General features: G+C 49.5%; 103 protein-coding genes, 10 pseudogenes and 1 riboswitch (1 of these 114 running past the window's edge). Of the genes and pseudogenes, 46 read left to right on the top strand and 67 right to left on the bottom strand.

The features are described from left to right. A protein-coding gene (locus AAGR08_RS23415; protein ID WP_345830888.1) for an ISNCY family transposase crosses the window boundary here: on the bottom strand, window positions 1-391 show its 5' end (the start). It extends 1016 nt beyond the left edge of the window; the window shows 391 of its 1407 coding nt (coding positions 1-391); its start codon is at window positions 389-391; the stop codon falls past the left edge of the window. 254 nt (window positions 392-645) lie between these two features. Further along, a complete protein-coding gene (locus tag AAGR08_RS23410) occupies window positions 646-2166 on the bottom strand; it encodes a recombinase family protein (protein WP_049852803.1) in 1521 nt (506 codons plus the stop codon). Window positions 2167-2915: 749 nt separating this feature from the next. On the opposite strand from AAGR08_RS23410, the gene AAGR08_RS23405 reads away from it, so the two are divergent. Further along, window positions 2916-3287: a helix-turn-helix transcriptional regulator gene (locus AAGR08_RS23405; protein ID WP_049852802.1), complete on the top strand. Its 372-nt coding sequence runs from the start codon at window positions 2916-2918 to the stop codon at window positions 3285-3287. Window positions 3288-3557: 270 nt separating this feature from the next. Here the strand turns inward: AAGR08_RS23405 and AAGR08_RS23400 are convergent, their stop codons facing one another. Then, on the bottom strand, window positions 3558-6080 hold the full coding sequence (locus AAGR08_RS23400) for a hypothetical protein (RefSeq protein WP_345830885.1): 2523 nt from the start codon (window positions 6078-6080) through the stop codon (window positions 3558-3560). A gap of 714 nt (window positions 6081-6794) precedes the next feature. Between AAGR08_RS23400 and AAGR08_RS23395 the strand changes: the two genes are divergently transcribed. Next, complete coding sequence (locus AAGR08_RS23395) at window positions 6795-7826, top strand: tyrosine-type recombinase/integrase (protein ID WP_345830883.1); 1032 nt, start codon at window positions 6795-6797, stop codon at window positions 7824-7826. A 29-nt stretch (window positions 7827-7855) separates the two neighbouring features. Here AAGR08_RS23395 and AAGR08_RS23390 read toward each other — a convergent pair whose 3' ends face one another. Further along, window positions 7856-8515: a DUF2913 family protein gene (locus tag AAGR08_RS23390; protein WP_345830881.1), complete on the bottom strand. Its 660-nt coding sequence runs from the start codon at window positions 8513-8515 to the stop codon at window positions 7856-7858. 174 nt (window positions 8516-8689) lie between these two features. Next, window positions 8690-9334 carry a hypothetical protein gene (locus AAGR08_RS23385; protein WP_345830880.1) on the bottom strand — a complete coding sequence of 215 codons (645 nt, stop codon included), beginning with the start codon at window positions 9332-9334 and terminating at the stop codon, window positions 8690-8692. Between the two features lie 429 nt (window positions 9335-9763). Between AAGR08_RS23385 and AAGR08_RS23380 the strand changes: the two genes are divergently transcribed. Together AAGR08_RS23380 and AAGR08_RS23375 are read left to right on the top strand one after the other, a co-directional pair. After that, window positions 9764-10333: a hypothetical protein gene (locus tag AAGR08_RS23380; protein ID WP_345830879.1), complete on the top strand. Its 570-nt coding sequence runs from the start codon at window positions 9764-9766 to the stop codon at window positions 10331-10333. Between the two features lie 442 nt (window positions 10334-10775). Next, the gene (locus tag AAGR08_RS23375) at window positions 10776-11183 is read left to right on the top strand and encodes a hypothetical protein (protein ID WP_152929147.1); all 408 of its coding nucleotides are present in this window, start codon (window positions 10776-10778) and stop codon (window positions 11181-11183) included. Between the two features lie 27 nt (window positions 11184-11210). Here AAGR08_RS23375 and AAGR08_RS23370 read toward each other — a convergent pair whose 3' ends face one another. The 6 genes from AAGR08_RS23370 to AAGR08_RS23345 form a co-directional block, all read right to left on the bottom strand. After that, the gene (locus AAGR08_RS23370) at window positions 11211-12719 is read right to left on the bottom strand and encodes a conjugal transfer protein TraG N-terminal domain-containing protein (protein WP_345830877.1); all 1509 of its coding nucleotides are present in this window, start codon (window positions 12717-12719) and stop codon (window positions 11211-11213) included. Next, window positions 12719-13099 carry a hypothetical protein gene (locus AAGR08_RS23365; protein WP_345830876.1) on the bottom strand — a complete coding sequence of 127 codons (381 nt, stop codon included), beginning with the start codon at window positions 13097-13099 and terminating at the stop codon, window positions 12719-12721. The genes AAGR08_RS23370 and AAGR08_RS23365 overlap by 1 nt, the downstream gene beginning before the upstream one ends. Then, on the bottom strand, window positions 13099-14553 hold the full coding sequence (locus AAGR08_RS23360; protein WP_345830874.1) for an integrating conjugative element protein: 1455 nt from the start codon (window positions 14551-14553) through the stop codon (window positions 13099-13101). Before AAGR08_RS23360 ends, AAGR08_RS23365 begins: the two co-directional genes overlap by 1 nt. Window positions 14554-14561: 8 nt before the next feature. Then, a complete protein-coding gene (locus AAGR08_RS23355; RefSeq protein ID WP_345830873.1) occupies window positions 14562-15539 on the bottom strand; it encodes a TIGR03756 family integrating conjugative element protein in 978 nt (325 codons plus the stop codon). Beyond that, window positions 15536-15931, bottom strand: a complete 396-nt coding sequence (locus tag AAGR08_RS23350; RefSeq protein ID WP_345830871.1) for a TIGR03757 family integrating conjugative element protein — start codon at window positions 15929-15931, stop codon at window positions 15536-15538. Before AAGR08_RS23350 ends, AAGR08_RS23355 begins: the two co-directional genes overlap by 4 nt. A gap of 280 nt (window positions 15932-16211) precedes the next feature. Continuing rightward, entirely contained in the window at window positions 16212-16664 is a 453-nt protein-coding gene (locus AAGR08_RS23345) for an Lrp/AsnC family transcriptional regulator (RefSeq protein ID WP_345830870.1), read from the bottom strand. A gap of 181 nt (window positions 16665-16845) precedes the next feature. On the opposite strand from AAGR08_RS23345, the gene AAGR08_RS23340 reads away from it, so the two are divergent. The 3 genes and pseudogenes from AAGR08_RS23340 to AAGR08_RS23330 all read left to right on the top strand — a co-directional run bounded on the left by AAGR08_RS23340 (window position 16846) and on the right by AAGR08_RS23330 (window position 19256). After that, entirely contained in the window at window positions 16846-17460 is a 615-nt protein-coding gene (locus tag AAGR08_RS23340; protein ID WP_345830869.1) for a LysE family translocator, read from the top strand. 190 nt (window positions 17461-17650) lie between these two features. Then, window positions 17651-18451: pseudogene (gene panB, locus AAGR08_RS23335) on the top strand (3-methyl-2-oxobutanoate hydroxymethyltransferase). A gap of 289 nt (window positions 18452-18740) precedes the next feature. Then, window positions 18741-19256, top strand: coding sequence for a GNAT family N-acetyltransferase (locus AAGR08_RS23330; protein ID WP_345830867.1), 516 nt, complete (start codon window positions 18741-18743; stop codon window positions 19254-19256). A gap of 105 nt (window positions 19257-19361) precedes the next feature. On the opposite strand, the gene AAGR08_RS23325 is transcribed toward AAGR08_RS23330, so the two are convergent. After that, a complete protein-coding gene (locus tag AAGR08_RS23325) occupies window positions 19362-19814 on the bottom strand; it encodes a GNAT family N-acetyltransferase (protein ID WP_345830865.1) in 453 nt (150 codons plus the stop codon). 272 nt (window positions 19815-20086) lie between these two features. On the opposite strand from AAGR08_RS23325, the pseudogene AAGR08_RS23320 reads away from it, so the two are divergent. Beyond that, window positions 20087-20188: pseudogene (locus AAGR08_RS23320) on the top strand (VapC toxin family PIN domain ribonuclease); the annotation flags it as partial. 161 nt (window positions 20189-20349) lie between these two features. On the opposite strand, the gene AAGR08_RS23315 reads toward AAGR08_RS23320, so the two are convergent. Continuing rightward, window positions 20350-21282 carry a LysR family transcriptional regulator gene (locus tag AAGR08_RS23315; RefSeq protein WP_313537631.1) on the bottom strand — a complete coding sequence of 311 codons (933 nt, stop codon included), beginning with the start codon at window positions 21280-21282 and terminating at the stop codon, window positions 20350-20352. A 139-nt stretch (window positions 21283-21421) separates the two neighbouring features. Here AAGR08_RS23315 and AAGR08_RS23310 point away from each other — a divergent pair, with 139 nt between their 5' ends. The 3 genes from AAGR08_RS23310 to AAGR08_RS23300 all read left to right on the top strand — a co-directional run bounded on the left by AAGR08_RS23310 (window position 21422) and on the right by AAGR08_RS23300 (window position 25009). Further along, on the top strand, window positions 21422-22174 hold the full coding sequence (locus AAGR08_RS23310; protein ID WP_345830863.1) for an SDR family NAD(P)-dependent oxidoreductase: 753 nt from the start codon (window positions 21422-21424) through the stop codon (window positions 22172-22174). A gap of 544 nt (window positions 22175-22718) precedes the next feature. Then, the gene (locus AAGR08_RS23305) at window positions 22719-24362 is read left to right on the top strand and encodes a methyl-accepting chemotaxis protein (RefSeq protein WP_345830861.1); all 1644 of its coding nucleotides are present in this window, start codon (window positions 22719-22721) and stop codon (window positions 24360-24362) included. A 443-nt stretch (window positions 24363-24805) separates the two neighbouring features. Then, window positions 24806-25009, top strand: coding sequence for a hypothetical protein (locus AAGR08_RS23300; protein WP_345830859.1), 204 nt, complete (start codon window positions 24806-24808; stop codon window positions 25007-25009). 1594 nt (window positions 25010-26603) lie between these two features. On the opposite strand, the gene AAGR08_RS23295 is transcribed toward AAGR08_RS23300, so the two are convergent. The 4 genes and pseudogenes from AAGR08_RS23295 to AAGR08_RS23280 form a co-directional block, all read right to left on the bottom strand. Further along, entirely contained in the window at window positions 26604-28379 is a 1776-nt protein-coding gene (locus AAGR08_RS23295) for an EAL domain-containing protein (RefSeq protein WP_345830857.1), read from the bottom strand. Window positions 28380-29146: 767 nt separating this feature from the next. After that, a pseudogene (locus AAGR08_RS23290) lies at window positions 29147-29699 on the bottom strand (DDE-type integrase/transposase/recombinase); the annotation flags it as partial. A 199-nt stretch (window positions 29700-29898) separates the two neighbouring features. Then, window positions 29899-31065, bottom strand: coding sequence for a serine hydrolase domain-containing protein (locus tag AAGR08_RS23285; RefSeq protein WP_313537617.1), 1167 nt, complete (start codon window positions 31063-31065; stop codon window positions 29899-29901). 76 nt (window positions 31066-31141) lie between these two features. After that, a complete protein-coding gene (locus tag AAGR08_RS23280; protein ID WP_345830853.1) occupies window positions 31142-31789 on the bottom strand; it encodes a TetR/AcrR family transcriptional regulator in 648 nt (215 codons plus the stop codon). Window positions 31790-32157: 368 nt separating this feature from the next. On the opposite strand from AAGR08_RS23280, the gene AAGR08_RS23275 reads away from it, so the two are divergent. Then, window positions 32158-32676, top strand: coding sequence for a GNAT family N-acetyltransferase (locus AAGR08_RS23275; protein ID WP_345830849.1), 519 nt, complete (start codon window positions 32158-32160; stop codon window positions 32674-32676). Between the two features lie 81 nt (window positions 32677-32757). Here the strand turns inward: AAGR08_RS23275 and AAGR08_RS23270 are convergent, their stop codons facing one another. The 5 genes and pseudogenes from AAGR08_RS23270 to AAGR08_RS23250 all read right to left on the bottom strand — a co-directional run. Then, complete coding sequence (locus AAGR08_RS23270; RefSeq protein ID WP_345830847.1) at window positions 32758-33363, bottom strand: hypothetical protein; 606 nt, start codon at window positions 33361-33363, stop codon at window positions 32758-32760. A gap of 482 nt (window positions 33364-33845) precedes the next feature. Beyond that, a complete protein-coding gene (locus tag AAGR08_RS23265) occupies window positions 33846-34280 on the bottom strand; it encodes a hypothetical protein (protein WP_345831044.1) in 435 nt (144 codons plus the stop codon). Then, window positions 34204-34563 (bottom strand): hypothetical protein, encoded by a 360-nt coding sequence (locus tag AAGR08_RS23260; RefSeq protein ID WP_345831043.1) that lies wholly within the window; start codon window positions 34561-34563, stop codon window positions 34204-34206. The genes AAGR08_RS23265 and AAGR08_RS23260 overlap by 77 nt, the downstream gene beginning before the upstream one ends. Before the next feature lie 50 nt (window positions 34564-34613). After that, window positions 34614-34940 (bottom strand): hypothetical protein, encoded by a 327-nt coding sequence (locus AAGR08_RS23255; protein WP_103183781.1) that lies wholly within the window; start codon window positions 34938-34940, stop codon window positions 34614-34616. Between the two features lie 120 nt (window positions 34941-35060). Next, window positions 35061-35291, bottom strand: a pseudogene (locus AAGR08_RS23250) (baseplate protein); the annotation flags it as partial. Between AAGR08_RS23250 and AAGR08_RS23245 the strand changes: the two are divergent. Further along, window positions 35291-35554: a hypothetical protein gene (locus tag AAGR08_RS23245; RefSeq protein WP_345831039.1), complete on the top strand. Its 264-nt coding sequence runs from the start codon at window positions 35291-35293 to the stop codon at window positions 35552-35554. The pseudogene AAGR08_RS23250 and the gene AAGR08_RS23245 sit on opposite strands and share 1 nt — an antisense overlap. Window positions 35555-35905: 351 nt before the next feature. Beyond that, window positions 35906-36232, top strand: coding sequence for a gamma-glutamylcyclotransferase family protein (locus tag AAGR08_RS23240; RefSeq protein ID WP_336777720.1), 327 nt, complete (start codon window positions 35906-35908; stop codon window positions 36230-36232). 196 nt (window positions 36233-36428) lie between these two features. On the opposite strand, the gene AAGR08_RS23235 is transcribed toward AAGR08_RS23240, so the two are convergent. Further along, window positions 36429-37166 (bottom strand): metallophosphoesterase, encoded by a 738-nt coding sequence (locus AAGR08_RS23235; protein WP_345831036.1) that lies wholly within the window; start codon window positions 37164-37166, stop codon window positions 36429-36431. Window positions 37167-37772: 606 nt separating this feature from the next. Continuing rightward, window positions 37773-38981: a pyridoxal phosphate-dependent aminotransferase gene (locus tag AAGR08_RS23230; protein WP_345831035.1), complete on the bottom strand. Its 1209-nt coding sequence runs from the start codon at window positions 38979-38981 to the stop codon at window positions 37773-37775. Window positions 38982-39049: 68 nt separating this feature from the next. On the opposite strand from AAGR08_RS23230, the gene AAGR08_RS23225 reads away from it, so the two are divergent. Continuing rightward, window positions 39050-40072, top strand: coding sequence for a CTP synthase (locus tag AAGR08_RS23225; protein WP_345831034.1), 1023 nt, complete (start codon window positions 39050-39052; stop codon window positions 40070-40072). On the opposite strand, the gene AAGR08_RS23220 is transcribed toward AAGR08_RS23225, so the two are convergent. Genes AAGR08_RS23220 through AAGR08_RS23190 form a run of 7 tightly spaced genes read right to left on the bottom strand, consistent with a single transcriptional unit; the run spans window position 40056 to window position 46685 of the window. After that, entirely contained in the window at window positions 40056-40979 is a 924-nt protein-coding gene (locus AAGR08_RS23220) for a dihydrodipicolinate synthase family protein (RefSeq protein ID WP_345831033.1), read from the bottom strand. The two genes, AAGR08_RS23225 and AAGR08_RS23220, sit on opposite strands and share 17 nt — an antisense overlap. 9 nt (window positions 40980-40988) lie before the next feature. Continuing rightward, a complete protein-coding gene (locus tag AAGR08_RS23215; RefSeq protein ID WP_345831032.1) occupies window positions 40989-42158 on the bottom strand; it encodes a Xaa-Pro peptidase family protein in 1170 nt (389 codons plus the stop codon). A 2-nt stretch (window positions 42159-42160) separates the two neighbouring features. After that, a complete protein-coding gene (locus tag AAGR08_RS23210; protein WP_345831030.1) occupies window positions 42161-43231 on the bottom strand; it encodes a mandelate racemase/muconate lactonizing enzyme family protein in 1071 nt (356 codons plus the stop codon). Continuing rightward, window positions 43228-44403 (bottom strand): M20 family metallopeptidase, encoded by a 1176-nt coding sequence (locus tag AAGR08_RS23205; RefSeq protein ID WP_345831028.1) that lies wholly within the window; start codon window positions 44401-44403, stop codon window positions 43228-43230. The genes AAGR08_RS23210 and AAGR08_RS23205 overlap by 4 nt, the downstream gene beginning before the upstream one ends. Before the next feature lie 13 nt (window positions 44404-44416). Continuing rightward, the gene (locus AAGR08_RS23200; protein WP_345831026.1) at window positions 44417-45163 is read right to left on the bottom strand and encodes an amino acid ABC transporter ATP-binding protein; all 747 of its coding nucleotides are present in this window, start codon (window positions 45161-45163) and stop codon (window positions 44417-44419) included. Then, window positions 45160-45894: an amino acid ABC transporter permease gene (locus AAGR08_RS23195; protein WP_345831024.1), complete on the bottom strand. Its 735-nt coding sequence runs from the start codon at window positions 45892-45894 to the stop codon at window positions 45160-45162. Before AAGR08_RS23195 ends, AAGR08_RS23200 begins: the two co-directional genes overlap by 4 nt. A 20-nt stretch (window positions 45895-45914) precedes the next feature. Next, a complete protein-coding gene (locus AAGR08_RS23190; RefSeq protein WP_345831050.1) occupies window positions 45915-46685 on the bottom strand; it encodes an ABC transporter substrate-binding protein in 771 nt (256 codons plus the stop codon). 232 nt (window positions 46686-46917) lie between these two features. On the opposite strand from AAGR08_RS23190, the gene AAGR08_RS23185 reads away from it, so the two are divergent. Then, window positions 46918-47814 (top strand): GntR family transcriptional regulator, encoded by an 897-nt coding sequence (locus AAGR08_RS23185; RefSeq protein ID WP_345831022.1) that lies wholly within the window; start codon window positions 46918-46920, stop codon window positions 47812-47814. A 53-nt stretch (window positions 47815-47867) separates the two neighbouring features. Then, entirely contained in the window at window positions 47868-48653 is a 786-nt protein-coding gene (locus tag AAGR08_RS23180) for an SDR family oxidoreductase (RefSeq protein ID WP_345831020.1), read from the top strand. 338 nt (window positions 48654-48991) lie between these two features. Here the strand turns inward: AAGR08_RS23180 and AAGR08_RS23175 are convergent, their stop codons facing one another. Next, on the bottom strand, window positions 48992-49849 hold the full coding sequence (locus tag AAGR08_RS23175; protein WP_345831018.1) for a shikimate dehydrogenase: 858 nt from the start codon (window positions 49847-49849) through the stop codon (window positions 48992-48994). A 310-nt stretch (window positions 49850-50159) separates the two neighbouring features. Here AAGR08_RS23175 and AAGR08_RS23170 point away from each other — a divergent pair, with 310 nt between their 5' ends. Together AAGR08_RS23170 and AAGR08_RS23165 are read left to right on the top strand one after the other, a co-directional pair. Further along, window positions 50160-50936 (top strand): isocitrate lyase/phosphoenolpyruvate mutase family protein, encoded by a 777-nt coding sequence (locus tag AAGR08_RS23170; protein WP_345831016.1) that lies wholly within the window; start codon window positions 50160-50162, stop codon window positions 50934-50936. After that, a complete protein-coding gene (locus AAGR08_RS23165) occupies window positions 50920-51966 on the top strand; it encodes a methylated-DNA--[protein]-cysteine S-methyltransferase (RefSeq protein WP_345831014.1) in 1047 nt (348 codons plus the stop codon). Before AAGR08_RS23170 ends, AAGR08_RS23165 begins: the two co-directional genes overlap by 17 nt. A 155-nt stretch (window positions 51967-52121) precedes the next feature. On the opposite strand, the gene AAGR08_RS23160 is transcribed toward AAGR08_RS23165, so the two are convergent. Beyond that, entirely contained in the window at window positions 52122-53672 is a 1551-nt protein-coding gene (locus AAGR08_RS23160) for an FAD-dependent oxidoreductase (protein ID WP_345831012.1), read from the bottom strand. Between the two features lie 173 nt (window positions 53673-53845). Here AAGR08_RS23160 and AAGR08_RS23155 point away from each other — a divergent pair, with 173 nt between their 5' ends. Beyond that, the gene (locus AAGR08_RS23155; RefSeq protein ID WP_164913110.1) at window positions 53846-54502 is read left to right on the top strand and encodes a TetR/AcrR family transcriptional regulator; all 657 of its coding nucleotides are present in this window, start codon (window positions 53846-53848) and stop codon (window positions 54500-54502) included. A 203-nt stretch (window positions 54503-54705) separates the two neighbouring features. Here the strand turns inward: AAGR08_RS23155 and AAGR08_RS23150 are convergent. Beyond that, window positions 54706-55864 (bottom strand): annotated as a pseudogene (locus AAGR08_RS23150) (IS30 family transposase). Window positions 55865-56426: 562 nt separating this feature from the next. Here AAGR08_RS23150 and AAGR08_RS23145 point away from each other — a divergent pair. Continuing rightward, complete coding sequence (locus tag AAGR08_RS23145) at window positions 56427-57650, top strand: cupin domain-containing protein (protein WP_110411990.1); 1224 nt, start codon at window positions 56427-56429, stop codon at window positions 57648-57650. Window positions 57651-57985: 335 nt separating this feature from the next. Here AAGR08_RS23145 and AAGR08_RS23140 read toward each other — a convergent pair whose 3' ends face one another. Then, window positions 57986-58129, bottom strand: coding sequence for an SDR family oxidoreductase (locus AAGR08_RS23140; RefSeq protein ID WP_278495664.1), 144 nt, complete (start codon window positions 58127-58129; stop codon window positions 57986-57988). 52 nt (window positions 58130-58181) lie between these two features. On the opposite strand from AAGR08_RS23140, the gene AAGR08_RS23135 reads away from it, so the two are divergent. Next, window positions 58182-59329 (top strand): IS3 family transposase gene (locus AAGR08_RS23135; protein WP_345831007.1). Its coding sequence is split into 2 segments (ribosomal slippage): window positions 58182-58419 and window positions 58419-59329, totalling 1149 coding nucleotides; the frame shifts between segments, so codons are not numbered across the junction. 20 nt (window positions 59330-59349) lie between these two features. After that, window positions 59350-59658: pseudogene (locus AAGR08_RS23130) on the top strand (GNAT family N-acetyltransferase); the annotation flags it as partial. A gap of 234 nt (window positions 59659-59892) precedes the next feature. Here the strand turns inward: AAGR08_RS23130 and AAGR08_RS23125 are convergent. Continuing rightward, window positions 59893-60795, bottom strand: a complete 903-nt coding sequence (locus AAGR08_RS23125) for a pyridoxal-phosphate dependent enzyme (protein WP_345831005.1) — start codon at window positions 60793-60795, stop codon at window positions 59893-59895. A 206-nt stretch (window positions 60796-61001) separates the two neighbouring features. Between AAGR08_RS23125 and AAGR08_RS23120 the strand changes: the two genes are divergently transcribed. The 3 genes from AAGR08_RS23120 (at window position 61002) to AAGR08_RS23110 (ending at window position 63649) form a co-directional block, all read left to right on the top strand. Next, complete coding sequence (locus AAGR08_RS23120; RefSeq protein ID WP_345831003.1) at window positions 61002-61919, top strand: bifunctional helix-turn-helix transcriptional regulator/GNAT family N-acetyltransferase; 918 nt, start codon at window positions 61002-61004, stop codon at window positions 61917-61919. A gap of 448 nt (window positions 61920-62367) precedes the next feature. Next, on the top strand, window positions 62368-63006 hold the full coding sequence (locus AAGR08_RS23115; RefSeq protein WP_345831001.1) for a glutathione S-transferase family protein: 639 nt from the start codon (window positions 62368-62370) through the stop codon (window positions 63004-63006). A gap of 76 nt (window positions 63007-63082) precedes the next feature. Continuing rightward, a complete protein-coding gene (locus AAGR08_RS23110; RefSeq protein WP_345831000.1) occupies window positions 63083-63649 on the top strand; it encodes an NADPH-dependent FMN reductase in 567 nt (188 codons plus the stop codon). A 418-nt stretch (window positions 63650-64067) separates the two neighbouring features. Here AAGR08_RS23110 and AAGR08_RS23105 read toward each other — a convergent pair whose 3' ends face one another. From AAGR08_RS23105 to AAGR08_RS23085, 5 genes are all read right to left on the bottom strand, one after another. Continuing rightward, window positions 64068-66002 carry a methyl-accepting chemotaxis protein gene (locus tag AAGR08_RS23105; RefSeq protein WP_345830998.1) on the bottom strand — a complete coding sequence of 645 codons (1935 nt, stop codon included), beginning with the start codon at window positions 66000-66002 and terminating at the stop codon, window positions 64068-64070. A 339-nt stretch (window positions 66003-66341) separates the two neighbouring features. Continuing rightward, window positions 66342-66956 carry a LysE family translocator gene (locus AAGR08_RS23100; protein WP_345830996.1) on the bottom strand — a complete coding sequence of 205 codons (615 nt, stop codon included), beginning with the start codon at window positions 66954-66956 and terminating at the stop codon, window positions 66342-66344. Window positions 66957-67050: 94 nt separating this feature from the next. Continuing rightward, window positions 67051-67860 carry an AraC family transcriptional regulator gene (locus AAGR08_RS23095; protein ID WP_345831048.1) on the bottom strand — a complete coding sequence of 270 codons (810 nt, stop codon included), beginning with the start codon at window positions 67858-67860 and terminating at the stop codon, window positions 67051-67053. A 4-nt stretch (window positions 67861-67864) separates the two neighbouring features. Next, entirely contained in the window at window positions 67865-68161 is a 297-nt protein-coding gene (locus AAGR08_RS23090; protein WP_345830994.1) for a chorismate mutase, read from the bottom strand. 283 nt (window positions 68162-68444) lie between these two features. Next, complete coding sequence (locus tag AAGR08_RS23085; RefSeq protein WP_345830992.1) at window positions 68445-69335, bottom strand: LysR family transcriptional regulator; 891 nt, start codon at window positions 69333-69335, stop codon at window positions 68445-68447. A 119-nt stretch (window positions 69336-69454) separates the two neighbouring features. Here AAGR08_RS23085 and AAGR08_RS23080 point away from each other — a divergent pair, with 119 nt between their 5' ends. Next, window positions 69455-71008: an MFS transporter gene (locus tag AAGR08_RS23080; RefSeq protein ID WP_345830990.1), complete on the top strand. Its 1554-nt coding sequence runs from the start codon at window positions 69455-69457 to the stop codon at window positions 71006-71008. A gap of 61 nt (window positions 71009-71069) precedes the next feature. Here the strand turns inward: AAGR08_RS23080 and AAGR08_RS23075 are convergent, their stop codons facing one another. Both AAGR08_RS23075 and AAGR08_RS23070 read right to left on the bottom strand, forming a co-directional pair. Continuing rightward, window positions 71070-71573 (bottom strand): DUF1543 domain-containing protein, encoded by a 504-nt coding sequence (locus AAGR08_RS23075; RefSeq protein WP_049852714.1) that lies wholly within the window; start codon window positions 71571-71573, stop codon window positions 71070-71072. Window positions 71574-71774: 201 nt separating this feature from the next. Further along, a complete protein-coding gene (locus tag AAGR08_RS23070) occupies window positions 71775-72671 on the bottom strand; it encodes a PhzF family phenazine biosynthesis protein (RefSeq protein ID WP_345830988.1) in 897 nt (298 codons plus the stop codon). 272 nt (window positions 72672-72943) lie between these two features. Between AAGR08_RS23070 and AAGR08_RS23065 the strand changes: the two genes are divergently transcribed. The 4 genes from AAGR08_RS23065 (at window position 72944) to AAGR08_RS23050 (ending at window position 77266) form a co-directional block, all read left to right on the top strand. Next, entirely contained in the window at window positions 72944-73399 is a 456-nt protein-coding gene (locus AAGR08_RS23065) for a GNAT family N-acetyltransferase (RefSeq protein ID WP_345830986.1), read from the top strand. Window positions 73400-73760: 361 nt separating this feature from the next. Further along, on the top strand, window positions 73761-74183 hold the full coding sequence (locus tag AAGR08_RS23060; protein WP_345830984.1) for a GNAT family N-acetyltransferase: 423 nt from the start codon (window positions 73761-73763) through the stop codon (window positions 74181-74183). Window positions 74184-74303: 120 nt separating this feature from the next. Then, entirely contained in the window at window positions 74304-74651 is a 348-nt protein-coding gene (locus tag AAGR08_RS23055) for an immunity 8 family protein (protein ID WP_345830982.1), read from the top strand. A 458-nt stretch (window positions 74652-75109) separates the two neighbouring features. Next, window positions 75110-77266, top strand: a complete 2157-nt coding sequence (locus tag AAGR08_RS23050) for a hypothetical protein (RefSeq protein ID WP_345830980.1) — start codon at window positions 75110-75112, stop codon at window positions 77264-77266. Between the two features lie 392 nt (window positions 77267-77658). Here AAGR08_RS23050 and AAGR08_RS23045 read toward each other — a convergent pair whose 3' ends face one another. Then, window positions 77659-78171, bottom strand: a complete 513-nt coding sequence (locus tag AAGR08_RS23045; RefSeq protein ID WP_345830978.1) for a M15 family metallopeptidase — start codon at window positions 78169-78171, stop codon at window positions 77659-77661. Between the two features lie 229 nt (window positions 78172-78400). Here AAGR08_RS23045 and AAGR08_RS23040 point away from each other — a divergent pair, with 229 nt between their 5' ends. Then, window positions 78401-78913, top strand: coding sequence for a GNAT family N-acetyltransferase (locus AAGR08_RS23040; RefSeq protein WP_345830976.1), 513 nt, complete (start codon window positions 78401-78403; stop codon window positions 78911-78913). A gap of 94 nt (window positions 78914-79007) precedes the next feature. Beyond that, window positions 79008-80018, top strand: coding sequence for an IS110 family transposase (locus AAGR08_RS23035; protein WP_345830974.1), 1011 nt, complete (start codon window positions 79008-79010; stop codon window positions 80016-80018). 262 nt (window positions 80019-80280) lie between these two features. Here the strand turns inward: AAGR08_RS23035 and AAGR08_RS23030 are convergent. The 10 genes and pseudogenes from AAGR08_RS23030 to AAGR08_RS22985 form a co-directional block, all read right to left on the bottom strand. After that, window positions 80281-81054: pseudogene (locus AAGR08_RS23030) on the bottom strand (TIGR03747 family integrating conjugative element membrane protein); the annotation flags it as partial. Further along, window positions 81047-83146, bottom strand: a complete 2100-nt coding sequence (gene traD, locus AAGR08_RS23025; protein ID WP_345830973.1) for a type IV conjugative transfer system coupling protein TraD — start codon at window positions 83144-83146, stop codon at window positions 81047-81049. The gene traD and the pseudogene AAGR08_RS23030, both read right to left, overlap by 8 nt. Then, a complete protein-coding gene (locus tag AAGR08_RS23020) occupies window positions 83143-83712 on the bottom strand; it encodes a restriction endonuclease (protein WP_337022222.1) in 570 nt (189 codons plus the stop codon). Before AAGR08_RS23020 ends, traD begins: the two co-directional genes overlap by 4 nt. Next, entirely contained in the window at window positions 83709-84215 is a 507-nt protein-coding gene (locus tag AAGR08_RS23015; RefSeq protein ID WP_345830970.1) for an integrating conjugative element protein, read from the bottom strand. The genes AAGR08_RS23020 and AAGR08_RS23015 overlap by 4 nt, the downstream gene beginning before the upstream one ends. Before the next feature lie 36 nt (window positions 84216-84251). After that, the gene (locus tag AAGR08_RS23010; RefSeq protein ID WP_345830969.1) at window positions 84252-84632 is read right to left on the bottom strand and encodes a hypothetical protein; all 381 of its coding nucleotides are present in this window, start codon (window positions 84630-84632) and stop codon (window positions 84252-84254) included. A gap of 112 nt (window positions 84633-84744) precedes the next feature. Further along, a complete protein-coding gene (locus AAGR08_RS23005) occupies window positions 84745-85110 on the bottom strand; it encodes a hypothetical protein (protein WP_345830968.1) in 366 nt (121 codons plus the stop codon). A gap of 69 nt (window positions 85111-85179) precedes the next feature. Next, window positions 85180-85788 carry a hypothetical protein gene (locus AAGR08_RS23000; protein WP_345830967.1) on the bottom strand — a complete coding sequence of 203 codons (609 nt, stop codon included), beginning with the start codon at window positions 85786-85788 and terminating at the stop codon, window positions 85180-85182. Between the two features lie 110 nt (window positions 85789-85898). Continuing rightward, a complete protein-coding gene (locus AAGR08_RS22995) occupies window positions 85899-86240 on the bottom strand; it encodes a hypothetical protein (RefSeq protein ID WP_345830965.1) in 342 nt (113 codons plus the stop codon). A gap of 99 nt (window positions 86241-86339) precedes the next feature. Continuing rightward, window positions 86340-86687 carry a hypothetical protein gene (locus AAGR08_RS22990; RefSeq protein WP_345830963.1) on the bottom strand — a complete coding sequence of 116 codons (348 nt, stop codon included), beginning with the start codon at window positions 86685-86687 and terminating at the stop codon, window positions 86340-86342. Between the two features lie 305 nt (window positions 86688-86992). Next, window positions 86993-87886, bottom strand: coding sequence for an integrase domain-containing protein (locus AAGR08_RS22985; protein WP_345830961.1), 894 nt, complete (start codon window positions 87884-87886; stop codon window positions 86993-86995). Between the two features lie 946 nt (window positions 87887-88832). Between AAGR08_RS22985 and AAGR08_RS22980 the strand changes: the two genes are divergently transcribed. After that, on the top strand, window positions 88833-89153 hold the full coding sequence (locus AAGR08_RS22980; RefSeq protein ID WP_345830960.1) for a hypothetical protein: 321 nt from the start codon (window positions 88833-88835) through the stop codon (window positions 89151-89153). A gap of 655 nt (window positions 89154-89808) precedes the next feature. Here AAGR08_RS22980 and AAGR08_RS22975 read toward each other — a convergent pair. Next, window positions 89809-90024: a YdgH/BhsA/McbA-like domain containing protein gene (locus AAGR08_RS22975; protein ID WP_345830959.1), complete on the bottom strand. Its 216-nt coding sequence runs from the start codon at window positions 90022-90024 to the stop codon at window positions 89809-89811. 138 nt (window positions 90025-90162) lie between these two features. On the opposite strand from AAGR08_RS22975, the gene AAGR08_RS22970 reads away from it, so the two are divergent. Together AAGR08_RS22970 and AAGR08_RS22965 are read left to right on the top strand one after the other, a co-directional pair. Further along, window positions 90163-90546 carry an ASCH domain-containing protein gene (locus AAGR08_RS22970; protein WP_238344508.1) on the top strand — a complete coding sequence of 128 codons (384 nt, stop codon included), beginning with the start codon at window positions 90163-90165 and terminating at the stop codon, window positions 90544-90546. A gap of 50 nt (window positions 90547-90596) precedes the next feature. Further along, on the top strand, window positions 90597-90953 hold the full coding sequence (locus tag AAGR08_RS22965) for a DUF4440 domain-containing protein (protein WP_345830957.1): 357 nt from the start codon (window positions 90597-90599) through the stop codon (window positions 90951-90953). A 44-nt stretch (window positions 90954-90997) separates the two neighbouring features. On the opposite strand, the gene AAGR08_RS22960 is transcribed toward AAGR08_RS22965, so the two are convergent. Both AAGR08_RS22960 and AAGR08_RS22955 read right to left on the bottom strand, forming a co-directional pair. Then, window positions 90998-91264, bottom strand: coding sequence for a hypothetical protein (locus AAGR08_RS22960; protein ID WP_345830956.1), 267 nt, complete (start codon window positions 91262-91264; stop codon window positions 90998-91000). A 114-nt stretch (window positions 91265-91378) separates the two neighbouring features. After that, window positions 91379-92239 (bottom strand): metallophosphoesterase, encoded by an 861-nt coding sequence (locus AAGR08_RS22955; protein ID WP_345830954.1) that lies wholly within the window; start codon window positions 92237-92239, stop codon window positions 91379-91381. 175 nt (window positions 92240-92414) lie between these two features. Here AAGR08_RS22955 and umuD point away from each other — a divergent pair, with 175 nt between their 5' ends. The 5 genes and pseudogenes from umuD (at window position 92415) to AAGR08_RS22930 (ending at window position 96788) form a co-directional block, all read left to right on the top strand. Continuing rightward, window positions 92415-92852, top strand: a complete 438-nt coding sequence (umuD, locus tag AAGR08_RS22950; RefSeq protein WP_345831046.1) for a translesion error-prone DNA polymerase V autoproteolytic subunit — start codon at window positions 92415-92417, stop codon at window positions 92850-92852. An 8-nt stretch (window positions 92853-92860) separates the two neighbouring features. Further along, a pseudogene (locus tag AAGR08_RS22945) lies at window positions 92861-93085 on the top strand (DNA polymerase V subunit UmuC); the annotation flags it as partial. Between the two features lie 73 nt (window positions 93086-93158). Further along, window positions 93159-94142 carry a tyrosine-type recombinase/integrase gene (locus AAGR08_RS22940; RefSeq protein ID WP_010260799.1) on the top strand — a complete coding sequence of 328 codons (984 nt, stop codon included), beginning with the start codon at window positions 93159-93161 and terminating at the stop codon, window positions 94140-94142. 1 nt (window position 94143) lies between these two features. After that, entirely contained in the window at window positions 94144-96261 is a 2118-nt protein-coding gene (locus tag AAGR08_RS22935; RefSeq protein WP_013199813.1) for a tyrosine-type recombinase/integrase, read from the top strand. Between the two features lie 125 nt (window positions 96262-96386). After that, the gene (locus tag AAGR08_RS22930; protein ID WP_010260801.1) at window positions 96387-96788 is read left to right on the top strand and encodes a VOC family protein; all 402 of its coding nucleotides are present in this window, start codon (window positions 96387-96389) and stop codon (window positions 96786-96788) included. A gap of 133 nt (window positions 96789-96921) precedes the next feature. On the opposite strand, the gene crcB is transcribed toward AAGR08_RS22930, so the two are convergent. The 8 genes from crcB to AAGR08_RS22890 form a co-directional block, all read right to left on the bottom strand. Continuing rightward, window positions 96922-97296 carry a fluoride efflux transporter CrcB gene (gene crcB / locus AAGR08_RS22925; protein WP_010260804.1) on the bottom strand — a complete coding sequence of 125 codons (375 nt, stop codon included), beginning with the start codon at window positions 97294-97296 and terminating at the stop codon, window positions 96922-96924. 11 nt (window positions 97297-97307) lie between these two features. Further along, a complete protein-coding gene (locus AAGR08_RS22920) occupies window positions 97308-98009 on the bottom strand; it encodes a 2,3-bisphosphoglycerate-dependent phosphoglycerate mutase (protein WP_013199814.1) in 702 nt (233 codons plus the stop codon). Window positions 98010-98052: 43 nt separating this feature from the next. After that, on the bottom strand, window positions 98053-99342 hold the full coding sequence (eno, locus tag AAGR08_RS22915; protein ID WP_345830948.1) for a phosphopyruvate hydratase: 1290 nt from the start codon (window positions 99340-99342) through the stop codon (window positions 98053-98055). Between the two features lie 15 nt (window positions 99343-99357). After that, complete coding sequence (locus tag AAGR08_RS22910; protein ID WP_010260813.1) at window positions 99358-99783, bottom strand: universal stress protein; 426 nt, start codon at window positions 99781-99783, stop codon at window positions 99358-99360. Beyond that, window positions 99780-100688, bottom strand: a complete 909-nt coding sequence (locus AAGR08_RS22905) for a DHHA2 domain-containing protein (RefSeq protein ID WP_010260815.1) — start codon at window positions 100686-100688, stop codon at window positions 99780-99782. The genes AAGR08_RS22910 and AAGR08_RS22905 overlap by 4 nt, the downstream gene beginning before the upstream one ends. Before the next feature lie 78 nt (window positions 100689-100766). Next, a riboswitch (Fluoride riboswitch) is annotated at window positions 100767-100836 on the bottom strand. A gap of 49 nt (window positions 100837-100885) precedes the next feature. Continuing rightward, on the bottom strand, window positions 100886-101485 hold the full coding sequence (locus AAGR08_RS22900; protein ID WP_010260817.1) for a uracil-DNA glycosylase: 600 nt from the start codon (window positions 101483-101485) through the stop codon (window positions 100886-100888). Next, the gene (locus AAGR08_RS22895) at window positions 101482-102642 is read right to left on the bottom strand and encodes a TDT family transporter (protein WP_010260819.1); all 1161 of its coding nucleotides are present in this window, start codon (window positions 102640-102642) and stop codon (window positions 101482-101484) included. Before AAGR08_RS22895 ends, AAGR08_RS22900 begins: the two co-directional genes overlap by 4 nt. A 150-nt stretch (window positions 102643-102792) precedes the next feature. Continuing rightward, a complete protein-coding gene (locus AAGR08_RS22890) occupies window positions 102793-103791 on the bottom strand; it encodes a beta-propeller fold lactonase family protein (RefSeq protein WP_013199815.1) in 999 nt (332 codons plus the stop codon). A 246-nt stretch (window positions 103792-104037) separates the two neighbouring features. Here AAGR08_RS22890 and umuC point away from each other — a divergent pair. Then, window positions 104038-105078 (top strand): annotated as a pseudogene (gene umuC / locus AAGR08_RS22885) (translesion error-prone DNA polymerase V subunit UmuC); the annotation flags it as partial. 521 nt (window positions 105079-105599) lie between these two features. Here the strand turns inward: umuC and AAGR08_RS22880 are convergent. After that, window positions 105600-106475, bottom strand: a complete 876-nt coding sequence (locus AAGR08_RS22880; protein WP_345830938.1) for a hypothetical protein — start codon at window positions 106473-106475, stop codon at window positions 105600-105602. 146 nt (window positions 106476-106621) lie between these two features. Between AAGR08_RS22880 and AAGR08_RS22875 the strand changes: the two genes are divergently transcribed. From AAGR08_RS22875 to AAGR08_RS22865, 3 genes are all read left to right on the top strand, one after another. Then, a complete protein-coding gene (locus AAGR08_RS22875) occupies window positions 106622-106990 on the top strand; it encodes a hypothetical protein (RefSeq protein WP_345830937.1) in 369 nt (122 codons plus the stop codon). Between the two features lie 61 nt (window positions 106991-107051). Next, window positions 107052-108260, top strand: coding sequence for an AAA family ATPase (locus AAGR08_RS22870; protein WP_049852738.1), 1209 nt, complete (start codon window positions 107052-107054; stop codon window positions 108258-108260). Window positions 108261-108268: 8 nt separating this feature from the next. After that, window positions 108269-109240 (top strand): ParB family protein, encoded by a 972-nt coding sequence (locus AAGR08_RS22865; protein WP_345831045.1) that lies wholly within the window; start codon window positions 108269-108271, stop codon window positions 109238-109240. 305 nt (window positions 109241-109545) lie between these two features. On the opposite strand, the pseudogene AAGR08_RS22860 reads toward AAGR08_RS22865, so the two are convergent. After that, a pseudogene (locus tag AAGR08_RS22860) lies at window positions 109546-110572 on the bottom strand (IS3 family transposase). Between the two features lie 2476 nt (window positions 110573-113048). Here AAGR08_RS22860 and AAGR08_RS22855 point away from each other — a divergent pair. Further along, a complete protein-coding gene (locus AAGR08_RS22855) occupies window positions 113049-114122 on the top strand; it encodes a RepB family plasmid replication initiator protein (RefSeq protein ID WP_345830935.1) in 1074 nt (357 codons plus the stop codon). Window positions 114123-115343: the final 1221 nt, after the last annotated feature.

Below are 115343 nucleotides of genomic sequence, written 5' to 3'. Positions count from 1 at the left end.
CGGCTCTTTGCTTGCGAGGGATCCAGAGACCGGCCCGCGTCATGATGCGGCGCACGGTCTCTTTGCCAAGCTGCAGGCCGTGAAGTTCATAGAGTTTTTCGCACGCCAGCGTGGGGCCGAAATCAGCGTATCGCGTCCTGATGAGTTCCAGAGCCAGTTCGGCAAGACCCGGCATCAGTTGCCGGTTGCCGCGCATGCCGCGCCGTCTGTGCCCCATACCGAGCGGACCTTCTTCACGGTAGCGCACCAGAAGCCGGCGACACTGCCTGTCGCTGATCTCAAGCAGTAATGCCGCGCGGTGCGTGGTGAGGCGGCGCTCGATAACATCCTGAATGACTTTGACGCGGTTGATCTCTTTCAACGTAAATACCCCTGAGCTATCTGCGATCACGGCAAGTCTCCCGGTAGTTTTTACTGACTAAAAACGACGCTGTGAGAGATACCTTAACGCGGTCATGTTAATTGAGCCACAGACGGACATTACTATTGGGGTGCTACAATCAAAGGGCGTACAATCATAATTATGTTAAATGAAGTATCTAAACGCGCACTCAAATCACTATCAGCTCACCACCTTCACCAATAATCTGTAACCCGCGATAATCCTAGCGACGGACTGTTGAACTAACATTATTTTACCGGATGTCACAGGATAATTTCTTTTTCGTCTGACCAGGCCATGGCATCCACAATACCAGACCACGCTACCGGCCTCGCCAGCGGATAATTAATTATGTTCATACCATTAATGAGGTATACATCACAGGTTTTTGCAGACGCGTCCACTTTAATAATGCGCACCGTTTTCCGGGCAAGCCGCTGCCATTCTCTGCGATCTCCGATATTTATCCAGTTTTCAGGGATTGCTGCTCTGATATTTTTCTCACCGTCTGACAATGTCATCTCTCTTTCGAGCTGCCTGATTTCAGCCGACAGCGCTTTTGCCCGCATGCTCAGCTCGGCCACATCCTGTGCGTGTTCAATGGCCGTAATGATGTTCTGTAGCCTGCCGGACAGCTCATCTCTTCGTGATGCCATAACCGACAGCCGGTCCGCCTCAGACTGTTGGGTAAACATACCGGATGCTCCTTTTAACAGGCCTGATATGAGAAAATGATCGGTTAGATCCCGGCGGAGATAGGCCGACTGACAACGGTTTTCCCGGCGCATGGCGCAGACATAGTGGCCGTAACCTTTCGCCGAGATGCCGGACAGAATAATGGAGTGGCCGCACTGTTTACAGCGCATCAGGCTTCTGAATATGTTTATAAGGTAAGGATTGAAATTACTGTCTTTCCTGCTTTCAGGCTCAAAATTTATCAGCTGGGCGCGCTCAAAATCTTCTTTCTCAATTATTACAGGGTAATAGCCGGGAATTTCGTTAACGCCGGAGACGATGAGGTGCCGGGAAGACTGCAAGACCCCGATCACGGATTTCTTCTTAATCAGGCGCTCGACAGAAGCAGAATGCCACTGGGAGGCTTTGCCTTTGAGGTTCTCAATGCCTCTTTCATTAAGCTCGCGACTGATTCTTCCGTAAGACAGCCCATCCAGGCGTAAGCGAAAAATCTGCCGTATAACCTCTGCCCGGTCTTCCAGTACGTCAAAACCGTCGCGCGCGTCATTAACCCTGAGCCAGTAAGGGCATTTGGTCGTCATCACGCGGCCGCTCTGCGCCGCTTCCCTGCGTTTCTCAGCCCACGCCGCGCGCATACGCTTTGACTTAATCTCGCTTTCTTCATTCGCACGTTGAGCGATCAGGATAGCCCTGATGATGGCGAAGGGATCGTCTAGCGAATCACGAGTATAATGCGTGCTGTCGCTGAGGGTCACGACATCGATCCCAGCCTTGAGAATTGCGTGTAGCCGACCGGTTGCATCGCCGATTTTTTCGCGCGACAACCTGTCCAGACTTTCGATAAGCAGCACGCTGCCGCTTTCTATGAGGTTACGCTGCACTGCCTCCATGAACGCGGAAAAGGCGCCCCGGGCAGCATGCTCACCGCGCCAGGCACTGAGGCCGAGGTCCTCAAACGTCACCGGATCGAGGTAGTAGTCAGTGTGTTGTTTCAGCCATTCATCAATTAGTCTTTTCTGCCTGCGGACGGAGTCGCCCTGAAGCTGTGTCAGTGAGGAAAAACGCAGATAGGCAATCGCCCTTTTCATAACGATCTCCACAGCGAGCATTAATATGTGAGGGCATCTGCATGCAAGATTGCCGTTCTGTTGTGTTGAGATACGCATAAGGTCATCAGAAGCAATATAGCAAAACTTTAGGCCGGAAATGCTTGGTGAGTTCAATTTCTGGATTTTTTCAGTCCTATAGCGGCCTTAGTTACCCATTAGACTTAGGTCATAGCTGAGCTACGAGTAGATTTCAAAACGTCAATCGGCTCCCGGCAGGTAAGAGCATACTTAACAGAAATATCCTGAATGTTGCTTAAGGAGAGTATCAGCCTCATGAAGTTGTTGCTGGTGCCTTATGTTCGGCGGACAGCATTATCAGCGATAAGGTGGCAAAGGAAAACGGAAAATAATTGTACTATTTTCTTATTTGAGACATTTTAATAGTTGATGAGGTATTGTTTCGTCTGTTTACCTGCGTCGAAATACTTAAGTAACTTTTTCCGCATGCCATACTGGCCATCCTAAAGACCGATAATTCACTGTTAGCGGCAGAGGTACATTAGCGGACTTATTGAGATGATGAGCCCGGCCAGCTAGGGCGAAGATGGATTGGAGTGGTTGATATCTTAGACTGCATAGTAATACCACCTTGGATGAGGTTTTTGAGGCATTATAGTCGATAAGGCTGAATAATTCCGTGAAACTGATAACTTATTGCTGAGCCAGCGCGTTTTGTGGATAAATATACATATCTTGAATTCGCCTGATGAATTAATTGGAATTTATACATGAAAATTGAATTTATTACTGATAGTTCCGGCAAACGTAAAGCGGCAATCGTACCCATTGAATTATTCGAAAAACTCATCAGCGACAACTGGCTTCCTGAACTATGGGATTCAGTCCCTCACCCGGCAGGTCTTAATGAGGAATCGAAGGTTCCTGGCATAGTAATGAACATCTCAATTGAAAAAGGCGTCACACTTCGAGCTGCGTGGCGTCTTTACCGCAATCTAACTCAGTTACAGGTTGCTGAGGCGATGGGTATTACACAGGCTACTGTTTCGGCGATCGAAAGAGGGTCAAAACCTCACTTTTCTACTATTGTAAAGCTGGCCGCGTTGTACGGTTGTGTGCCAGCGCAGTTAACAGATGAATGAGGTAATATGGTACCCGCGCCATCTGCAGGCGTTAAAAGCGAGCTGAAATAACGACTTTGCTACAATGGCTAAGTACACATAATATTAATTATGGAATAAGATCAATAGCTTATAAGGAGTGCTAAATTATAATTATGCAAAGCACTTACAACATCTTATTTTATTCTTAACTTTTACTGTTTTCTTTAGAGACCAAGAGGCTATTAATTATTATAATAGATTAAAATTACTTAAAGGTTAAGCCACACGATATTGTGGCTTAAATGAGGGCTATCTATATGGTTGACGCTTACTTGAGGACTTAAAGTTCTGTCTTTTTGCACTTCTAATCACACGTTGCTTTTCACTATCAAAATTATCAAGTGCCTTATGAGAAAACATTTCGTCTTGAGGCATGCCTAAAGAATAAATATCTCTTTCACGTAATTCCTCTAAGTGAATGTATTGGATGAACTTTTCAACCCTCTCTAAACGAACTTCAACTCTTTTAATTCTGTCCCTGCTAGTGAAATAATGATACTCTTTTCTAGCTGCTTCAGTTAAATAATTACTCGTTTCCTCATCGAATATTCCACAGTCTGTGCATATAAGATCAAGGTATGTAAAGTAATATGCTAGTTCCTTGAGCATATACATACCATAGTTTGTTATTTTTATCCTATCAACAGATTCAGAGAAAGTATCTAACCTATTATTTGACTCTACAAAACCATGACGTAGAAGGACATCCAAGTTTTTAATAAAGTCATCTTGCATACTGAAAGTTTCAGTGAAGTAAGCTACTAACTCAGCCACTGAAAAATAGGATGGAGAAGTAGGATCTTCTCCTTTTGCTAATTTTCTCAGGATGCGCAATCCCGTAAAATGTGAGCTATTTCTTGATGATCTTAATTGAAAAATGTTTGGAATATCGCTTAAAGATTCATCGTAAAAATAACGGTCCGGAGTCATTACAGGTTTTATAACTTGATGAATCATGAAATTCCATGATTTGTTAGCAATCATTTCATCAACATTTGTGTAGCCGGATAATGAAAAACTTCTAAATAAATCGAGTGAGAGTCTAATATCACCATGTGCACATGCAGTTAAAAAGTTATTGAGTGGGGAGCGATCATTTGAGAATTCCCTACTTAATATTTTGAGATACATGGCGCTGTCTTGAATAAATTGATTGTCATTATCACTAAAATACGCGTCATCTTCATCTAAGTCCTGAGTGACATGTATATTGCTTTCAAGTAAATGTACTGTATAATCTAACCTTCGTTTGAAAACCTCGGAGGGCTTAGGGGAGCTTATATGAAATCCTGAATTTTGATAAGCATCTAATACGCCATGAATTTTTGAATCATAGAATCTTTCTTCTCGCATGGAGATAAGAACTATGCATTTAAGTTTCTCGGAAATCTCTTGGGCACATGAAAAGCAAAAATCTTGTATCTCTGTTGAGTATTGATCAGTATTATCAATTACGATAATAGTGCCTCTTTCTAACTTTGAAAGATGCTCCACTAATCTTGAAGCGCAATATGTTGAATCATTTTTCCAATCCGAGATAAAAGAATTTAATTTTATATTGTAATTTTCAGACGTTTCGCTAAGCCCAGCAAGATTCTGTTTTTTAGCAGTGATAAATTTATCATGAAATAAACTATTTATTAATATTTCTCTGTCTGAGTTCAGTAAGTCATCTTTATCAAGTTTCTTAATTATTTCATTCCAAATATATGTCCTAATGAGAGACGTGTCTTCTGGTATTTTCAGTAAGTCAATAATGGCTATCGCAGCATGGTCTTTTAGCCATCGAGGAGCATTATGATGAAGCAGCCTTTTGATGAAGGTAGATTTCCCTGCACCCTTCCCTCCAAACAGAACCAGAACCTCACCTTTACGATCTTTTTTAATATTTTTTGTGAGGCGCCCTCCTAAACGACCACCTTTACCCGTATCATCAAGTTGCTGAACACCATAACTTTCAAAATAAGGAGACAGAGAATCTTGGATCAACACCCTCATGCCATCTGAAGTGCCTTGGTATTCACGTTGAGATACATAACATCTTTCCATAAAATCAGTGTCATCATCCTTAATTACACCGAAATATCTATTTATAATTGGTCGTAGTTTAATGGCCAACCTGTTAACATTTATTGTGTGAGAATATGATGATATTTTTTCTTTTGGAAAGAAGATACTTCTATCCTTGGGAAGGGCACTGCTTAAAAAGGATGGAAGTGAGGCGCGCTCAGTAATTGCTACGAATGATAAATTATTGATTGCTTTTGTATATTCCTTCGAAAAGAAATCAAGGTTTCTCACTACAAATGCTTTAAGGGTCTCCCATCTTTTTCCCTTTTCAAAAGTTTTGAAAAATATCCATTCTAATCCATTGGTAATACATGCATATTCACAGCCTGTATCAAAACAATATCTTCTTACCTGATTCATAGCAGAGCGAATGTTCTCATTGCTTAACAATTTCGCTATGCTGATATAACATGATGTCTCTTCATCAGAATGCGCTAGCGGCAATTCAAAAAAAACGCCAGTTTTCTTTGCTTCTATAAATAATAGATCTTCGTCATTTGTTTTCTTCAAAACATAATCAGCAAACCCCGGTGCAATATATTCTTCGACAGAAACTCTATTTCTTGGCCACGAAAGATAATCATGTAATATAAAATCAATGATTTTATGTCGTGTTTCAGCCTCATTTTCATCTCTCATTAGGCTATGTTTTTTTATATCTTTCAGCGATTCAAGGATGTCATCTAATTTAGTATTTTTCAATTCACTACACTCCCAGTTGAGAATTGTCTTTTTAACTCAATGCATTAGCAAGGTTTAAGAATAATCTTATGTTGGTGTATTATCAAGTTTTTAGTAGCATTGTTACACTTCGTTTTTTTTAATAAATTTATGAAATATAGATTCATTTCTCATGAAAATGATTAAAATTCAATTGCATAGTCTAGTAAGCCATTTAGTCACCTAAATTTCACCTTGATAATTTAAGAATTTATAAGGTGAAAAAAATCCCTAAGCCAATTCATTTAAGTTGTAACAACCAGCAGTTTATAGCCTTGTATAATTATGTTTATAACGCATCATCCTGTCATGGTTTAATGCTTCATCCAAAAATATTGATTGTTAATCACAAATTTTCCTAACTTCATATAATGGGAGTTATACGAACCCTCACGGCTCGATACCTGTCCTCCGAATCGAACACTCGCTCATACCTCTAACCTTGTATAATTATCTTTATATAAGGCCAGACAGGACTCCGGAATCCCTGTATCATGCGGATCCGGGCCGGATCGTGAGCTTTGCAGTCATTTATACAATACGGCTAGAACCGAACGCTGCGCTGTTGATTGGGGCCGGTCGTAAGCGGTTAAAACTCCGGCATCGCTACGTAAAATCTGGCGGGCATCTGCCCTGCTCTTTCTTCAGAATTCACGTAGCGCTGCCGTCAGCAAAACGGGTAAATACTGAGCAGACATGAACGACATCTCCGGTTTTACCGGCGTGGCCCTTAGCGGCAGCGCCGGTGACGATCTCACCGCGAAGCTGGCCGCCTTTGTCCGGCACAGGGAGGCCTTCTCGCCTAACACGTGGCGCCAGCTGCTCAGCGTGATGCGGATCTGCTGGCGCTGGTCGCAGGAAAACCGGCGAACGTTTCTGCCGATGTCGCCGGAGGACATGCAGGACTACCTGTTTCACCTGCAGGGCATCGGCCGCTCAACATCTACCATCTCGGTACACGCTGCGCTTATCTCGATGTTACACCGTAACGCCGGGCTGGTACCCCCGACGGTTTCACCTGACGTTATTCGTGCAAAAAAGAAAATCAATCGTACGGCCATCGTCTCCGGCGAGCGCACCGGGCAGGCGGTGCCCTTTTGCCGACCGGATCTGAATCGTCTCGATGCGGCCTGGAAGCATTCGCCCCGGCTTCAGCACCTGCGGGACCTCGCCTTCATGCACGTGGCATACGGTACGTTGCTGCGTATGAGTGAATTATCCCGCCTGCGGGTGCGGGACATTTCACGGGCGGCCGACGGTCGCATCATCCTCGATGTGGGCTGGACAAAGACCATCCTGCAGTCGGGTGGGATTGTTAAGGCGCTCAGCACGCGCTCTTCTGAACGGCTGATGGAATGGATTAACGCAGCCGGTCTGGCGGGCGAACCCGATGCCGTATTGTTCTGCCCCATACACCGGTCAAACAAAATTACCACCGTATCAATCGTGCCTATGAGCGCTCCGTGTCTGGAAGATATTTGGCGGCGGGCAAGACATCAGGCGGGTGCGAAGGCTTCACTTAAAACGAATAAGGGACGCTATTCCAGCTGGAGTGGCCACAGCGCGCGCGTCGGCGCAGCGCAGGATATGGCCAGAAAAGGCATTTCCATCGCTCAGATTATGCAGGAAGGCACCTGGACCCAGACCCAGACGGTTATGCGATATATCCGTATGGTAGAAGCTCACCGGGGCGCAATGGTCGGACTCATGGAAAGTGATGACGATTAGCTTAACTTCTGCGGTAGGCAGCCTAAGCGTTATCCTTGACACTCTGAATGAAGGCCTTCGACTGGGCAGTTTATAGCCTCCCCCGCAATTGGGTTTTCATTATTCTGATTTGACACCAGGTAATGTAGCAAAGGCGTTGTTTTGTCAGGTTCCCGCTTCCACCCTGCGCGCGTTAAAAGCGTATCTAATGCCATCAGATCAGAGGTAACACGTGCTGATAGCTTCTGTATCTGCCATCCGCTTTCATCGAAACCAGTGTCGAGATTGAGGCGTCTGAGATAGAGTCCAGGCACTCTGGGGCTTATCCGGACAGCGTGCCGCCCTTCCCATTCATTTTCGCTGAGCACGGCATAATTAATGCCGGTCATCTTAATGGCATGCATGACATGCTGCAGACGAAAGAGGTCATTCTGTTCCAGCAGGTCGCCCTTACTGGCTCGCCAGAGATACTCCATCTTTCCGGGAAGATCGGCCCGCATTCCTTTTTCACGCCCTTCTTTCTGTAACCAGCGTATGTCATCGGCCAGTTCACGTTTGAACAGGCGTTGCTTTTCAGCTGTAGCCAGCCATCGGCAAAGAAAGAGATTCTCCTGAGCGGGAGAATTAACCGTTCCCGCTTTTCGTGCCATATTGAGTGCTATGAGACCGCACCATGCAAGATGTTCAGCGTTAGGATTTGAAGTATCCATATGATATTTAGATTTTAGTTTAATCGTGTGCAACCTGTTTAGGGATGGTTGCCCGGGCTATAACCGCTTCGGTTATAAACTGACTGACTATATTTTGTTTCATTTCTGCACATTATTGCTCCCGTATTTAAACAGATACCCTTAGGCGACAATGCAATTTTAATACATGACAACTCAGGTTTTCTGGCTGTTTGCCCAGGCGGCGTTCATGCGATCGAGTCCAGCAAGCCATTGTGCCAGCTCGGGAGCAATCCAGCTTATGACCTTAACCCCTGCTGCATGATGTTCCGGTAATGGTGGCCTGAGCCAAAGCAGGGGCTCATGGTGAAAAATGCGGTTACGCAAATCGCGTATTTGATTGAGAGCAGCAGATATGTTGTGGCGCTGTCGCAATGCCTTCGGGCAACGGGTAAACACCAGGCGAAGATCCTTCCATAACACATCCTGAAACTGAGTGTTGAAAAGAGAACTCCAGAACCCGAATGTCAGTTCTGCTATGACTTTATCTGCCGTAGGAGCCTCATGGCGACGATCCAGTTTGTTTATTGCGTTAGCAATTTCTTTATTCTGCCAGCGGAATAGCGGGTCTTCTTTCCACTCTGCCCACCAGTCTGTGCGCTTATAGCGCGCGGTCAGGCGGGAATGAACACCATTTCTCAGTGCGATTTCCAGAGTATTAAGAAGAGGCATCATGGCTTCGGCCAGCCGGAGATTAAACGCATAGTCCTGCGCAGCCCTCGCCTCGTCTCCACCGCGCGCAGCCAGGTAACGTCCCAGGCGGGCAGCAGAAAAATGCTTCTCCAGTTCGTTCCACTCCATAGGCGCCCTTTTACATTTTTATTAGGTATTGTTATAATCACTACGCAGCCCTGGGCTCGCGTCCTCTCCCGGCCACCATACCGGTGATGACACCAGGTTCGTTCTGGTCCTGTTCAGCAGGACCACCCCTTTCAGACAAAACCGCCTCTGGCGGTTTTGTCGTTTTAAAGGCGTTGCAACCGGCGGTAAGCCATAGCAATCCGCCCATTTATCTGGCTGTAACCGGATTATTCTACCTTATAATTCATAGCAGTACAGGTTTCAGGATTAACACTTTTTATTACTGCCAGCAGAGTACAGGGCTGCTGCTGGACTCCTTCTGACTTCCTCATTCCGTTTTTAGTTGCCTTCCGATAAAGCTTATCTGTGTGCGTCCGATAAAGGTTATCGCACATGGCTTAAGCCGAATTGACTTTGAACGGAGACCAAATGAGAAGGATCGAGCGTGACTTCATCTGCTTATTTAACTGCCTGTGGTATCAGGACTTTCCTGTAACTGAAAGCGACCCCGCCATTAATCGGGCAAACTGGACAATACATATAGGCCTGGTGGTCAGGCAATGTGCAAAGCTGCTTGGGGGACGCGCCTTTTTTGAGCAAGGAAATCGCACCGATGCGGTTATCCGATACCCTGATGATCTGCAGCCGGTGTTAACAAATATTGAGTGGGAATGGACGCCTGCGCACAAGCCCCGGGTGAACGAGCTTGAAAAGGTTAAAGAGAAAAGCAGCGAGCCATTTTTTTCCACGTTCGTTTCCTACAGTCGCAAAGAACATCTTGTCGACGTGCTTCATAAAGCGAGCACTATCTGGAATGGGGCTGAAAAGCCGCTGATCTTCTTCATTATCATTTATCGGATGGAAGGCAGAAACCGGGTTTTTGAAGATCTGCAAACTCACTTTTTTGCCCGCAACAGTGCCAAAAAGATTCGCTCACAGCCGGCATTACCGTGGTTGGTAAAGCGTACGAAATATAACAATATGGTTGATGCCGAATGACGTCCATTCACATCGCTAACCTGTGGTGGTGGTGCTTTCAGTGCAAGCACCTTTCAGCAGTGAACAAAACAGCTTCCTGTCTGACAGCTGTTTATGCAGCGGCCTTTCAGGCGCACTGAAGTCAGACGGTCGCAGACGAAAAAAAGAACCCGCGGCAACACTCACAGCGAAGAAGAAACAGTAGTTACAGCATCCATCCATCAGCCTCCACTGATCCGGCCCTTCGGGCCGGGCGGCGGCGGCTGGTCAGCGGGGGCAACCGGGGTGCAGGTACGGCGCAGGTCCGGGTTGAGAGGGGCGCGGGGTTTCAGGTTCGGCTCGGTGTGGATGTTAATAGATCTATTTATGTGTGTTGTAACTACAGGCTACTGTTTTAACTCAATGTGCAATTCTGATTAACTTCCGGTATCGTCAGCTTAAGGCAAATTCAATTGAGGTAAGTATGAGTTCAGCCGCATATACTCGCGGAACAAAAGCTGCATCTGTCTGGAAGCGCCTATCTCGTGTCTACTATGATTCAGATAACCGCTTTGCTACCTGGGCAGACAGGAAAAATATACCGGCATCGATAGGAAAATCTGCCGTGCCCTTTTCCGTTCTTATACTCCTGACTTTGGCCATAGTTGCGGGATTTGCAATCGGTACCGTAATCATCATTGTTGCTGCTTTCGTTTATATGGTTCGCCACATTCAGTTAAGTGCATTAGATGCTTTGGATACTACGTCATCTAACAGTTCCTGTGCTGCAGGTGGGCAATTCAGAAGCGGGAATGACGGAGATGGTTTTTACAGCGGTCCTGACGATATTACGGTAACTGCTTCGAGGTTAGACAGAGAAGACGACGATTAGCCGATGCTAAACTAACCGTCGGTTTAATTAGATTTTCACTGCTCCTTTTGCCTTCTCTACCCCTTCTCCCCCACTCTTTTGAACCTGAGAGGTTCCACTTTTAAATGCACCGTCTAAAGTGCTGCCTATTCTGATACCCGCCCATGACAGAGCCCCCATCCACACTGCAGGTAGTACAAGAAACATCGTGGCCATAACAAAGTTCATGATCAAGTCATCCGAACTGTTCTGAAAACCTGCCATGTTAAAGCTGCTGTGTGTGTCAGAACTGTATAACGCTGTTAGCAGCCAGCTGTCGAGCCATCGAGCCAGCTCCCACCAGAACGTCAGGAAGTTAAGGGCAAAAAGCACAAACGTAAGCGTAATGACGGTCTTAATTTCATAGGCTGAGAACGCCAGAATAAGCGGCAGAATCACCACCACCGCCATAAGCAATACAGCCTGCACCATTGGCAGCGCCTGCCGCATGGCATCGAATGCCGGAAACGCTGCCAGACTGCCTAACGCGGTGCCGCCGATCGCAGCCACGCGGGCTACGGAGTTATCAATCGTGAAATCAGCGTTGCCTCCGTAGCCGGCATAGACGTGTCCGCCCTGTGATACGGTCAGACTCTCAGGGCTGACCAGGCGGCGGATAATAGCCTCCTTATAGTCTGCCGAGTTTCCCCCAATCATCGTCATGGCTGCCGACAGACGGGTCCACAATCCCGGGTCAGCCTGATCGACGACGCGGGACTTCAGTCCGGTATCCGCTTTATTCCACAATTCGCTGCAGGTTGGGTAGCCACCCCGGCCGGTATCCGGCCTTCCGCTATCGCGGCCTTCGTTCCAGGCAAATTCCGCCCGGGGCGTTTTCGATTGCAGGCTGCCGTAATAATTACTGAGGAAGGTTTTGCTGCCTATCCACTCAATATCACGCAGCGTGGCCTTGTCTTTTGTCTGCCCCTGATCCTGACGCTTCCACATATACAGCGCGAGCGAATAGCAGTCGTTGGTAAAGTCCTGCAGCTCTTCGGCAAGTGATTTGTTGTTAATCCGCGTGTGCTGAACCTCAAAGCGGAGCTGACGCATGTCCGGACGGCACGGGATTGTGGCAACAGACGCCTGCGTAATGCCCTTTGCCAGCTTGTGAATCAGATACCACCAGACCGGCGCGGCAGCCGTCTGATCGTTAATGCTCGATATGACCGGTGAATATCCCGTGTCATCAGGCGCTTTTGGCGTCCACGTCCCGCAGTTCTGCGCACGCGACGTGTCATATTTTATCGTGCTCATATCGACGTTCATCAGCGGCATACAACAGGCAATCATCACCAGAAAAGAGCTGTAAATCGCATGTTCCATGCGGGGTATGGACAGGGCACCTTTATTACCCTCATCTTCACCTTCTTCACGTACTTTCAGCCAGATGCCGATAAGCCGGAAAGCGACAGGCGCGGCAAACAGGCCGGTTGTGATGAGAATATTCCAGAGTCCGTTGTTAACCACCCAGCCGAGCAGGGTAAGGAAATATTCCAGGTAGCTGTTAGTCAGCATCAGGACGCTCCCGTGCCGCCAAGCAGCACCAGTTCACAGACAACGGCAAAAATGACGCTGATAGTCGCAATACGAATAAGCGGCTGGCGGTGTTGCGGGCCGAAGCCCGGTGCACGGAAAACTTTCAAAAATCCCCACGCCAGCGCACCATAAACCGCCAGGCGCCATACCAGCCAGCCATAGCGGGCATGCTCCATCCAGTCATGAAATGCAGCGGCCTGAGCAGGATCTTTGATAGCCTGGTCCGCGACAATGAGCCCGGCCAGCAGGAATGCCAGCAGAGCGCCGGCAGTAGACAGCACGCGAAACAGCGCGGGATGCCGGCGGAAGAATGAGGCGCGTTGCGCCCCGTTATCAGTTTTCACAGGATGCGCTCTCATCAGTTGTTTTCCGTTTCAGGCACGGCCAGACGGTTAATACGGTTATCTGTGCTGTCATCGCTCTGCGTCTGCGGATTACTGTTAACGCGCCCGTTTTCCCGATCGATAATGGTGAGCACGGAATTGCGGGACAGCTCGCGCTTGAGCTCCATTTCGTTGCGTAATGCGGTGATCTCGCGATCGATGGCCGCAACGCGACGATCGCCTTCCTCAATGGCCGCATTCTGCGCGCCAGCGTTAGGCTCAGACATGCCGGTAACGATCATACGGCGCATAATCAGCGCGGTTTCAACCGTGTCCGCCATCGCCAACTCGCCGGCGAGGCGGGCGGTCAGGGCGGCGTTGTCAGGATCTCTCTGCAGTGCTCTGATGACACCTGCAGTGATGGGCAAACTGCCGGTTTTGAGTTTTGCCAGGTTCGTCGCGTTGGGCTGCTCGGTGCCGTTAACGAGTTTAACCAGCTGTTCAGTATTCTCTTTTGTGGTCTCTTCCAGGATCGGCGCAAAGCCGGTGCCAGCCTGAGTAGCCCCCGGCTGCTGTTCGTCATCACCGCTGGTACACTGAGATGCGTCGCTGCAGGTGCGCAGGGAGCTGTCTCCCACAACCTGAACCACGGCTTTAGCCGCTTCTTCAGCACTCGCATATTTTCCGCAGGCACCTCCGTTACAGCTGTTGCTGCTGACCGTGTCAGAGCTCAGTACCGGCAGGCTGTTCATCATATTGAACCCTGCGGCCGTTAAGTCATGCGTTGGCCGGATTGCCTTCTGCCCCTGACCACCCCGTTTTTGTCCGCCGATCCAGTTCTGGCCTGAGTTACCCTGCAGCTTGTCCGCTGAGTTATTCACGCGGACAGCATCAGCGTCTCCACTGTTAACAAGCGATCGGTACTCATCCATTACCGCGCCCTGCGTCCATTTGTTGTTGCCGGCAAAATCCATCATGCGCTTCGACATGTTCTGGCAGTTGAGCTGGGCTTTATCAAAAGATACGTTTGCCTGCAGCACGCCGTTTGTGAGCATGTCGTACAGGCCGGGATTGGCACGCTGGATAATCATTGCCGGCAGGCTTGCGACGGCACCCGTGGCGTTCTGCACCACGTCGCCCATGAGGTTTTTGAAGCCGTTTGTTACGCCGTTGAGCTGATTACCAACGGTCGTTTTCAGGTCGAAGTTGCCGCACATCAGATCGCTGCTCCAGCCAGCGCTCATAACGATTTTACGCATGCTGCTGCGCGTCGCCGGCTGCGAAATAACAGAGCCGCCGCCGAGCGTATAGTAGAGCTTGTCAGAAACCGCACCGCTGACGTCCTTGCCGTACCCTATAGCGCTGTTGTTCACGGAGGGCAGTGAAATACCGAATGCGCCGGACTGGTTATCATCATCCGCCAGCGCGGATGCCGCTGCGGACGCAATGCACAGGGCAAGCGCAGCCGATTTGAATTTAACTGGTGACATTGTGCCTCTCAGAAGTCAGTTGAATAGAGGAAGGTCTGGCCGCGTCGCTTGCAGCAGCTGTAGGGCTGCCAGAGCGCATAGGCTTCGTTGCCGTCCTGAGCAATGGGATACGCGCCGTCCGGAAAGACGGCGCAGGAAGCGGAAAGCGTAGGCGACAGGCGCTGCCATTTATGATTCGCCGTGCCCGTGTTTTCTTTCACCTCTCCGGGCGGCCAGTAGCCGGCTTTGTGCGTGCCCTTCAGTACCTGATAAACGTGAGGCTGCCCGGAGCGGGTGATAATGTCGGCGACCCGCTGCGCGACCACGGCGGAGGCCTTGTCATCGTCTGTCTGGCTGACGAAGCCGGAGCGGGGATAAATGTTGCCCCACATTTTGGCGCTGACCTGGCTGCCCAGCTCGCGCTGGCCGGGAACCAGTGCCTCGGGATAGAGCGATTCAGGCAGTCCCGATCGCCAGACAAGTGAATCCAGCGTGCTCAGAAAGTAGGGATTGAATGGGGTGGCGGCGGTATCGCACGAATAACCGGCAATGCTGCCGCCAATGACGGAGGTGGCAGGGTGGCCTATCGCATCGGCGTATTTGAATTTGATGTTCGACTTGCGCTGCCCGGGAGTCTTGATATCGGCGGCGTTACCGCCGCCGGCTGGCGCACCGCTGGCCAGCGCGTTATCGATCGTACCGGACGCGCCGCTCATAAACGCCATCTCTGTCCAGGGATTACCCCCCGGGCCGGTGTAGGTGGACACCACCACTTCAGGAATGAAGTGCGTCACCTTAACGGAGGTTTTCACCGAACAGCCAAAGGGCGTACACATCAGCCAGTAACAGATTCCGCTGACGCGCCAGCTGATGCAGTCCTGGGTGATGGCGCTGGCAATGATGCCGGCAGTATTAATGGCAGAAACCGTGGCCGGAGCCGCGGCTGCTACCATTACGGTGGCAATACCGGCGGCGTTGAAGTGTGTTCGGGGGGATAAACGCGTCATTTACCCCCCTGACTGCGAAGCGTGGCAGCCCGGGCAACGTCGGACGTGCCATAAACCACATCCCGATCATCGAAAACGACGGCGGGGAACTTATGTAACCCTATCTCCCAGGCATGAACAACCTGTCGATATGCCTGAGCAATCTGCTCCTGCTGTCCGGACCACTGCGGCGACTGAATGATTTCGCGGGCCTGCTGAGCGGCCAGCTGAGGATCTGCAGGCAGTTTGCCGAAAATGGAGTCCTGCAGGCGGTCGGGGCCATCAAGCCAGACAATAGAGCTTTCTTCAGTCAGATTCTGAGGGGGATGTTCGCCATCGGTATACACAACGGTGCCGGCCAACAGCTGAAACGGTATAAACAGGAAAAGTGAGTGTAATAGCCTGAGTCGCATAGCGGATCTCCGTCACGGTAACAGGCCGTCAGAGTGGCAGCGCGTGGTCAGGCTTTCAGCAGTAAACTCTTTTCCCGATTTTGAAAATTACTGAGGCAGGGGTTAGTGCTGCTGTTAGCGGTGACTGAACCTGTCACCACCGCAGTCATGGCGTTATACAGCGAGGGCAGCTTTGTGCCATAAGCGGTAGTTCGACATTTTGTACAGATCCTCAACACAACATTTTCTCCATGCCAAAAATTTTTTGAAAATATCGAATGGCGGAAGCCTTGCACAAGCGTCAGACAGGCAGCGCGCGATCTTTCACAACCGTTTTCATAACCAGTGTTGAGGTAAGCCGCTGCACGCCTGACATACCAGAGAGTTTTTCATCGTACAGCTCCTGAAAAGCCGGCAGGTCACGGGTGATTACATGAAGCAGATAATCCGGATCGCCAAACAGTCGCTGCGCCTGTATAATTTGCGGTATCTCCTTTACTGCCTCCTCGAAAGCACTGACCGCCTTTCGGTCCCCTTCGCGCAGGGTAACGAAAACTATGGCTGAAAAGTTCAGCCCGAATCTTTCCGGATCCAGATGCGCCCGGTAGCCGGTGATTACCCCTTCCTGCTCAAGGGTTCTGACCCGGCGCTGGCATGATGACAGGCTGATCCCCACCCGTTCCGCTAAGTCAGTGAGCGAAAGCCGCCCGTTCTTCTGTAGCTCTGCAAGAATATTGCAGTCTATTCTGTCCATTACTGAAAACCTCCCGAAATACCTTCGTTTATAAGCTGTAAATGAAAGCACATTCCGCATAATAAGCGATATTCTTTCTTCAACTTTTAAAAGTATTTGTCAGGTAAAAGTTTCCCAACATGCAAGTTTCAAGCACTGATAAATGGCCGTTAAGAGATGAGGTCAATGAGGATAACGACACATGTCACTGAGTATGTTCGCCGCCTTCTGGGCTGTTTCCGTGCTTTTCGTAATCACGCCCGGCGCCGACTGGGCTTACGCCATTTCAGCCGGCATCCGGGGACGCCGCGTTGTGCCGGCGGTTACCGGCATGCTGAGCGGCCATCTAATTGCAACATTAATAGTGGCTGCGGGGGTCGGCTCAGTCATTGCAGGCACACCGGGCGTACTGACGCTCCTGAACGTAGCCGGGGCGGCCTATCTGCTCTGGCTCGGCCTCGGCATGCTGCGCCATCCTACAGCGCCAGCGGCGGGGCAGAATGATGATGCAGGTTCGCCACTGAAATGGGCGCTCAAGGGCTTTTGCATCAGTGGACTTAATCCGAAGGTTTTTCTTTTGTTTCTAGCCCTGCTGCCCCAGTTCACTGACGTCCACGCTGTATGGCCGCTTCCAATGCAGATGATCGCGTTGGGGCTGGTGCATGTAATCAGCTGCGGCGTGATCTACCTGCTTGTGGGGTATGGCTCCGGCACGGTGCTTAAAACGCGACCGCGCGCCGCACTAAACGTCAGCCGGATTTCGGGCATCCTGATGATCATTATTGCGGCCCTACTGCTGACAGAGCAGTTTCTTTGACGCCTGGCCATAAAGGCTTGTAACAACACATTATGCTGCAGGAACTTTATGAATAAATTCAACGCCATGGAAACGTCAACCCGAGATTTATCGCGTCTTGCAGACCGAGCAATACAGTTAGCATTGCGAAAGCGGGTATTATCGCCCCAGCAACATCCCTCATTAACGTAACGAATTAGCAGAGAACACCATGTCATCAGTCACACTGACACATCTGAAAAACCTCAAGCAGCGCGGCGAGACAATCACCATGCTCACCTGCTACGACGCCACGTTTGCACACGAGCTGAGCACGGCTGGCGTTGAGATGCTTCTCATCGGCGATACGCTGGGAATGATTCTCCAGGGTCATGACAGCACCCTGCCGGTCAGGCTGGAAGATATGGTTTATCACACGGCCTGCGTTAAGCGGGGAAATAACGGCGGCTTCATCATAGCCGACCTTTCATTTATGACCTGATCCTCGCCTGAGCAGGCACTGCATAGCTCTGCGCAGTTAATGCAGGCCGGTGCGCAGATGGTCAAGATTGAAGGTGGAAAGTGGCTGTGCGACACAGTGCGTCAGCTGACGCGTAACGGTATACCGGTTTGCGCCCATATTGGACTCACCCCTCAGTCGGTTAACGTTTTTGGCGGTTTTAAAGTGCAGGGACGTGACAGCCATCAGGCGGCCGAACTGGTCGACACCGCGAAAAAGCTTGAAGAAGCTGGCGCGGCAATGGTGCTGGTTGAAGCCGTCCCCGCTTCGCTGGGCAGAACGCTTAGCGGGGCGGTGTCCGTCCCCGTCATCGGCATCGGCGCTGGCCCGGATACAGATGGACAGGTTTTAGTGCTGCACGACATGCTCGGCCTTAGCATCACCGGCAGGTCCCCGAAATTCGTCAAAAACTTTATGAAAGGTCAGGATGACATTCAGGGCGCATTAAAAAGTTACATTGCTGCCGTCAAAGACGGCAGCTTCCCGTCTGCGGAGCACTGCTACTCAGAATAAGTTACAGATGTAACCTCTTAAATTAGCGGCTCATACCTGTAATCTAGCTAAAGAGACTAATCACCGACGTCCGCTGATCGCTCAGAGCGGACAGATCTAAATTGTTTAATTGAAATGCTAACATTTGAAAAGCGCAGGATTGGCCTGTTCGTTCGCTACAAAACATGATTGATACGACGCTTCTGGCGTGTCGGTGGGCTAACCCAGCAACCGGGCCGAATTGTTAGTGGCTGCAATGGTGCTAATTCCTACCTCAGTTGTGGCGTTTTGTTAGCTAAAAGGAGTAAACATGGAAGTAAGGGTAGAACTGTGTCCGCCAGATGAATGGGAATCCATGGTGAAAATTTTTACCGAGATGGAAGAGCACTATTATGGTAAGGGCATCATTCAGGAACCACTATTGAAGAATTACCTCCGCAATCGATTGTTCAGTCAGCTCTCCGGTACTCTGGTGCTCAGGGCTCGCTGCGACGCTCATATCGTTGGGCTGGCGTGTTGCAGTATCCTCTACCCTTCTCCCCGTTACTGTGGCCAGCTGCACATCAAAGAGCTTTATGTCTCCCAGAGTGAGAGAGGTAAAGGCACAGGGGAATCCATAATGCGCTTTATAGCGAAATTCGCTCTTGAACGTGAGTGTCGCAGCCTCAGCTGGAATGCCGAGAAATCAAACGCCGGAGCAAACCGTTTTTATCAGTCTTTAGGTGGCAGAACAAATGACAGTATTGTGAATTATTATCTTCATGGTGAGCTCCTGCGTAAACTGGCTTCGGACAGTTCGGCAGAGCCTGGCGGCTTTACTGGTTAAGCTGTTGCGCTGATTTGGCTCGCCTGGAAGGCAGAGGGAATCTGCAGAATCTTTATGCCGTGTCCACTTTGTGCCAGAAGCGGACATCAGTTCCAATTAATATAGTCAGCGCAATGCCTTTGAGAAACAGACAGCTTCTGCCCTGCCTATATATGGGCCGTAATTCTCGATAGGGACATAACCATTTTTTTTGTAGAAATTTACTGCACGATAGTTGATGTGTCGGGTTTCCAGCCTAATTTCGATATATCCCATCTCTTTTGCAGATTTTTCAAGAAAAGTGAGTAAAGCACCACCAATCCTTGACGCACTTCGGTCTGAAAACATCCTTTTAATCTCGGCTATATTTTTGGTTAATGGCCGTATAGCACCACATCCCACAGCTTTGCCTTGAGAATTCTTTGCTAATGCCCATAAAGCATTGTCATCACTCATTGCTTCGACGGTGAAATTGCTTTTGCCGTTATCACCAGTAATAGCGGCAAGTTCTGCTGATAGAGCTTCGACTAAGCGACGGGACTCTGAAGAAAATGGATCTGATTTTTCTACTATTATCATGGTTATATCCTGCAGGATAAATGTGACCAACTTAATGCATCCTGTTAAGGAAAGCATCAGCCTAAAACGGGTGATGGGACAACACTTATTCAAACCATCCTTTGGATGTCATGTCCGCTCCTCGCTCACAGCGGACCTTGGTTGTTGTGAATGGCGGCTTTGTGCCAGAAGCGGACATTACTAACATCGCTGTGTATTAATAAACGGGGATCAGGTCACTCAACTCACAATACGCTGCTAGTTGACGCATTCTACGCTTGCCTTGATACTATATGACCGGAACGCCGATTGGCCCGAATGACACGGCCATCGCCGTGCACGCCCTCGCTGCTGGGACAATTCAGGTGACAAATAATATGACAGAGCTAACGTAAGTGCCGGGACTGACACTGGGAGACTCAGTGAACTAGCAGCCTGCGGCGCGCCTGTAGGATGAACTTACCGCCAAAATCTGGCATTGTAAAAGTCATGCGATATTATTGAAGAGGTGAAGATAAGCTTGATAAGGCGTGCTTTGATACCACCCATAGTCTCTCTAACCTAATCCATTGAATCCCTTCAACTCAACTCCAGAACACTTGGATATCAGAAATTCGATAAAAAAGTTCACTCTGCGTGATTTAACCGTGCCGGGCAGAGTATATAAATAAAGAGGATAATACTCTTCATGCCATTCAGGGAACAGGGGAACGAGTTCGCCGTTTTCAATAGAATGTATGACTTCTATTTCAAGAAGTTGTCCAATTCCGCACCCAGCTATACAAGCAGCCTTCAGCGTTACACCATCATTGATGAATAGGCCGCTTTTCGGGACTGAAGTTACTATCTTGTTTTTACTGATAAACTTCCAAAGATACGGTGCCATTTTTAAGGGGTCTCTCATTGAAATACAATTATTCATATTAAGATCACTTGGCTCTGATGGCTTTATTTTGCCTGCTAAAAAATTCGGGGAGGCCACTGTTAAAATACGTGTATGACCAAGCAGATGAACGTTAAGGCCGCGAGCCTCAGTTTCGCCAAACCGGACTACAGCATCGAACCCTTCGCTAACCAAATCACCCATTGCTTCTTTTACCACAATTTCAACTGTTAAATCCGGATACAAAACCTGCCAGGATGGCAAGAGTGGGGCTAGGATCAAGTAAGCCGAAGGTAAGTCAGCACAGATGCGTAGTCGTCCTGAAAGGCTGACTTTCAAACCTCCGGCATCGACAGCGGCCGCTTCAGCTTCGTCTAACAGCGGAATAACCCGCAAATGAAAAGCTCTGCCTTCCGGCGTCAGGCTCACTGCCTTTGGGCTTCGATCAAAAAGCCTCACACCAAGTCGCTGTTCAAGCCGAGAAACTGCGCGGCTTACACCTGAACTTGTCAATCCGATTGCTGCACCTGCCTTTGTAAAATTACCCGTTTCAACAATTGTTGCGAAAATTCCAATTCCTGAAAAGAGTCGTACATCAAAAGCCATATTGATTTCCTGTCAGCATAAGTATGTCTTTTTCGCATTTTAGTCATTACCAGAAAAAATGCTAACCTTACTTTCACTAAGGCCTTGGAAAGATACGGGCTTAAAAAGCTGAAAACATATCATTTACAGGAACACGCTCATGAATACTTCTGGAAATACGATTTTAATTACCGGAGGAAATGCCGGGATTGGCCGCGCCCTTGCAGAAAAGTTCAGCGCTAAAGGAAACCAATTAATTATTACTGGTCGCAGCCAAGATAAGCTCGATGAAACACTGGCGGCTAATCCAGGCATGGAGGGGTATGTGCTGGACATGAGAGATGCTGATGCTATAAATGTTTTTTCAGATCAGATAGTTAAAAAACATCCTGATTTGAATATTCTCATTAATAATGCTGGCGTGGGCAGGACCGAGAAATTGACTGAAGGCAGCATCAATATAAGCACGGCTGAAACAGCAATGATAACTAATGTACTTGGTCCGATTAGGCTTACGCTTGCCGTCCTTCCTCATCTTTTGAGTAAAACAAGCGCGACAGTGATTAACATAGGCTCTGGTTTAGCTCATGTGCCACTTGCAGCAATGCCAGCATATTCTGCCAGTAAAGCAGCAATCCATTCATGGACTCAATCCCTGCGCTTTCAACTAAAAGATTCATCTATTAATGTCATTGAAATCATACCTCCAGCCGTTCATACAGGGTTTCTTGGGCTTGACGAAGCAGCACCGCATGAGATGCCACTTGGAAATTTTATTGCAGAAGTCATGGAGATATTTGCAGATATCCCTGATTCATTTGAGATTTGTGTCAAAAACGTTTTACCCCTTCGTAATGCGGAGGCTACAGGGAATTATGAGCAACTCTTTCGCGCTATGAATAGTATTCTGTAATAGATGCTATGACCATAGTTCCCTCATTCATTCATTCATTCATTCATTCATTCATTCATTCATTCATTCATTATATGATTTGTATTTTTAAATAAATTTGTTAGAGGGAAAATAAAGAATGACCTTTAATTATTTATAACAAGTATGTTCGGGATTATTTAGTGTTGTTGCGGTGCAGTAGGACCTAAAGAAAAGAAGTTAGCTGCTAGCTCTTAGCAGATGGGGTCCATTTTAATCTCCAGATACGTACATCAATGGCACCTGGTAAAAGAATTTATATCGATTGTGATATTTTCTATAAAGCCTGGGAGTAGGAACTGGCTAACCAGGCAATGGCCTGTTGCCGTGTCAGGCTTTTTTCGCTGCCTTCTGCTGACATTTGCTCACAAAATATTTTCTAACCGCCTGTGCAGACAGTATCTGTTGAGGCCGTTAATAAAGGTATCAGGGTGACTGCCAGAAAGAGCAGAACAACCCTGCAAAAAGGGCCTGCGACAGATTCGTAAAATGCCCATTCCCTTCCATTATTTTCTGCAGGTAATTTATGAACAACATCAGAACTTCAGTCAGGCTTGGTTCGGCGTTTGCACTTATGATGCTGATGACGCTTGCACTGGCTTTTTTCAGCATCAGACAGTTCAACGTGATGGATGACACGACGGATATCATCACAGATAAGCTTATTCCTCAGACTGAGCTGACTGATTCACTGCTCTTTTACGCTGCAGACATGAGCAGGCTGGCACGCAATATCATCCTTACCGACGATAAATCGGAGGAGGCACGGTTCAGGCAGGATTATGATGCCGAAAGGGGGCTGTCTGACAGGCTGACTGCAGAGCTCCCTCAGCTCATCACCTCAGAGAAAGGCAAACGTCTGGTTGATGAGCTTAAACGGCAAGGGATGCTTTTCTTCCCGTTTATGGATGAGGTCGTCTCCCTGGGAGTGCAGGACCGTAATGAAGAAGCCAAAAAGCTTCTGTTCGGCCCCCGTTACCAGACTCAGCTGGACTACATGAGCAGCCTCAAACGTCTTCAGGAAAGGCAGAAAGTAAGGGTGAGCGAAGTGACCGCACAGGCGCAGTACGAGCATGACTTTGCTGTCAGCGCAATGCTGACAGTATGTGTGCTCGTCATTCTGCTGGGCACTCTGCTGGCCTGGCTTATCACCCGCAGCATTACCCGTCCGCTAAACGTGACGCTTGCGGCGGCGCAGCGCATCGCACGCGGCGACCTGAGTCAGGCGGTGCCTGTCAGCGGACGGGATGAAACCGGCCGGCTGCTCACCGCAGTGGCTGAGATGCAGGATTCGCTGGCGCAGACCGTAAGCGCGGTACGCAGAAACGCAGAATGCGTAGCCACGGCCAGCCTGCAGATTGCGCAGGGAAACTCTGAACTGTCGCAGCGCACCGAAGAGCAGGCCAGCGCGCTGGAGCAGACGTCCGCCACCATGAGCGAACTCAGCGTGACGGTCAGAAACAATGCCGACAACGCCCGTCAGGCAGCACAACTGGCCGTTAATGTCCGGGAGGTCGCCCGCCAGGGTAATCAGGTCACTGCGAATATCTCCGGAACCATGAGGTCTATCGGCGAAAGCTCCAGCCGTATTTCCGACATTACGTCGGTGATTGACAGCATCGCCTTCCAGACCAACATACTTGCTCTCAATGCGGCGGTCGAAGCGGCCCGGGCAGGCGAGCAGGGACGGGGATTTGCCGTCGTCGCCGGCGAAGTGCGGACGCTTGCGAGCCGCAGCGCCACGGCGGCCGGTGAGATACGTCAGCTGATTGAGGCAAACTCGGCAAGCGTCAGTGCAGGCAGCGCCCTGGCGGAACGGTCCGTGACGACGATGGCGGATATCGTGTCGTCGGTGGGCCAGCTGAGCGATACCGTTGAGGAAATTACCGCTGCAAGTGCCGAACAGGCTCGGGGTATTGAGCAGGTGGGTATCGCGGTAACGGAGATGGACGGCGTGACGCAGCAGAACGCCTCGCTGGTTGAGGAGTCTGCGTCGGCGTCGCAGAGCCTGCGCGAGCAGGCCTCCCTGCTACTGGAGTCGGTGTCGGTGTTCACGCTTGCTGCGGCCGCTCATCCTGTAGCGATTATCCGGACCGCAGGCGTGACGCTTTCTGCGGGTTACAAAGCGCCAGTGCCTGACAAATCCGAAGGTAACTGGACTGCCTTCTGATCATTACCTGCGTCCCGGTGCGACGGGGCGCATTACTCCCGTACCGTAATGAGGTGCACCAAAATAACATTTGGATATGGTGGTGGAATAAGTTCACATAAAGCAGGAATATAGAAAATAATGGTGCCCCTCTTCTCCGCTGTTTATTCCCGCCACCTTTAAAATATGGAATGACATTACCACATAATCTGATCTCCGCGCCGCTGGCAAGTATGTAGGGGCCTGGCTGCGCAATGCCAGCCAGCCTTAACCGCCTTGTTTATTGAAACCATAAATGTCTGCTTTGTACCAAAATGAACATGTCCAGAATTATTACTCTGGCCATTCCAGGTCTGACTCATGACTTTCCAGAAGAGCACGGCCTTTTCATACGTAGTTCCTAAAATTTGTCGAAATAAATGAGGGTGTTTCACCATACTTACTACTTTAGTGGTGCTCATAAAATGATCAGCCAGTATTCCGGTGTTCCGGGTGGTAGCGAGAAAGCTCTGGCAGACATGAGGGCCTCTGGTGTCAGCCGCGAAATCCTTGAAGATGCTGCTTATAAAATGGCCCTGCACGACATTACTGAGTTTTCTCACCCTGGCAGCATGCTTCCGGCGCTGTACGCTGAATTTGGGAAAAAAGTTATGCCAGTCCGCTTTTAGCGGTAAGTATGGGCTATGTAACCGGTAATTCAGCCGTCCTGACTATCATTCCGGTAGCGTAATGGTCTTTTTTCGCCTCAGTCGAAGACAGGAAGTTCTGTAACGCTTTGCCTTCCTGTCCGTGTTTTTATTTGGCAATCACCGCCCCGGCAAAACGGGTAACATACTTCACATCTTCAGGGAGTTAATCAATAAAGGTCACTCCCGGCTCATGAAGCAGTTCACTGAATCGCTGGAAGCCGACCGCATAGTTCTCTTTAGTGACCACGGATAAGAGGGGAGCATGTTTATCTCCAGTTTAAAACTGACACTTTTACAACAGCTGTGACATAATACTCGATGAGGAAACCGAACTAAACAAGCGCTTAAAAAGCATGAGTCGATACGTTTTATGCATGAATTTTTTCAACAATTTCACCCACAAGGTGAAACAGGCGGTTAACATTCTTGCCATGTGAAACTTTCTTCAGTTGGGTTTAAAACCGTCATGGGTGTTTTGTGACAGGGATTGCATACGATAAATACTCGAGAGATGAGCACCCGGTAGGATGGAAATTAGTCAACCCATCCAATATGCGCTTAAAAAATTTTTAATTTTAATCATATTTAATTTGGTCAGAATAAATAAAAGCTCACTTAAAGCTATACGCATTGTTAAACCATCAATAATAACGTAAAAGGCCTGCCGTTCGGGAGTGCAACTCATTACACCTACAAAACGCTTTCGCGAACCGGATAACTGTACAATCTAAGTAACGGATAAGTTTCGCCATTCACTGAGTACTTTACTTGCAGAGCCTCGTTTCCCAACGCAGCATGCGTCCAAAATGTTCCGGCTTGGTCAGGAAAATCCCGGTTGCCAGTCAGACATTTTGCGAGTCACTACTTTGCCTACTTAAAACTAAAAGTCATTAAATTCAATGTCAGCCTCAATCCTGTGCATATCATCAGCGATGCAGTAATATACCAGTCTGAGCGTAGAAATTGATCCTAACCAAAAATGCTTCTCCATTTATAAAAAGAATTACGGAATGATGAATCATCCCTATAACGTAGGTAGTGCCGATGAAAAAGTTACGATTCACCGAAGAGCAATTATCTTAGCTCAGAATCAGGAAAGAATGTGGACTTCCGTACAGGACATATGCAACAGGCTGGGTATATCCGATACTATTTTTTGCACGTAGCGTAAGAAATGAGGCGGGATTTCCTCATCATAGCTCAATAGATGCGCCAGTTGAAGGAAGGAAATCTGCGCCTGGAGAGGAAGAATTCGACGACACAATCCTTCAACAGCTGGTTGCGGCAGCAATATCTGAAAGAAAAATCGCCATGAGTCTGGAAGGTGCACGATGCAAAATCGAAACCTGTCGCATACACTATAATCAGAGTCGTCCCATTTTGCACTGGGCAGGATGACCCCCTATAATTGACCGAAAAATATGCCAGTCGTAATAAATGCAGCCAGACTTAAGAACGGCTATTCATTATCATTAATAGATCATATAGAGGGTGTGGGGAAAATTTAAGTGTTTATTAACTAAGTATTATATCTAATTCAGGAAAAAACCACTGAAGCTCGCATTATGTTATTTCATAAAATGAATTTGGCGTACAAAATCTTTGTTATTTCACCTGCAGGTAAAGGGCGCGAGTAATAATATCCCTGTGCAATATCGCAGCCAGCCTCTGAAAGAATTTTTGCCGTATCCAAGTCCTCTACGCCTTCAGCAATCACTGTATATTCGAGGGATTTTAACATGTTAATAGTGTTGGTAACTATGATTTGGCTGCGCCTGTCTGTCACAATATCGCTAATCAGCTCTCGATCAAGCTTAATAATATCGAATGGCATTCTCCGCAAATAATTAACATTGTTATAACCTGAACCAAAATCATCCAGCGCTATTCTGACCCCTCTTTCCCTGAGCATAGTCAAAGCTGTAACAGCGTATTCATTTTCGATGATCTTTTCTGTTTCAAGACATTCTATTTCAAAAAGTTGCGGCGTCAGTCCTGAAAGAATTATCCCCTCATAAAATTTTTTGGCAAATCCATCCCGAGTAATATCACTTTCACTAAGATTAATTGAAACAGGGACCGCACAACCTGCGGCCTGCCATTTAACAAGTTGAACCGTTACATCATTAATAACCCAGTCGGCAAGCTCACTGTGTAGGTGAGTGCGAGTTATAGCAGGTAAAAATGTGCCAGGAGAAACATCACCCCGTACTGGATGACACCAACGTATTAATGCTTCCAGTCCAGTCAATGTTCCAGTCTTTAGACAGAATTTAGGCTGGTAAACCATATAAAGCCCTGGAGCACCGTGTAGCGCCGCAGCCAATTCATTCATTAGCTGGAATTCCGTATTACGTCTCGCATCGGTCTTTTCGTTGAATATTTGCAAGCTGGAACCAGAGGAAATTGCTTCATGCAGTGCACTTACACCACGACGTATCCCTTCGTACGCAGGGATTACTGAAGGGTTGAAACACGTTTCACCGGCGCAGGGAATAAGATCTGCATAGATATTATGCTCAATCTTCAATCTTATATCCTGTAGCCGGCTTAGAACGGAGGCTGCGTCCAGGTTTTTATCCTCTTCATTAGACAACACTGCATAACAACCCGGAGAAATTGTATATAACCGTTCTCCAAATGACAGACTAAGTCTAAGGCGAAATAGAGTACAGACTTCACGCAATAGAGCCTGAGCCTGGATCATTCCGACCGTGCGGGCAATTTCGAATATTTTGTGAATATTAATACACTCAATAATTACCAACCTCAATTCTGAGTCATTAGTTTTTACGCCTAAAATTTGAAGATCTGCGACAAGTGCTTGACTATTAGGGATTCCAGACGAGTTATCAATGAAGTCTCTGGCATTCCATGCCTGAAAAAACTCCATAACTAAGTATGAAATTTGTTCAATAACTTTAATTTCTCTTTGAGAAAACCTGCGAGGATGGATATCGCAAACACCAAGAGTGCCGAAAATAACACCATCAGAGGTCCGCAATGGTGTGCATGCAAAAAAACGAATTTCCGGTTCTCCAGGGGTTTTAAGATAATCTGAAAAACGAGCATCATGCGAGATATCGGTAATATAAAATGTGTCAGACTGTTCTGTAATGAATCGGGGCAAATACTCCTGAAGAGAATATGTATGAAAGGAAATATTGTGTACCGCAATTCTGTGCTGCAGATTTTCATTAAGCACAGAAATGAAGCTACCCGATACGTTCAGGCAATCAGTCGCAAGATGAATAAGGTTTTTAAGTAAAATATATCGGGCAGGATCCTGTGTTCTCAACTCAGCGATAAATTTTTCGCACAATACTATTTTACCACTATAAATATTCAAAACATGGCCTCCACTCGGTCTTTATAATGTAATAATTTTTTTGAAAAAAATTTAATTAAAAAAACTTATAATGTTTTTACTTTTATTAAAGATGCCATTAATTGCTGATGCTTTCAACTATTTAATCGCATGCTTACCCTAAGTTTAGCGTTCAAATTATTTGAGTTAAATTTAAAATTGCATGATTCGATGGTAGTGGCTCTAATCAAATTCAAAGTGATTAACATCACGGAAAATTTTAATTAGTAGACTATAATGTATTTTTTAAATACATTCAATTGCCAGTAAGTGAAAAATTGTTTCCGCGCAGCAAACACTACGGGCGTGGCTATTGGCAATATGATGCCATGCAGAGTATGTTGTTCTAACAGAATTATCTATTTTGCTCTGTCAAAAATTTTGCACGAAATGATGACTATTTTTTATCGATTATTATGAATGTCATGCCGACAGTATACTATTCGTCGATATTGCCCTATGCCTTGTTATAATTAATTATTATATTTATCAGCTAAGTACCTATAGCTGGTATGGTTAGGTTATATCCCTCAGAGGAATTTATGGAATAAGTCGGTTTTTGATAAAAACTCATATCTTCAGTCACTTCCGCAGGCAATTCTTACACTTTTTGGCATGCCCGCTCGCGTCATTTTTTAATACATGAATCATAGCCGTAGCACCCTCAACCTGTGCATCAGAATCCTGCAGGGAAAGAAGCGCTGTTGCAACGTTTGTAATGAGGTAATCTTTTGTATCACCGCAAGACCTTAAGTTCCAGCAACTCCGTTTATCAGACGCATCTCGCACAAGGGGATGACTGAAACAGCAGCTTTCCGTTTGTCCTTTATGCGATGTCCGCATGACTTAAATCTTCCTGAGGGTGGCATATGCCGTCTTCATGTTTATAAATCCCAGCATGGCTACGATTATCCGTTTAGTTTGTCGTTGTCACTTCCTATCACGTTATTACGATACTTAATCTGCCGGTATTTAACATCAGGAGGACATTGACCTTCACGTTTGGGCCGAGCAAATGCCCGGACATAGGTGGGGGCTTAATCGGTGATGAAGATGGGGATCTGCCATCCATGCATGTTTTTCAGAGCCTTTCCCAGAAACCGGTATGCCGCTTTGCTGTTACGACGAGGGAATAGATAAAAATCGACGGTGCGGCCTTTGCTGACAACATCATGGCACAGACAAGCCCAACGATATGAGTCACATCGAGAGCCAGGAGAAGAACCCTGAAGGTTTATACCGGTATCAGTGCGGCTGTTTTTTTCATTCAGGCGCATAACGCTGAACATAGCGGTAAATCGTGACTTTTTCATCGGCTCTACCTCCATTCAGGGGAGTGTTTATCATGCCGGAATTCTGTTTCTGAATGGAGCAGGATTTTCGGGTCAGGGTCACGCTGTGTGCCAGCAGGCATTATGACTTACCTGCATCGGCCTAAGGATGTTTCAGGAAGGATTATGCAGACTGCATAATCCTTTATAAACTTAGCTTTGATTTGGTTTCAATAATCAATAGCAGCCATAGCAAGGTCATTGATTCGTTTGAGTCGCTCCAGATGACGCAACCCTTCCCTGAAACCGGAAGAAAGGAAAATGACTGTCACATCTTTCTCATAATCAATCATAAAGCCGGTTGAACCGCCACCAACGGCCGTAAAGGCACCTGGTGAGGCGGTGTAACCAGCCGAGTTTGGAACGTGCCTCTTTCCGCGAATGTAGCCGCCGAGCAACGTGAAAGAGGCCGGGAGAGGAGGAATACCTCGTTCAGTAACTTCCGACGTCCAGGCTTCATTTATCATTCCCGGTGTATGATCCTGGTGAGCATAATCGAAAAGGGCTGGAGAAATTATGCGCTGTCCAAAAGCATTTCCCCGGTTTCTGTAAAGCTCACAGAAGCGGAAAACATCGTCTATTGTTGCATAGGCGTTTCCGGAGGGTAGCTCTGCATTTTCATCAAAATGTTGGTTAAACATAGCCAACATAGCAGGAGTACCCGGATGTGTATTTTTTTGTGTGAATGACACAGGTACCCGGTGTTGATTATCAAGGGAGCAACCGAACGATGAAGAATGCATCCCCAGTGGTTCAAATAAATCTTCGCGAACTATCTGACGAAAAGTTCGCCCCTTAAGATCTGTATTGACGAGAATCTGTCCCAGCGCATCATAACCGACACCGCCTGTATAAATGCAACGTGTTCCGGGCATATAGGATGCCGGAATATGAGATAACGCTGTGGCTTTTGCCGATAAATTTCCGGCTTTATCAAGGCCCAGAGGGGGAGGAACAAGGGCGAACGGTAGGCCAGAGGTATGGTTCAGCAGGTGGAATACAGTAGCCGTTTGCTTTCCGTTCGCGCCGAAGCCCGGAAGAAGATCATCAACGCGGGTATCAAGGGTAAATTTCCCTTCATCAATGGCTTTAAGCACCATTGAGGCAGTGAAGGCTTTAGACAGGCTCATCATCAGATATAAATCATCACCCGACGCTTTCCGACCTGGCGCTGCGTCACCATAGTTGCGTTGGTGTAGTACTTTGCCATTTCGGGCAACAAGAACAGAAGCACCATAGTTTTCACCTGCTTCAATGTCTGCCTGTATAGCTCTATCAAGATAAATAAATTTATCCTGCATTTCTGATGCCTTATTCGTAGAGTTTAAATTTTCCATCAGCTTTATCCTAACTCGGTAATGGTTGATTGAAGGTGTTTCACTTGTTTTGAACTGGTATGCTCCTGTTCTGGCTTTACCTGGGAAGCAGCCCATAAATCAATATCTTGAGATGTTGTTTAGCAAGAGCATCCATCATCAGCCCTTTGCCAGCATTCACGGTGAACGTTGCCCGATGAAGCAATGCCATCTGTATAGGACCCATAACTGAGAAAGCTATCAGATTGGGATCTCCATTAACTACTTCGCCTCTGCTTTGAGCTTTTGAAATAAGTTCTGCAATTTTATTCATAATCGGCTGCACAACTTCATCATTCCATATCCCTGCGACATCAGGAAAGTTATGTGCTTCTGAAATAACCATTCTTACTAGGTTAAAAATATTGTCCTTATCATTCACTTCAAGAAATCGGGTAATCAAATTTTCGAGCGCTAATGCCAGTGACTCGTCAAATACAGCGGCTTCTAACCGGATTTCAGCAGCTCTAGAGGCCATTGCTCTACGCGCAACCGCCCTGAAAAGTGACTCTTTGTTTTCAAAGTAAACGTACACGGTTGCCTTCGACACACCGGCTCGTCTGGCAACATCCTCCAGACGGGTGGCCGCATAACCTTTTTCTCCAAACACGCTGGATGCAGCTTCAATTAGCTCTGTAGGGCGAGCATCTTTCCTGCGCATCCGTTGTGGCTTTTTAGTTCCCTTGGCTTTGTTCAAGGTGTCCATAATTGTGCTTTCATAAAATTCACTCATAAACAGAAGTTAGTTTTTATTGACTCATTAGTCAATAATTTTAATTGCTTCAATATTCAAGTTTAACTATCGGATTTATGAGTCATCTGCCCGGCCAAAACAGATAGGTTTGACATAAATTGTTTAAGATAACAGTGCGCTAACGCCAGAGACTCGGAGGGAGGTTCTTAAGTGAGATGAATTTACCAAGGACAGCAGATGTCCGCTTCTCGCTCATAGCGGACATTGGACTGGTACCGTCCTCTTTGTGCCAAAAGCGGACGTTGTTGTAGTTGCTCGGGAGATATGAACCATGCATGGTGTATAGCAGCTGCATTGAATAGCTACGATTGGTGGAAGTGATGACTGCTCAGCAAGCGCCTCAACTTGAAACAGCACGACTGATTTTAAGGCAATTTGCGCCCGGCGATTTTCCAGAGCTTATGGCGAGCTGGGCTACTCCTGAGATGGCTAAAATTAATGGCGGTGATAATCCGACGGCAGAAATCGTTTGGTCTCGCTTACTACGCTATATCGGGCACTGGCATGCATTAAATTATGGCTACTGGGCAGTTATTGAAAAAACTACAAGTCGTTATATTGGTGCATTTGGTTTTCAAGATGCTCATCGTGATATCATTCCTGCGTTAAAATACCCTGAAGCTGGATGGACGTTAATTCCCGAAGCCAGGGGGAAGGGTTATGCGTCTGAAGCACTGACAGCAATTTTACTTTGGGCCGATGAGACATTTTCCTCTTCAGTGTGCTGTATCATTGACGAAGAAAATAAACGCTCAAATTATCTCGCTGAGCGTTTTGGTTTCGAGTTTCAAGGGTATGCTAACTACCATGGTAAGCAGGTACGGATTCTTATACGCTAGGCTATTTATGGATATTAATATCAGAATCCTTAAAAACAGACAGTAATTGACTTACACAAAAAGACGGAAAGTGGGCTGAGGCTAGCCATCCGCGCTCACCTCTCTCAGGTAATCATGGGTTGACAGCAAGCAGAGCATATATCCGAATAGCTCTGTCCCCTCTTCGGCCAGGTTTTTTGCCACCCTCGGGTAGTCCTCTCCGGCAATATGTCTCCACAGTTCGTTCATGCCAAAAAAACGGGAGAAGATCAGTACCGTCAGTATCCCGGCGCACATCATTCCCCATGACGGGCGGGACATGAAATCTGCCAGCGCGGCCAGCGTCTGCTGACCGTGCCGAACAGCTTGGTATACCGCATAAACCGAGACGGTAAGGGAAAACCAAAGCCAGCTGCCGTGTGACAAAATATCGAAGGCAAAATCCATTTCCCGGATGAGAAGTACGATAAAAAAACCGGCCATAAGGATCAATGCGGGACGGCGTGCTTTATCTTTTCCCGCACGGCATATGAACAGTGAGGCAACGACCAGTAATATCAGCTCCTGCATAATTTCAGTGACCGAACTTTCCTTCATCTCATCAGCCAAGACAAAGACGTCTGTGAAAAGTGCACCAATAACAAGAATGCAGCCGGCTGTTGCAATGACCAGCCCCTGGATTTTGGGATAAAAAATGTTCATTATCATAATATGCTCCGGCAGAAAAAGGGGAGCTATCATGCTTGTGTTATAACCAGAAAATTAATCATTTGATGCTTAGAGTGCTGTTTTCTTTATGCGGGGTCAAGGGTGTAAGTGCTATTAAGGAATTGTGTCATGCTGATGCCCGCTGCAGTCTCACTGTCGGAACGTAGCGACCGGGTGAGCAAGGAGGCGTCAGTCAGCCTCACCGACAGATAACACTTACTGTCGGTTTTAAATGCTCGGTACCTCGATTACGCCGAGCCCGCCTGGCAGCGATGTGATGTTCAACGTAATAAAAATACTTAGTCGTCATATGTGAAGTGTCTGCTTCTCGCTCAAAGTAGGCTGTCAGATTTGATTATGTGCTGCTAGTGAAAATCGTCAGATCAAGTCTGAGCTAATACATGTAACGGATTTAGTTAGCCGATCCCCTTACAAACGCCGCTACTACCCGAAATTGACGGGCCGTGTTACGGCCCGACTCGTTAATGGTTATGCCCCGCCGTCGCGGGGCTTTTCTCCGCTGGTGCTTCCTGTCCTTCAGGGGTAATTGAACTTACATCTCTCTTCTCGCTAACTACCCTTTCCCCAGGCACAGTTAAATCAATTGTTTTATAAAGTCCTTTTCGCAGACCTGTAACAGCGTCTCCATTAATGAACCCATATAAAGAAAATAGAAGGCCTATCGAAAATGCAGTGGCAAAAAGTTTAGGCACGCCAGAAAAAAGAAACTTAATCAGCGCCCAGCCCCATGCTTTAGATGTTTCAAAAAAACCTACCGGCTTTTTGATTTGCTTGCTGTACTGTTCAGCTCCGGACATAAGTTTTTTTAAGGCAGCTTTTTCAGCATCCTTTGCTTTCTTTTCGAGAGCCGCGATGTCTTTCTTTTTTTTCAGCTTCAAATTTAGCAAATTCTGCATCTGCACGCGCCTGTAGCCCGCTGTTTGCCGCAGCAACATAGCCGCCAACGATTTGTGACGCTTTTTCCCGGAATACATCCAGCTGCTTTGGCGAAGTGAGGCAATGATCGTGGTATTTGACTAACTCATCCTCAATTTCAGCTTCGCTTTTATTCTCCTTTCGAAGACTCTGCGCCTTTTCGTCTTTGAATCCTTTATAGATGGCATACGAAATTAGTTGCTCTATATTATTTGGATCTTTTACCAGCTCGGTAAATACCCATTTTTTGTTTTCTTGGGCCATGTTTCACCAAAAAAAAAGCCCCAGCAGGGGCATTTTCAAAATAGGAAACATTATGACTTGATCGTTTTACGGACCGAGTTAAACGAATCTTGCAGATACTCGCGGCTTTTGCTTTGAGATAAAGCACTGGAAGCAAGGACCTTACGGGCTTTGTCAACGAGGGAGTCTCCCCCTCTCACTACATAGCCTGATGAGTCCTTAGAATTGCGTACATGAGTCTGTTTGCTCATGACTTTCCCAGACATTGACGCCTTAACAAAAGTGCTGCCAGTAGAGGCATTGGTTACTATTTTTTGCGCAGCGACATTCGCCACGGCAGTTGCTGAAATTTTGCGGATTTCTTCCGGGCTAAGAGCTGGCATGCGACGACTGCTCATTTTTTTCGCTCCTCTTATTGCTTTCGGTAAGTTTATCACGCGCTAAAAATATTTGCCTATTTTTAGTGCAGGGTACAACGAGGAGCGTAATTCAGATCCGATTAACCACTTTTTCGGACATTAGCCCTTATACACGGTGACTTGCGCAGCCTTGATAGCCATATCGCCGACAGCCGAAATGAACGCACCACCCTGAGATATAGCATACAACTCGCCCGCCTCGTTAAACCCGATCGTCGTGCCGCTGCCCAAGTGCGTGACCGACCAGCCCCCGCCCGCGTTGCAGATCTCAATCAGCCCGTTGAGCGAGCAAACGTAATCTTTGGTGGCGCTGGTGGACGGCATAGCTGGTGGCGGCACTGTACGGTATCGGGGTCTGGAAAGCGAAAGACGCAGCAGGCTACCTGACATACCACAACGGGATTTATCACACCGGGCATATCGAGGGTGACCTGACGACAGAGGATATCAGGGCTGCGGCTCACGCCGCGGGCGAAGATGCGCTGAACGCCGTGGGCCATGCCCCTGTTCTGGAGAAAAACGATGCGCTCGCGCAGGCGCTGGGGCTCACGGGTACGCCAGGGCTGATTGTGATGCCGGTAGAGAGTACCTGACCTGAAACCATCACTGTCTTTGCCGGGCTGGCGTCACCGGAGCAGATTCTGGCTGCCCTCGATAAAGCACAGCACTGACGCGTCCGATCCAGCCAGGCTTGTCCAACCCTAGAATGCAAATAGCCATAACTTTTAGAATCCTTCCGTTTTTTGCGCCTTTGACCAGTTCCCTGTTGTTCTCCATATGGCAGCTTTAGTTCGAACTTCCGCTCTTCGCTCATAGCGGACATTGATCTATGCATCAGTCCGCTTTGTGCCAGAAGCGGACGTTGATGGATTTGCTACGCATCTACTCTGGAAGAAAAAGTTGATAGTAAGATATTCTGATTATTACTTTTAACAGGAGGATGCATGGAAAGTCTGTTTGTTTACGGAACGTTGGGGCCAGGCCGTCCTAACGCTCATATTCTCGAAAAGATAGGTGGTGCATGGCGCGAAGGGCATGTCGCAGGCTCTCTTATCAATGAGGGATGGGGAGCCGAAATGGGCTATCCCGGTATTATTTTGGATAACTCAGGCAATCGCGTGCAAGGATTTCTTTTTACGTCAGAGAATTTGCAGCGTCACTGGGATGTACTTGACGAATTTGAAGGTAGTCAATACGAGCGCGTGCCCGTCACAGTTACTACGGATGATGGGGATACCGTCAATTCCTGCATATACATGTTAAAAAAATAATGGCCTTAAGCCCGCTAATTAGCGGGCTTACTACTCCAAAATACATATGATTAAGGTCCGCTTTTCGCTCAAAGCGGACCTTGTTAAAGACGCACTTATGCTTTTTGCCAGAAGCGGACAGCGCTCCCGCAACATTATGAGTTAATCACTGGGGATGTGGTCGTTTTCTATGAGGTCTATGCGTTTTCTACGTCAGCTAGACGCAAACGTAATGACTGGCAAGAGAGTTACTGACGTAGCGGTGAATCATCAACGCTGGCGGGTCATTCGCAGGAGGAGCGTTAACTGTTCCAAACCAGACAGGATTTGCCGGGCAGACGGAGCCACAAATGTAGGCAGGTATGCCCGCAAACGTACCAGCTATTGGTCTGTGGACATGACCTGTAGAAATGGCGAGTAATCTGGCCGGGGCGCGTCTAATCAAATCTTCCATCTCAGATAGACCTCTGCACATCGTTTCGTCTAGCGTTGGTATGCCAGATGCAAATACGTGATGGTGCAGAAACAGCAATGACGGAGGGCTGTCTGCGTCGCTAAGTTGATTATCCAGCCATTTCAGATGCTCAGTCACACTGCCGTAATCCTTATAATCAATCGTCGAATCCAGACCAATAATACGAATGCCACCGATGTTATGGGTAAAGTGCAGGGCCTTTCCCTGGGCATCGTGTGCCCATCTGTTTTCATCCCAAACAGAACGCATCAGACTTCGGTCGTCTGAGTTACCTGGCAGGATTAACGAAGGGTAATTTTGCTGATTCAGGCGGTCAGCTATGTGTTTATAACCTTCCTGCCAATTCCCATCCGTTAGATCGCCAGTAAGTACCAGTAAGTCCGGTTGCAGATGTGTAAGCCAATTTAGTACCTGGTCGAACTGAAGCAGATGATCATTTTCGGTTGAGGCGTGAATGTCTGAAACCTGCGCTATCAGCATAAAGACCTCATACGATTACTGTGTGAGAACAAGACCGTTATTGATGACCATGAATCCGGTTTCAAATTTCATGTTTTTCACCACTATGACAACAATGGATAGATTAATTAAGATCAGTAATTCAATGATTACGGTGAATCACGTGGGCAGCAAAGACGGTTGGAGATTCACAATAAATCGTTATATTCAATTCCGACTGCTCAGAGCCAATGTTAGCAGGGATGCGTAAGGTCCGCTCCTCGCTCACAGCGGACCTTACAGCTTCGTGCCATTAGGAAACATTCATTTAGAAAACTCACAGGTACTGTTGAGGGGCAAATAAAGCCCCCCTTCATTATTTGCCTGTTCAGAAAACTCAGTTTCCTCTTGATGCACCGCCATCCATATATATTTAGCGTCTGACCTGTAATAAACGCCATATCCTCAGACATAAGAACCGCGATAGTTGCCGCACTTTCCTCCGGATTATCGGCGCGAAAAAGTTCTGTTTCTGTGGGTTCCGGTGCAACTGCATAATAGAATTTCGCGCGGCTAGGGGCTGGCCACAGGCGATATGATTAGTGATAGGCGGCAACGGGCGGCCCGAAGGCTGCCCCTACGAGAACGCTACGACAACTTCGATAATGAGGCCTTTAAGCGCTGGCACGCCTCTCTCAGCAGACCATCCTCCACCGCATAAGCAATACGCAGATAACCCGGTGTGCCAAACGCCGAACCGTGCAGCAGCGCCACCTGGGCATCCTGCAACAGCCAGCTGGCGACGGCTTTATCATTGGCCAACACTTCACCTTGAGGTGTGCTGCGGCCAATCAGCGCGGTGCAGTTGGCAAAGATATAAAATGCCCCTTGCGGTGCGCTAGCGCTCAAGCCATTGCTGGCGGCGATAGTCTCCAGTACCTGCTGGCGACGGCGATCGAGCACCGCAATCCACTCCGCCAAAAATGTTGCGGGCTGCTGCAACGCCACCACCGCTGCCGCCTGCGAAATGCTGCTCGGATTTGAGGTGCTCTGCGATTGTAAGATCTGCATGGCATTGATCAGCCATGCCGGACCCGCCGCGTAACCCAGCCGCCAGCCGGTCATGGCGTGACTTTTGGAGACGCCGTTGATAGTCAAGGTATGGTCGGCAAGCTGCGGTGCCACCTGCGCGAAGGTGCTGAACGGTGTGTTGTCATAACGCAGCGGTTCGTAGATATCATCCGCCATAATCAGCACCTGAGGATGTCCGGACAGCACATTGGCCAGCGCCTGTAACTCCTGCGCGCTGTAGACGGCCCCGGTGGGATTGCCGGGCGAGTTGAGGATCACCCAACGAGTGGCGGGCGTCAGTGCTGCAGCTAAGTCTTGAGGTTGCAACTTCCAACCCTGCTGCTCATGGCACGGCACAATCACCGGCTCCCCCTCAGCCAACGTCACCATATCGGGATAGGAAACCCAGTATGGCGCGGGGATGATCACTTCCTGTCCGGCATCCAGCGTGGCGAGCAGCGCGTTGAAAATCAACTGCTTGGCTCCGCTGCCCGCGATGATTTCCTGCGGGTTAAAACTGAGCTGATTATCACGCGCAAACTTATTGGCAATCGCCTGTTTCAGTTCGCTAGTACCTGAGACTGCGGTGTATTTGGTTTGCTGCTGCACGATGGCGGCAATCCCGGCGTAGCTGATATTGGCGGGCGTGGCGAAATCCAGTTCCCCTTCTCCCAGGTTAATCACTGCATTGCCTGCCGCTTCCAGGGCGCGCACCTGGTCGGAAATGGTGGCGGTGGGCGACGGGCGGACACGCTGCATACGTCGGGCCAGTTGCTGACTATTCATAAATCCTCTTTTGTATATATTGTTTCAACTAATACAATTAACCACCCAACAACAGCAGGAAATTTACTGTGTCACTTCTCTTCATTCTTGATGATGCCCACAACCCGGCGCAGTTCGGTGTCGCCGCCAGCCTGTTGGCAAATCAGCTGTCGCTGCCGTTATGGAGCCTACGCCCTAACTTCAGCAACGAGTATCCCGACAGCCATCAGCACGTGGCGGCGGCGGGCTACTGCGTCACCAGCGGCCTGTTCCTCAGCGATACGCTGCAACATGAAGTCACTGATGTCAGTCAGCTGCCTTTGCAAGATGCGGTGATCGTGCTGGCAGCCGCCGATGCATCACGTATCGCCAACCTCAAAGGAGATCGCCGCTTTAGTCGCGATCTGCCTTTGTTGCGGCAGACCGCAGCCACGGGTGAGCGCACGCTGCGCATCGGTCTGATGGGGCGCGAGCGCGATCATCGCGACAGCTACCCGGCGAACCTGATGTCACTGCAAGCGGCGGCGCGGCAGCTAGGTGTCGCGCTGGATATCTGCTTGCTGCCTCCTGCTGAACTCTGCGCTGATCTGCATGAGCTGGACGGTCTGCATGGCGTGGTGCTGCCAGGCGGTTCGTCGATGGCTGCGGTGCTCGGGCAAATCGCGGTGGCCAAAGCCACGCTGCAGCGTGACATCCCAACACTCGGATTGTGTCTTGGCATGCAGAGCATGTGTACGGCAGTGGTGCAACAAGCCACTGGCTATGAAAACGCCATGCTCGCCGAGGTGGCACCTGACGCGCCGCTGCACAGCTTTGTGCGCTTTGACGATCTGCGCCACCGCTGTGGCCTGTTTGCCTATCCGGCTGCCGCACCTTATGACCGCATGCCTTATAACCATCGCTACTGCTTTAATCCGCGCCTACTGCCGCAACTGCAAGCGGGCGGCATCGACGTAACGGTGCAAACCGATGCTATCGTCGAAGCGATTCGCAGCGCCTCGCATCCCTTCTGGCTGGGGGTGCAGGGTCATCCCGAACTGATGTCACGTCCTGATGCCCCACACCCGTTGTTCACCGCCTTCCTGCAAGCGGTGATTAGCGTGACAGCATAACGCCGGTGCGGCTGTCGCTGGCCAGCTTGTGCATCACGCTGGTCAGCGCCGCCAGTGCCGATTCTGAGATCGGTTTCAACGGGGCGCGCACCGTGCCGCCGTTAAAGCCTCGCAGCGCCATCGCCGCCTTCACCAGCTGGGGTTGACCGTGCTGACGCGCCAGGGTGCGGTAATCAAACCACAGCTGATGCAGGTCACGCGCTGTAGCCGCATCACCCTTTTCCAGCGCCCGGAAGCTGGCCAATACCAGCTCTGGCAGCGCTCCGCTGTTGGTGGTGCTGATGCCGTCGAATCCGGCCATCATCGGCCCGAGGAAAGCGAGGTCCGAAGCGCAGAACAGACGCAGCTTGCCGCGCAGGCGGTTAGCAATCTGGTCAATCGCCGTGGGGTTCAAATCACCCTGTTTGATACCAACCACGCCAGGAATATCGGCCAGACGCTCCAGCAACGCAGGCGACAGTGTGATACCGATGCCCGGCGCGTTGTAAACCAGAATCCCGGTACGCGACAGCGGTGCCATCTCCTGGAAATAGCTGAAAATTTGCTCGTCAGTAATTTCACTGACAAACGGTGCGGTGACCATCGGCAGACCGCCCAACTCTCCTGCCAGTTCAGTCAGTTCACGCGCTTCACGCGGGTCCGACGCCGCGCTGCACAGCATCACCGCCACGCGGTCCTGTACGCATTCCATCACGTTGGCAAAGAGTTCACGGCGTTCCGCCAGTGACATCACCGGGAATTCTCCGTAGGTGCCACCAATCAACAGGCCGTCATAACCCAGGCCGATGACGCGCTCGATGTTTTCACGCAGCGCAGGGAAATCGATCCCGCCCGCGAGGGTAAAGGGCGTGACGGTGATGTTGAAAATGCCACGCAGGCGTTCACGACATTCGATAATATCTTTCATAACAGTTCCTTACAGCAGAGTTAATGGACGCGCCAGCGAGCCGAGCTGACGGTAGCCGGATTCAGTCACCACCACGGTTTCGCTCACGCCCACGGTGAATTCACCGTAGATGCGCAGCGCCGGGGGAATATGGAAGGTCATCCCTGGCTGGAGTTCAGTGGTGACGCCGCTGTACAGGCTGAGAATGCCGCCTTCGCCCCAGTCCGGCGCAAACGAGACGCCGATCGAGTAGCCGGTACGCTTTTTGAAGTTGTCGGTAAAGCCCGCGCGGTCGATCACTTTCTGACAGGCGATGTGCGGATCGGCACAGGTCGCGCCCGGACGAATCGCATCCAGTGCCGCCTGCAGGGCTTCCTGACACACTTTCTCCATCTCCAGCGCGATAGCCGGTGGGCGGCCAATCCACGCTGAGCGCATCAGCGCCGCGTGGTAGCGATCGTGCGCTGCGGCCATTTCGAGGAACACCGGATCGTTATCTTTGATCACCCGACGACGCCAGGTGCCGTGCGGCACGCCGCTGCGCGGGCCACTGGAGACCAGCGGCTCCATACCGACATACTCAGAACCGGCGGCAATCGCCGCGCCCATCATCGCCGAAACCAGAGCGTTCTCATCCGCCCCCGCGCGTACCGCTGCCATTCCGGACTGCATACCCGCATCAACATAGCGTGCCGCCGTGGCAATTTTTTCCACCTCCGCCGCCGACTTGATGGCGCGCAGCGGTTCGATCACCCACGCGGTATCCGCGATGGTGCCCAGCTTGCTTTGCAGCGCCTCGTACACTGCAATCGGCAGGAACCAGCCGCGTTTATCCAGCCCGATTCGTTTATTGAGCCAGCCGCGCTGTTGCAATACGGCGAACAGGAAGTCCACCGGGTTATCGCCATCCTGATAAATGGCCGCGTCGGAGATAAAGGTGTTGGCGATAAAGTTGAAATATTCGAGCTGGCGGATCACAAATACCGGCTCCCCTTCTACCGACAGCAGCAGCGCCTGGAAGGTGTAATAGCCGGGGGTTTGCTGGCCGGTTAACCAGAAAATATTTTCTGGCCCGGTAACTATCATCACGTCCACACCGGCAGCGCTTAAGCGTTCGCGCGTGCGCTGGATGCGGCTGGCATACTCGTCTGCGGCAAAAGCAGATTCGCTGCCCTGAATCACATTGTTGAGCTGTTGCATCACTAAAACTCCTTGAGGAAAGTGGCGCGGGTAGCATCGAACTGCACGCCCAGGCCGTAAGAATCCGTTACTTGCACGCTGCCGTGCTGATAGAGCAAACCGCTAACCGGATCATCTGTCAGGCCATCGGCGCCATAGAGTTCGGCATACTGCGGTTGCAGCACGCGACACAATTGCAGTGCCGCCGCCGTCGCCGCGTGGCCTTCGTTCATTTGGCCGATCATGAAGGGCACGCCAGCGGCCTGCAGACGACGCGCGGCCGCCAGCGTCGGTGCAATACCACCCAGTTTGACCAGCTTGAGGTGGCCCCACAGCGCCCCGTCCGCCGCAATTAAGCGGTCAATCGCCGCCGCACTGTTGAGGCTCTCATCCAGCATGATTGGCACACCGAAGGTAGAGAGCTGGCCGAGTTGCGCGTCATCGCTCACCGCCAGCGGCTGCTCGACGTAGCTTAAATCGAGTTCACGCAGCGTCGGGAAAGCGCGCTGTGCCTGCGCCAGCGTCCACTGGCCGTTAACGTCTATCGCCAGGGAAATATCGGCTCCAAACTCGGCGCGCAGCCGTTGCAGCCGCGCCAGATCGGTGGCGATATCCGCCACGCCGGTGCGCAGTTTTAACTGGGTAAAGCCACGCTCTACGTAGCCTTGCGCCTGTTGCAGCATCTGGGCTTCACTGCCCCAGAACAGGGTTTGATTGGTGGCGAACGATGCAGCACAAGGTGCGGCTCCCAGCCACTGCGCCAAAGATTGCTTTGCCCTTTTCGCCAGCAGATCGTGTAGCGCCATATCCAGCAGCATGCGCGTCGGGGCCAGCAGACCGGCATCGGCTGCAGTTCGGTTTAATAAGGTTTGCGCGTCATCGTTGCTGCTCCACTGTGACAGCGCGCGAGTGACATCCTGTAACACCTGCTCCGCGCTGTAGCCGTGCAGGTAACTGATGTTCAGACGCACTTCGCCAATGGCGTCATCCAGCTGAAGCCACAGCGTATCCAATGCGTTAATGGCACCGGAGGCGGCAGTGTGCAGGGTGACCCCCGCATAGTGCAGTTCGCCGCGCCACAGGGTGATTTTCACAGCGCAGACTCCCGCGGCAGCATTGCCAGCGCCACGTCGAGGTAAATAGATGCCGCAGCAATAAACTCTTCTACCGGCACAAACTCATCAGGCTTGTGCGCCACCGCCAGACTGCCAGGGCCAATCACCACGCCTTTGGCACCCAGCGCACGGAAGTGCACCAAATCGCAGCCGCCCTGGAAGCCAAACGGCCCCGCTTCTGGCTGGCCATGACGGCGGCAGGCCGCCAGGCTGTGCTGCACAATCGCTTCGTTGCTGTCGGTTTCCGTTGCGCCGCCGGTGGTGGCTTGCCAGGCAACAATCTCCGCTTCTACCCCAGCCGATGCGTTGGCGTGATCGAGCAACTGTTGTAGTTCCGCTTTCACCGCTTCTTCGCTTTCACCGGGCACCATGCGGCGATCGAGCAGCAGTTCGCAGCTGTCTGGCACCACGTTGTCAGCGTGACCACCGTGGATACGCGTCACCGTCAGGCTGGCGTTGCCTACCAGCGCGTGGCAGCGGCAGCGTACCTGCTGATGATGCGCTTCTTCGATCAGCCCCAACAGTTTGGCCGACTGGTAGATGGCGTTAACGCCGAGTTCTGGAGTACCCGAGTGCGCAGTCACTCCTTTAACTTTGACGCGCGGGCGCAGGCTACCTTTGTGCGCTGAGAAGGTGGCGTTGGAGGTCGGTTCACCAATCACCGCGAAATCAATCGCCGGCGGGGCGTCTTTGACGTAGAACTTCGCGCCCTCACTCGCGACCTCTTCATCTGCGGTGAACACGCCCATTAGCGTGCCGGACCAGTGTTGACGGTTGGCGGCCAGCAGTCGCAGCGCTTCCACCATCGCCACCAGTGGCCCTTTAGCATCACACGCGCCGCGTCCGTAGAGCTTGCCGTCGCGCTCGGTCAGGGTGAAGGCATCGCTGCTCCAGCTGCTGCCAGCCGGGACAGTGTCGAGATGAGTGTTAAAGGCGAAGCAGGGACCGACACCGTTTTTCAGCACCGCAATCACGTTGGTGCGCCCCGGCGCGTATTCGCTGAATGACAAATCGAAACCCACAGCACGCAACCAGCCCGCCACGCATTCGGCGGCTTCACGCTCCTGGCCGGGCGGGTTTTCCGTATTGATTGCCACCAGCGCGGCTAAATCGCGCTTCATGCGCACGCTGTCTACCTGATAAAGGCTCATATTCACTCCGCAATTAATGAAGGATCTGGTCGAGGAAGCGCTTGGCGCGTTCGCTGACCTGTCCGGTAAAGAAATCATCGGCGCTGGCGCGCGCCAGAATCTCGCCCTCTTCCATAAACAAAATCTGGTTGGCGGCACGGCGCGCGAAGCCCATTTCGTGCGTCACCACCATGCTGGTCATGCCTTCGGCGCTGAGTTCTGCCATTACGTCCAGCACTTCGCGGATCATCTCGGGATCGAGCGCCGAAGTGGGTTCGTCATACAGCATCAGTTCCGGTTTCATCGCCAGCGCACGGGCAATCGCCACGCGCTGCTGCTGGCCGCCGGATAGTTCATCGGGGAAGTGATCGGCCCGTTCGTGGATGTGCACTTTTGCCAGCAGCGCTTCGGCCTGCTTGCGTGCCTCAATGCGGTTAATGCCCAACACTGTCATCGGTGCCAGCATGATGTTTTCCGCGGCGGTGAGATGTGAGAACAGCTCGTAGTTCTGGAACACCATGCCAATGCGCTGCCGTAGCTGATGCGGCGGCACTTCACCGCGCGTGATGTTCTGGCGGGTAAAGAACACATCGCCGCTGTCGGCAGGTGACAGCATGTTGACGCAGCGCAGCAGGGTCGATTTGCCCGATCCCGAGGGGCCAATCAGCACCACGGTTTCACCGCGCTGCACGCTGAGCGAACAGTTTTTGAGTACCTGTTGTTTGCCGAAGGTTTTGTCGATACCAATCATCTCCAGCAAGGGTTTAGTCTGATGGCTCATGACACACCTCCAACGGTTTTGCCGGTTTTCGCCGGCGTGGTTTTACTTGCCAGGGCTTTTTGCTGCTTGCTGCGGCGCTGTTTAGGATCAAGCACGCGCTCCAGCCATGACTGGAAAATCATGAACAGGCTGGTGAGGAGCAGGTAGTAAATCCCGGCGGCGCACAGCGCTTCGAAGTAGCGGAAGCTGGCGCTGGCGGTCTGGTTGGCCACCAGCAAGAGCTCCTGCACGGCAATTACCGACACCAGCGCGCTCGACTTCAGCATACTGATCATCTGGTTGCCCATCGGCGGCAGCACGATGCGCGACGCCTGCGGCAACACGATCTTGCGCATGATCTGCGCATTGGTCATGCCCAGTGCCATCCCCGCCGTCCGCTGGCCGCTTTTAACCGCCTGCAGCCCTGAACGCAGGATCTCCGCCATGTAGGCGCCCTCATTCAGTGAGAGCGCCAGCACAGCACAGGTAAACGCGGAGAAACGCAGGCCGAAACCTGGCATCACGTTGTAGACAAAGATGATCTGGAACAACACTGGCGTGCCACGAAACAGCCACAGATAGAAAAATGCCAGCGCCTTGCCCGCCCGGAACGGTGCTTCCTGCAACAACGCCAGCACCAGCCCCAGCACCACGCCACACAACAGTGAACACAGGGTAATTAACAGCGTCATCCACGCACCTTTGATGAACTCAGGTGAGAGGAAGTACTGCCACATTAAATCGATCGACATAGCTTTCTCCGGTCAACGGGTTAGAAAATGGCAACAGAGTCCGGGAAGTTCCATTTCTCAATCAGTTGCTTATAGGTGCCGTCTTTCACCAGTTTTTGCAGCCCTTTCTCCAGCTGCGCTTTGGTTTCGGCATCGCCTTTACGCACCGCGAAAGCGATGTGGGTGTCGGCTTCGAACTCTTCGCCTGCTGCTTCAAATACGCCTGGCTTTTCGCTAAACAGCGCGACAGTGCCTGGCGTAGACAGGAACTCCGCATCAGCACGGCCCTGCGCCACGGCCACCGCAGAATCGGTGGCGGCCGGGAATGTCATCACATTAATGGCGGGCTTCTTAGCATCGACACAGTGTTTGTTGTCCACGCGCGCCTGGCTCTCCTCAATACCGCCCAGTGTCACCGCGATGTTTTTGCCGCACAAAGTCAGGTCACGTCCGGTGATCCCCGCCGGGTTGCCCTTGCGTACCACCACTCGGCTGCCGATTTTCAGGTACGGCACAAAATCCACCTGCTCGGCACGGGTTGGGTTGACGTACATCGCGGAGTTGATGATGTCGAGGCGCTTGCCCTGCAGCGCCGGGATCAACCCTTTAAACTCCATCGGCAGCGGCGCGGGTTGCAGTTTCAGCGACTTGCTGAGCGCAGTAATCAGGTCGATATCGAAACCGGTGAGCTTGCCGTCTTTGACGAACTCGAACGGCATAAAGGTGGCGGCGGTGCCATAGGTGAGTTTGCCGGGGGCCACATCACCGATAGCCGCCAGGCTGGCGAAGGGCATCACCGCCAGTGTCGACATCCATCCCAACAGGCCTAGTGTTTTAATAGAAGTGCTGAACATAAATTTCTCCTGGCTAACGTTTAAATTGGTTTTTGTGAGTCACAAAGTACAATTACGAATACAACAAAACGTCTCTTCCTGGTGCATCATGCACAGTATCTGTGCAGTGTTTGCTTTATATCGCGGCAACCTGTCCGGCATGTTATTGTATGTTTTGTTCGCAATAATACACTTCAGGGAACCCATTTCTATGCAGCCTGACGCTTCTGCCAGCGGTCGCCGTATCGCACGACAACTGCTTGACCTAATATACGAAGCAAGATTCGATCCAGGTCATCATTTACGTGAGCAATATCTGGCCGACGCCCTGGGCGTTTCCCGCACGCCTGTGCGTGCCGGGCTGAAAGAGTTAACCCGTCTCGGCGCGGTGGAAGCCCGGCCCAATCAGGGTTTCTACCTGATCAAGAGCGTTGAGGAGCTGCAGCAGCTGGCGATTGAACCACCACAGAGCAGCGACCAGACGCTGTATGAATTACTGGTACGCGATCATATCGCTGGCCTGTTGCCGGAATCCTTTACCCAGACCGAGATCAGCCAGCGATATGAGGTGGATCGCGGCGTGCTAACGCGCGCGTTGGTGAAGCTGTCAGAGGATGGACTTATTGCCCGCAACGCAGGGCATGGCTGGCGATTTCAGCAGACGCTGAACAGCGATGTCGCGCTGCGCAACAGCTATGGTTTCCGCCTGATGATTGAACCCGCCGCTCTGCTCAGCCCGCAGCTGCGCGTGGATCGCGCCTTGCTGAAACGCCTGCGCGCGCAGCACCTGCGTTTAATCACCCATGCGGATATTACCCAGGTGCCCGCCCGCGAGATCTTTGAAACCGATGCCTCATTCCATGAGCTACTGGCCGAAGCCAGCGGTAACCTGTTTGTGCTCCAGGCGATCCAGCAGCAAAACCGCCTGCGTCGCCTGCTGGAGTTCGGCAGCTATCATAATAAGCGCCGGGTAAAAGAGTGGTGTGAAGAGCATGTTGCCATTCTTGATGCACTGCGCGATAACAAAGCGCAGCAGGCGGCGGATTTGATGCGTGCGCATCTGCAATGTGCCTACGACCTGGTGCAAATTCGCAAGGCAGGTGCATAGTCGGCACCGATTTTGCACATCCAGACTCTGAAAATACAATTCAGGAGAACATGATGGATTTGCAAATTAGTGGTCGAGTGGCATTAGTGTGTGGTGCTGGCAGTGGTTTAGGACAGGCAATGGCGCTGTCACTGGCACAGGAGGGAGTCAAAGTCGCGATAATTGGTCGCAATCAGGAAAAGCTGCTCGCCACCGTGGCGATGATTCAGTCCGCAGGCGGTGAAGCGCATGCCTGGCCGTTGGATTTAGCGCAGCCCGACACCTTCGAGGCAATCTTAGCGGATATCACCAGGCATTGGGGTGACGTGGATATTCTGGTGAATAACTCGGGCGGCCCTCCCCCGGCTACGGCAGCGGGCACCGACAGTACGGTCTGGCAACAACATTTCTCATTGATGGTGGCATCGTTGATGCAGTTAACCGACAAAGTATTGCCGGGCATGCGTGAACGCGGCTGGGGCCGCATCATCACCTCAACGTCCTCTGGCGTGATTGCGCCGATTGCCAATCTGGCCTTGTCCAACGCGCTGCGCATGAGCCTGCTCGGTTGGTCCAAAACGCTGGCCAACGAAGTTGCGGCGCAAGGCGTCACAGTGAATGTGCTGGTGCCGGGGCGTATTGCCACCGATCGCGTTAGCCAGTTGGATGCCATCAAAGCTAAACGCGAAAACAGCACCACCGATGCCATTGCGGAGAAGAGTCGTCAGGGCATTCCGGCGGGACGCTATGGCCATCCGCAGGAGTACGGCGCTGCTGCCGCCTTCCTCGCCAGCCAGCAGGCAAGTTATATCACGGGCAGCATAATGCGGGTTGATGGTGGGATGATCGATGCGATTTAAGAACATAACGCGCGTATAGGGAGTCATTAGAGCAGGAATAAACAGGCAAACCGCCTGCCTAATCTACGGTCGCCATAAATGGAAGCCCTATGATGATCGTGCTCGATTATCGTAGTGTGCGCAGTTATGTACATCGGCTTGAAGATTCAATCTTTACTTAACTGGCCCTCATTAACACAAAGGTTAATGGGGGACAGTTAAGCATTTTTTCCGCAAGAATTAATACATTGCGATGTTAGCAATGTCCGCAGACCGCTTATAACGGACATGTTTCTGAGTATCAGTCCGATCTGTGCCAACAGCGGACATTTGTGAATTTCACTGCGACGATGGGTTAATCATTCCGGATTAAGCATAAAATTCAGCATCAACTTAATCTGGGCAACAAGCATGGCTCTGCCAGTGTGAATAGGCAGCTGCTTTTGCTCAGCAAGGCAGAGAAGGCGAGTTTTCTCAGGGAAAATTACGATGTCGCACACCAGTGTATTTGGCCCAAGTTTTTCCAGAGAGAATGGCAAATCCGAATTTTCCCCCATTCCCAGAGATGTCGCATTGATTGCAATATCGACTTCTCCCGGAATGTGATAGCCGACCTTAATGCTTACAGCCGGGAAAAGGCTGGAAAGGTTATTAACCAGCGCTGCTGATTTTGCCTGAGTCCGGTTGTAAATGATTAGTTCTGCAGGGTTTTGCCCGGCCATAGCGTGTGCGATTGCTGAACCGGCACCCCCAGTACCGGCCAGATAAACCCGACTTCCTTCAATATTGATTCCGCGCTCCAGAAGACTTAATGCGAACCCATTGCCGTCAAGCATATCTCCGTACAACAATCCTTTACTATCTCTTCTGATAACATTACATCCCCCAACCGCTTTCGCCGTTTCACTGGCTGAATCAATCAATGAAAGAGATTGCTGTTTGTGGGGCATTGTTATAATTGCCCCACGAAAATTCTGCACTGACTTTAGCCCATCAAGGGCCTGCTGAAGACCGGCAGGGTTTACATGAAGTGGCACCATCAGTACATCATCGACCTTTTCGCGTTGAAGGGCTGCATTAATCATGAGCGGTGCGCTTACCTGAGCGATTGGATCGCCGATGATGGATAAAAGTTGTAATTTGCCACTCACAATACTGAGTTCATTCATATCTGCTTCCCACTGAAGGACGTTTCCGACAAGAACAAGATAAGACACACAGACACCTCCGTCATCTGGTTGATGCCATTTTATGGTCTTTCGAAAATGTGTTACCTAAAGAGAGAAATGTCCTTTGGATAACGGGTTCTGAAACTTCAAGCCAGAGCATCTTCCAGCGTCAGCGACTGCATCTCGCTCACAACGATACTTCGTGCACTTCCGCTTCGTGCCAGGAGCAGACCTTGAAAGATTACGGCCCGCCCCGAAGACCAAACTGAACTTGCTAAAAAATGGTCGTCTGAATTTCGGTTGTGTCAGTTTTACTGAATGCTTAGATTCATTTTCAATCTATTGAGAGGAAATGAATATGAATTTTGCAGAACTCCACAACCAGTACCAACCCCTTCTTATTGCTAACGTTTGGGACGCCGCTAGTGCTGGCGCAGCGCAAGAAGCAGGTTATCAGGCTCTGGGAACGTCCAGTGCAGCAATAGCATCCACTCTGGGATATGAAGACGGTCAGGGAATGTCGTTTGAGGAGTTATTTTATATGGTCACCCGCATCCGAGCTGTCAGCAACCTGCCATTGAGCGTTGACATGGAAGCAGGGTATGGTGTTTCAGCCGAAGAAATAGCAACCAATCTCAGGCGTCTTGCTCAGATCGGCGTATCAGGCGTTAACCTTGAAGACAGCAGAGTCGTTAATGGGGTTCGTCAGCTTGAGGATGCATCTGATTTTTCCCGTAATCTGAGAGCAGTATGCAATGTGCTGAGAAGCGAAAATTATAATCTGTTTCTAAACATCCGGACCGACACATACCTACTCGGGCATAAAAGCGCGTTGCAGGAAACGTTATTACGGGGGCAGAGCTATAAAGCTGCAGGTGCTGACGGCCTTTTTGTTCCCTGCCTGACGTCAGAGAAAGACATCAACCTCATTGCAGAGGCAACGGGTCTGCCTCTGAATGTCATGTGTATGCCTGATCTCCCGTCGTTTGGCAGGCTGAAACTGGCCGGGGTAAGCCGCATTTCAATGGGCAATTTTGTTCATTCGGCCATTCAGTCAAAACTGACTGATTTAATGCATGCGATCCGAACGAATCAGACATTTGAAGGACTTTTTGTTGATGAAAATTATCGATAAGAATTTGTGTGATGTCTGGTATCAGGCATTGCTTGAACGTGCTTCAGAATTTACCGGCGTGTTTTTTGTCGGCGTCAAAACCACTGGCGTATTCTGCATTTCGGTATGCCGGGCGCGAAAGCCCAAACGCGAAAATGTAGAGTTTTATAAAGACGCTAAATCTGCTCTGGCGGCCGGCTTTCGTCCCTGTAAAGTCTGTAAACCCGCTGAAAATGCGCACAGCGCGCCATCATTTGTTGAACAGGCGCTTGCGCTTGTCAGGCGAGATATTAAATCCCGTGTAGCTGACGCGGAGCTTCGTCAGCATGGAATTAGTCCGGAGCGGGTAAGACGCTGGTTCCTGAAACATCACGGCATTACTTTTCAGGCTTTCCAGCGAATGCAGCGGGTGAACATTGCCCTGCAGGAGCTGAAAAGCGGACGAGCGGCAACGGACGTCGCGCTGGACAATGGCTATGAATCCCTGAGCGGGTTTGGTTACACCTATAAACGGCTTACTGGTGCAGCTCCGACTCAGGTAACCCAGGTGATTGTCATTCACCGGTTTACCACCACGCTAGGGCCTATGTTTGTCTGTGCCACCGAGCGGGGAATTTGCCTGCTGGAGTTTACCGATCGCCGGATGTTAGAAACGGAATTTCGCGATATCCAGCATTTCTTCAACGCCAGAATTGTCACAGGAGAAAACAGCCATACCCGGCAGACAGTAAAAGAAATCAGCGAATATTTTGCCGGAACTCGCCGGCAGTTTGATCTCTCAGTGGATGCCCCGGGCAGTAATTTTCAACAATCCGTCTGGCATGAGTTGTGTGCTGTTCCTTATGGTCACACATTACACTATCAGGCCATTTCTCTACAGATTAATAAACCTAATGCTGTACGCGCCGTCGCTGCAGCTAATAGTGCAAACCGGATTGCGATTGTTATCCCCTGTCACAGAATAATTGGAAAAGATGGAGGAATGACCGGTTATGGAGGAGGGATTTCACGCAAAGAATGGCTCATTGAACATGAGAGAGACAACGTTTAATGGTCTGATGCTCCATTGCAGCCGGAAAAATTTATTCTCTGTCTGAGTGCCTTTTGCGTGTGGCTTTTAAAGGTTTTTTCAACTAAAGGTCCGCTCCTCGCTCATAGCGGACCTTACTTCGACGTCCGCTTTGTGCCAGAAGCGGACTAAATGTTTCATAAAAATTTCCTAGGCAGTTGATTGTTAGTAAATTTTATTCCGTGTTTGTTGATATAGGCAGTCAGCGCTTTTGGCTGCCCATCGGCAACGGCAATCCCGACATAACCGTCGGGCCGGAGCAGGTAGGCGGCATCACGGGCAAAACCTGTCCTGCCGAAAACGTCCTGCCAGGGGAGTACGTGGAGGGCAATATGGTGATTTTCACACCAGAACTTCAGTGCCGCAGACGGCGTTCCGTAAACGTGAACCTGCCATGTAATGGCGGAGAGAGAGCCGTAATTGTTGCCTCCGTCGAAACGCACGAAAGGAAGGCGGTCACCGCCGCTCACTTTCCCTGCCCTGCCTTCGCTGAGTGGGCTGTCCGGGTAGTCGAGCGTGGTCTGTGAGATAACGCGGAACATGTACTCCCGTACGTTATCAATGCCGTAGGCGACACTTGCAAAAACCGGGGCAATACGTGTGCGCACAAAGTCAGCAAAGTTCCCCTGGGAGGTGGCAAAGGTGAACAGTCGGTCGGTAGTCTCCACAAGTTTATGTGCAAAGGCTCTACGTTCTGTCTCGTAACTATCAAGCAGGCTGTCCGGAGCCTGCGATTTGAGCACAGCCGAAAGTTTCCAGGCCAGGTTTATGGCATCAACTATGCCCGTGTTCATGCCCTGTCCGCCGGCGGGGCTGTGAACGTGAGCCGCATCACCCAGCAGGAAGGTACGCCCGTGCCGGAAGTGGTCAGTGACCCGGTGATGAACGCGGTAAGTCGAGAACCAGTTCACTCTATCAATGTTGATTCCAAGACCTTTAATCGCCGTATGTCCGACGTCTTTAAAGGTCAAACTCTCCGGGTCAGAAGCGCGTTCATCCTGAACGGTACCAATCAGCCGGTACTGATGTTGATCCCCGTAGGCCATCACCAGGACAAAATCTGATTTATCGAAGGCAATATGCGCTTCACCTGAAGGCTCAACGCCGCTCGCAGCAACATCGGCAACATAGAAGATTTGTTTGTAAGTGCCCCCCTCAAAGCCGCTGCCCGTCAGGTGACGGATAGGTGAGCGCGCGCCGTCACATCCCGCAAGATAAGTGGCTGAGCAGATTTCTTCCTGACCATCTGGTTTTTTCAACGTAGCGAGGACGTTTTCATCCCGCTCCTCAAATGTAAGGAATTCGGTTTTCCGCTCAACCTCAACGCCAAGGATCCGTAACCGCTCTATAAGGAGCTTTTCGTGTTTGTCCTGCGGGAAAACAAGAACGAACGGATAGGGGGAAATATCTTCTCCTGCGTCTGTTAGCGCGATGTGTGCTTTGCGTTTTCCGCGCGCCCACATATTCATTGCGGGGGTCTTATAGCCTGCGGCGACCACGTCTTCTGCCATATCCAGCTGACGATAAAGTTCTAACGTGCGGGCTTGGACGGCCATCGCCCGCGAGGTTTCACCTGGACCGGCACTTTTATCCACGATGCGAACGGATACGCCCTGCTTGGTCAGCCAGATAGCAAGGACGAGACCGGTAGGACCGGCACCAACGATAAGGACATCATTTTTTGACATAGCTACACCTTTTCTGTGATGAATAATTCCGGCGCAAGGTGGCCAGACGGGCTTACTGACAATTTGGAAAATTGATAATTAATGACTCTAGGGTCATTATGTAAAAATGTAAAGGTGTAAGCGTTGACTGAGTCGCAGCAACGCTGTAAAAAACCGTCAAAAGAGGATTAATCGTGACCACAGAAACAGAACGCCCCCAGCGGCGGCGAAGGAAAGAAGCACGCCCGTCAGAAATCATTGATGCCGCGACAGGAGTTTTCGCGGAGAAGGGGTATGCAGGAACCAACCTCAACGAGGTTGCCCGGCGAGCAGGAATCGCGAAAGGAACGCTGTATCTCTATTTTGAAACCAAGGAAGATCTCTTTAGAGCGGTAGCACGCAGTGCATTTACAACTAACTTGGAAGGAATGGAAAAAGCAGCTTCAGATTTCGGGAAACCTGTACGTGATCTTATCCCTGTGCTTTTACAGGCTGCGGCAAAAAGACCTTTAAACAGCCGTATCCCCGCAATCGCACGTATGGTCATCAGTGAATCCAGGCAATTTCCTGACATTGCAAGCATCTGGCATGACAACGTCGTTGCACGGGTGCTGAACATGCTTTCTGCTGTCCTGGAAGAGGGGCAAAAAAGGGGGGAAGTCAGACAGGGAAACCCCCAACTTCAGGCGATGTCCATCGTAGGACCGATTGTCACGGCCACTCTTTTTCGTGAAATCTTTGCCGAAGACAGTGAACTGCGGCCCGATCTGGAGTCTTTAGCGAAAAGCCATACTGATATCATATTAAGAGGACTTCTTAACTCTTCTCCTGAACAGGATTCTTTTGTCTGAAACAGCATGGATAAAGAATATGAAATGCCCAATACCAGTCGACTGCTTGGCCTCATTCCGTGCTGACAGGGATTTCCAGCGATCCGCAGAGCCGCTTTAAAAACAAATTTCACCACATTTGGCCACGATGATGCGCTGAAGCTTTTAGGTATCCCCTAAGCCAGTTCAACCCTTAAGGGCAGTGTCCGCTTATCGCTGTGAGTTCAACCGATGGATGCAACACATTGGTAAAAACGCTCTGCGGGTGATTCATAGTCTAGCGTTTTTCTTGGCCTCTCGTTGAGCTGCCTGGCAACACTGTTTAGTCTTTGCTGGCTGTGAACCGATAAGTCAGTTCCTTTTGGAAAATACTGCCTGAGCAACCTGTTCGTATTTTCACTGGAGCCGCGTTGCCAGGGAGATTGTGGATCACAAAAATAGACCTCAATTTCTGTTGCTACAGTAAAAAGGGTGTGATTAGTCATTTCCGCCCCTCGATCCAAGGTTAATGTTTTATAAAGTTCAAGGCAGCTGCCGGGCTTGTTTAATTAGTGCGGATATGACTGTGGCTGTCTTGTTATCACTGATTCTGGCCAGCATAACAAAGCGGGAATGGCGTTCTACCATCGTGACTATATATGAGTTTTTAGAGCCCTGTATCAGTTCTCCCTCCCAGTGACCCGGTATAGCTCTGTCAGCGGCTTCAGGTGGCCTTTCGCTGATAGAGATCGTATCCGGGATTGACCCTAATCCTTTACCTTTAAGCGATGATGTTCTGGATCTACGCACCGCTCTTCCGCTTCTGAGGCATTGCTGCAGCTCTTTTTTTAATGCTCCCCGGGTTTGTACAAAAAGCGTTTTATAAATTGTTTCGTGTGACACATGCATTTCCTGATTATCCGGATAACTGCGTTTTAGCCAACCGGCGATTTGTTCCGGTGACCAGTCCTGATGCATCTTCTCTGCAATGATTTTACACAATGTGGGGCTTTCAGTTAGCTTGCAGGACTTTGGTCTCAGGGCACTGTCCCACGCGTCCTTATCCGCTTTTGCTGCACGATATTGTTTTGCACCTCCGTTCCTCTTGATCTCGCGGCTTATCGTTGAGGGAGCTCTTGATAATTTGGCTGCGATGTCCCTGATGCTGCGTTTTACTACCAGCCCTCTGGATATCTCTTCTCTTTCACCTGGCGAAAGCGCTAACCGGTGTCGCTTTCGGGCAGGGGGGCGGTACCCACCAGTCTGGTGAATAGTGGGCATAACAGAAGAGTGATATCTGTCGAACATTCTGGCGATATCATGCAGGGAATCACCTTGCTTATATCTGTCTCAGATAATCGCTTTCTGTTCCGGCGTGTAGTTAATACGCGCTCTTCGTTTCATGGCAACGTCCCCCTTCGATTAAGGATAGCGTTGCATCGACCCGTTGAACTCACAGCCAAAAGCGGACGTTTTTAGCGGAAAACGATGTATTCAGTACCAGCCACTTAAATATTTGTTATCAGGCGTGCGTTTCATTTCTTAGTCCCGATTCATTGCCCTGAGATTCTGTGAGAGCTGTAATCAGCCACTGAATATAATCATGCTGGCTGCCAACGATCAAAACATAAAGGTTATAATTACATATTGAAATCACATAAAAATCAAATTATAACGTAACATATTATTACAGTCCTACCTGCAGCAATATTTAAATACATCCTAAATGTGATTGATAAAGTTGAAAGGAAATGTGAATAGAATCTTATCACTCGACTTCTAACGTATCAATTTCATAAACGAAATTGATTTATTTTAAATTATTGAATGCTTTTAACTGCGTTATTAAAATCTCACGTTTATTTGTGTTACAAGATTGTAAAATTTAAATATACATAATCTCTTATAACGTTTATTCGGAGGTAGTACACGCAATAACCGAATTAAAATTTCAGGAGTATGAAAAATGAATAAACTTTCCAGAAGACGTTTTATGGCATTTGCTGCGGGCGGCACAGTTGTACTTGCTACAGGCCAGGTACATGCGCATGATAATAACATCAAGGCTTATCCCGCAGGCTCGAGAACAGGTGGTAGAGACCCTGGCCCCCATGATCCCGTGCGCGAATCTGAAAACCCGGATATTATTGACCCTCCGGCCACCGACAGTGGCACCGTGCCCAACCTGCGCTTTTCATTCAGCGATGCCCATGTACGTAAGGGTAGTGGCGGATGGACGCGGCAAGTTACCCAACGAGAATTCGGAATTTCGACTACCATCGCCGGTGTTGACATGCGCCTTAATGCTGGAGGAATAAGAGAACTCCACTGGCACAAGGAAGGAGAGTGGGCATTTATGACGTATGGAAATGCTCGTGTCACCGTCTTCGATACGGAAGGAGGATGGTTTGTCGATGATATCAGCGAAGGCGATCTCTGGTATTTCCCTTCAGGCGTCCCACATTCCATTCAGGGTATTGGTTCAGATGGATGTGAATTCCTGCTGGCATTTGACGAGGGTAACTTTGATGAAAACAGCACGTTTCTTCTGTCTGACTGGTTTAAACATATCCCACCAGAGATTCTTGCTAAAAACTTTAAAGTGCCCGTTTCAACATTTTTACACCTCCCTTCGCCAGAAGATGAATACATTTTCGCCGGAACCGTTCCGGGTAACCTCGAATCTGACAGTACTAAAGGGTCACCTAAATCAAAAATTAATTTCACCCATCGTATGGCAAAACAGGAACCGATTAAGTCATCAGGTGGGACAGTGAGAATCACCGACTCTACTAATTTCCCGGTTTCTAAAACGATCGCGGCGGCACTTGTTGAGATTGAACCCGGCGGTATACGAGAACTTCACTGGCATCCGAATAATGATGAGTGGCAATACTATCTTCAGGGTGAAGGCCGGATGGGGGTATTTGCTTCATCGGGCCAGGCAAGAACATTTGATTACAGAGCTGGTGATGTCGGTTATGTTCCTTTTGCTATGGGCCACTATATTGAGAATACCGGCAGCGGTAAACTGCGTTTTCTGGAACTATTTAAAAGCGATTACTATGCAGATATTTCGCTTAACCAGTGGTTGGCAAGTACTCCACCTGAACTGGTAAAACAACATCTTGACCTGGGCGATGAGTTCATGAAGGCGCTATCTTTGATAAAATCACCGGTAGTGAAATAATTTTAATGGCCGGTTTTCCGGCCATTCAATATTACCTGGCAAGTCCGTCAATATTGACCTGACATTGGTACCCTACCCCGGATAAAAAGGAGGCATGAATATTTAATAATGATCAAATATTATGAAATTAAGCTTCTCATACAGAACTCTGATCTACCCCCCTAAAAATAGCTATTAAGTATACATTGAAGATGGTGAACGTTAATTATTTAATTATATTAATGTGCGCTCATTCAATTATTAACATACTTCCCATAAAGAACTACATAGATTGTACCCTCATAGTTGTTTAACAATTATTTATAGCAAAATCATATTTCTTAGGCTGTACTTTTTTACTTTAGTCCACCGCTAGGAACAAGTATCTCTCCTGTAATCCATGCTGATGCATCACTGGCTAGAAATGCCACGGCACTAGCAATTTCTTCCGGCTTACCAATCCTTCCAAGAGGTGTTTGAGAAATGATATGAATCGCCACGGGTTTAACAGACACCTCAGAGTCATTTAAGATGGCTTAAAGAGAGGTGCCCATGAGCGGTAAGCGTTATCCCGAAGAGTTTAAAATTGAAGCAGTCAAACAGGTTGTTGTTCGTGGTCATTCTGTTTCCAGCGTTGCAACACGTCTCGATATCACCACCCACAGCCTTTACGCCTGGATAAAGAAGTACGGTCCGGAATCTTCCACTCATAAAGAACAGTCAGATGCTCAGGCCGAGATCCGCCGTCTCCAGAAAGAGCTGAAGCGGGTTACCGACGAACGGGACATATTAAAAAAAGCCGCGGCGTACTTCGCAAAGCTGTCCGACTGAGGTACGCCTTTATCCGTGACAACACCTGTTGCTGGCCTGTTCGCCTGCTCTGTCGGGTGCTGAATGTTCATCCCAGTGGCTTTTACGCTTGGCTTCAGCCGCCGCATTCACAACGCCATCAGGCAGACCTGAGACTGACAGGACAGATTAAACAGTTCTGCCTGGAATCGGGATGCGTCTACGGTTATCGCAAGATCCATCTGGATCTGCGGGACAGCGGGCAACAGTGCGGAGTCAACAGAGTCTGGCGACTGATGAAACGTGTCGGGATAAAGGCTCAGGTCGGATACCGGAGCCCGCGGGCGCGTAAAGGCGAGGCCAGTATCGTGTCGCCCAACAGGCTCCAGCGGCAGTTCAATCCGGATGCTCCGGATGAGCGTTGGGTAACGGACATAACCTTCATCAGGACCCACGAAGGCTGGCTGTATCTTGCCGTGGTTGTTGATCTGTTCTCACGCAAAATTATCGGCTGGTCCATGCAATCCCGGATGACAAAGGACATTGTCCTGAACGCACTGCTGATGGCTGTATGGCGGCGTAATCCCCAAAAACAGGTGCCGGTTCACTCGGATCAGGGCAGTCAGTACACAAGCCATGAGTGGCAGTCGTTCCTGAAATCACACGGCCTGGAGGGCAGCATGAGCCGTCGTGGTAACTGCCACGATAATGCGGTTGCAGAAAGCTTTTTCCAGTTATTGAAACGCGAGCGGATAAAGAAAAAGATCTACGGAACGCGGGAAGAAGCCCGGAGCGATATTTTTGATTACATCGAAATGTTTTATAACAGTAAGCGTCGGCATGGTTCTAGCGCTCAGATGTCACCGACAGAATATGAAAACCAATATTATCAACGGCTCAGAAGTGTCTAGATTATCCGTGGCGATTCATCCTCGTCGGATTTGCCACCTTCACACTGATGTTCCCTGCTCCAAAGTGTTCCGGTCAGGCATATATGAAAGATCTCTTTACCTTATCGGCGGTGAGAGGTCAGGGAGTTGGTAAATCACTTATGCGATTTATTGCGGCTTTCGCCGTTGAACATGGATGCACGCGATTTGACTGGACTGCTGAAACTACCAACCCGAAAGCTGCCGAATTTTACTTGTCCCTTGGGGCTTCACTCATCAAAGAAAAGCAGTATTTCCGATTGGATCATCAGCGTTTAGCTGCGTTTGCTATGCAGGACGCACATTCCTGAAGCCTATCTCGGCTGCTAAGCGGCACTACGTGGACGGATTATTATGCTTAATTTGGCAGAATTTTCCTGTCGCCATCACTTTGATGTCCGCTTCTCGCTCAAAGCGGACCTTAACCTACGCGCCAGTCTGCTTGTGCCAAAGAGAGCATAACTCACTCTAAAACAAGTTAATTAACCGGGCAGTTCGCCCATCCTTTTGCTCATAAACTCTGACAGTATAAATGCGTTCTTCTGTCAGCTCGCGATCCCTTCTGGCGTGACAGAGGCCCCGCCGCATACGATGACCAGTACATTATCAGCCGGCTTGAACAGGACTTTTTTGTCGTACAAAAGTGAGAGTGACACACCGCATGCGGGCTCAGTGAGCACCCGATGGTCATCGAGAAAGCGGCGGCAGGCATTCAGCGCTTCCCGGTCAGAAACCAGCATACTTCTGACGTCCATACGGCTGGCCACATCAAAAGCATTTTCGCATACCTGACTGGCGGCCAGCGTCGTTGCTATGCCGCTGACCTTATCCAGACGTACCAGCTTACCGGCATTAAGCGAGGCGTTAAAGGAAGCCGTTCCGTGAGTTTCAGCGGCATAAACCGGGATATGACCGAGCTGATGTTTTTCCAGTCCCTTCGCGATGCCGGATAACATGCTGCCACCACCAACTGACAGGATAACAGCATCCGGGCGCAGCCCCTCGCTGATGACTTCATCCACCATCGTGCTAATGCCTTCCCACAGTAATGGATTATCAAAGGGATGTACGTAGACGATTTCATCCGTCACGAGGGAAAGAGCATAATCATTGGCTTCACTCCACGCCTTCCCATGCACAACAAGTTTTGCACCTTCCATTTCGATTAGTTGTCTGGCACGCACCGGGGTGGTTTCAGGGACAACAACCGTCACCGGTAAACCCAGTCTGCGGCCACTGTGCGCCACCGCGATACCGGCATTTCCACCCGATGAACTTATAAAGCCTTTAGCCCCTCGGCTGGCATAGTGATTGCAGGTATGTCCTGCGCTTCTGAGCTTGAATGAGCCCGTAGGCTGCGAAGACTCCATTTTTAACCAGATATTGCATCCGCTTTGCTGGCTTAAAGGAAGAGAGTGAATAAGGGGCGTCCGGATACTTATGTCCATTTTAAAATCCCTGATAGTTCTTCTGGGTGTTAATTGCAGGCTGTACTTAAAGCTATAACAGCTTCACTCCGACTCTGTTGGTTTTCGTTAACGACAATAAAAATCATTATCCGGCATGCTGTTGGTCAGCCATGATACACAATGTAGTTAACACTGTTAACTACATTGTGTATCATCCATGTGAAATTTTTAATCAGGCCGGTAAAATGAACAAAAATGAAATACGCCAGTTTCGTGCAGCCATGCGCGACATGGTAAGGGAGCTGGGCATGCTCGGCCGTAAGGCCAGCGGAACTGAGTTATCCCCTCTTCAGAGTCACATTATGATTGAGCTGAACAGAAAGCCTTCAGGCGCAACAGAACTGGCAACAAAACTCTGTGTGGAAAAGCCAAGCATGAGCCGAACGCTTCGTACTTTGACTGAGATGGGGTATCTGACAAGAGAGCATGATAATCAGGATGGCAGAGCATCAACTTTCCGGTTAAGCGCGTCAGGAAAGCAACGACTAATGTCTCTCGAAGAAAATGCCGACAGATTTACTGAAGAAGCGCTCGCCTCCTCTTCTGAAGACGAGATAAAGGCGTTTTTTGACACCATCACCCGCTTTGCCGGAACCTTACACAATGCACGCAGGCAGCGTGAAGCGGAAATAATTTTCCGGCCGATCAAGACCAAAGATAATGCAGCTGTTGCTGAAATCATTCGCAACAGCTTCAGGGATAATAAAATCGACCACCTTGAGGGAGTCAGCCTGCATGACCCGGAGCTTGAACGTTTAAGCGAGGTTTACAACCAACCCGGCACGGGGTACTGGGTCGCTGAAGCAAGGGGGATAATTGTTGGCGGAGCTGGTCTCGCCCCGCTTCCGGGTAAAACAGGGATCTGCGAAATGCAGAAACTCTATTTCAGCCGCGACGTTAAAGGCATGGGGCTTGGAAGGCGTATGATCGCATTCATTCTTGCTCAGGCTACAGCTATGAAATACCAGGCCTGTTATCTCGAAACCCTCGATGAGTTAAAGGATGCGGTCCGCCTGTACGAAGCCTTTGGGTTTCGTTACGCTGAGAAAATGGGCGAGACAGGGCACGACGGCTGCGGCATATGTATGCTCAAAAAGCTGTAATTTACTGGTCCAGGAGAAGCACGAAGAATCAAAGAGAAACCCTTGTGTGTTTTCTCAAATGGCAATTTATATCACTGAATTAAATGGTTCTTTGAAAACTATACCGGTTGACCTCATCCCTGTGAAGTAACGCACCAGACCTGCTGATGGCTTACTAGTGCCGGATGATTTCCCTTCTGGCAGCTCTGAGCCAGAAGCGGACTTTGAAGGTTGTATGGCACTGTTACGTAGTGAAACAGATGACGCGCGGGAAGCGTCTCAAGTAGTGTAACTGATGATAAAAGATACGAATTAGGAGCAGTCATGGGCAGCCTGCAGGAAGTTCGCGTACCTGTCTGGCATTATCCCATTCTGCTCAAATGAAAGATATATGCATCAGGATGCCCCAGATGTTCTGTGGGACGTATTCCCTTAATATTTTCTGAGTCGTTACAGACAGGAGCAATCAGTGCTGACAGTATGGGGAAGGAAAACATCATCGAACGTACAGGCTCTCATGTGGTGTATAGGTGAAATGAGACTGCCTTATCAACGTCACGATGTTGGTCATAAATATGGGGGTACAGACTCTGACGAGTTTTACGCCCTTAACCCTAATCGTACCGTACCGGTATTGCAGGATGACGCCGATACACCACTGTGGGAAACAGGCGCGATATTACGTTATCTCGCTAATCGGTATGGGTGTGAAAGCTTCTGGCCTGCTGATCTGTTAGCTAAGACCGACGTTGATCGATGGGCGGAGTGGTCAAAGCTCAATATTGCCCAGACATTTACTGCGCCAGTCTTCTGGCGAGTCGTCCGCACCCCTGAAAACAAGCGGGATGCTGAGGCTATCAGTGCAGCTGTAGAGTATTTTGAAACAAAGCTTCAGATTGCAGAAAAACGCCTTTCAGAACATCTCTTTTTAGTCGGAGAAGCCTTTACACTGGCAGACATTCAGTTCGGTCACGTATTGTACCGTTATTATGATATCAATATTGATCGAAGCCCCCTTCCCAATGTGCGGGCATATTATATGCGCCTGACTTCCCGTCAGGCTTTCCGTGAACACGTCATGGTTTCTTATGATGAACTCAGGGCTTAGTCTTTGAAAGAGATTGACAAAACCTGGTCATCAGACTGGGCAGGTCAGACAGTATGAATATTCAGGACGTACTTGAATGAGAAATGGAAAACATGTGTTGGGCGTATCAGGCAGTCTTCGTGCTGCTTCGTTGAATACCGTATTTTTACGGGCTATGTCTTTACTTTGTCCTGTGGGGATCACATTTGAAATATATGACTCCCTGGACAAAATCCCCCTTTTTAACGTTGATGATGAATCTAAACCAGAGCCTGCTGTTGACCACTGGAGAAACGCACTTTCCAGGGCAGACCTGGTCTTATTAGCCAGCCCGGAATATGCACATGGCGTCACCGGCGTCATAAAAAATGCACTTGACTGGATTGTCAGCAGCGGAGAATTGCTGGATAAACCGCTGTCATTGCCCAACCTGTCTGTGCGGGCCCGTCTAGCGCACTCCCAGCTCTCAGAAACATTAAGCGTTATGGGCGCAGTGCTGGCCGAAAAATGCTGCCCCAGAGCAACGCTTGATGCGCCTTACATACTCCCTGATGCGACAGAATTTGCACTGATTGAAAATGCACAAATATGCTCAAGGCTTAATGGGTTATGGAGAAACATTGAACATAGCCTGACAATCATGCATTACAGCCGTCATGAGTAGAATGTCTGCTGTTCGCTCAAAGCGGGCCTTACGCCCAAGTGAGTCCGCTTTGCACCAAAAGTATAAGCTTTTAATCTTAAACTGTTTTTCTAATGAGACAGGTCATCAGGCGGCATCGACAACTGCTTTTCATATTATACTGGGCTCAACGCCACGCGATCATTTGCCTTAATCGATGGTTCAATTTCAGCTTCTCGTATCTCATTCCCTCACCCCGGATTTTCTGTTTTGGCCGCTGGTGACTAACAGTAAAAATTGCCAATGTCCCCGTTACGAGCATCAACGTGGGCAATGAAGTTGAAGCAGATGCCTGACTGTTGAGCTAAAAAATCATTCCTGCATTGCATTAACTGACAAGTGAGGTATCTGCCGCAGCCTGCTATGATTTCGTCTCAAGCATATTTAAGCCCATGTAACGTCAAAATGACTGCCAGTTTTCCACTGAAGAATGCGAGGTAGCTGTAACCGGTTTTTGCAGTTTTCTTATGACAGCCGTTGGCACCGATGACACCAGAACAGATTCTGTTTTGAAGAAAGCCACCGCCTGCTCCAGACGCCCGGCTTCTTCCTGAAGAGATCCGGCCGCTGCAGCTGACTGCTCTACCAGTGCGGCATTTTGTTGAGTGGTGCTGTCCATTTCAGTCATCGCCTGACTGACCTGACTGATCCCGCGGTTTTGCTCATCTGAAGCAGTAGCTATTTCTTTCATAACCTCATTCACCTGAGCCACAGCTTCAATAATGGACTGCATTGTTTTACCTGCATTTTCCACCTGTGTAGCGCCGGTTTTAACCTGACCGACAGACTCATGAATAAGCCCTTCGATTTCCTTTGCCGCTGTTGCGCTGTGCTGTGCCAGATTTCTTACTTCCCCCGCGACGACAGCAAAACCTCTTCCATCTTCGCCTGCCCTGGCTGCTTCAACGGCGGCATTCAGAGCCAGAATATTTGTCTGAAAAGCGATGCCATTTATTACCTGGGTTATTTCAGAAATGCGTGAGGAGCTTTTCCTGATTTGTTCCATAGTATTAACCACCCCGCTGACAACCTGACCTCCCTGGATGGCCTGCGATGACGCTTCCCCGGCAAGCTTGCTGGCACAAATCGCATTCTCGCTGTTAAGTTTCACCGTTGATGTAAGTTGCTCAATACTGGCCGCTGTCTGAACAACTGCGGCAGCCTGCTGTTCTGTACGCGACGATAAATCTTCATTTCCTGTCGCTATTTCTGTGGCCGCGCTGTTTACGTTCGATACGCCGTTACGGACGTTGTTGATTATTTCTTCAAGCTTAATCCGCATATTATCAAAAGCCTGCATTAACAGCCCCAGCTCATCTTTGCGATAGCTTACGTTAGTCGGAGTCAGGTCGCCCTCAGAGATCCTGCGTGCCATACTGAGTGTTTGCGACAACGGCCGCTTAATACTCAGGGTTATGCGCCAGGCAAATAAAATGCTTATTATCACGGCCAGTAACGACAAAAAGACAATTTTAATCTGCGCCGTTTTAATAAAATCAGAAGATATTTTCTTTTGATAATCAAACATTTTTGCCAGGGAGGCGTCAAAACTCTCACCTCTGCTTACCAGCGTTTTTGCCGCCGCAAGATGCGCAGACCAGAGCGTTTCAAAGGGAGAGACTGAAGAAGAGACCTTATCAATAAGGTTAAGGACTGATGGGGTGACTTCAGACAACGCAGGGTTTTTAGCCTCTTCAAGCATAACCGCCGTTTTTCTGGCATCGCCAAGGGCAATGTTCAGCGCTGCTCTGCTGTTATCTTCCGGTACCTTGATAAAAGTCAAAAGCTGCAAATTGACTTCTTTAAGCTGAGACGACAACCGCTCAACTAAAGAAGACGTATCAGAAGCCAGCGTTCCGCCTTCAGCAAGATAATCCATCTTTTTTGCAAGACTGAGATACGGAAGTTGCTGCAAATAGGCAGCCATTCCCATCATGCGCTGCATATAATCAACTAAAATGTTTCTTTGCGTTCCATAACTGTTCATGGCTTCTTCAATACCATTAAGAAACGTTTTCCCCCCTGAATCCCAGTTAAATTGCGCCAGCTTATTGTACTGGTTTCTCAGCTGTTTAAGCGCCTCGGCATTTTTATCAGCATACTGCTGCTCATTGGTGTACTGATACAGAGTCCGATTAAGGCGGGCCGTGCCGAATGTGCTGTTCATCTCGATGGTCAGACTTCGTCTTTCCGAGTTATCCTTAATGGTGTCAAGACAGCCAGATGCAACCAGTGCCGTAATGATAAGGGCACCAATTACCACAAAAAAACCCATACCGAGTTTGGTTCCCACCTTAAAATTCATGAAATAACTGTTGAGCTTCAGATGATTCATTTTTATAACCCTATGATTTTAAAACACTTAAATTCTTTGCTGAAGATTTTATCGATCCCGCTCATAGGGGTTATCGGCATTAGCCGTAAATCATTAAAATAATTTACAAATAACGGTCGGTTTTATTTAGCGGTAGGTTAGTGAGATTGGGGTTTTCATCAGGGAACATCTGCAGCAGGCGCTGCCTGAGCTTGTGACCGGGATGTCTTATGAAGCGCAGTGGGGGTGAGTCAAACGTCTGATTTTCGCTCATAGCGGACCTGACACAAGCGTCCGCTTTGTGCCAGAAGCGGACGTTCAATACCTCTTTTTGCAGGTGTTATTCAACACGAGTCTTTACTATTGTACCGCCATCGCCAGTCGAATCCCAACGGCACTAAAGGCCAGTGCTACTCCCCAGCGAATGCCGGTCATCACCCTGTGATTTCCTAATACGTAATGACTAACGGACGAAGCAAAAGCGCCATACAGAGAAAATACAGCAAAAGTCATGGCCGCAAAAATAGCTGAAAGAATCAGCATGCTCTGTGTGGGATGTACATCCCCGGTGGCGATAAACTGCGGAAGGAATGCCAGGAAAAATAGCGAAAGTTTGGGATTAAGAATATTGGCAACTACCGCCTGTATTATCAACGCACTATGAGACATCTCCTGCCCGGGACCGTCTGCGGCTAAAAGTGTCTTATCCCGTAAGGTTTGCCACGCCATAAACAGCAGGTAAGCCACACCAGTATACTTCACAATTGAAAACAGTAACGGACTGGCATGTAGCAGGGTGGCAAGGCCTGTAATTGCAGCCAGCATATGAGGCAACACCCCGAGAGTGCATCCGGCAGCAGCAATTATTGCGCTACGTTTTCCCTGCCTGAGGCCGGCAGAAAGCGTAATGATGGCACCAGTACCGGGTGATATGACAATTAGCAGAGATGTCACCAGAAAATCATTATAAAGCATCAAAATTTACCCCTCATCAGCAGCTGAAATAATTGCTTCAGTATTTGATTAAGAGGTTTTCTCTGTCTTGAACAAAATTGCAGTGCAGAGGAGACTAGATTTTGGGATTTTGTTGCGCGTAGAGGCCTGGCGTATAACCATAGCAGCGAACAAACAGACGGGTCATGTGGCTTTGATCCGCAAATCCCCCCGTAATGGCGGCATCAGCAAGGTTCATGCCGCCCCTGATAAGCTTTCGTACCAGTGACAGGCGTCGCTGCAAAAGATAGGCATGCGGGGTCATTCCACTGTGATGCGCAAAAGCGCGTAAAAACGTAAACTGCCCGAGTCCGGCAATCGACGCCAGCTCAGTAAGAGATATGGCACTCCCCGGCGCGTCATCCATTTGTTCCTTCGCGTACAACACGCCTTTTATGGGCATTTTCATCTGAGGCCGGGGCATTTGGGCCAAGGCGCTGGTCAGAATTAACAATGCTTCATCCGCAGCCAGCTTTTTTACATCGCCATTACCACTGATAATTGCCTGATATAACTGGGTAAAAATTTTTGCTATACCGGCATTCGTTGATACAGGCAGAGCAAATTCGCCGCTGGTAAATTTACCTTCGGAAATATCGATAAAGCATTGATTAATAATCTCAGTATCAAAATAAAGCATCCGCCAGGCTCGCGGGCCATCGAGAGGCGTCCCATCGTGAACTTCACCCGGGTTAACAGTGATGACATCACCCGCATTCGACTCGACATATCCGCGCCCACTCAGAGATTTTTGCCCGCCACTGTCCATCAAACCAATGCCGAACTGGTCATGAGTATGCCGCCCGAATGAGATATCGCTGTTGGCGTTTACCGCCTCGACACCCGCTACAGTTATGGGGAAAAGCTCAATAGAATGTTGACGCACAATGTCAGCATTTCTCCTGTCGTAATTGATCGTGTTGCCTGAGTTCATAATCGATAAACGCATCGATCATAGTCCGGTAGACCTTTTCGATAATCACTGTGGGAAGTCCTGCTTCAGTCGCCTGTTCACTTACCTTGTCGATTACCTGCTGAACGCGATCTGGAGCACGCACGGCTGAGTGGTCACTTTTGAAAGCTGCTGCAGCTTTAACACACTGGCTACGTTGCGCGATCATTTTAACCAGTTCACTGTCAATCTGATCGATACGGTTTCTAACATCCTCAATTGACGAAAACATCATCTTAAATCCAACTGACTAGTACATGAGCACACCAGATTACACAAATTTTAGATTTAAAACAGCTCCAGTTTGTTAAGTTTGACTCAAAGAACGATATAAAAAATCCAATCAAGAATATGCGGCAATTGATAATGCGATAAAAGAGAGAGGGCGAATGTCTGCTCCTCGCCCATTGCAGAAGTTGGCCCGACAGGGGTCAGCTTTGTGCCAGAAGCAGGCATGTAAGAACGCACTCTTGCCCCTGAAGTGAGCATGATTCCGATAGTCTGGACACGTGAGCGGACTATACAGATAAACCCGACTCAGTAATAAAGTCGATAAAACAGCGGACTCTGGATGAAAGGTAGCGGCCCGATGGCCATACGGCGGAGAAATGACCCTGCTTTGTACAGTACCCGTGCATCACTTCTTTGAGTTGTCCCTCTGCCAGCGCCTCGCGGACTATAAAGTCGGGCAGATAGCAGATCCCTGTTCCCGCCAGGCTCAGGCCAATGGCCGCTTCAATATTATTTACCGTCAGAACCGATTCAGAGCTGAGTGGAGCCCCGGGGCGGAGGCCTTTCAGTTCCCAGGGCTGCAGCAGACCTGTTGAGGGTAAGCGAAAAAAAATGCACCGGTGCGACGTCAGCTCCGCAGGTGACACCGGAACGCCTTTTTCCTCCAGATAGCCGGGGCTGGCACAGAGAGTGAAGCTGAATTCACCCAGCCTTCTGGCGGTCAGCCTGGAGTCAGCCAGCTCTCCGCTGCGTATTGCCACGTCGAACCCTTCGTCAATGATATTCACCAGACGATCGCTGAAGTCGAGGTCCATTTCGACCTGCGGGTAACGTCGGTTAAATGCGGAAAGTGCGGGAAGCAGGAGCCTGTAACCTGCTACGGGAAGGGAAACCCGAAGTTTTCCCACGGGCTCAGCGGCACTGTTCGTCAGCTCTGATTCGGCCTCATTGAGCTGCTCAAGAATATGCTTACACCTGACCAGTAGTGCCGCCCCTTCCGTGGTCAGACTTACTTTTCTTGTGCTGCGATTAAATAGCCGCACACCCAGTTTATGTTCAAGTCTGGCAACGTTCTTACCGACTGCTGACGCTGAAATACCCAGCAGTCTTCCAGCCTGCACAAAGCTCAGTGTCTCGGCTGTCCGTACAAAAGAGGTAAGAGAAGTCAGGCTGTCCATTGATTATTAACTTTATGTCTGTTCAGAAGGTAGCTGCAGTCTATTTATCCGCGCTTTTGTCCGCAATAACATCGCAGCAGTTTTCATTTATTAGCTGTCCGGATAATTAAGGTTAAACCATGACATTTGCAGCCAGCACTTTCTACCGCCTCCCGGGAACTGCAGCAGTCCTGACCATTTTTATGGCGGCTACGCTTCTGCCGTTAAGTTTTACCGGGGGCGTAGTCACCACGCCCGCCATACAGCGCATGCTGGGTGGCTCACCAGGAGAACTATCGTGGCTTACGAATGGATTTATGCTGACGTTCGGCAGTTTTCTGCTGACAGCAGGGATTGCAGCAGATGCCATCGGGAGAAAACTGGTTTTTCTCACTGGTGCAGCGCTGTTTTGTCTCAGCAGTATTTTCACCGTTCTCACGAACAACCTGATGATGTCAGGAATGCTCAGGTGTGTGCAGGGACTGGCAGCGGCCATGTCACTGGCCAGCGGAAGCGCTCTGATAGCCAGGCTCTATACCGGCGCTGCCCGGACCCGCATGTTCGGCCTGCTGGGCACCGTCTTTGGCGCTGGCTTAGCATTCGGCCCGCTGGCGGTCGGGCTCATTACGGATATGCTCACCTGGCGCTGGGTCTATATTTTGTTTGCTGTGCTTTCAGGAGGTGTGCTGCTCGCTGGTATGATGTTTTTGCCTGTATCGCAGCAGAGCAGTCAATCCGTTTCAGATAAAACAGGTTTGGCATTGTTTACGGCGGCGCTGATGGGGTTTACCACTGCGATGATGCTCCTGCCCAGACGCGGTTTTTCATCACTTCTTACACTCGCTTTATTCCTCAGCTCTGTACTGCTCTTCAGCGGATTTATCGCACGTTGTCTGCGCGTGAGCAATCCTGTTCTGGAGATTTCACTGCTGCGAAGTCCCAGCTTTGTCGGGGCTATGCTGCTGCCGGTGGCCACCTGCTATTGCTACGTTGTTCTGTTGATCATTATTCCGCTGCATTTAATGGGCGGGAGTGGTTTCAGCGAGTCTCAGAGCGCGGTTTATCTTCTGGCACTCACTTCTCCGATGCTGATCTTTCCTTACTTTGCAGCTCTGCTGACGCGCTGGTTTTCACCGGCGGTGGTTTCAGCTTCAGGGCTGGTGCTCGCCTCTGCCGGATTGCTTTTACTCAGTCCGGCATTACACGGTGACAGCATAACTCTTCTTCTCTTTTCGATGCTGATAACGGGGGCAGGAGCGGCATTACCGTGGGGACTAATGGATGGACTGGCCATTTCTTCCGTTCCGGTTGAAAAGGCAGGTATGGCGGCAGGCCTGTTCAATACCGTTCGTGTTGCAGGAGAGGGGATTGCTCTTGCGGTGGTCTCCGCATTTCTCACCAAAGTGAACGATCTGAACCTTAACAAAACCGTGCACGGTTTTGCGCCACAGGAGATTCATCTTGCCGCATCCTGGCTGGGAGGCGGTAATATTCAGCAGGCCATCGCACTTTTACCCGGCGTCCCGCGCAAGCTAGTCCAGGTCAGTTATGACAATGCTTATTCATTGCTGTTTCAGGTCCTGGCTGCAATAACGTTTGTGTGTGCGATCATTGTCTGGGGCATGCCGGGCTACAAGGCCCATGATTTAGCTACGGCCAAAACTGATTCCAGAGACGAGCACATAAAAGACTGACATGAGTGCAATGTCCGCTTTGTGCCAGAAGCGGACATCGGCCGGATTTATGTTTACGGTTTTAGATACCTATCGGTTGATAACCTTGCCATTCTGGTTGATCACGTTTTCCTGAATCGCTGGGGGTCAAATCAATATAAAACTCACCTACCTTTTCAAGTAACAGACAATCGTCTACATCCTTTAGGTTGTCTTTATGCTGATGGTTGGCGCCGCAGAGCAGTGTCTTTAAGGCTTTACTTTTGGCCTGCTGAGCATTTTCGGCCACAAACAAATCGAACTCATGTAACTCAGCAAGTGTGTCAGGTCTGTACCCGCCAGCATTGACGAAAAATAACTTTTTTGTTGAACCTGATGGTTCAGAGGAAAGAGTGATGGAGTAACCATCAGCCCAAGTGATGCGGCTATAGCCATCAATATGAATTTTATCTTTATCGCCAAACCATACATCGCGAAGGATGGGCCAGGCGTCTTCTGGTTTTTCTGCAGCGACAAACTGAATATCGTGCACCTCAATATTGGATTTTCCTGCGTTACCACCGATATAAAACATATACAGGTTCATTAATTAATCTCTTTTAACGTAAAAATCGCTATGCATTTGACTATATAGCGAGTCCGGCTGCAACCTCAGAAAAAATAATGCTGAAATGGTACATCCGGGCTTTACTTATCCAGATAATATCTGCTTTTTACTGTTAGTCGCCTACATCGGCGGCATGCAGAAAGTCCGCTTTTCGCTCAAAGCGGACCATCTGCTCATGCTTCATGGCAGGTTAAATGAGCCTTCCATTACAATAACGGTTTTGCCTCCTACCCGGACGGACGGCACTTCTGATGTGCCATCGAAGACTGAATACAACATGCTGGCCCGTCCCATGTCTACGCCCTGGCTTACCCGGAGCGAGAGTACTTTCTCATTGCGAAGCTGTGCCAGCAGGGCTGTAACTGCTGCTGTTGCACTCCCTGTCGCCGGATCTTCGGTCATTCGCGGAGTAAACATGCGTGCATGCAAATCACACTGGACTTCAGGATCAGTTTCCAGCGTATAGGCATAAACAGAAACCGCCCCGTCAAGAGGCAGAACAGCCCGGAAACCCTGTAAATTTGGTACGCAACGGCTAAGTGCATCCCGGGTTGCGAGCTCGGTAACCAGAAAAGGCAGGCCTACCGAGGCGACAAGGGGCATATGTGTTTCTGTACAAATATCAGTGGTTTCCAGAGACAGACAGGCAGCTATCTTTTCCGGGCTGACTTCCGTGCGGCAGGATAATGCCTCTGGCACAAGAAGTTCTGCACCGGTGACGGCTTCATTTTCTTTAATAAGCCTGACCGGCACCAGCCCGGCTGCCTCTTCGAACAGCAGAATCTCAGGCAGCGACCTGCCATTCAGTATGGCCTGATTTGCCAGCACAAAAGCAGTCCCCACATTGGGATGACCAGCGAAAGGAATTTCACGCGACGGAGTAAAAATCCGGACCTGAGCCGTATTTGATACATCTTCAGGAGGCAGTACAAAGGTCGTTTCACTGTAGCCAAACTCTACGGCGAGCAGCTGCATTTGCTCGGTGGTCAGTCCCCCGGCATCCAGAACGACTGCAACCGGATTACCACTAAAAGGTTTGTCAGTAAACACATCTGCAACCACATAGCGTCTTTTCATCAGCCCTCCTGAATTTAAATTCTATAAAAATGAGTAATTATTCAATTTCACTGTTATTTTTAAACACACTATATACATTAGCTACAAATGCTTATGCTTTGTACAGGGTTAACTTTAAAAAATTTAAGAGGTGATTTTATGCTTATCCGGGCAATGAAAGAGAATGATGTGCAGACATGGAAAATGTTGTGGAACAGTTATCTGGAGTTTTTAGTCCAGAAAAGCGCTCAGCGCGTTTCAGAGGGGCTCGCAACAGATGTTATGGTAATAACATGATCGAGACGATGCGAATTGCAACGATTAGCGATGCTGAGGCCGTTACAGAACTCACAAGAATGGCTTACGCTAAGTGGGTCCCCGTGATTGGCCGGGAGCCTCTTCCGATGAAGACAGATCACGCTGCATTCATACAGGAGAACAGAGTCGATCTTTTGTTCTGTGACGCAGATTTGGCCGCGCTCGTGGAAACAATTCAGCGCAAAGACGATATCCTGATTGAAAACGTGGCCGTTGACCCGCGTTTCCAGAAGCGCGGTTACGGAAGAAAAATGGTGGCCCATGCAGAGCAACTGGCCATTCAGGCCGGTTTAGATGTCGTCCGACTCTATACGAACTCGTTGTTTGAAGTGAACCTTCGCCTCTACGCGTCATTAGGTTATGAAGTTGAACGCACTGAAGAACGAAACGGCGGCTTGACAATCCACATGCTTAAGCGCGTGCCCTGGTAGCTATTTTATGCGATCAGACGACTCGCGTGTCTGGAGCCTCAGCCTCCGGACCACGATGCACAACACGGATGTAATGTTCACTCCAGGTGATTCTGTAGATTACCAGCAAGTACGGTGCATCGCCCGGACGTGAACGGGGCACGTCCGCTTTTCGCTCATAGCGGACATTGAGCCGGATAGCGTCCGCTTTGTGCCATGAGCAGACGTTGAGATATTTATGCAAAGATATGCTCCCTTATGTTTATAACGGCCTGATAAATCTATGGGACATTCGTAGGATCGTTCCGTAATGAAACGAATGACGATTAGTGTTGATCTTTTGTAAGGTACAGAATGATTCATAGACAAAAGGGATATCGCCATGAGCGCATTGAGCATAGAAATCTTTGACAAAATTACACCTGAGTTCGCCTTGCCGATTGAGTCAGGGCTTAATCGGTGCAATGACGACACTGTTGGCTTTAACGAAAATAAACCGCTCGCAGTAGTTGTTCGGGATGAGCATGGGGTTGTATTGGGTGGAATGATTGGCCGTACATATCTCGGTCTTTTGTTTATTGATCTGGTCTATCTTCCCCCTGAAGTAAGAGGAAGGGGTTTGGGAAGTCAGATTCTTAAACGTGTTGAGAATGAAGGCAGAAGTCGAGGATGTAAAACTGCTGTTTTATATACAATTACATTCCAAGCTCCTGTGTTCTATGAAAAAAATGGCTGGCAGCGTTTTGGTGAAATACCTTGTCTTCCTGAGGGCGCGAGCCGAGTATTTCTTAAAAAGGATCTCTAAATAGTCCTTATGCAACGACTAGTACTCAAGCTAATTTTGAAACATATACCATTAATTCAAAAGGCGAATCTTCGAAAATCGGAAATGGTCATTTGAATATCACAGATTAGGATGATGATGGTGAAAGCGGTATTAAAAGATATTGATTGTATGCATAAAGATCCTCGTATCTATGCAGGCGAAGATGATGGAACCATTGCAATTACACTTTCCTTATCTATCGGCTCTGAGCAAGAAAAAGGGAGTGATTATTTTGATGTGTTTATCTGCACCCCGGAATGGCTCTGTAAGCACCACTGGCTACCGGAGCTGATGCGGCATACGCTTCTGGTACGTAAATACGATCTGGATGAGATCAAAAAGACCATCACCGATTATATAGACCAGTGCGAAGGTAAAGACTGGATGGATATAGCGCAAAAACTATCCCGTGTCTTTGCATGGGAATACGAAGACTATCAACCTTAAACAGCAACCCCGGTCTCACTGCCGGGATTTTTTTGTCTGTTTGTCAGAGATTAATATGCAATCCTGCCGCGCTCAACGATGATAATGGCGAGCTTGCCGTGACCTGCTCCCCGTTGATTCATACAAAATGCTGTGAGCAATGTCCGTTGTTCGCTCATAGCGGACCTCAAGCTCAGTCAGCCTGTCCGCTCTGTGCCAAAGGCCGACATTGATAATATTGAGATATGTTAATTTATGGGGAGCAGGTCAGTCCAACCAGAAAAGCTATAGAGAGCCAGAACTATACAGATACGAGAACACGGTAATATACTCAGAATACGGCTCTTATGACTAAAAGTCGGTCATGTCAAGTGGAATATTTTATGACGGACAATGAATGTGCAGCTGGATTGCTAGGTACGCAACCTAGCGGAAAAAAATTGACAACATAGATCATTAAAACGTTTCCAGGAGGGGAAATGAAGCTTAACGTAGATTTGAAGAACTGCTATGGCATAAGTGAGCTGAATCACTGTTTTGACTTCACGAATAGTAGCGGGTATGCGATATACGCACCCAACGGCTTCATGAAAACCTCCATGTCAAAAACTTTTGATGACTATGCAAAAGATAAAGAGTCTGGAGATTTGATTTTTTCAGATCGGGTGACGACAAGGATATTGACCGATGGTGCTGGAACTGCGATTTCGGCAGATTCGATCTTCGTCATAGAGCCATACAACCAAGAGTTTTCTTCAGAGCGCACTTCACTCCTACTAGTAAACGCGACTATAAAACAGCAGTATGACAATGCTCTAAAACAGATTTCCGAGAAACTTGGCATTTTGCTTAGTAAGTTAAAGCAACTATCTGGACTCACGGGCAGAACAATCACGCCAGAGACTGAAATTTTGAAGGTGTTTGGCTCTAAAGGTTTAGCTGATCTCCTTGATTCATTGGAGCAAACTGTTGGAAAAACTCAACCGCGCAAACTTGCTAATCTTGTCTATGGTGAAATTTTTAATGACAAGACCATTGCCCTACTTGAGTCAGGGACGATCAAAGATCAAATTGAGGAATATATCAAACGGTATAACGACTTGGTATCAAAGTCGGATGTATTGAGTAAGCAGTTCAATCATTACAGTGCAGGAGCTGTTAATAAAGAACTTGCCGCCAACGGATTCTTTGCTGCAAAACACACCATTAATCTTCATACCAAAGATGGAAAGACAGAGATCACTTCCGCTGAGGAGCTGACCCAGAAAATTGAAGACGAACGGAAAAAAATTTTCGCGGACAAAGAACTTGCTACAAAGTTTGATGCGATTGACAAGAAAATTCAGAACACTGAGCTTAGGAAGTTCAGGGATTATCTATTTGACAATCAAGAAATTCTGCCAGAACTAAAGAATTATAAGCAGCTTCAGAAAGATGTTTGGATCTCGTATCTAGTTAGTCAAAAGGCTCTTTATGACGATTTTTTAGCTGAATTCAAGGCGGGAAAGGTAACGATTGAAGATGCAGTAAGACAAGCCAAAGAAGAAAGAACAGATTGGGAGAAAGTCGTTGAGACGTTTAACAAGCGATTCTTTGTTCCATTCAAGATGTCTGTAGCCAATCAAGATGATGTGATATTGAAAGGAATGAAACCCTCTATTGTATTCAAATTTTCAGACGGCGAGAGTGAGGGCGAAGTACCGCGTGAATCATTGCTTAAGGTGCTCAGTCAAGGCGAGAAAAGGGCGCTTTACATACTAAATATTCTTTTTGAAATTCAATCCAGGCAAAAGCAAGGTGGCGTGACCATTCTTGTTGTGGACGACATCGCAGACTCGTTTGACTACAAAAATAAGTATGCCATCATTGAGTACCTAAATGACATAAGCCATTCAGGAAGTTTCTATTGCATCTTCCTTTCGCATAACTTTGATTTTTATCGAAGCATAAGCGGAAGACTTAATTTAAAACGTGATTTTAAACTGATGGCTTCAAAAAGTGGGCGCAAGCTTACTCTCAGTAAAGAGCTATATCAGAATAATCCATTTTTGTTTTGGAGAGACAACCTTACAGGGCCCGCTTATTGCATTTCAGCGATTCCTTTTGTCAGAAACCTTGCTGAGTACTGTGGCCATAAAGCTGACTACTCGACACTAACTGCGCTTCTTCATGTTAAAGCAAACACGGACACAATTACGCTAGATGATCTGTGTGTGATCTACAAGCGCATCTTGGTTGATAAGGCGGCGCTAGCACTTACGCCTACCCATCGCACAGTGATAGATGTCCTTACTCAGGAGGCAGAGGCAATTGCTGCGGGAATCGATGATCACATAGAGTTAGAAAAGAAAATCGTTATTTCAATTGCGATTCGCTTACTTGCAGAACGTCACATGATCAAACGAATAAATAATCAGGCTTTTGTGGATGCGATAACCAGGAATCAGACGGTAGAGCTTCTTAAAGAGTACAAACGTGCTGCGCTAGGCAGTGCAGAGGAGATTGCGAAGTTAGAACAAGTGAACCTCATCACACCTGAGAATATCCATCTCAACTCGTTTATGTATGAACCCATACTTGATATGGGTTCGGCTCACCTTAGGAGTCTTTATATAGATGTGAAGGCATTAGTTTAGTTCAAGCTGATACAGAAAAATGGAGTTCTTCTTTTGTTCCTGGAGGCGTAAGGTTGCTCGGCAACCCCCCTCCAAAAAAAGTCTCAAGAAGTCAAATTATCCGGCCATTGCCAGCAACTGTTGAAAGGGCTGCCATAAAATTTTCGCTTTTGGTTAAGCAGTCAGTAAGTTACTCATTAGCGAGTCGTTATGTCTGCTTTTCGCTCACAGCGGACGTCCAAGCCGATACAGATTTAATCGATTGTACCGGCGTAAACCAAAGCCTGCATTTAACAGGCTTTGGTATCAGGCCATTAAAGGTAATGAAATGAGCGCCTCCCACCCTTCCGATTGGCGGGGCGGTAGCATGTTAAAAGTCAGGATGCAGAAAGGCTGGCATCTGAAGGGGAAAGTTAGATTTTATGTAGCCAATGCCATGGTTCGTAACCATAACCGTACATATTTTCCCGGGGAAACGACATCGAAAATCCATACTTTATGGCATGTTGCGTCAGCCAGATAAAGGCCTCTGAATTTTCGAAGGAATCATCCAGATCCTTAAAACCCTGAGTACCTATGTCAATGGCCTTACCGGAGTGATGTTCACTAAAACCCGGCGGAGCACTCATCTTCAGGATTTCTTCAATCGTCATACCTTTATCAAGCTTTCGTCTGATAATTTCCGCCTGATAAGCAGGCGATCGGTAGGTAGAAATTGCATAAATAAGGATACCACCGTTTAAGGCATCCTGTTTCATCAATGACCAGCTTGCTGCAGCATTGGGCTCTAACATATAGGATTTGTGTGCCAGTTTGCCCTCAACAGACACCATGTCCTTGGGTTCATAGCAACGCCTGAGCTTTTTCCTTAGCAACATTTCATCGGTAATACCCAATGCATTAATTTCATCTGACAACTTCATCATTTGATACCTTAATACTGGATATGCCTTGATGGCCGCAATAGCCCTGTCTGTCCTGAAGTACAGATTCTATCACTTTCCTACAGGGGCGAGCATTAGAATGTATGCCGTCATTATTGTTCAACAGTTCCTGTTTTACATCTGAAAACAGTATAATTTAAAGCAAATAATATGTGAGATTCGTATGGCAGGATAAATTATGTGTCTCATTTAAAATATAAGGATTGTCCGGATGGTATTGAAAATACGTGAAGCTCATTCAGCAGATTCAGTCTTACTGCATAAACTGGGTTTTGAAATCTACAGCACTCACTTCAGGCATCAGTGGGTATCGCAGTCAGAAATGAATGATTATCTGGAGAGCGAATACTCCCCCCTGTCACTGGCGGCAAGCCTTTCAGACCCCGGGGTGTGCTGGTACCTGGCAGAAACCGATCAGCCCGTTGGTTTTGCCAAAGTCACATGGGCAGATAAAATTCCGGATACAGAAATGTCAGGCGTGCTACTGAACAAGTTGTATCTGGCCTCGGGTGCTACAGGCCAAAATTATGGGAAACAGATATTCGAACAGATTCTCAGTCTTGCCAGGCAACGCGGTGAAGGATTTTTGTGGTTAGAAGTGCTTGAGGGTAATGATCGAGCCCGTAAGTTTTACGAAAATCTGGGATTAAATTATATCAAAGACACAATATTGCAGACTGCTTCACAGCAGAGCCTGCTCCACGTAATGGGTATGAACATCTGAATTCCTGGCAGCTGATTGAAATTCCGTGGAATCTGTAGCAGCCCAGCCTGATGCCTTTTTATAAGCAACTCACAGAGTGTGGAGGTAGCAGAAGATGAAATTCATACCAGTTGGTGTCGACATTGCCAAGAACGTGATGCAGGTTCACTTCGTAAATACAGATACTGGAGAAATTTTCAATAAAGCCATCAGGCGCGACAAATTTCTGGAATTTTTTACTAACCGCTCCCCCTGCCTTATCGGAATGGAGGCCTGTGGTGGTGCACATCACTGGGCAAGAGCCTTAACCAGTCTCGGTCATAAGGTCAAGCTGATGCCGGGTGAATTCGTTAAGGCTTTCAACATCCGCAACAAAAATGATACTGCTGATGCTCAGGCTATCTGGCGTGCGGTACAGCAACCAGGTAAAGCAGTGGCGATAAAAACCGAACAGCAGCAGGCCATGCTGGCACTGCACCGGATACGCTCCCAGCTGATGAAGTTTCGGCTGATGCAGACGAACGCCCTGCACGGGTTACTCGCTGAATACGGTGAAGTAATGCGCAAAGGACATGCCAGCCTCGTAAAAAACGTCCCCGAGATACTTGCTCGTTTGTCAGAGCGGCTGCCGGCTGTGCTCATAGACAGCCTGCGTGAACAACTAAGTGAAGTTGAAAGAACGGATGATCGGATTACAGATATCGAACGCCGGATACGCGAGCTGAGCAGAGATGACCCCGGCGTAAAAGCCATCAGTGAAATTCCCGGCGTGGGCTTCCTGACTGCCACTGCTGCGGTGGCTTCAATGGGTAGTGCTGACGCCTTCCGTTCAGGCCGGGAGTTTGCTGCCTGGGTGGGGCTCGTTCCTAGGCAGACCGGAACCGGCGGGAAGATACAGCTGCTGGGGATCAGCAAGCGGGGCGACAAATATCTGCGAAAGCTGCTGGTGAACGGCGCCCATAGCGTCATACAGAATGCCCGCGAGCCGGGGCCCTGGATCACCGACCTGCTGAAGCGGAGACCGGTAAACGTCGCCTCCGTGGCGCTGGCCAATAAAATGGCACGAATAATATGGGCTGTGCTGTCTCAAGGCAGACCCTACCAGAAGGAAGCAGTTCTTAACTGAGCACTTACTTGCTAAATCACAGTGTATAAGCAGAACGTCACCAGGTTGCGCAGGCAGTGTATGTAATGACAGAACAGGTCAGACCGGGGCTCACCAGGCCTGAAAAAAATATCGAACACCGGGTTCGCAGAGGTAATTGAGGCGTGAGTCAGCGGATTTCATTAGGGTCAGCAGCCGCTTTCGCAGCTGCATAAAGACCGGATATATAGCCGCAATCGTCCTGTCCGTCATGAAGTACAAAGCCTGGCAAACGGGAGGCGCTCATATATAATTTTTTGAACGAAGCAGTTGTAACCGTAATGGTAAGTCCCAGCATTAACGCAGCGGGTAGCAGTAACAGGTTTGGATAGACCGCAGAAGGCCATGAAAGGTAGGCCATCACTGGCAGATACACAGCCGGTTTAATCAATCTTTTCGCGCGATGGTACAGAAAAGATGATTCATAACCGGCACCAAATCGCCGTAAATCCCGTCGGCCAAGCCCTTCAACCACGGCGACACATATGACTAGGACGAACAGCGGTACAGAAAGGGCGATGATAGTGACGCGAATCAAAGTCACTACAGAGACGTACACCGTTGCCAGCATGTACTGCTGCAGATAATTTCCCAGCCAGCTGCTGGCACCTTTAAGATTGCGCGATACCTCATTGCCGCTATTCATCTCTGCCTGATATTTTGCCTGTATCCAGCCGATGATCCCACTGTCCACAAACGCCCATTGATAGGCATCAGTTACCCAGCGCGTCACCGTTGCAGCCGGCTCGGAAAGCAGCAGGCTGCGGGTGAAATCAGAAGACAGATAGCCGAACTCGGTATTCATCACCGCCTGGCTGTGTGCTGCACCCTCTGCAGGCCAGAAGAACGCAATCCCGACATATTCAATGACAAGACTCACCATCAGGGAAGCCAGAATCACGCCAATGAGTTTCGATGGCCAGCCCCAGACCAGGTTAAAGAGCAGGCCATGCTCACGTGGGTTCGTGGGATACTGCTGCGGATTTTGCTGTGGTGCGGTACGACGAGCCTCAGCCATTGTTATCTCCCTTCAATGGCGCAGCTGCTGAACTGCGACTGTCCCACCATCCTTCACTGCTGTGATAGTTGCGTCGCATTTCTTCTGCAAGACGCGCGATGTTCTCAGGCATATGCACGTCGCCTGCATCGCCCGCCGGCAGCGGCATGCGAATTTTCCAGAGCTGGCCGCCTTCGAGCAGCGCAAACGCCTGCCCTTTAGGCAACGTGACAATGTCTGCAGGTTCGAGAAGTGGCACCTTAATTGTCCCGACGCGGTCCTGGGTGCTGGAGGTAAAATCGTGATTGACGGTGACGTCAGCTGAATCCTGATGACCCGAGACCAGTGTTTTACTGTAGATTTCAACCTGCGGCAGTTGTGAGGTCAGCAGTTCTGCCGTCCGGTTTTCTCTCACGCGCAGCATGATCAGGTTGTTGAAGTTACCCTGAACCTGAGAAGTTTTGGCAGCGCTCCCAATCCTGGCTTCTATATCAGACGAAGTCTGCGTATAGGCAGTTACCTGCATGCCCGCACCGCCGCCTTTATTGATGAGCGGGATAAACTCATTGCCCATAAGTTCGTTGAATTCATCGCAGTGCAGGTTAATAGGGTCTTTGCCCTCTTTTGAACCCGGCAGGCCACCGTTGATACCGTGTTTGTAGATGTGACCGGCCACGCTCACCAGATCGGCAAACATGCTGTTACCTACGGCGCTGGCAACCTCGCTGTCGCTGAGCGCATCAAGCCCCACGTAAACGATGCCTTTTTTACGGATAACCTGCTCCCAGTCAAAAATAGGACGCGGATCTTCCATATTCAGATAATCGGGAGACAGCAGCTCCGCCGTTTTACCGGTGGTGAGTTTTTCCAGCAGTGGCAGCAGTGACGCCACAATTTTGTCAAAATAGGTACGGTCATAGCGGACTGCAGAGCGCAACCCGTCAAGTATCGGGTCATACAGCGCGTTTCCTGCGTCAGAACTCAGCGCTACTTCAACTGCCCAAATCCGGATAGCCTCAGACTGCCCCTGCATGTTACGCGGCACGTCGTCCTCACTGAATGCGTTGGCATTATTCTCGATCTGAATGTTCAGTTCAGGCAGTTTCTCAGTAACGATTTTTTCAGCGTAGCGCAGATACAAATCGGCGATGTTATTCACGTAGCGTGTAACAAGGGTATAATCCGGGCGCTCCCCGAGGGCGACCAGCGCATGCGCAACGATATTCACAAACCGCCATGCAAACTCTTTAAACGCTGCGTTATTGCCCTCACTACTAAGCTGGCCGGCAACACGGGTCGCGACTTCCGATACGCGCCCGAAGCGTCCTACGGCGTTATAACGCGCCGAAATTTCAGGCCAGCCAAGGTGGAAAACGGTCAGCTCATCGCCACGGCCTGCCCGGTGCGCTTCCGCCCAGACCCTTATCAGCAGGTCCGCATCGCCTTTAGGATCAAATACGATAGTGACGTCACCACGACGTATATCCTGAGTGATTAACAGCTCAGCAAGGCGCGTTTTGCCCACTCGGGTTGTACCGTAGACAACCGTGTGACCGACACGCTCACGTAAATCGAGAGTAACGTCAGTTTCATCGGGCTCTATGCCGTGTATGGCCGGATTACCGCCAACCGGGGGAAGCGGGCGAACCGGATTGACTGGCGAATCGGCACTGAGCAGTTTGCCAATCGCCGGCAGACTGCGTTCTGTTGCCTCCTCTAACTGGCGGGCAAGCTGATACAGCTTCGATGGCTTAAGGTAGTGGGCCACTTCCGGGCGCAGCGTATCGCGCAGGCGCTGGGTGTGCTTCTGGGTCCAGCGAAACCCGCGGCCCAGAAAAAGCCGGCGTTTACTGACCGGGATCTGTTTTGACGTCATGACGTAGCGAGGTAAACGGCGAAGATTGCGGCGGTAGCGAATAACCTGCATTCCCTGACGCGCGCGTATGGCAGAAAGCACTGCGAATCCGCCGGCGGTGACGTAGCTGACGGAGGGTGCCAAAGCTACTGCCCATGGCGCTGTGACGCAGACGATGGCGGCAGTGCCCGCTGCGACCGCTGTATTCAGCTCCACAGCCGGGCGCAGAAGAGCCTCAATTACATATTTATCACTCACAAAGAAAACTCCTTAAAGGGTTTACCTGCCAGCAGAGCCAGAAGGCGTTGTCCGCTGATAATCATCAGTTGCTGTGAACTGCTACTGGCAGCCCTGCTTTTCTGGCCCGTTCGGCCGGTATGAATAAACAACCCACGCTGCCCCATACGCGTCAGCAGCGCGTCAAAATCCTGAACGTGAGCCGGCGTTATCGCCCGGCTGTAGCGCTTGGCCTGAATCAATAAGCACTCGCCGTTTATGTGTACGCGTCCATCCAGCCCGCCATCGCCGCTGTATGACGTATTGCGCTGTACGGCATACCCCTGACGCTCAAATGCCAGCAGAAGTAACTCTTCAAAGACGTAGGGGTTAATCTTGCGCAGATAGCTCATGCGCTGCCCGTCTCCACTGAGCTGGCGAAGGCGGACATAAACGCGTTCTGCTGTGGCGCGATACCTGCGGTGCCGCCGCTCGCTGGCCGACTGACGGCGAAAACGCCAGAGCAGAAAGATAATCACGCCCGACAGGATGGCCAGTAGGACCGGATTTGCCATAAGCAGTGCAGCGATGTTAGGAGCTGATATCACGGCCCTACCTCCTGAGACAGGCCGCTGTCCGTGATAAGTACGGGGTAATGGGTCAGCTGCAGGCGGCGGGCAAGTTCAGTTCCTGATGAGGGCGCCAGCTGAAGACCGGGTGCGAGACTGCGCAGAGATTCCAGCGATGCCATGCTTTCAACGTTCACAACGAGGCCGGCTGCATTTCTGGCCGAAAGCAGTTGTACGTTCTGCTGCAGCCACTGCCGTGAATAGCTGTCATCACCAATGATAAACAGCGAGCCGATACCCGGCAGCTGCAGCGCCCGGGGGGCCACGTTGCCAGGGGAAAGTTCTGACGTAGTAACAGGCAGCATGGCCGCTTCCCCCTGTTCAGGAGTCGCAGCAGACGCAGGCGGCGTATCCTGGCGGTTTACGGCCTCGAAAATAGCCTGCGTGCTCTCCCCTCCCAGATCTGCAATGACGTTGAGCTCCGCCAGTGCGGCAGGCGAAAAAGCGATGAACGTGGTAACGATGAGGTTTTTCAGATTCATGATCACTGACTCCGTGGATTTATCCAGACGAGACCGTTATCCGGCACCGATACAGACGCTGTGCAGAAGAACCAGCACGATGCGCACGAATAAATCCTGTTTGCATCGCTGGCTCTCCACTTTACGGTATGGCCGAAAATTATCCGAAAGCGTCTGCCTGAGATAGAACGGATTCAGGCAGTAGCCTTCGCCGTCCTTATGGTTGAACGTGACCGAACCCTCTTCGTCAAAAAGTTCTGATGCGCGGTTCATGCCAAAACCCAGCTGCTTATAAGGCCGGAGCTGAGCGGGAAGAAGCCAGAAGGCTTCTTTAACTGCGTCGGTAAACCTGAACCACTGTTCATCATTTATGGACGCTCCCTGCTCAAACTGGTAAACGCCCGGAAGGATCAGAGGCTCGGTTGGTGTATGTGTCATGGTAAATCTCCATTAAAAAGGGGATCTACCGCCCACAGGGAGGTAGATCCCCATTGGGTTAAGTTGGTCTGTCCGGACAGTAAATCCCGGAAGGAGGGTTAAGGTTTTTACCCTAAATGGTCATTAAAAAATCTGTGTCATCGCATGCAGCCACAGATTTGTTATAACGATATTCCCAGCGGCCCTCTTCAATTGAGCGGTTCCAGTGGTATTCGTAGATATCCGCCGCTATCAGGTGAAGATTTTCCTGCACCTCCAGCGCGAGCGCTGAGCAGGTTGCTGTTTCTCCCTGGATACTGGCCCTTTCAAATTCACCGAGTTGCTTACCTGCGTACTCAAGAGCGTTGTGTATAAGGCTCATACACTCTGGATCTGCATAGTAATCACACTCGATATTCTCAAGCGCACGGATCCCGACGAGTTCGCTTTCAAGCTGAAGCATGAAGCTGAGTACATCATTTGGTGTAGAGAATCGCATCGGTATATCTCCTCAGGGAGGGATACCGCCTGGAGGCGGGTATCTCCTCCAGGTGCATAAAGTTAAATGTCAGCGTTTGTCGGTTTTCTGTTCTTCGAGCGCGAACTCAAGTTCTGAAACCAGCCCCCAGTCAGCCGTCGTAAACGGACGTTCAGCCCCGGAAACGCTTCTGATAAGCAGTTCATCAGCTGCACCGGTAATGAAACCGTGCGTGCTGAAAGGCTGGGGAGCATTACTGTCAGCAATCAGTTGGTGCCGTATTGCCCAGCGAACAGGAAGCGCCCAGCTGACGCCGCCAGCTGATGACGTTATCTCAAAGCAGCCTGAGCAATGGTGATACAGCATCAGCAGCGCAATCCGCGTGAAGAAGTCGATGGGCTGACCTTCAGTTTCAATACGCAAATCAGGGCTCATATCAAGGGTAAACATCACGCTTTTGGATATGTAATTCCCTTCGTCTTTTCCACCGAATTCAAAAGCCCCGGGGTGAGTAAACATCATGGACGCGCGTTCCAGACGTGTACCGTCAGTTGGCGAGCACGGACGGAGATGTACCGGTAACAGCCAGAATGCTTCAGTGACTGCCAGGGTAAAACTGTGCCACTGGCTCGGGGAAATCCTTCCGCTCTGCTTCACGGTATAGGTGATGTGTTGGGGCGGTACGGAGATTGGTGTCATGATAAATCCTCAAAAAAAGGGGATTTATCCCCCTGATAGGGAATAAATCCCCACAGGGTTAAGTCAGATTAGATAGATTCTAACCGGCTAATTGCAAGATCGCCCTTCCCTCACTGATATGCATAGCGCAGGTTAGCCATCTGATTCGCCAGCTTCAGTGCATAGCGGCGAGCATGACGGTACGAGCTGAAAACCTCATCCGGTTTTTTCAGAGAACCAAACCCGTGATTGCCGTAAAACGTGCCGGAACGGGTAAGTATGCCGGCCGTCCATTTTCCTGAAGATAACTGATGAACCTGAACCCTGAAGCTAAATGAACCAGCCCGGTTCGTTATCCACTCTTCTTTTCTTTTACCGGCAGCGGCGCGATCCCACAGGGATAACGCTGCAGCAGAGGCGGCTGAAAAAATGCCTTTTATGGAAAAGGAGGTTGGTAATAAAAGGGTATGCATGGTGTTTCTCCTGTTGAGCGGGAAACACCTGCCCTGTCGGGAAGATGTTTCCCGAGGGGGCATTCGCATAGCGAATGTATGCTTCAGACGACTGCGCTGTTATTTCTGAGCAGTGAACACCCTGAAAGTCGCAGCATCAGACGCGGCATGCTGTGCGGCTTTCGCTGCAGCTTTGTGCGTAAAATGCTCCCCGTGCCGGCTGAAAATGAATTCATCGCCTGGCTGGCCTGCAATCAACGTTCTTGCCATAACAATGGCGTGATAACGTTGATCGTCAAACCAGACGCGGGAACGAAATTCATAATGACCGGTAGGTGAAGCAAGCCACGATGTTCCCCTGAGTGCAGCTTTAAGGTCAGGACATTCAGATGCAACGCGGGTTGCAACGGAAAGGAGCAGATCGAATGGTGTACACAACTCATTCAGAAACGAGCGGGTTATGGACATAGTTTCTCCAGAAAACAGAGAAACATTTGCCCTGTCGGGAATGTTTCCCCGAAGGACGAAGGCCGGAGCCGGATGGTTGAATGTACCTTCATCGCCAGGCAGTAGGAGCCGTGATTGACGATATCTGCTTCCAAAGGCGAGCAGATGTACCACACTGATGTGTTCTCCCTTTCAGGCTACAGGAGTGTTGTTTGCAGCTACCCGAAGGCGGTCATCTCAAGCTACAGACCTTTGGTGGTTGTCCGAAGACAACGTAAGAAGCGTTTTAATAATAGCGTTTGCTTAAAGCAAATGACAAGAACCTTTTATTCATCTGACTCATCTATCCGGTTATAAACCCGGGACACGTACGCACCACGTCCATCACCGTGTCCAAGATCCATTGAAACTAAAGCCTCAGCCTCTTTGCGACTCATACCATTTTCTAAATGATGATTTACAGCATCTTTTGAATAAGCATACCTGAGACTGTGAGGCGCATGGATTCCGGTCATTCCACTTTCACGTAATACGTTATGATAACGATCAAGCGCCTGATGAAGCGTTGGTTTATCGATTAATTTACCGTTATTTTTTTCTATGTAGCGAATAGCTTCATTTAACAGGTTAACAACCTTCTCTTTATCAAAAACGGTGGCATCACGTGGACGCCCTCCTTTAGAGCCAAACACAACGCGAACATTATTTCCGGCTTCTAAATTTTTTCGCCAGGTCTTAAGTGACTTTGCCGACTGAACCGTTTCCTCTGCACGCAGCCCAATATATCTGGCGAGCTGAATACCTAACGCAACCCCACTGTCTTTTTCTGAAACCGTTAAAACAATTTCTCTGAGACGTTCGTCCGAAATGGCAACTTTAGTGCCTTCCCGACTGGCCCCCGAAATATTCAGTGCCTGATTACTTAATTTCTCATGTGCAGGATTAGCCAGAACGTTACGTCCGCCTTGTGAAAGGATTGAACGTAAAGCGGCCATTTCATTTTGCAGGGTGCGTGACGAAATATTTTCACCCTGACGACTACGAATATAATTTTCGAGATGCCTGGTTTTAATATGGCTAACGTCCCGAATCTGAATATTAAGGGTTGCCAGTCGCTCCGAAAAGCGACTGGCAATCTTTGAACGATCAGAAACCGTTTTAAAACTTCCTCCACCCTGACGTGCGAGCGTGACGAGTTGCTTACCTAATTTACCAGACAATTTTTATCTCCTTCAGAACCTACAGCTGTAAGCCCATCAACCCACAGCTGTATGACTCTGAATCTGTACATCTCTTCCCCGATGACACGGTTGCTTTTGCGCTTCCTGCGTCTCGACTGGTATCTGTGCATCGGGGCGGCGAAATGTTGAGTTCTTGCGAGGCTCCCCAGGTCTCTGACCTGTTTGCGGCTTGCGCCGTGCTGACGTTAGTCAGTCTGCCTCCGTACACCAGTTTCCTGATGTCGCCATCGATACCGAGTCGATCATTCTCCTTCTAATAAAACGCCCTTAACGGGTTGTTCGTTAACGTCGCGTCATGGTTGATAAATAGCCAATTGCGCATCTGAAAACACGTAATACGTGCACGTCAGAATGTACCATCATGCTGAAAACCGCACTGTACGTGGGTTTGATCGTTATGCGCTGCGCGCGTCACTTTGTTCTCGTTTCATTCGAACCAAAGTGACGCCGCGCAGCTTCATGCTCCTAATGCGTCTTCCGCAAGCGCCCAAATGTTCCAAATGGGCTTATGCGTCATAGCAAAAGTCGTATGCAGCTCAGGGCGTATGCCTGAAAATTTTCATAACGTAAGTGAAGAAAAGCATCATTGTGGATGCCTTATCTGAGGGCGTGGGGCGTATGTAAAAGCCTGGCTTTGGTGTGATTAATGTACCCCCATCGTCGCGTCGTAGGTGCGCTTGTCTTGACGATATCTGCTTCCAGGAGCGAGCAGATGTACCACACTGATGTGTTCTCCCTTTCAGGCTACAGGAGTGTTTTCGTAGCTACCCGAAGGCGATCCTCTCAAGCTACAGGACCATTGGTGGTTGCCCTTACGCAACGTATAGCATCGAAAATATATCAACTTATAAATTTTATTGTCAAACTAAAATAACATATACTTTTATCATACATCTATTTTAAAGTGAATTAAAGGAGTACCCCATTGGATAACATTAGTAATGCCACGATTTTAACGCTGACAGTAACAATCTTCCTTGCTGCTCTTAATTTTTTCATTGGCATTCATGGAAGATTAAAAAAATTCACCAACGAAAGAATATCGGTTTATAAAGAAATATCGTCACTTGACAATAGTAAAAATGAACTCTCAGATGCCAAAATTGTGGCAAGTCAAAAATTAAAGTCACAGGTTTTGTTTGAGCTCACAAAAATAAAAGATAACGAGCTTGCTTCGCTAATGTTAGAGCTTATGAAGAAAACCCTGAACTTGATACCAAAAAGGAAGCATCTATACGAACAGTAATTGACTGTTTAGATAAAGAGTTAATTTCATTGAGCCCATTTGTAAGCAACACCGCAATAACTCTTAATAAAGAAAAATTCCTTAAGAAAAGATTCAAATGGATCTGTCGCATCGTAATATACATCGCGCTTGCCATTATCTTTTCTCAAGCGACATTTTCTTTAGTTGAAATGAAAAATCAAATCCCATTAGCCTTAGTAACAGGCTCTATGTCTATTTTCATGTTAATACAATACACATTGTGTTTAATTACATATCCAGCACTAGGTAGCTTCATTCATTATAAAAAACTAATTGATAAACTAAAGAAATAGGAGCGCAGGCCATAGCATATGGCCTAACGTTACTCTGAACAAGATAAATAGGCTCGCCACCACTTTTGACTGAATAAGGAATGTTATACATTATCGTCCATGTCAAAAGAGCGGTGAGAGCCAATATAAACCCATTGCTGGTAATTGACAAATATTACCACTTTATATTTTTTTGGTTTTCATGATAAGCAGAAGACAGAGGCATAACTATAGATTTATCTTCCCAGTACTAATCCAGAACCTTTAAAATTTGGGATAACGGTGACACATTCGCAGATTTTAACGCGAAAAAGGCCGCCATTATGGCGACCTCTTCCGGCACTTCCCTTTGCGACCATCCGTTATTTGTATAATTCTGCGGTCATGTGCACGATATTGTTGGTGTTTGCCTCAGTAATTTTGTACTGAGCACCTTGTTCCTGAGCCTTCGCTGCAATTTTTGCTTCTGCACCATCCAGCGTACCGGAGGTGACTGAAACACTCTGCGCAAAGCTTGCTGCAGACATCAGAGAAAGAGCGGCTACGGCGGCGATAAACATTGCTTTGATAGTTTTCATGGTCATATTCCTTAGTGTGTATGGTTGAAAGCTCGCTCGCTTTCGATGGAATAATAATACCTATAGTTATCATTTCATAATTAACAATAAATGCTGGTATTGTGATCGTGCTAACTATTACGCCGATAGGCACTTCCTATGGATAACACCTTATCGCAAAGCAGAGTTGAACAAGCACACTATTGCTTTGCAGGAGATAACATGGTTCAAAGCCTTAAAATTGTCCCGCGGCTGCTTTCCGAAGTTCGGACAGGCATAAAAACGCATACCATCCGTTGGCGTGAACAGGAAATAGTTCCTGGTGCGATGATCTATGTGAATGCATCAGATACATCTGACACAGCACGAGTGATGGTGACCAAAGTCAACAGGATGCCGTTGTCTGCTGTTGCAGGTTATCTGGATAAGCGAGATGTGTGGCCTGATAAGGTACTGCTGGCAGGGATGCGTGAACACTATCCTGATATTGAGCTAGATTCTGAGGTAGATGTAATACATCACCTTGCGTCAGCCAACGATTGACACCGAAACGCGGGCAAAATCTAATGCTCATAAGGTCGAGGATATAACCCGTGCTGCTTGAAAAGCTAAAAATTCTGGAGTGCAGCCTTCATGGTGAAAAGCGGAGCGATCGCAACTGGCTTGAGCAAATATTGCATCCACATTTTCACGAAATCACCCGTTCAGGCTTGATGGTTAACCGCATCGAGACCATAGCATCACTCGAGCACGAGAGAGATGCCCCAGATATTCTGAGCGCTGATTTTCAGCTGATCTGCCTGGGTGATGCCGGCGTAATATTGCATTACAGAACTTCCCAATCCGATGGTAGTCGAGCGTCTCTACGCACATCTTATTGGATACTCTGCGAGGAAAACGGCTGGCAGCTCGCTTTTCACCAGGGCACACCAGAAGCAGGTTCAACTTAATAATGCTTATTGAAGCATTAGCAATAAGCTATTTTTGAGGGCCTTTATTTCAGGAACAACGAATTTACCGCGGCCTTCAATCCAACCGTTAGCGCTACAAACACTCCACCCGTTGCGAATGCAGACTCCGTAGTCTTTTCTTCCTTGCAAATATCCCTAAAACGTAGCAGTGCAGCTTCAGCATCGGATGCGGTAACTTCTTCAAACTGTTTGTCATACTCCTGACTGATCAGCAACGTTGCTCTGCTTTCATCCGCTCTGTTCAACACCAAGGTATGCTTATTCTTTTTATGAATGCAGTAATGTGGCATCAGTCCCTCCATTAGCTAAATGCTGTAAACATAATGTACTGCAACTGATTAAAGATAAAAGCAATAGCTATCAAATAGGTATCATTCCCCTCCCCTCTCCTGTTTCGCACGCATTTATACGGACACATGATGACTAGTTAGGACATTGCCGGCATAACGATGAATCATCAGTGCCGGGGGATCATCAGCTGAGGGAATACTCTCTGCTCCAAACCAGACTGGATTCGCCGGGCAAACTGAACCACAAACGTATGCCGGGTTACCTCCCAGCATACTCGAAATGGGTCGGTGAACGTGTCCTGTTGAAACAGCCATCACCTTTCCAGGTGCTCGTAAGATGACATCAGTTAGCTTGTCCACGCATCTGCACATCGTCTTATCCAAGCCCGGTATATCCGAGGTAAAAACGTGGTGATGCATAAACAGCAGAGATGGAGAATGCCTGTCGTTAATAAGCTGCTTTTCCAGCCACTCAAGTTGACCATGCACAGAGCCATAATCTTCATTTTCAATCGTCGAATCGACACCCAGTAGATGTAGACCGGCTAAGTCAAAATTGAAGTTGAGTGTACCGTCAGGCGAGTCAGGCGCCCATTGTTGAGAGCCCCAGACTGATTGCATTTGGCCACGATGGTCAGAATTACCTGGAAGAAGCAATGCAGGGTAGGTTTGCTGACGTAGACGCGAAGCTATCCGCTCATAACCCTCAAGCCACTGGTCATCGATCAAATCACCCGTAATGACCAACACGTCGGGTCCCACTTGGGCTAACCATGCCAATACACGGTCAAGCCGATGAAGAGAGTCATTACCAGCCGTGGCATGAATATCTGAAAACTGCGCGATCAGCATATTTGCTTCCCAGGTTGGTTTATCTACATTGAGAACGGATTCCTCAAGGTAAGCCACAGACACTAGCTTGCATTCCATTTTCAGAAGAGATTTTTTAAGAAAAAAATTCTCTACGTTCAGCAATTTGCAAGTCACATCCTCCCTCTATCACATCCCCCCCTCTTGCCAGATAATTCCCACTCCATAATACTGTATACATAAACAGTATAAATTAGGGGGGACTTTTTATGAACTACACACAGCGATTAGCACATCAATCAAGGGATTTAGTCTGGAGAGTCGGGTTATGAAACCGGCCATGTACCATAATGGTTTGACGCTTCTATGGGCGCCACTGTATTGCCCACCGTTAAAAATTCCCTTTTATGGAGATGCCTGCTCCGCGGGATTCCCCTCCCCCGCTCAAGATTATGTCGAGTCAGAACTGGACCTCAACGAACTTTGCATACGTCGGCGGGCCTCAACCTTTTTTGTTCGCGCCAGTGGCAGCAGTATGGAAGAGTTGGGGCTGTTTGATGGAGACATCATGGTTGTTGATCGCGCTGAAGAAGCGAACCATGGTGATATTGTTATTGCTGAAGTCGGCGGCGAATTTACTGTTAAACGCTTGCAATTACACCCTCGCCTAGCGCTGTTGCCTATGAACCCGGCCTACTCCGTTATTTATCCCGATGAATTACAACTTCTTGGCGTCGTGACCTGGTTTTTCAACAGCACACGCGCGCGCAGGAGGTAATCATGGCCATGTTTGGACTGGCAGACGTAAACTCTTTCTACGCTAGCTGCGAGACCCTGTTCCGCCCAGACCTACGCGGTAAACCCGTGGTGGTATTAAGTAATAATGATGGGTGTGTTATTGCGCGCAGTGCTGCAGCTAAAAAATATGTAAAAATGGGAGCCCCTTGGTTCCAGATAAAAACGCAGGATTATCCTGAGAAAATTCATGTGTTCAGCAGCAATTACGCTCTTTAGTAAGTTACGTGGAATGCAACATTGATTGAGTAAACTTTGAACAGCAAAGCTGTTGTCAGAGGAGAATGCAATGCTGATTCCACCGAGTGAACACGTTCTGTTGCTGGCAGAGCGCTGGCTGCAACTGTTATCCGATCTGGGGCGGGCGCAGGCCACGCTAACAGCCTACCGCAATGCCCTCCGTCATTACTTTGCGTTCTGCAGCCAGAACGGAATTAAACCTGAAAAGGCGCGGTTTGAAGACCTGGCTGCCTATATTAGTCCTCAGTTACCCGGGATGCCTTTTTCCGCGGCCAGCGCCACGCTCCAGCTTCGCCTGTCGGCGATCCGCCTCTGGTATGACTTTCTCATGTACCTGGATCTTTGCACGGTCAATCCGCTGCCCCGATCCGGCACGCCCGGCATGCTGAGTTCCGGCCGGGGACTGGTTCCCCGCGTTGTAAAGCTGCCGCGCATTCCTGACGATGCGCAGTGGCAGTGTTTTCTTTATCATGCCGCCGCTTCCCCACTGCGTGACCGCCTGATGCTGGCATTAACCTATTACGGCGCGCTGCGTCGGTCTGAAATTACCTCGCTAAGTATTGACGACTTCGACTTTGCTCACCGGCTCATCCGCATCCGGGCAGAAACCACCAAGAGCCGGCGTGAACGAATTGTCTGTTACAGCCCGGCAGTAGTGCCAGTGCTGGCCGCGCACCTTATGCAGATGAAGCGGACCGGAATCGTAAGAGGTGCCCTGTTCCGTTCTGAGTCCGATCGTAATCAGGGCGGGCCGCTTTCATTCTGGACCTGGAGCAAAACGGTACGGAAATGGGCGCTTGAGTCTGGGATGCCGGACATCTCAACCCATACCTTCCGGCACCTGCGACTCACACACCTTGCCCGCGCGGGCTGGAAGTTGCACGAACTTGCCACCTATGCAGGACACCGCGACCTGACCACAACACAGATTTATATTCATCTTTCTGGCAGGGACCTGGCTGCCCGGATGGCTGGCGCGATTGAAACGGCAGATATCAGGATGGCGAACCTCATTTTCAGAACAGAGAAATAACATGAGCCCACACACACCGATTGAAAACAGCCGGCATCCGTTCGACATGACTGAATACCGGCTTGAGGCGTCACTGACCCTCGCTGAACGGACGGCACTGAGCAGCGCTCACAGCCGGTCCCGTATGCTGCGAACGAAGCCGGTGCCGGACCTCATCAGGCCGCTGATGGACATTGCCGCCGGAAGCGGATGCGGCAGCAAAATCACGGGGCTGGTGATAGCCGGATTGCTGCGCGAAATGCATGCAGACGGCATGCCCTGCTGGTGCTGGCCGCAGGAACGCTGGCTGACGCTGTGCCGGGAAGTCAGGGAGGGCCGTCCGTTAATGGCCGCTTTTGCCTGGCATCTGGCTGATTTGCATGACCCGCTCAGCCTGCCTGATATACGTAAACCCGCGCTCTATGCTTCTGCCATCTTCGGCCAGGCTTTTTATCACCAGGAGCTGGACCGGCTGACTGATACGCTGACGTCGCTGGGTTATGCCCCGACCAGCCAGAAAAATCATGTCTCGGGTATACTGGCAACACTGATGATCATGAACAGGGATCCCCGGCTTGAAACGTTTACGCCTGAACTCCTCTGGCGCGCCCAGAGCGGGACAGACAAGGGAATATCCCGTTACGTCGGCCGCGTTTCACATGCACTTGCCGCACTGGGGATTATCAGCGCCCCGGTGAGGATGCGAAACTATAAAAAATGGTACGAAAAGCCGGTCGAAGGCGTCGATCCGGCCTGGGTGCACTGGTGCCGGCGCTGGCGGGAAACGTCGGTGCTCAGGCCGCGCACCCGTGAAAGCCAGTACAGCTTTATTCTGCGCTGCGGCCTCTGGCTGAAAAAGGAGCATCCGGAGGTTCGGGAACCGGCAGACTGGACAATGGAAACCTGCGCCAGCTTCATTGCGGCGGTAGGCCGGATGAACGTGGATGAGCTTCAGCTGGGCACGGAAAGGGGCACCCGCAAATCGGTGCGCTCCGGCGAGCCCATGATGCCGCATTCCAGGGCGCATTTTATCTATTCTCTGCGCCGTTTTATGATTGATTACGAAAACTGGGGCTGGGGGCGCCTGCACTTCAGCCCTGCCCGCCATCTTTCCACACCGGATACGCCGCTGTTCCGTCGCGGCGTCAATCCCCGTGTTATTGACGATCCGGTCTGGCTGAAGCTCATCTGGGCCAGCCTCAATCTGCGTCAGGAAGATCTGCTCACTGAAATACATTATCCACTGGCCATGCTGCAGGCAATGGCCGTCATCTGGACCCATGCGGGGGTAAGAAAGAACGAACTGCTCCGCCTGACAACCGGGTGCATCGCGCCGCAGGCGGACGATATCGTGAAGGACGACGGAAGTATCATCCCGGCAGGAACCCTGTGTTACCTGCATATCCCTGCCGGAAAAACCTCAAAAGCCTTTGTTAAACCGGTGGCGGCCGTGGTGAAAAAATACGTCGACATATGGCTGGATGAGCGTCCGGCAGAACAGGCTTTGCTCGCTGACGAGCGAACCGGTGAGAAAGTCCGGCTTCTGTTTCAGTACCGGGGTAAGCCTGCCGGCAGCGCTATCCTCAACCGCACCGTGATACCGATGCTATGCGCAAGAGCGGGCGTGCCTTGTGAAGACAGTGGCGGAATGATAACCAGCCACCGGGGGCGGGCCTCAGCCGTGACCGCGCTGGCGAGCGTACCGCAGGGCATGTCGCTGTACGAACTGATGCAGTGGACGGGCCATTCAACGCCCCAGTCTACAATGCACTATCTTCGCATCCGCCCGACTCAGCTGGCTGCCTCGTTCGTCAAAGCCGACAGGGTCGCTCATATGATAAGCGTGCTGGTTGACCACGATCCTGAAGCCGCCAGCCTGTCCGGGCCCGCGACCTACTACGATCTGGGCGACTCATACTGTACGAACCCCTTCTGGAGCAGTTGCCCGCACCGGATGGCCTGCATCGGCTGCGATTTTAACCTGCTGAAGGATAGCGCGCGCGGGCTGATACTGGAGAGTAAAGCATCCATCCGGCGTTACCTCGAAGAGGTCCCGCTCACTCCCGATGAGAGAGCCATACTGGAGCAGGATGCTGAAAAGGTTGAGCAGGCTCTTACAAGATTGGGCCCACAATCCTGACTGCTCAGATGCTTACAATGTCAGGTCTGAGGGTATCAGTGCAGAATCAGTACAGATAACTGAACGCCGTATTTGATATAAAGCTGATTATAACGGGCGTAATGCCGTAACTGATGGAGCAGCAGATGAGAAAACAGAAGCGATGTATGGGATACGTGGCGGTCGTGGTCGATGACTACGATCGTGCAATTGAGTACTACACCGATAAGCTGGGCTTTACCCTCATTGAAGACACGCCGCAGCCGGGTAAGCGCTGGGTCGTGGTGACGCCGGCCCCTGACAGCGACTGTGCTATTCTTCTTGCCCGCGCGTCGAACGACCGGCAGGAAGGCTTTATCGGCAATCAGTGCGGCGGACGGGTTTTTCTGTTCCTGCAGACCGACGACTTCTGGCGCGACTACAATGCTATGAAGGCAAAAGGCGTCCACTTCTTTCAGGAGCCACGGGAGGAAGAATACGGAATGGTTGTCGTATTTGAGGACATCTACGGCAATCGCTGGGACCTTTACCAGAACAGGCAGGCCTGAAATTCTTTCACAGCAGCGCCTCAGGTGTACGGGAAGCATTACAAGCGTAAACCCTGTCAGGTCTGGCCTGCAGAGAGCGCTTCTGAACAATATACCTCAGTGCAGCGGTCACTGCACTAAGGTCTCCCTCGGGTTAACCACACAGCGTCATGATATAAAATCCGGCCGCCGTCATGGCCAGCGAACCCAGCACGTGTATCAGCACCGAGGCGGCTGCCCAGGCATAGCTGCCGGACTGCAGCAGGGCAAAAACCTCAGCCGAGAACGTGGAGAAGGTCGTCATTCCGCCACACAGCCCGGTGGTAATGAGCAGCCGCCAGGCCGGATCGAGGCCGGGATGGCGCAGAAAATACGCCAGCGCCGCTCCGATGATAAACCCTCCCAGCAGGTTGACCAGCAGCGTCCCCGGCGGCAGGTCCGGAAAAAGCGCGTTCAGGCGCGCGCCCAGCTGCCAGCGGATAACACACCCTAAAGCACCGCCGGTGATGACAGCAAAAAGCTGATTCACGTTCACTCCTTTTATTTTTTTATATTCAGAACATAACGGGAAACGACCTGTGCGGCCGCATCCATCTGGTATACGGCCGGCACGCCGGTCGGGATATGCAACTGTGCCAAGCTGTCGTGTGGCATGCCGTCCAGGAAGGCGGCCAGGGCGCGCAGCGTGTTGCCGTGCGCCACGACCAGAACGGTACTTCCGCAGAGTATCTGCGGCATCACGGCGTGCTGCCAGTAGGGCATGACGCGACGCAGCGTCATTTCCAGGCTTTCCGTCGCAGGCAGGTCGGCCAGCGCAACGCGGCTGTAGCGCGGGTCCCGACGCAGCTGCGCCGGAGCCCCTGCGTCCGCGGGGGGAATGCCGCTGAAGCTTTTGCGCCAGAGCCGGACGGTCTCTGCACCCATCATCCGGGCAGCCGCTTCCTTGTTCAGCCCCTGCAGCGCACCGTAGTGCCGCTCGTTCAGCCGCCAGTGTTTGTCCACGGGCGTCCAGCTGCGGCCAAGACGGTCCAGCACCCGCCAGACCGTGTGAACACAGCGCGTCATCACCGAGGTGAAGACCCGATCGGGCAGCAGGCCCGCGTCCCGCAGCACGTCACCGGCCCGGTCAGCCTCCTGCCGCCCCCGGTCCGTCAGCGGCACGTCTGTCCATCCGGTAAAACGGTTTTCCCGGTTCCACTGGCTTTCGCCATGGCGCAGGAGAATCAGCGTTGAAGGTGCCAAAGACTGTGCTCCTGTGCCGGCCGCTGGCCGTCCGGTGGATCTGTTACGTGCGGCGCACAAACGCATGAAGCCCCGCATAGTGAGCGTCCTCACCCAGCGCCTGCTCAATGCGCATCAGCTGGTTGTACTTTTCCACGCGTTCGCCGCGGCACGGCGCACCGGTTTTCAGGTGTCCCGCGCGCAGGGCTACCGTGAGGTCGGCAAGAAATGTGTCCGTCGTTTCCCCACTGCGGTGGGACATGAACGCGCCCCACCCGTGCCGCTGGCAGAGCGCCACGGCGTCCAGCGTTTCGCTAAGCGAGCCTATCTGATTGAGTTTAATCAATGCGGCGCTGGCGAGGTTTTCGTCAATGCCGCGCTGGATGTACTTCACGTTGGTGACAAACAGGTCGTCACCAACCAGCTCGGCCCTGCCCGCAAGCTGCTGGTGCAGATGCTTCCAGCCCGACCAGTCATCTTCTGCCAGGCCGTCTTCCAGCAGAATGACGGGAAACTGGTCCATCAGCTCGCCGTAGTACGCCGTCATTTCCGCCGCGCTCAGCGCACAGCCCTCCGTGCGCAGATGATATTTTCCGTCTGCGAAAAACTCACTTGAGGCAGGGTCCATGCAGATGCTGATGTCTTCTCCGGGCCTGTACCCCGCCTTCTCAATGGCCTGCACGATAAACGCCAGCGGGTCGCGGTTCGACGATACGGCGGGCGCAAAACCGCCTTCGTCGCCGACTGCCGCGGACAGGTTCTTGTCCAGCAGGATCTGGCGCAGCGCCTGGTAGACCTCGCTGCCCTGACGCACGGCCTCGCGCAGCGTGGGTGCCCCGTGTGGCGCTATCATGAACTCCTGAAAGTCCGCGCCCTGACCGCGGGCGTGCACGCCGCCGTTGATAATGTTCATGCACGGTACGGGCAGCAGGTTCGCCTGCAGGCCCCCCAGGTAGCGCCAGAGCGGCTCGTGCGAGGCCTGTGCCGCCAGCCGGGCAACCGCCAGCGACACGCCCAGAATGGCATTGGCACCCAGCCGACTCTTGCTCTGCGTACCGTCCAGCGCCAGCATGATGTTATCCAGCTGACGCTGCTCGCGCACGTCCCTGCCGCGCAAGGCTTCGCAGATTTCCGTATTAACCGTCCTGACAGCATCCAGTACGCCTTTACCGCCAAAACGGTGTACGTCGCCGTCGCGGCGCTCAGCGGCCTCGCGCGAGCCGGTGCTGGCCCCGGAAGGCACCGAGGCCCGCGCCATCATTCCGTCCACGGTCCGGGCTTCGACTTCAACGGTGGGGTTGCCGCGAGAGTCAAGAATTTCACGGGCGGTCACGTTATCCAGTGTAAAGCGCATAGAGTTTCTCCCGGTTCAGTCATTCAGGTGAGTGATAAGCACATCCACCGTGAGGTGGTTAATGTATTCCGCCGAGCGGGACGTCAGCATTCCCATAAAGCGGTTTCGGTGCCCGGCAAGCACGAGGTCCACGCCCAGCTCAGCGATGCACTTCTCCACGTCCTCAAAGCGGCGCATGGTCACCAGCTCCCGCATGTCTACCGTCTCAGGCACGGAGGCCGCCAGCTCGCTCATAAACGCTTTGGATTTCAGCACCTCTTCCGACACGACGTCGTCCATCAGGCTGTCGGACACGTAGTTCATTTCCCGGTAGTCGTCGCTGATGTGGGCCAGGGTGATTTTCATGCCGAGCGGCTGCGCCAGCGCGACCGCCCGCTTCAGCAGGAGGGTGCCGTCGTCTTTATCGTTCACAAGTATCAATGCATGGGTGTAGCAGGTCATAATGAACTCCCGTTCTGGTTGAGGCGGGACTCAAGCCACGGCAGAAGCTGTTTTTTGCGGCTGAGCATACCCGGTACGGAGCAGGAGGCCGCGTTAACGCTCTCCCGCCCGGCGAAATAAAGCGTTGAAAACCCGGCCCGGATGTCGGTCAGCATCAGCACCGCCAAACCAGCACCCGACTGGTCTGCCAGATACGCCAGGGCAGCGAGCAGGTCGTCCATCACGGTGGCAACCTGTGACGGGGAGCTGACCTCAATCTGGGCGATGCGCACGTCAGTGCCGGCAATGACGAAGGCCTTGAGGTCCCTGTCCAGCAGCAGCTGTGCGCTGAGGCCGCTGACGTCAGTTTTTGCCGTAAGGAGGTCACGGGCGAAGGCTCTGCGGTTTACGCCGGACAGTACGCCCAGCTCGGTAGCCGAACGGATATCGTCTTCGGTCGTGGTGGGCGAGCGAAGATTCACGGTGTCGCTCAGGAGTGCACCCAGCAGAAGAATGGCAAGCGTCGGGGGCAGCGTGCGTCGCGCTTCAGCGTTCATAAGCAGCCACAGCAGCGTGGCGCTGCTGCCAAGCGGGCGTATGTGTACCTCCGGCGGCAGTTGCGTTATCAGTCCGCCCAGCCGGTGGTGGTCAGTGATCCCCACGATGTTGCTCCGGAGCAGGTCGTCAGGTCCCTGCGCCGGCTCGGTGAAATCGACCAGCCAGACCCGTTCATCCTGTAGCGGAATATCAAGCCGTGGCGGCAGCGTGAGTCCGGCGGTGTCAAAGATAAAATGGGTTTCGCGGTTAGCTTCGCCAAGACGCCATGCGCGGGCGTCCATGCCGCGCCCGGTCAGCCAGTGCGCGGTGACGAAGGCCGTGCAGATGGCGTCGCTGTCAGGATTGATGTGGCCAAAAACGTGTATCACAGGTCTCTCCCCGAAGAGGGAAGTACGCAGGCCGGGAAGAAAGTAAGGACGGCCTGACGCACCTCCTGAAAATCAAGAGTCGCATCAGGCGTCATCAGCTCCGGAACGGAGCGGTTGGGAAAGGTGGAACGCCATCACCTTGTCATATGAGTATAGAGCCGGTTGCAAAACCTGTCAGTATTATTCTGCTGGCGCCCTCAGCCTGCCAGCGCAGCCCGTGCCTCGCAGAGTACCCGGCGAATGTTTTCCGTCACCGCCGGACTCGTGCAGAGCGAAAGCGGACTGGGGTGCGGCATCGTCAACACGGGGACGCCGGGGTACAGATGATTGACCGTCCCGCGGGCCTGAGCCGCTACGGCACCGGCCAGCACCACCACGCGCAGCGCGGGCAGATACGCCAGCACGTCCTCAAGCAAGGCGCAGCCTCTGCGGATGTCCGCCGCTGACGGCCGTTTCTGCAGCCCGTGACTGACCCAGGGCACCGTATTCCACAGCACGCTGTCCTGACGCGAAATACCGGCTTCCGCCAGAAACCGCCCAAGGTTCTGCTGGGCCGGCCCCGGGTTATCACGCGACACAAACCGCGGTGACGGGCTGCTGCGCGCCGGCGACTGCAGCAGGACGAGCAGTCCGGCCCTAACCCCGCCGTCAGCCGGATCAAACCACGGCAGTTCTGCACCGGCCTGACGCTGGCCGCTGACCCAGCGATTCAGCGCGGCCACATGCGGCGCGGTGACTGCCGCGAGGCATTCCTCGCGTAAAAACGAGTCCTGCATCGATGTGCTGGTTTCACTCACGGCTTCCGATCCAGGCCTGCCAGACAGGGAGAAACAAACAGTTTACCGCTCCATGCCCCACGCACTGTTTTCACCGCGACAAGCAGCCACATGGCCGCCAGTATGACGACAAGAAGCGCACCGAAGCCTTTAAAGAATGCGAGGTCAATCAGGGTAGACAGCTTGAGCGTGGCCACGGTGTACACGCCCAGCGGGAAGGTAAAGCCCCACCATCCAAGGTTGAACGGGATGCCTTCACGGAAGTATCGCACGGTTATCAGCGTGGCCAGCAGCATCCACCACAGGCCGCAGCCCCAGAAGAGAATGCCGGCAACGAACCCCACGCCCTGCGCGATGTGACCGATTTCCGGCATGCCCGCCGCGGCAAACACCCCGGGCGCATCTCCGCCGATGACCAGCATGCCGAGCGAGCCGGTGCCAATCGGACCCAGCGCCAGCCAGCTTGAGGCCGCCATGCTTTCGTGCGGTAGCTTGTGCAGCGCCATACGCAGCAGCAGAATGGCGAGGATGCTCAGCGCCACCGGCACGGAGTACGCCCACAGCACGTAGCTGGTAATAATGATGCCGAGCTGCGCGTGTGGGGCAGCAATGTGCGGCGCCAGCAGGCCGCCGCTGACCGCCGCGACCTCGGCTGCCACGACCGGCAGTAACCAGACGGCAGTCATCTGGTCAATACTGTGCTGCTGCCGGGTAAACATCATGTAGGGAATGCACACGCCGCACAGCAGCGACATCGCCACGTCCAGCCACCACAGGGCGTGTGCCACCTGAATAACGTCTGCGCCCCAGCGCGGAAGACCGAACGCCAGCAGGCCATTGATGATGGTCGCCATGCCCATCGGGATGGTGCCGAAGAACATGGACACGGTTGAATGGCCGAAAATGCGCTTTGCCTCTCCGAAGTACATCACCCAGCGGGCCAGATACATCACGGCAAAGACGCTGAACAGGAGGATGTTAAACATCCAGAGCCCCTCGGCGACAAGGCGCAATCCCGGAACCTGCCAGGGGAACTGCGCCAGAGACAGCGACAGGATGCCGGTCCCCATGGTCGCGGCGAACCAGTTAGGCGTGAACTGTCGTATGGCCTCTTTCGGGCTGCTCAGCGCGCTCAGCGGACGCGCACCGTTATGCAGGGTGAATATTTTATCGTTCATGCCGGAATCTCCTGAGTAGACAGAAAGATTATAGGCATGTCAGAGTAAATCTTTAAAACAGGTTATTTAGCTAAAATAAATCTATAAAAGTGATTAACCACCCCACTTTGCGAAGGATCGTCACTGCGCTGGAGTAAGGGAGGTTTCGCGTCAGGTCTGCGGCGGGCTTTTAATCGTGGCCATGACACGGTTCTTTTTCAGGTCAACCACCGCAATGCTGAGGTCTTTATTCAGCACCCACGCGCGGGTACCGTCCTTGTTGAAGACAATCGCCTGACGGGGCGCATCCAGTCCGGTGACGGTGGACACCACCTTACCGGCGGCGGTATCAATAACGGAGAGGCTGTTGTCGCCAAGGTTGCCGCTGTAAACATAGCGGTTATCCGGCGTCAGCGCGGCACCGTAAGGGTCCTGACCCACGGGAATGGTTGCCGTAATGACGTGCTTTTGCGTGTCAACCACGGCGATTGTGTTGCTGCCGCTGTTAGCCGCGTACAGTGTGCGGCCGTCTGCGCTGACAGAAATGGCGCGCAGCTTGCTGAAGCCGGTTATCTCGCCGCGAATGTCGCCCGTCACGGCATCAACCAGGGTAATTTTATCGCCCTTAAAGTTGGTGACGTAGACGGTTTTGCCGTCCGGGCTGATTTTAATGCCCTGACGGGGCTGGGCAAAACCCGTCACAACTGCAATGGGCCGGTCATGTGTAAGGTCATACACCGAGAGCGTGCTGGCGGCCTCGTTATTCACATACAGTCGCTGACCGTCACGACTTATGGCCGTGCCGAATGCCCCGGGCCCCAGCGGCAGCGTGGCCGCCACGTCAAGCGTCCCGGTGCTGATTTTTTTGACTACGCCGAGACTGCTGTCAGAAAGAAATATGGCCTTACCGTCCGGAGAGAAAAGTGCATTACGGGGGGTGACGTAGCCCTTCATCACCTTTCTGACTTTCCCGGCAGCCAGATCATAGACCACCACGTCTGAGCGCTCACTGTAGGACGCCACCGCCGTTTTTTCATCGGGACTGACAGCAAGGGAATTGTTGTGGATATCGCCGTCAAACGTCCAGCGCGCTTCTGCAGCACCTGCGATGGTACTTATGAGGAGAAATGCCACCGCGGTCAGTCCCGGGATTCTGTAATTTTTTATCATTATTTCTTCCTGCATAAAGTGAAAGATAAAAGCGCATTGCCCGATTGAGGGCTTCAGAATAAGCGTGGCAGATTAAATCCCGGCGGGGAAATCGATTTTCCGGCTATGTCTTACCACCCGTCAACTTTCCTCCCTGCCAGTAAGCATACCGAAGTGGTTCAAGGCTGAATAATTCCTGTTCAGAAAATAAACTTCAGAGGAATGGTAACTTATTTTTTTGTTTAAATTGCATTCCACATAAACCACTCGATGTCTCAGCGTGTAATGACCGCTCTTGAAGAAATCACACCAAGGGTTGAGCAATACAGCATTGATGAAATGTTTCTGGATCTAACCGGCATAGACGGATGCGAAAGCTTTGAGAATTTCGGCCGACGTCTGCGTAGCCACGTACTTGATACTACGGGACTCACCGTAGGCGTGGGTATGGGGCCCACAAAAACACTGGCTAAATCGGCTCAATGGGCAAGCAAAGAGTGGAAACAATTCCGCGGGGTACTGGCGCTAACGCCCAGCAATCCGCAGCGCACCACTACACTTTTGGAAAATCAGCCTGTCGAGGAGATTTGGGGGGTTGGCCGGCGAATTGCTAAAAGACTTAATCTGCTGGGAAATGAAACCGCGCTCCATCTCTCACGCGCTCATCCTAGATTCATCCGTGACAACTTCAGCGTTGTTTTGGAGCGTACTGTGCGAGAGCTTAACGGCGAATCTTGCATACCCTTGGAAGAGCTTCCTTCAGCCAAGCAGCAAATCGTTTGTAGTCGTAGCTTCGGTGAACGCATCACAACGAAGTTTGCCATGCAGCAAGCACTTTGTCAGTACGCGACACGTGCAGCAGAAAAATTGCGCGGTGAACGTCAATACTGTCGCCATGTCAGCATGTTCATTCAAACGTCACCTCATGCACACAATGAGATCTACTATGGCAACACTGCAGGTATGAAGCTTTCGCTTCCTACGCAAGATACTAGAGAGATCATTGATGTTGTGATGAAGTCCCTTGATCAAATCTGGCTTGAAGGAAAAAGGTATATGAAGGCTGGCGTCATGCTCGATGATTTTACGCCAAATGGAGTGAGCCAGTTAAATCTGTTCGATGAAAATCAACCTTGGCCCAACAGCGAAAAGCTCATGAAGGTTTTAGATGGTATAAACCAGTCCGGACTTGGCAATGTGTGGTTTGCTGGTCAGGGGGTTAATACAGAGTGGAAAATGAAACGTGAATTGTTGAGTAACGCCTGGACTACCAACTGGAACGAGATCCCTATAGCCAGAGTGTATTAAAGCCTGACCGCACGCTTTAGGATGAGATGCCCATTCAAGCGTAAATATCTGTTCTTCAGTTTAGGGTGACCTCCGCACTAGCAGATAATAATAAAGATTATTCACACTCCTGAAGAACCCTATGAGGCGGAGGGATGTTCATTGCATCAAACATATGATGATAATCATTTTCACTGAGCCTTAAACAGTACACCCAACCTCTTTCTAGTTTCCAGGAATAAAGGGAAAATGAAAATGTCGTTAAAATGGGTTAACGCAACAAATTACATACCTGCAGTGCTTCCCATATAAGAATTACTTCATCACGAAATATTGGCCTGGAATGATACTCATCTTCCAAACCTATTCAATCTGATTAAAATTGTAAGAACGCTGAATGTCGGCGGGGCATTTTTGTAAACAGCTTCCTGAACTACCTAATGCTTTTGATTGGTTTCGACACCAGTTAGTGCTTTCAACTCCCATCGTAGCGCCATAAAACACAGAATCGCATCTGAGATAGTTATGTTCTACGTCTACGCTTATTCCCAATAGCTGATAGATGTTTTGAGGATAGCATCATGTTTCTGAATGGAATTAACACCAGACCTGGCATTGGGAGTGGTTATCGTTATACGCTGGTGTGCTAATGTGCATTTACCAAACTCATTCCACTCTTGGCACGTGGTCACTGTCTTCTCTATGGTAAAATAGGTCGCTGTAGAAGTTAAACTGAGCTCTCTACCTGTTTGATCATAGGAATAGATGTCCAATACTGATGCTGAGCGTTTCTGAAGAAGTCGCCCTCTGGCATCATATTCATAGACTGTTTTAGCATTATCTGAACGAAGATTACTTCTTCTATCCGTGATAAGTAACCGTTCAGACGCATCGAAACGGTAAGATGTATTCGCTACTCCAATTTGTTTTAGATTTCCTGTCATTGCCTCAAATCTTTCGCCTGACTTACTTATGACTCCATTTTTCCCTAATAAGACCACACCTTCAACTTGCTGACTAAAGAGTTCGGTTCTCTTTTTTGAGTCTTTATCAGTCATGGCATTATCAAACTGCAAATTTGTTTTCCATCCATACTCTTTTTTGTTGATTTCTGCAGAGTAGGTCGCAGTTAAAACTCGACTTCCCGTTTGGTAGTTCTTTTCATTAGCGAAATCCGCTTTTATCAATTCTCCGCAACGGCTGAAGATAGCTGAAACTGAACTGTGGATGAAGCCATCACGGCTTTCGATGGTTATTTCTATTGCTTTAGGAGTGTCAGCTGAAGGCTGCTCATCAAACAGAATGAAATTATTCATCTTGTTATTTTGAACTTGCTGAGGTGAACACTCTGCGCTGCTCGCATCAAAAGCGAAGAGTGAAAGAAGAGAAAGTAGAGCTGAAGCCTTTATAATTGCCATGAATCCATCCTGAACATTCCATTTGATAGAGCATTGTATTTATAAATTCACTATTGCCAAGATTGGTTATAGCCCGTAGAGGGAGAATCAAAATAGGAAAAAAACCACGTTCTATTTACCGCCATGCAATTTTACAAGCGATTACAGTGATAACGCTGAATGTACATCATTTAGCTGATAGACATTTAAGAAATCATATCCAAGGGTTTGAAAAGATAACAAGGTACATCTTCGCCTCAACGGGCTGGGGAAACACAAGAGCTCAAGGGAATTTCAATCTGAAATTAAAAGCAAAAAATCTTATTTTTCATAAGATTAACATTGAAATTAGCACGGGTAATTTTTCGGTTTTTCATTACGTAGTCGGAGTTAAAAGAAGAGGGGAGGGTGCAGCAAATCGCATCACCATTGACTTAATGGGGTTAGCTTATAGAAGAAAGAAGGCCGCTGATCGAGTAAAGATGAGCGGGATCAACATCTCATGTTCAGTACAACTTTTTAAAGAATATCGCTAAATATTGCACACAGCATCATAAGCTGTACACTGGCTGCAAAAGTTACCAACGGAGCGGAGTAATGAAAAGTAATTACGGTGGGGTAGACGTAACAGCGCGTAGGGCAAATGCCATGCTTCGCAGCATGAGTGATGACATCACTGATAGACGTAATGAATACGGTCTCGATCAGTATTACCAGACATTTACGCGAAATTCTGTAGCTAACCTACCTAAGCTTAGCCGACGCGCTGTTGAGCAAGCAGTAGAAGAAATGGAATCTAAAGGACATGTGTTTGGCAAAAAGGAAGCCGGTAATGCCAAGCACTATGCATTAACCATCCAGGATGTGGTTGATATTTACGCTCATCGCAAAGTGCCAAAGTATCGCGATATTCATGCAGGTGAAGGTCCGTTTGTGGTGTTCGTGGTAAACCTTAAAGGTGGCGTATCAAAAACAGTCACCACGGTCACCCTTGCTCATGGCCTGCGTGTTCACCCAGACCTATTACAATATGACTTGCGTACGCTGGTGATTGACCTCGATCCTCAGGCATCCAGCACCATGTTCCTTAATCATACGAACAGTATTGGCTCAATCGTCGAGACAGCAGCTCAGGCTATGTTGAACGATCTGGATGCTGAGCAAATCAAAGAAGACATCATCAAGCCGACCATCATTCCCGGCGTGGATATCATCCCAGCTTCGATTGATGATGGCTTTATTGCCAGCCAATGGAATGACCTCGTTAATCAGCATTTACCGGGGGTTCTTCCCTCTGATGTGTTGCGCCGGAATATTATTGATCGTGTTGGCCAGGACTATGACTTCATCTTTATAGATACGGGTCCGCATCTGGATGCCTTCATGCTCAACGCCATTGCCGCCAGCGATTTACTGTTGACTCCTACGCCGCCGGCACAGGTAGATTTTCACTCCACGCTGAAGTATTTGACGCGCCTGCCCGAGATGCTTGAGCAGCTGGAGGAAGAGGGCATCACTCCCCGCATCAAAGGTAATATCGGTTTTATGTCGAAAATGACGTCTAAGCGGGATCATGAAATGACGCATGGTCTGGCTCGTGATGTGTTTACGTCCTACATCCTCGATGCCTCACTACCGCGACTTGATGGCTTTGAACGTTGCGGTGAGAGTTTCGACACCATTGTCAGCGCAGATCCTCACTCTTATCCGGGTAGTGCTGAAGCCCTTAAGAATGCGAAACGCGAAGCTGAGCGTTTTACGCAAGCAGTATTTAAGCGAATTGAGTTTGTAAGAGGTATTAAGTGAAAAAAGAAATGGTAAAACTTGGCCGTCAATTCGGTAAAACAGGCTTCTCTAAAACGCTAAATGAAATCGATGGCGAGCGCGTTTTCACTTTAAAATCAGGTGCAGAAGCAAGCTTTACCCTTACAAGGGTGCTTCATGATGATATAGAGTCAAACACCTATGTCGATGCAGCGATAAACGGTCGTGACCAAGCGTTTCTGACCCCGGAATCAGTTAGTGATATCGCGCGAACGATTAAGTTACAGCAGTTCTTCCCGGCAATTGGCCGCGAAATGGATGGGCGAATTGAGGTTCTGGATGGTTCACGCCGACGTGCAGCCTGCATCTTTAATGGCACATCGTTTGAAGTGTTGGTTACACGCGACGAAATTAGCCTTGCAGATGCGCGTCAACTTGCCATCGACATCCAGACAGCAAAGGAGCATACACTTCGTGAGCTTGGAAAGCGTCTTCAGTTGATGTACCCGGATGATATGAATAAGTCTGACATTGCTGAAGCTGAAGGGTTGTCAGCAGCCAAAGTCACTAGAGCATATCAAGCCGCAGCTGTACCAGGCGAAATGATCGCCGTCTTTCCTTCAGTTAGTGACTTGTCCATCAACGATTATCAGACATTACTGGATATTGCTGACAAAGCTGAGGCCCAGCATATAACCATCCAACAACTCACTTCAGCTGTGCAAGAACGCATAGATAATGATGTCTCTTATGCTCCTGAAGATCCGAGTGTAAAAGCGAAAATAATTGCATATTTCCGTGCAGAAAATGCTGAGGTGAAAAACAAGCGCGGTCCCAAGCAAGTCGTCACGGAAAAAATAGCTGACTTTAAGGACAAGAAACAGTTCGCCCGCAAGAAAACCGACAGCGAAAAAAGATTGGTAACATATGAGTTTTCACGCCTCCCTGCGACCTATCAAGCAGAGCTAGATGCTGCAGTTAAAGCTGTAATAGCACGCATGCAATCGGAAGGTGATAGCTAACATGCATCCAAAGAGGCAAAGCTTTATGACTGAAGCTGTGCCTCTTTCAAACTTAATCAAAAAAATGCCCCTCCAAGAAACACCCTAAAATATTGTTATACCTACCAAAAACAAAAATATTTCACATTGAAATTCCCACTGTTTTCATCCGAAATAATCTAATAAACAAGACCAGATTTATAAGAAAATGATATCGGGAAAGAGGAGGGAGTGACCTTAGGTGTACCTTAAAACCGGTGCTTAACGACCAGCTCCCAAACTTTGAGTCCGTATTCATTTAGCTATGTCGATTGGCCTTTCATGATTCACATTGTACATGCCGCTGGACATTCAGTTTGAATCTGGCAATTCAGCGCTGCATACGGATGGTTCTCGTTATAATCCTGCCGTCACTCATCAATCGTATTCTTACCGTAAGCATTCTCGCTGATAACTTTGCTCATTAGGCCTTCCTCTCAAAATCTTCCATTTGAACTCACCTTAGAACCGTTCTGTTTCTGCTGACCCTGCTTGATCAGCCTTAGTTACACATCATTTTCAGAAAACCAGGCAGGTGAATGTCGGCCCCTGAGCAGTTCTTATCGTCACCAGATAGCCAGGTAACAGCACGATACTGTCCAGAATATATGTGACCTGAACATCTGAAATCCTTTAAGCAACTGTGTTAGTAAGGCTCGCCTCTGTGTAATCATCTACACAGAGCACGCAATTAATACGGCAACAGCTGACGAGTGCGTCCAAGATGATATTCATCAACCTAGCTAGGTTAGGTGCATCCGTACAATAGAGTTGAAGCCACTCAGTCACCGGCCCATTACGGTGCAACCTTCTCTTCTTGTTAAGGGCACAAAAATAATAATTGCGTTAACTCCCTTGTGCGTGACCCATAGCTCTTAACACATCAAAAGCCACCAGTTACAGCAAAGACCAAAGCGCCGGCATTGAAAATTTAGTTCATTGATGCGCCTTTTTACTCACGTACAAGGAGTTGGACGCTGATACTTATAGAGGCAGTTGTACATGGACAAACCTATGAGCCTGAAGGCAATTCACTGCGACAGGCCGGTCATACATATAAACTTCACGGCTTCCCGCTATTTATCTATCGTCAGTGCTTTTGGACCAGATTCATCTGAAATGCCTCAATAGCCAGTATGGCTTCGGAAAGCAGATTCATGAGTCGGGCGTTGGTTTCCTCAAGTGACTTAACCTGCTTCACTTGAGATATTTCGATGCCGCCAAACTTCTTACGCAAGATAAAGAGGGTGGTTCTGAAATGGCGTGCTTACGGGCAAAAATCCCGGCTTCGGCTGTGTAGAAAATAGTGATGATCTGTTCGCGGGAAAAACGTCAATTCATGTGGTTGTCCTCCCATTGCTGATGTCGGCATGACTAACACAGGGAGGTATTCATCAAAGTGCAGTAGGTCATGCATAACAAAGCCGATACGAATGACATAAGTTATTTGATGCGGTGAAATAAAATCGTTCGATTCAGGACTAAGAGTGGATAGCCTTGTTGGGGTGGGTGAAGATATCGAGAAAAAAGCTTAATGTTAATTAAAACACAATTTTGCCATATTTCTTGTGCTGGATTTATATTTCTCGGTAAGAACCCATTAAAAACAATCGTTTATTAGCACTGACGTCGCTACGTGAATTTTAGTGGATTCGCTGCAGCAATCCATTGCAAAATTCTCCAGAACGCGTCACAAATTAGTGTCTAAAATTGCCCCTAAGCATCAATTTTTCATTTTAAGGTGTAACCACATTTCAGGTTATGCTCAGTGCTACGGTCAACTTGAATTAACCGGTTCCCAGGCACAGCGTTCATTTAACCATTTAAGGTTGCAAGGTTACATCGCACCAAGAACATATGATGTGGAATGGCTTCGAATCAGGGGGGTAGTAAAATCCCTGAGGTTTAAACAATGAGGATGGCAGGGAAGGCCATTAATGCTTCGTTAGAATTTTAAAATCACGGTTCTGTTGAGCATGGCTATTATTCGCCAGCTAGCACTAGATCGTGATGATTAGACCAAAGCCTCGGGAAATGGCCTCAAGATTATATAGCGTTCACGAGGTTTAGCGCCTTAGTCTGATTCAAATTAAAGACCCTCTCCTCGCTTATTATCCAACAGACATTTTAGTTGTTTGTTCTCTAATGGCATCATTTAACTAACTCAGATATGGAACTTTTGGGGAAAATTCGTTTGTTTTAATGACTTTGGAAAATAGTTTCAAGTTGCCTATTACTGTTGTTGGGCGAAACAGCTGATGCTTAAAGCCAGCAAACAGTTGTGTTGCTGAGCAAATGAAATTTCTGGAGGTGTAAATGAGTGTCCCATATTATTATTTAAAAGCTTTCCAACCCACTAATAAAGAATCGTATTATACTTTTTTAAACACTTGCATCAGTGAGTTAGTCATTACTACCCCTTGTCCTAACAGGTCTTAGTCATTACACAGTTTCTGTTTCAACAGCCCTCTCACTAAGCCATTCTCTCAACAAATCCTGCTTCTACTATTTTGAAGATTTCACTCGATGTTTATTGGATTTCTCGATTAATGGCCGCTGATCTGATCGATGGGTAGCTTATTATCTATACAAGCGATCAATTAATAATGAAATTAAACATGGAATTGAGGAGAAATGAGAGGGCACCGAACACTATCAATGTCGCCACTTTTTACTGCTAACAGGGAATGTGAATGACTAGATGAGGTAGATTCTGTTAAAATCGGAAAGTGTATGTCATGGGTAATCTCACTCCAAATGACTACTTTAGCGAGTAAGTTACTCACTACAGCGGTCTTTAGCGTTGCACGAGCTACTTACACCTAAGCAAATCCACATCAATTCATTGAAACGAAGACTAATGGGGATACTCATTACAATAGTCATCTTCTCTCTATAGCAGTCATCATGAGTCGCTGTAGATAGTTAACATCGCGTTTATGAACCAGAAGGCAGGCATCATTAGGTTATGCGAACTCTGTTTGAAGTAGTGTTTAGTACAAGCTCAGTAGAAAATCCTCAATTATTACAGGCACAAGCCACGGTATTCCTCGTATGTTCTCACTGTAACAATGCGATGACCAGTCATAAGTGAAGCCTTCTTACCCTTTGAGACGTATGACTGGATATAGCTTACAAGCTTATAGAGTTCCTATATTTATCCCCATTATCCACAGGTCAGATCCAATAACTTGATCCTAATATGATCCCATTGAGATCCTAAACAGATCCCGACAACGCCACAGGCCTTGCTATTAGTGGGCTAAACGCCTGTCGATGACTGCTGTAGCGAGTGTAATGACCAATATAAAGAGCATCTTGACTGCTATAGTGAGAACAGATGACCAATATAGAGAGAACATCATGACTGCTATAGTGAGTAAGGGGCTGATTTGCTTGTTAATAAGCCATTTAGTTGAAATTATGGTCAAACACCTGCTGCTCTAAGGTTCGGTAAAACCACTACATTTTATGGGCTCTTAGTTTTAAATAGTTACGCACCGAAAACAGCACGCAATATGGGCAATCTAATGGTTTTAAAGTTATCAACTGACTAGATCTAATAACAGATCATAATAAGACCCTATATGTTCCTAAAAAATCCCAAACCACGCTCAAGCCTTGATATACGTGGGTTTATAAAGGATCGTTGACTGCTGTAGCGAGTAGTAAGACCGCTGTAGAGAGTAATTAAACCGCTATAGTGAGTAGAATAACCGCTGTAGTGAGTGCTAGTATCCACTGTAACGAGTAACAGCGATTATCGCTTGTTCATATCACGGATTTTCAAATGCCGAAAAAAGAACAAGAAATCAACCTGATAGCTGAAGCATTCAGTGAAACGGACAAACGAACAGGTGAAGTTATTCACCTAACGCCCAACAGTAACAATACTGTTCAGCCAGTTGCGTTAATGAGGCTGGGTCTATTTGTCCCAACACTGAAATCCACTGCTAATGGTCGTAAGAATCAGATGTCCTCCATGGACGTAACTAATGAGCTTAGACAGCTCTCGATCGTAAAGGCTGAAGGTTATGAAAATATCAAGATCACTGGCGCACGCCTTGATATGGATAACGACTTTAAAGCATGGGTCGGGATCATTCATGCCTTTGCGAAATACAAAGTGCTGGGAGACAGCGTAACGCTCCCCTTTGTTGATTTCGCCAAACTCTGTGGCATTCCCTCATTGCGCTCGTCTGCGAAGCTTAGAACGCGTCTGGAGGCCTCTCTGACGCGTATTGCGACTAATACCATCCACTTTGCTAACAAAGAGGGTGAGTATTACGTCACGCATCTGGTTCAGTCAGCTAAATACAGTGTAAAAAATGACACCGTGACATTGCAGGCTGATCCTAAGATCTTCGAACTCTATCAGTTTGATCGCAAGGTCTTGCTTCAGCTACGCGCCATCAACGAATTAGCGCGTAAAGAGTCTGCTCAGGCGCTCTACACCTTCATTGAGAGTTTACCTCCGGATCCTGCTCCGGTGTCCATGCAGCGCCTTCAGGCGCGCTTAAATTTGACCTCACGACCTAATACCCAATATGCCACTGTCAGAAGGGCGATGGAGCAGTTGAAAGAGATTGGGTATCTCGATTACACAGAGTTCAAACGAGGTTCGACGATCTACTTCTCGATCCACTATCGGCAACCTAAGCTAAGGCCTGCAAATATTCCAATCAGTCTTCCTGAACTAGAAGACGATGAACTAGAGAGTGACGTTGAAATTGCTCCGGCTAAGAAGCCATTGAAGCAGAGAGCCACTCCTAAAGCCAAGAAGGAAGCTGCCGGCAAGATGGTCATGTTGTCAGAAGAAGAGCTGGCTATGCTGGAAACCATCAGGAAGAGCAAGAAGAAATGACGTCGAAAACTGACAGAAGAGGGCACTAAACTAGGAGTGCCTTTTTTATATTCTGAATAACTGTGACTGCTGTAGTGAGAAGCCTACTCGCTATAGTGGTCTCTACTTCCCGCATAATTGTGACTGTCATCACACTCACCACAGCGGTCATTTAATCCAATTGTCGTGAATTAAAACTAAATTCATCTCTCTATAGCAGTCTTTTATCTCCCATCCACACTAACCACTATAGAGAGAAAACGCCGATAAATGTCTGGTTAAGCATGACTGCTGTAGCGAGTAGTCATAACGGCATAAGGTTAACTTTTTACTGAGCGCCCTGGTGACCACTAACCTTACAGTCCTTGCTACAAGGCGTGTTAGTAAGCACTAACCGTGTGTGTTCCCGTTAGTCTCTAACCGCTAACGTACAGCCAAATATTTAGCGTCGAGTCTTTATACTCTACTGATACTCTTTACAGCGGTCACCACCTCTACTCGCTACAGCAGTCATCATAGATCTAAGATCCAACTACTCACTACAGCGGTTAAGGCTCATTAATCCTCACAGAAGGAACATATTCCCATGACCATTAAAAGCGCGGTCCATTCAACATTAACTATCAACAGCGATTTTGATGAGCAGCTAGTGAATTTGTATAGAGGGTAACAGTGTCACTTTGCTTGAACCTCGTTCAGGCTTTCTGTCACAAAGATCCTTATCAAACACTGTCTATCTGGAAACCAGGATGAGGCAATGTGTTTGAGTTAACACCTCGTCACCAGAACGGCAAAAGAACAATGAGAACAGATTGAACAAAAATGAGAATTGGATCAATAAGTCATTTAAGCGTCGCCCTCAACGGTTATTTTTATTCAGCACCATCGTGCTCATTCAGAGTAACAATGCTCAGCAGCAGGAAACGTTTTGGTTTTAACCGCAGCAACATAGCTCTGAATAGCATGCTGAATGCTGTCATGGCCGGCGGCGCAAATCGTGGGTCATATTTCCTGCGCTGACCACGAAGAGAACGTCATACTTTTCACTGAGCCAGTCCAGCATCCGGGTCCTGGGGTGATACGGTGGTCAGTTCGGTGGGGACAAGTCAAGAAGATTAAATCTTCCCTCTGCGGATCCGTTCCGGATCGGTTTTCCGGCTTTTTCCCGTATACGGAGAATAACCTGGACGGCGCGAATTAAACAGCGGGGCGCCCGCGCGCGTTTCGGGCCCAGATCGGCGC

Source organism: Pantoea sp. BRR-3P, from assembly GCF_039621635.1.
GTDB lineage: Bacteria > Pseudomonadota > Gammaproteobacteria > Enterobacterales > Enterobacteriaceae > Pantoea > Pantoea floridensis.
This window is presented reverse-complemented; position numbering and strand designations above follow the sequence as displayed.

Excerpts from the sequence above, each read along its gene's own strand:
- eno (WP_345830948.1), bottom strand. The coding sequence starts at position 99,342 with ATGCGCTTTACACTGGATAACGTGACCGCCCGTGAAATTCTTGACTCT.
- AAGR08_RS23015 (WP_345830970.1), bottom strand. The coding sequence starts at position 84,215 with ATGAATCTGAAAAACCTCATCGTTACCACGTTCATCGCTTTTTCGCCT.
- AAGR08_RS22975 (WP_345830959.1), bottom strand. The coding sequence starts at position 90,024 with ATGAAAACTATCAAAGCAATGTTTATCGCCGCCGTAGCCGCTCTTTCT.
- AAGR08_RS23360 (WP_345830874.1), bottom strand. The coding sequence starts at position 14,553 with ATGTCACCAGTTAAATTCAAATCGGCTGCGCTTGCCCTGTGCATTGCG.
- AAGR08_RS23410 (WP_049852803.1), bottom strand. The coding sequence starts at position 2,166 with ATGAAAAGGGCGATTGCCTATCTGCGTTTTTCCTCACTGACACAGCTT.
- AAGR08_RS23280 (WP_345830853.1), bottom strand. The coding sequence starts at position 31,789 with ATGGACACCTTGAACAAAGCCAAGGGAACTAAAAAGCCACAACGGATG.
- AAGR08_RS23100 (WP_345830996.1), bottom strand. The coding sequence starts at position 66,956 with ATGCTTTATAATGATTTTCTGGTGACATCTCTGCTAATTGTCATATCA.
- AAGR08_RS22930 (WP_010260801.1), top strand. The coding sequence starts at position 96,387 with ATGAGAAAACAGAAGCGATGTATGGGATACGTGGCGGTCGTGGTCGAT.
- AAGR08_RS23300 (WP_345830859.1), top strand. The coding sequence starts at position 24,806 with ATGATCAGCCAGTATTCCGGTGTTCCGGGTGGTAGCGAGAAAGCTCTG.
- AAGR08_RS23125 (WP_345831005.1), bottom strand. The coding sequence starts at position 60,795 with ATGGACATAAGTATCCGGACGCCCCTTATTCACTCTCTTCCTTTAAGC.
- AAGR08_RS23180 (WP_345831020.1), top strand. The coding sequence starts at position 47,868 with ATGGATTTGCAAATTAGTGGTCGAGTGGCATTAGTGTGTGGTGCTGGC.
- AAGR08_RS23035 (WP_345830974.1), top strand. The coding sequence starts at position 79,008 with ATGAAATTCATACCAGTTGGTGTCGACATTGCCAAGAACGTGATGCAG.
- AAGR08_RS22895 (WP_010260819.1), bottom strand. The coding sequence starts at position 102,642 with ATGAACGATAAAATATTCACCCTGCATAACGGTGCGCGTCCGCTGAGC.
- AAGR08_RS23325 (WP_345830865.1), bottom strand. The coding sequence starts at position 19,814 with ATGATAATAGTAGAAAAATCAGATCCATTTTCTTCAGAGTCCCGTCGC.
- AAGR08_RS22890 (WP_013199815.1), bottom strand. The coding sequence starts at position 103,791 with ATGATAAAAAATTACAGAATCCCGGGACTGACCGCGGTGGCATTTCTC.
- AAGR08_RS23040 (WP_345830976.1), top strand. The coding sequence starts at position 78,401 with ATGGTATTGAAAATACGTGAAGCTCATTCAGCAGATTCAGTCTTACTG.
- AAGR08_RS23075 (WP_049852714.1), bottom strand. The coding sequence starts at position 71,573 with ATGAACCTGTATATGTTTTATATCGGTGGTAACGCAGGAAAATCCAAT.
- AAGR08_RS23235 (WP_345831036.1), bottom strand. The coding sequence starts at position 37,166 with ATGCTGATAGCGCAGGTTTCAGACATTCACGCCTCAACCGAAAATGAT.
- AAGR08_RS23120 (WP_345831003.1), top strand. The coding sequence starts at position 61,002 with ATGAACAAAAATGAAATACGCCAGTTTCGTGCAGCCATGCGCGACATG.
- AAGR08_RS23090 (WP_345830994.1), bottom strand. The coding sequence starts at position 68,161 with ATGATGTTTTCGTCAATTGAGGATGTTAGAAACCGTATCGATCAGATT.
- AAGR08_RS23170 (WP_345831016.1), top strand. The coding sequence starts at position 50,160 with ATGAATTTTGCAGAACTCCACAACCAGTACCAACCCCTTCTTATTGCT.
- AAGR08_RS23270 (WP_345830847.1), bottom strand. The coding sequence starts at position 33,363 with ATGATAATGAACATTTTTTATCCCAAAATCCAGGGGCTGGTCATTGCA.
- AAGR08_RS23240 (WP_336777720.1), top strand. The coding sequence starts at position 35,906 with ATGGAAAGTCTGTTTGTTTACGGAACGTTGGGGCCAGGCCGTCCTAAC.
- AAGR08_RS22935 (WP_013199813.1), top strand. The coding sequence starts at position 94,144 with ATGAGCCCACACACACCGATTGAAAACAGCCGGCATCCGTTCGACATG.
- AAGR08_RS23110 (WP_345831000.1), top strand. The coding sequence starts at position 63,083 with ATGAGAAATGGAAAACATGTGTTGGGCGTATCAGGCAGTCTTCGTGCT.
- AAGR08_RS22960 (WP_345830956.1), bottom strand. The coding sequence starts at position 91,264 with ATGCCACATTACTGCATTCATAAAAAGAATAAGCATACCTTGGTGTTG.
- AAGR08_RS23385 (WP_345830880.1), bottom strand. The coding sequence starts at position 9,334 with ATGGAGTGGAACGAACTGGAGAAGCATTTTTCTGCTGCCCGCCTGGGA.
- AAGR08_RS23375 (WP_152929147.1), top strand. The coding sequence starts at position 10,776 with ATGAGTTCAGCCGCATATACTCGCGGAACAAAAGCTGCATCTGTCTGG.
- AAGR08_RS23230 (WP_345831035.1), bottom strand. The coding sequence starts at position 38,981 with ATGAATAGTCAGCAACTGGCCCGACGTATGCAGCGTGTCCGCCCGTCG.
- AAGR08_RS22970 (WP_238344508.1), top strand. The coding sequence starts at position 90,163 with ATGGATAACACCTTATCGCAAAGCAGAGTTGAACAAGCACACTATTGC.
- AAGR08_RS23370 (WP_345830877.1), bottom strand. The coding sequence starts at position 12,719 with ATGCTGACTAACAGCTACCTGGAATATTTCCTTACCCTGCTCGGCTGG.
- AAGR08_RS23395 (WP_345830883.1), top strand. The coding sequence starts at position 6,795 with ATGAACGACATCTCCGGTTTTACCGGCGTGGCCCTTAGCGGCAGCGCC.
- AAGR08_RS22995 (WP_345830965.1), bottom strand. The coding sequence starts at position 86,240 with ATGCATACCCTTTTATTACCAACCTCCTTTTCCATAAAAGGCATTTTT.
- AAGR08_RS23310 (WP_345830863.1), top strand. The coding sequence starts at position 21,422 with ATGAATACTTCTGGAAATACGATTTTAATTACCGGAGGAAATGCCGGG.
- AAGR08_RS23340 (WP_345830869.1), top strand. The coding sequence starts at position 16,846 with ATGTCACTGAGTATGTTCGCCGCCTTCTGGGCTGTTTCCGTGCTTTTC.
- umuD (WP_345831046.1), top strand. The coding sequence starts at position 92,415 with ATGTACCATAATGGTTTGACGCTTCTATGGGCGCCACTGTATTGCCCA.
- AAGR08_RS23305 (WP_345830861.1), top strand. The coding sequence starts at position 22,719 with ATGAACAACATCAGAACTTCAGTCAGGCTTGGTTCGGCGTTTGCACTT.
- AAGR08_RS23355 (WP_345830873.1), bottom strand. The coding sequence starts at position 15,539 with ATGACGCGTTTATCCCCCCGAACACACTTCAACGCCGCCGGTATTGCC.
- AAGR08_RS23000 (WP_345830967.1), bottom strand. The coding sequence starts at position 85,788 with ATGACACCAATCTCCGTACCGCCCCAACACATCACCTATACCGTGAAG.
- AAGR08_RS23160 (WP_345831012.1), bottom strand. The coding sequence starts at position 53,672 with ATGTCAAAAAATGATGTCCTTATCGTTGGTGCCGGTCCTACCGGTCTC.
- AAGR08_RS23085 (WP_345830992.1), bottom strand. The coding sequence starts at position 69,335 with ATGGACAGCCTGACTTCTCTTACCTCTTTTGTACGGACAGCCGAGACA.
- AAGR08_RS23185 (WP_345831022.1), top strand. The coding sequence starts at position 46,918 with ATGCAGCCTGACGCTTCTGCCAGCGGTCGCCGTATCGCACGACAACTG.
- AAGR08_RS23200 (WP_345831026.1), bottom strand. The coding sequence starts at position 45,163 with ATGAGCCATCAGACTAAACCCTTGCTGGAGATGATTGGTATCGACAAA.
- AAGR08_RS23010 (WP_345830969.1), bottom strand. The coding sequence starts at position 84,632 with ATGACACATACACCAACCGAGCCTCTGATCCTTCCGGGCGTTTACCAG.
- AAGR08_RS23315 (WP_313537631.1), bottom strand. The coding sequence starts at position 21,282 with ATGGCTTTTGATGTACGACTCTTTTCAGGAATTGGAATTTTCGCAACA.
- AAGR08_RS23285 (WP_313537617.1), bottom strand. The coding sequence starts at position 31,065 with ATGGAAAATTTAAACTCTACGAATAAGGCATCAGAAATGCAGGATAAA.
- AAGR08_RS22910 (WP_010260813.1), bottom strand. The coding sequence starts at position 99,783 with ATGACCTGCTACACCCATGCATTGATACTTGTGAACGATAAAGACGAC.
- AAGR08_RS23005 (WP_345830968.1), bottom strand. The coding sequence starts at position 85,110 with ATGCGATTCTCTACACCAAATGATGTACTCAGCTTCATGCTTCAGCTT.
- AAGR08_RS23365 (WP_345830876.1), bottom strand. The coding sequence starts at position 13,099 with ATGAGAGCGCATCCTGTGAAAACTGATAACGGGGCGCAACGCGCCTCA.
- AAGR08_RS23205 (WP_345831028.1), bottom strand. The coding sequence starts at position 44,403 with ATGAGCCTTTATCAGGTAGACAGCGTGCGCATGAAGCGCGATTTAGCC.
- AAGR08_RS23265 (WP_345831044.1), bottom strand. The coding sequence starts at position 34,280 with ATGCAGAATTTGCTAAATTTGAAGCTGAAAAAAAAGAAAGACATCGCG.
- AAGR08_RS23165 (WP_345831014.1), top strand. The coding sequence starts at position 50,920 with ATGAAAATTATCGATAAGAATTTGTGTGATGTCTGGTATCAGGCATTG.
- AAGR08_RS23190 (WP_345831050.1), bottom strand. The coding sequence starts at position 46,685 with ATGTCGACACTGGCGGTGATGCCCTTCGCCAGCCTGGCGGCTATCGGT.
- AAGR08_RS23065 (WP_345830986.1), top strand. The coding sequence starts at position 72,944 with ATGATCGAGACGATGCGAATTGCAACGATTAGCGATGCTGAGGCCGTT.
- AAGR08_RS23275 (WP_345830849.1), top strand. The coding sequence starts at position 32,158 with ATGACTGCTCAGCAAGCGCCTCAACTTGAAACAGCACGACTGATTTTA.
- AAGR08_RS22940 (WP_010260799.1), top strand. The coding sequence starts at position 93,159 with ATGCTGATTCCACCGAGTGAACACGTTCTGTTGCTGGCAGAGCGCTGG.
- AAGR08_RS23380 (WP_345830879.1), top strand. The coding sequence starts at position 9,764 with ATGAGAAGGATCGAGCGTGACTTCATCTGCTTATTTAACTGCCTGTGG.
- AAGR08_RS23050 (WP_345830980.1), top strand. The coding sequence starts at position 75,110 with ATGAAGCTTAACGTAGATTTGAAGAACTGCTATGGCATAAGTGAGCTG.
- AAGR08_RS23145 (WP_110411990.1), top strand. The coding sequence starts at position 56,427 with ATGAATAAACTTTCCAGAAGACGTTTTATGGCATTTGCTGCGGGCGGC.
- AAGR08_RS23390 (WP_345830881.1), bottom strand. The coding sequence starts at position 8,515 with ATGGATACTTCAAATCCTAACGCTGAACATCTTGCATGGTGCGGTCTC.
- AAGR08_RS23070 (WP_345830988.1), bottom strand. The coding sequence starts at position 72,671 with ATGAAAAGACGCTATGTGGTTGCAGATGTGTTTACTGACAAACCTTTT.
- AAGR08_RS22870 (WP_049852738.1), top strand. The coding sequence starts at position 107,052 with ATGAAAAGTAATTACGGTGGGGTAGACGTAACAGCGCGTAGGGCAAAT.
- AAGR08_RS23350 (WP_345830871.1), bottom strand. The coding sequence starts at position 15,931 with ATGCGACTCAGGCTATTACACTCACTTTTCCTGTTTATACCGTTTCAG.
- AAGR08_RS23255 (WP_103183781.1), bottom strand. The coding sequence starts at position 34,940 with ATGAGCAGTCGTCGCATGCCAGCTCTTAGCCCGGAAGAAATCCGCAAA.
- AAGR08_RS23220 (WP_345831033.1), bottom strand. The coding sequence starts at position 40,979 with ATGAAAGATATTATCGAATGTCGTGAACGCCTGCGTGGCATTTTCAAC.
- AAGR08_RS22990 (WP_345830963.1), bottom strand. The coding sequence starts at position 86,687 with ATGTCCATAACCCGCTCGTTTCTGAATGAGTTGTGTACACCATTCGAT.
- AAGR08_RS23045 (WP_345830978.1), bottom strand. The coding sequence starts at position 78,171 with ATGATGAAGTTGTCAGATGAAATTAATGCATTGGGTATTACCGATGAA.
- AAGR08_RS23195 (WP_345831024.1), bottom strand. The coding sequence starts at position 45,894 with ATGTCGATCGATTTAATGTGGCAGTACTTCCTCTCACCTGAGTTCATC.
- AAGR08_RS22880 (WP_345830938.1), bottom strand. The coding sequence starts at position 106,475 with ATGGCAATTATAAAGGCTTCAGCTCTACTTTCTCTTCTTTCACTCTTC.
- AAGR08_RS22855 (WP_345830935.1), top strand. The coding sequence starts at position 113,049 with ATGCCGAAAAAAGAACAAGAAATCAACCTGATAGCTGAAGCATTCAGT.
- AAGR08_RS23080 (WP_345830990.1), top strand. The coding sequence starts at position 69,455 with ATGACATTTGCAGCCAGCACTTTCTACCGCCTCCCGGGAACTGCAGCA.
- AAGR08_RS23405 (WP_049852802.1), top strand. The coding sequence starts at position 2,916 with ATGAAAATTGAATTTATTACTGATAGTTCCGGCAAACGTAAAGCGGCA.
- AAGR08_RS22865 (WP_345831045.1), top strand. The coding sequence starts at position 108,269 with ATGGTAAAACTTGGCCGTCAATTCGGTAAAACAGGCTTCTCTAAAACG.
- AAGR08_RS23345 (WP_345830870.1), bottom strand. The coding sequence starts at position 16,664 with ATGGACAGAATAGACTGCAATATTCTTGCAGAGCTACAGAAGAACGGG.
- AAGR08_RS23105 (WP_345830998.1), bottom strand. The coding sequence starts at position 66,002 with ATGAATCATCTGAAGCTCAACAGTTATTTCATGAATTTTAAGGTGGGA.
- AAGR08_RS23260 (WP_345831043.1), bottom strand. The coding sequence starts at position 34,563 with ATGGCCCAAGAAAACAAAAAATGGGTATTTACCGAGCTGGTAAAAGAT.
- AAGR08_RS23215 (WP_345831032.1), bottom strand. The coding sequence starts at position 42,158 with ATGCAACAGCTCAACAATGTGATTCAGGGCAGCGAATCTGCTTTTGCC.
- AAGR08_RS23330 (WP_345830867.1), top strand. The coding sequence starts at position 18,741 with ATGGAAGTAAGGGTAGAACTGTGTCCGCCAGATGAATGGGAATCCATG.
- AAGR08_RS23060 (WP_345830984.1), top strand. The coding sequence starts at position 73,761 with ATGAGCGCATTGAGCATAGAAATCTTTGACAAAATTACACCTGAGTTC.